At 61.4% G+C, this 115,343-nt stretch carries 96 protein-coding genes (1 of these 96 running past the window's edge); 36 read left to right on the top strand and 60 right to left on the bottom strand.

The window, feature by feature from the left end:
* The 6 genes from GGQ85_RS09290 to fliL form a co-directional block, all read right to left on the bottom strand.
* A protein-coding gene (locus GGQ85_RS09290; RefSeq protein ID WP_309774250.1) for a hypothetical protein crosses the window boundary here: on the bottom strand, positions 1 to 31 show its beginning. 224 nt of this gene lie to the left of the window's left edge; only the first 31 of its 255 coding nucleotides appear in the window; the start codon lies at positions 29 to 31; its stop codon lies beyond the left edge, outside the window.
* Positions 32 to 79: 48 nt separating this feature from the next.
* Positions 80 to 3,805, bottom strand: a complete 3,726-nt coding sequence (locus GGQ85_RS09285) for a tetratricopeptide repeat protein (protein ID WP_309774249.1) — start codon at positions 3,803 to 3,805, stop codon at positions 80 to 82.
* A gap of 263 nt (positions 3,806 to 4,068) precedes the next feature.
* Positions 4,069 to 4,872: a MotE family protein gene (locus GGQ85_RS09280; protein WP_309774248.1), complete on the bottom strand. Its 804-nt coding sequence runs from the start codon at positions 4,870 to 4,872 to the stop codon at positions 4,069 to 4,071.
* Positions 4,869 to 5,303 (bottom strand): DUF6468 domain-containing protein, encoded by a 435-nt coding sequence (locus GGQ85_RS09275; protein ID WP_079446169.1) that lies wholly within the window; start codon positions 5,301 to 5,303, stop codon positions 4,869 to 4,871. Before GGQ85_RS09275 ends, GGQ85_RS09280 begins: the two co-directional genes overlap by 4 nt.
* Complete coding sequence (gene fliM, locus GGQ85_RS09270) at positions 5,300 to 6,505, bottom strand: flagellar motor switch protein FliM (protein ID WP_309774247.1); 1,206 nt, start codon at positions 6,503 to 6,505, stop codon at positions 5,300 to 5,302. Before fliM ends, GGQ85_RS09275 begins: the two co-directional genes overlap by 4 nt.
* 123 nt (positions 6,506 to 6,628) lie before the next feature.
* Positions 6,629 to 7,120 carry a flagellar basal body-associated protein FliL gene (fliL, locus tag GGQ85_RS09265; RefSeq protein ID WP_309774246.1) on the bottom strand — a complete coding sequence of 164 codons (492 nt, stop codon included), beginning with the start codon at positions 7,118 to 7,120 and terminating at the stop codon, positions 6,629 to 6,631.
* A gap of 518 nt (positions 7,121 to 7,638) precedes the next feature.
* Between fliL and flgF the strand changes: the two genes are divergently transcribed.
* The 6 genes from flgF (at position 7,639) to GGQ85_RS09235 (ending at position 13,916) form a co-directional block, all read left to right on the top strand.
* Positions 7,639 to 8,406: a flagellar basal-body rod protein FlgF gene (flgF, locus tag GGQ85_RS09260; RefSeq protein ID WP_309774245.1), complete on the top strand. Its 768-nt coding sequence runs from the start codon at positions 7,639 to 7,641 to the stop codon at positions 8,404 to 8,406.
* A 12-nt stretch (positions 8,407 to 8,418) separates the two neighbouring features.
* The gene (flgG, locus tag GGQ85_RS09255; RefSeq protein ID WP_079446165.1) at positions 8,419 to 9,207 is read left to right on the top strand and encodes a flagellar basal-body rod protein FlgG; all 789 of its coding nucleotides are present in this window, start codon (positions 8,419 to 8,421) and stop codon (positions 9,205 to 9,207) included.
* A gap of 42 nt (positions 9,208 to 9,249) precedes the next feature.
* The gene (gene flgA, locus GGQ85_RS09250; protein ID WP_309774243.1) at positions 9,250 to 10,383 is read left to right on the top strand and encodes a flagellar basal body P-ring formation chaperone FlgA; all 1,134 of its coding nucleotides are present in this window, start codon (positions 9,250 to 9,252) and stop codon (positions 10,381 to 10,383) included.
* Positions 10,384 to 10,388: 5 nt separating this feature from the next.
* Complete coding sequence (flgH, locus tag GGQ85_RS09245) at positions 10,389 to 11,147, top strand: flagellar basal body L-ring protein FlgH (protein WP_079446164.1); 759 nt, start codon at positions 10,389 to 10,391, stop codon at positions 11,145 to 11,147.
* 257 nt (positions 11,148 to 11,404) lie between these two features.
* Complete coding sequence (locus GGQ85_RS09240; RefSeq protein WP_079446163.1) at positions 11,405 to 11,692, top strand: hypothetical protein; 288 nt, start codon at positions 11,405 to 11,407, stop codon at positions 11,690 to 11,692.
* A 355-nt stretch (positions 11,693 to 12,047) separates the two neighbouring features.
* The gene (locus tag GGQ85_RS09235; protein ID WP_309774241.1) at positions 12,048 to 13,916 is read left to right on the top strand and encodes a patatin-like phospholipase family protein; all 1,869 of its coding nucleotides are present in this window, start codon (positions 12,048 to 12,050) and stop codon (positions 13,914 to 13,916) included.
* A gap of 152 nt (positions 13,917 to 14,068) precedes the next feature.
* On the opposite strand, the gene dksA is transcribed toward GGQ85_RS09235, so the two are convergent.
* Positions 14,069 to 14,434: an RNA polymerase-binding protein DksA gene (dksA, locus tag GGQ85_RS09230; RefSeq protein WP_244553437.1), complete on the bottom strand. Its 366-nt coding sequence runs from the start codon at positions 14,432 to 14,434 to the stop codon at positions 14,069 to 14,071.
* Positions 14,435 to 14,696: 262 nt separating this feature from the next.
* The gene (locus GGQ85_RS09225) at positions 14,697 to 15,110 is read right to left on the bottom strand and encodes a flagellar assembly protein FliX (RefSeq protein WP_079446161.1); all 414 of its coding nucleotides are present in this window, start codon (positions 15,108 to 15,110) and stop codon (positions 14,697 to 14,699) included.
* Positions 15,111 to 15,414: 304 nt separating this feature from the next.
* On the opposite strand from GGQ85_RS09225, the gene GGQ85_RS09220 reads away from it, so the two are divergent.
* From GGQ85_RS09220 to GGQ85_RS09200, 6 genes are all read left to right on the top strand, one after another.
* Complete coding sequence (locus GGQ85_RS09220; protein ID WP_309774239.1) at positions 15,415 to 16,539, top strand: flagellar basal body P-ring protein FlgI; 1,125 nt, start codon at positions 15,415 to 15,417, stop codon at positions 16,537 to 16,539.
* Positions 16,539 to 16,928, top strand: a complete 390-nt coding sequence (gene flgJ / locus GGQ85_RS09215) for a flagellar assembly peptidoglycan hydrolase FlgJ (protein ID WP_309774238.1) — start codon at positions 16,539 to 16,541, stop codon at positions 16,926 to 16,928. The genes GGQ85_RS09220 and flgJ overlap by 1 nt, the downstream gene beginning before the upstream one ends.
* A complete protein-coding gene (locus tag GGQ85_RS09210; RefSeq protein WP_079446158.1) occupies positions 16,925 to 17,416 on the top strand; it encodes a hypothetical protein in 492 nt (163 codons plus the stop codon). The genes flgJ and GGQ85_RS09210 overlap by 4 nt, the downstream gene beginning before the upstream one ends.
* Positions 17,417 to 17,524: 108 nt before the next feature.
* Positions 17,525 to 17,668, top strand: coding sequence for a hypothetical protein (locus GGQ85_RS20830; RefSeq protein WP_445376077.1), 144 nt, complete (start codon positions 17,525 to 17,527; stop codon positions 17,666 to 17,668).
* Positions 17,614 to 18,003 carry a TonB-dependent receptor plug domain-containing protein gene (locus GGQ85_RS09205; protein ID WP_309774237.1) on the top strand — a complete coding sequence of 130 codons (390 nt, stop codon included), beginning with the start codon at positions 17,614 to 17,616 and terminating at the stop codon, positions 18,001 to 18,003. The genes GGQ85_RS20830 and GGQ85_RS09205 overlap by 55 nt, the downstream gene beginning before the upstream one ends.
* Positions 18,004 to 18,317: 314 nt before the next feature.
* Entirely contained in the window at positions 18,318 to 18,683 is a 366-nt protein-coding gene (locus tag GGQ85_RS09200) for a hypothetical protein (RefSeq protein WP_309774236.1), read from the top strand.
* 62 nt (positions 18,684 to 18,745) lie between these two features.
* Here GGQ85_RS09200 and GGQ85_RS09195 read toward each other — a convergent pair whose 3' ends face one another.
* The 4 genes from GGQ85_RS09195 to GGQ85_RS09180 form a co-directional block, all read right to left on the bottom strand.
* On the bottom strand, positions 18,746 to 19,111 hold the full coding sequence (locus tag GGQ85_RS09195) for a hypothetical protein (protein WP_079446155.1): 366 nt from the start codon (positions 19,109 to 19,111) through the stop codon (positions 18,746 to 18,748).
* 26 nt (positions 19,112 to 19,137) lie between these two features.
* Positions 19,138 to 19,503, bottom strand: coding sequence for a flagellar biosynthesis regulator FlaF (flaF, locus tag GGQ85_RS09190; RefSeq protein WP_079446154.1), 366 nt, complete (start codon positions 19,501 to 19,503; stop codon positions 19,138 to 19,140).
* Positions 19,504 to 19,828: 325 nt separating this feature from the next.
* Entirely contained in the window at positions 19,829 to 21,445 is a 1,617-nt protein-coding gene (locus GGQ85_RS09185; RefSeq protein ID WP_309774234.1) for a flagellin N-terminal helical domain-containing protein, read from the bottom strand.
* Between the two features lie 492 nt (positions 21,446 to 21,937).
* Positions 21,938 to 23,548 carry a flagellin N-terminal helical domain-containing protein gene (locus GGQ85_RS09180; RefSeq protein WP_309774233.1) on the bottom strand — a complete coding sequence of 537 codons (1,611 nt, stop codon included), beginning with the start codon at positions 23,546 to 23,548 and terminating at the stop codon, positions 21,938 to 21,940.
* A gap of 355 nt (positions 23,549 to 23,903) precedes the next feature.
* Here GGQ85_RS09180 and flbT point away from each other — a divergent pair, with 355 nt between their 5' ends.
* A complete protein-coding gene (gene flbT, locus GGQ85_RS09175; RefSeq protein WP_079446151.1) occupies positions 23,904 to 24,332 on the top strand; it encodes a flagellar biosynthesis repressor FlbT in 429 nt (142 codons plus the stop codon).
* 156 nt (positions 24,333 to 24,488) lie between these two features.
* Here flbT and GGQ85_RS09170 read toward each other — a convergent pair whose 3' ends face one another.
* From GGQ85_RS09170 to GGQ85_RS09145, 6 genes are all read right to left on the bottom strand, one after another.
* A complete protein-coding gene (locus GGQ85_RS09170; RefSeq protein WP_309774232.1) occupies positions 24,489 to 25,946 on the bottom strand; it encodes a pyridoxal phosphate-dependent decarboxylase family protein in 1,458 nt (485 codons plus the stop codon).
* A gap of 329 nt (positions 25,947 to 26,275) precedes the next feature.
* On the bottom strand, positions 26,276 to 27,781 hold the full coding sequence (locus GGQ85_RS09165; RefSeq protein ID WP_309774231.1) for a flagellar biosynthesis protein FlgL: 1,506 nt from the start codon (positions 27,779 to 27,781) through the stop codon (positions 26,276 to 26,278).
* A 28-nt stretch (positions 27,782 to 27,809) separates the two neighbouring features.
* Positions 27,810 to 29,672: a flagellar hook-associated protein FlgK gene (flgK, locus tag GGQ85_RS09160; RefSeq protein WP_309774230.1), complete on the bottom strand. Its 1,863-nt coding sequence runs from the start codon at positions 29,670 to 29,672 to the stop codon at positions 27,810 to 27,812.
* A 140-nt stretch (positions 29,673 to 29,812) separates the two neighbouring features.
* Positions 29,813 to 31,654 (bottom strand): flagellar hook-basal body complex protein, encoded by a 1,842-nt coding sequence (locus tag GGQ85_RS09155; protein WP_079446146.1) that lies wholly within the window; start codon positions 31,652 to 31,654, stop codon positions 29,813 to 29,815.
* Positions 31,655 to 31,977: 323 nt separating this feature from the next.
* Complete coding sequence (gene msrB / locus GGQ85_RS09150) at positions 31,978 to 32,493, bottom strand: peptide-methionine (R)-S-oxide reductase MsrB (protein WP_309774228.1); 516 nt, start codon at positions 32,491 to 32,493, stop codon at positions 31,978 to 31,980.
* A gap of 135 nt (positions 32,494 to 32,628) precedes the next feature.
* Positions 32,629 to 34,062: an NAD(P)/FAD-dependent oxidoreductase gene (locus GGQ85_RS09145; RefSeq protein ID WP_087881118.1), complete on the bottom strand. Its 1,434-nt coding sequence runs from the start codon at positions 34,060 to 34,062 to the stop codon at positions 32,629 to 32,631.
* Positions 34,063 to 34,170: 108 nt separating this feature from the next.
* On the opposite strand from GGQ85_RS09145, the gene GGQ85_RS09140 reads away from it, so the two are divergent.
* Both GGQ85_RS09140 and GGQ85_RS09135 read left to right on the top strand, forming a co-directional pair.
* A complete protein-coding gene (locus GGQ85_RS09140) occupies positions 34,171 to 34,704 on the top strand; it encodes a SixA phosphatase family protein (RefSeq protein ID WP_309774227.1) in 534 nt (177 codons plus the stop codon).
* 137 nt (positions 34,705 to 34,841) lie between these two features.
* Positions 34,842 to 35,270, top strand: a complete 429-nt coding sequence (locus GGQ85_RS09135) for a universal stress protein (protein WP_079446144.1) — start codon at positions 34,842 to 34,844, stop codon at positions 35,268 to 35,270.
* A 27-nt stretch (positions 35,271 to 35,297) separates the two neighbouring features.
* Here the strand turns inward: GGQ85_RS09135 and GGQ85_RS09130 are convergent, their stop codons facing one another.
* On the bottom strand, positions 35,298 to 35,885 hold the full coding sequence (locus GGQ85_RS09130) for a hypothetical protein (RefSeq protein WP_309774226.1): 588 nt from the start codon (positions 35,883 to 35,885) through the stop codon (positions 35,298 to 35,300).
* 170 nt (positions 35,886 to 36,055) lie between these two features.
* Here GGQ85_RS09130 and GGQ85_RS09125 point away from each other — a divergent pair, with 170 nt between their 5' ends.
* The 3 genes from GGQ85_RS09125 to GGQ85_RS09115 all read left to right on the top strand — a co-directional run bounded on the left by GGQ85_RS09125 (position 36,056) and on the right by GGQ85_RS09115 (position 40,412).
* Positions 36,056 to 36,490, top strand: coding sequence for a hypothetical protein (locus GGQ85_RS09125; protein ID WP_079446143.1), 435 nt, complete (start codon positions 36,056 to 36,058; stop codon positions 36,488 to 36,490).
* Between the two features lie 688 nt (positions 36,491 to 37,178).
* On the top strand, positions 37,179 to 38,306 hold the full coding sequence (locus tag GGQ85_RS09120; protein WP_309774224.1) for a lysylphosphatidylglycerol synthase transmembrane domain-containing protein: 1,128 nt from the start codon (positions 37,179 to 37,181) through the stop codon (positions 38,304 to 38,306).
* Between the two features lie 57 nt (positions 38,307 to 38,363).
* Entirely contained in the window at positions 38,364 to 40,412 is a 2,049-nt protein-coding gene (locus GGQ85_RS09115; RefSeq protein WP_309774223.1) for an SGNH/GDSL hydrolase family protein, read from the top strand.
* Here GGQ85_RS09115 and GGQ85_RS09110 read toward each other — a convergent pair whose 3' ends face one another.
* The 5 genes from GGQ85_RS09110 to GGQ85_RS09090 all read right to left on the bottom strand — a co-directional run bounded on the left by GGQ85_RS09110 (position 40,413) and on the right by GGQ85_RS09090 (position 45,788).
* Positions 40,413 to 42,950, bottom strand: a complete 2,538-nt coding sequence (locus tag GGQ85_RS09110) for an HWE histidine kinase domain-containing protein (RefSeq protein ID WP_309774222.1) — start codon at positions 42,948 to 42,950, stop codon at positions 40,413 to 40,415. It abuts the gene before it with no gap.
* A complete protein-coding gene (locus tag GGQ85_RS09105) occupies positions 42,947 to 43,537 on the bottom strand; it encodes a biliverdin-producing heme oxygenase (protein WP_309774221.1) in 591 nt (196 codons plus the stop codon). Before GGQ85_RS09105 ends, GGQ85_RS09110 begins: the two co-directional genes overlap by 4 nt.
* 168 nt (positions 43,538 to 43,705) lie before the next feature.
* On the bottom strand, positions 43,706 to 44,734 hold the full coding sequence (locus GGQ85_RS09100) for an NAD(P)/FAD-dependent oxidoreductase (protein ID WP_309774220.1): 1,029 nt from the start codon (positions 44,732 to 44,734) through the stop codon (positions 43,706 to 43,708).
* 231 nt (positions 44,735 to 44,965) lie between these two features.
* A complete protein-coding gene (locus tag GGQ85_RS09095) occupies positions 44,966 to 45,286 on the bottom strand; it encodes a 2Fe-2S iron-sulfur cluster-binding protein (RefSeq protein ID WP_079446138.1) in 321 nt (106 codons plus the stop codon).
* A 124-nt stretch (positions 45,287 to 45,410) separates the two neighbouring features.
* On the bottom strand, positions 45,411 to 45,788 hold the full coding sequence (locus tag GGQ85_RS09090) for an Hpt domain-containing protein (protein WP_309774217.1): 378 nt from the start codon (positions 45,786 to 45,788) through the stop codon (positions 45,411 to 45,413).
* 379 nt (positions 45,789 to 46,167) lie between these two features.
* On the opposite strand from GGQ85_RS09090, the gene GGQ85_RS09085 reads away from it, so the two are divergent.
* The 3 genes from GGQ85_RS09085 (at position 46,168) to GGQ85_RS09075 (ending at position 54,228) form a co-directional block, all read left to right on the top strand.
* Positions 46,168 to 51,564 (top strand): apolipoprotein A-IV repeat region-like domain-containing protein, encoded by a 5,397-nt coding sequence (locus tag GGQ85_RS09085; RefSeq protein WP_309774216.1) that lies wholly within the window; start codon positions 46,168 to 46,170, stop codon positions 51,562 to 51,564.
* Positions 51,565 to 51,949: 385 nt separating this feature from the next.
* Positions 51,950 to 52,945 carry an N-acetyl-D-Glu racemase DgcA gene (gene dgcA / locus GGQ85_RS09080; RefSeq protein ID WP_079446189.1) on the top strand — a complete coding sequence of 332 codons (996 nt, stop codon included), beginning with the start codon at positions 51,950 to 51,952 and terminating at the stop codon, positions 52,943 to 52,945.
* A gap of 191 nt (positions 52,946 to 53,136) precedes the next feature.
* A complete protein-coding gene (locus GGQ85_RS09075; RefSeq protein WP_309774214.1) occupies positions 53,137 to 54,228 on the top strand; it encodes a hypothetical protein in 1,092 nt (363 codons plus the stop codon).
* 26 nt (positions 54,229 to 54,254) lie between these two features.
* Here the strand turns inward: GGQ85_RS09075 and GGQ85_RS09070 are convergent, their stop codons facing one another.
* From GGQ85_RS09070 to thiD, 3 genes are all read right to left on the bottom strand, one after another.
* Complete coding sequence (locus GGQ85_RS09070) at positions 54,255 to 55,304, bottom strand: glycosyltransferase family 4 protein (protein ID WP_309774213.1); 1,050 nt, start codon at positions 55,302 to 55,304, stop codon at positions 54,255 to 54,257.
* Positions 55,305 to 56,102, bottom strand: coding sequence for a UDP-2,3-diacylglucosamine diphosphatase (locus tag GGQ85_RS09065; protein WP_079446187.1), 798 nt, complete (start codon positions 56,100 to 56,102; stop codon positions 55,305 to 55,307).
* 78 nt (positions 56,103 to 56,180) lie between these two features.
* Positions 56,181 to 56,987, bottom strand: a complete 807-nt coding sequence (gene thiD, locus GGQ85_RS09060; RefSeq protein WP_079446134.1) for a bifunctional hydroxymethylpyrimidine kinase/phosphomethylpyrimidine kinase — start codon at positions 56,985 to 56,987, stop codon at positions 56,181 to 56,183.
* Positions 56,988 to 57,158: 171 nt separating this feature from the next.
* Between thiD and GGQ85_RS09055 the strand changes: the two genes are divergently transcribed.
* Entirely contained in the window at positions 57,159 to 57,404 is a 246-nt protein-coding gene (locus tag GGQ85_RS09055; RefSeq protein ID WP_079446133.1) for an Lrp/AsnC ligand binding domain-containing protein, read from the top strand.
* Positions 57,405 to 57,483: 79 nt separating this feature from the next.
* Positions 57,484 to 57,909, top strand: a complete 426-nt coding sequence (locus tag GGQ85_RS09050; RefSeq protein ID WP_309774211.1) for a CHRD domain-containing protein — start codon at positions 57,484 to 57,486, stop codon at positions 57,907 to 57,909.
* 19 nt (positions 57,910 to 57,928) lie between these two features.
* On the opposite strand, the gene GGQ85_RS09045 is transcribed toward GGQ85_RS09050, so the two are convergent.
* The 6 genes from GGQ85_RS09045 to GGQ85_RS09020 all read right to left on the bottom strand — a co-directional run bounded on the left by GGQ85_RS09045 (position 57,929) and on the right by GGQ85_RS09020 (position 66,995).
* Positions 57,929 to 60,220: a xanthine dehydrogenase family protein molybdopterin-binding subunit gene (locus GGQ85_RS09045; protein ID WP_309774210.1), complete on the bottom strand. Its 2,292-nt coding sequence runs from the start codon at positions 60,218 to 60,220 to the stop codon at positions 57,929 to 57,931.
* 88 nt (positions 60,221 to 60,308) lie between these two features.
* Positions 60,309 to 61,835 (bottom strand): murein biosynthesis integral membrane protein MurJ, encoded by a 1,527-nt coding sequence (gene murJ, locus GGQ85_RS09040; RefSeq protein ID WP_309774209.1) that lies wholly within the window; start codon positions 61,833 to 61,835, stop codon positions 60,309 to 60,311.
* A gap of 43 nt (positions 61,836 to 61,878) precedes the next feature.
* Entirely contained in the window at positions 61,879 to 63,027 is a 1,149-nt protein-coding gene (locus tag GGQ85_RS09035) for a DegT/DnrJ/EryC1/StrS family aminotransferase (RefSeq protein ID WP_309774207.1), read from the bottom strand.
* Positions 63,028 to 63,043: 16 nt separating this feature from the next.
* Positions 63,044 to 64,081 (bottom strand): Gfo/Idh/MocA family protein, encoded by a 1,038-nt coding sequence (locus GGQ85_RS09030; protein WP_244553435.1) that lies wholly within the window; start codon positions 64,079 to 64,081, stop codon positions 63,044 to 63,046.
* Positions 64,082 to 64,312: 231 nt separating this feature from the next.
* The gene (locus GGQ85_RS09025; protein ID WP_309774205.1) at positions 64,313 to 65,725 is read right to left on the bottom strand and encodes a mannose-1-phosphate guanylyltransferase/mannose-6-phosphate isomerase; all 1,413 of its coding nucleotides are present in this window, start codon (positions 65,723 to 65,725) and stop codon (positions 64,313 to 64,315) included.
* 250 nt (positions 65,726 to 65,975) lie between these two features.
* A complete protein-coding gene (locus GGQ85_RS09020) occupies positions 65,976 to 66,995 on the bottom strand; it encodes an NAD-dependent epimerase (protein WP_309774203.1) in 1,020 nt (339 codons plus the stop codon).
* A gap of 191 nt (positions 66,996 to 67,186) precedes the next feature.
* Between GGQ85_RS09020 and GGQ85_RS09015 the strand changes: the two genes are divergently transcribed.
* Positions 67,187 to 68,146 carry a lysylphosphatidylglycerol synthase transmembrane domain-containing protein gene (locus tag GGQ85_RS09015; protein ID WP_309774202.1) on the top strand — a complete coding sequence of 320 codons (960 nt, stop codon included), beginning with the start codon at positions 67,187 to 67,189 and terminating at the stop codon, positions 68,144 to 68,146.
* Between the two features lie 9 nt (positions 68,147 to 68,155).
* Here GGQ85_RS09015 and GGQ85_RS09010 read toward each other — a convergent pair whose 3' ends face one another.
* The 3 genes from GGQ85_RS09010 to rfaD all read right to left on the bottom strand — a co-directional run bounded on the left by GGQ85_RS09010 (position 68,156) and on the right by rfaD (position 72,736).
* Positions 68,156 to 70,099: an SDR family NAD(P)-dependent oxidoreductase gene (locus tag GGQ85_RS09010; protein ID WP_309774201.1), complete on the bottom strand. Its 1,944-nt coding sequence runs from the start codon at positions 70,097 to 70,099 to the stop codon at positions 68,156 to 68,158.
* 61 nt (positions 70,100 to 70,160) lie between these two features.
* Complete coding sequence (gene rfaE1 / locus GGQ85_RS09005) at positions 70,161 to 71,630, bottom strand: D-glycero-beta-D-manno-heptose-7-phosphate kinase (RefSeq protein WP_309774199.1); 1,470 nt, start codon at positions 71,628 to 71,630, stop codon at positions 70,161 to 70,163.
* A 125-nt stretch (positions 71,631 to 71,755) separates the two neighbouring features.
* On the bottom strand, positions 71,756 to 72,736 hold the full coding sequence (gene rfaD / locus GGQ85_RS09000; protein ID WP_309774198.1) for an ADP-glyceromanno-heptose 6-epimerase: 981 nt from the start codon (positions 72,734 to 72,736) through the stop codon (positions 71,756 to 71,758).
* Between the two features lie 348 nt (positions 72,737 to 73,084).
* Here rfaD and waaF point away from each other — a divergent pair, with 348 nt between their 5' ends.
* The 3 genes from waaF to GGQ85_RS08985 all read left to right on the top strand — a co-directional run bounded on the left by waaF (position 73,085) and on the right by GGQ85_RS08985 (position 75,473).
* A complete protein-coding gene (gene waaF / locus GGQ85_RS08995) occupies positions 73,085 to 74,155 on the top strand; it encodes a lipopolysaccharide heptosyltransferase II (protein ID WP_309774195.1) in 1,071 nt (356 codons plus the stop codon).
* Between the two features lie 173 nt (positions 74,156 to 74,328).
* Positions 74,329 to 74,922 carry a D-sedoheptulose 7-phosphate isomerase gene (locus tag GGQ85_RS08990; protein WP_079446124.1) on the top strand — a complete coding sequence of 198 codons (594 nt, stop codon included), beginning with the start codon at positions 74,329 to 74,331 and terminating at the stop codon, positions 74,920 to 74,922.
* The gene (locus GGQ85_RS08985; protein WP_309774194.1) at positions 74,919 to 75,473 is read left to right on the top strand and encodes a D-glycero-alpha-D-manno-heptose-1,7-bisphosphate 7-phosphatase; all 555 of its coding nucleotides are present in this window, start codon (positions 74,919 to 74,921) and stop codon (positions 75,471 to 75,473) included. Before GGQ85_RS08990 ends, GGQ85_RS08985 begins: the two co-directional genes overlap by 4 nt.
* On the opposite strand, the gene waaC is transcribed toward GGQ85_RS08985, so the two are convergent.
* Positions 75,470 to 76,414, bottom strand: a complete 945-nt coding sequence (gene waaC / locus GGQ85_RS08980) for a lipopolysaccharide heptosyltransferase I (RefSeq protein WP_309774193.1) — start codon at positions 76,412 to 76,414, stop codon at positions 75,470 to 75,472. The genes GGQ85_RS08985 and waaC overlap by 4 nt on opposite strands.
* Positions 76,415 to 76,600: 186 nt before the next feature.
* On the opposite strand from waaC, the gene galE reads away from it, so the two are divergent.
* The 3 genes from galE (at position 76,601) to GGQ85_RS08965 (ending at position 80,308) form a co-directional block, all read left to right on the top strand.
* On the top strand, positions 76,601 to 77,611 hold the full coding sequence (galE, locus tag GGQ85_RS08975; RefSeq protein ID WP_309774191.1) for a UDP-glucose 4-epimerase GalE: 1,011 nt from the start codon (positions 76,601 to 76,603) through the stop codon (positions 77,609 to 77,611).
* Positions 77,612 to 77,730: 119 nt separating this feature from the next.
* Positions 77,731 to 79,539: an ABC transporter ATP-binding protein gene (locus GGQ85_RS08970; protein WP_309774190.1), complete on the top strand. Its 1,809-nt coding sequence runs from the start codon at positions 77,731 to 77,733 to the stop codon at positions 79,537 to 79,539.
* Positions 79,540 to 79,603: 64 nt separating this feature from the next.
* Positions 79,604 to 80,308, top strand: coding sequence for a fumarylacetoacetate hydrolase family protein (locus tag GGQ85_RS08965; protein WP_309774189.1), 705 nt, complete (start codon positions 79,604 to 79,606; stop codon positions 80,306 to 80,308).
* A 38-nt stretch (positions 80,309 to 80,346) separates the two neighbouring features.
* On the opposite strand, the gene ligA is transcribed toward GGQ85_RS08965, so the two are convergent.
* The 19 genes from ligA to rsmH form a co-directional block, all read right to left on the bottom strand.
* Complete coding sequence (ligA, locus tag GGQ85_RS08960; RefSeq protein ID WP_309774188.1) at positions 80,347 to 82,497, bottom strand: NAD-dependent DNA ligase LigA; 2,151 nt, start codon at positions 82,495 to 82,497, stop codon at positions 80,347 to 80,349.
* Positions 82,498 to 82,503: 6 nt separating this feature from the next.
* Positions 82,504 to 84,189 (bottom strand): DNA repair protein RecN, encoded by a 1,686-nt coding sequence (gene recN, locus GGQ85_RS08955; RefSeq protein WP_309774187.1) that lies wholly within the window; start codon positions 84,187 to 84,189, stop codon positions 82,504 to 82,506.
* A 174-nt stretch (positions 84,190 to 84,363) separates the two neighbouring features.
* Entirely contained in the window at positions 84,364 to 85,260 is an 897-nt protein-coding gene (locus tag GGQ85_RS08950; protein ID WP_079446115.1) for an outer membrane protein assembly factor BamD, read from the bottom strand.
* A gap of 354 nt (positions 85,261 to 85,614) precedes the next feature.
* On the bottom strand, positions 85,615 to 86,571 hold the full coding sequence (gene lpxC / locus GGQ85_RS08945) for a UDP-3-O-acyl-N-acetylglucosamine deacetylase (RefSeq protein WP_079446114.1): 957 nt from the start codon (positions 86,569 to 86,571) through the stop codon (positions 85,615 to 85,617).
* Positions 86,572 to 86,907: 336 nt separating this feature from the next.
* Positions 86,908 to 88,692, bottom strand: a complete 1,785-nt coding sequence (gene ftsZ, locus GGQ85_RS08940) for a cell division protein FtsZ (RefSeq protein WP_309774186.1) — start codon at positions 88,690 to 88,692, stop codon at positions 86,908 to 86,910.
* 91 nt (positions 88,693 to 88,783) lie between these two features.
* Complete coding sequence (ftsA, locus tag GGQ85_RS08935; RefSeq protein WP_079446112.1) at positions 88,784 to 90,106, bottom strand: cell division protein FtsA; 1,323 nt, start codon at positions 90,104 to 90,106, stop codon at positions 88,784 to 88,786.
* The gene (locus GGQ85_RS08930) at positions 90,103 to 91,107 is read right to left on the bottom strand and encodes a cell division protein FtsQ/DivIB (protein ID WP_309774185.1); all 1,005 of its coding nucleotides are present in this window, start codon (positions 91,105 to 91,107) and stop codon (positions 90,103 to 90,105) included. The genes ftsA and GGQ85_RS08930 overlap by 4 nt, the downstream gene beginning before the upstream one ends.
* A 363-nt stretch (positions 91,108 to 91,470) precedes the next feature.
* On the bottom strand, positions 91,471 to 92,460 hold the full coding sequence (locus GGQ85_RS08920) for a D-alanine--D-alanine ligase family protein (RefSeq protein ID WP_309774184.1): 990 nt from the start codon (positions 92,458 to 92,460) through the stop codon (positions 91,471 to 91,473).
* A 103-nt stretch (positions 92,461 to 92,563) separates the two neighbouring features.
* Complete coding sequence (gene murB, locus GGQ85_RS08915) at positions 92,564 to 93,484, bottom strand: UDP-N-acetylmuramate dehydrogenase (RefSeq protein WP_309774183.1); 921 nt, start codon at positions 93,482 to 93,484, stop codon at positions 92,564 to 92,566.
* An 89-nt stretch (positions 93,485 to 93,573) separates the two neighbouring features.
* Positions 93,574 to 94,977 carry a UDP-N-acetylmuramate--L-alanine ligase gene (gene murC / locus GGQ85_RS08910; protein ID WP_079446108.1) on the bottom strand — a complete coding sequence of 468 codons (1,404 nt, stop codon included), beginning with the start codon at positions 94,975 to 94,977 and terminating at the stop codon, positions 93,574 to 93,576.
* 153 nt (positions 94,978 to 95,130) lie between these two features.
* Positions 95,131 to 96,243 (bottom strand): undecaprenyldiphospho-muramoylpentapeptide beta-N-acetylglucosaminyltransferase, encoded by a 1,113-nt coding sequence (murG, locus tag GGQ85_RS08905; protein WP_079446107.1) that lies wholly within the window; start codon positions 96,241 to 96,243, stop codon positions 95,131 to 95,133.
* Positions 96,244 to 96,312: 69 nt separating this feature from the next.
* Positions 96,313 to 97,461, bottom strand: coding sequence for a putative lipid II flippase FtsW (ftsW, locus tag GGQ85_RS08900; protein ID WP_309774181.1), 1,149 nt, complete (start codon positions 97,459 to 97,461; stop codon positions 96,313 to 96,315).
* Positions 97,462 to 97,668: 207 nt separating this feature from the next.
* Positions 97,669 to 99,069 carry a UDP-N-acetylmuramoyl-L-alanine--D-glutamate ligase gene (gene murD / locus GGQ85_RS08895; RefSeq protein WP_309774180.1) on the bottom strand — a complete coding sequence of 467 codons (1,401 nt, stop codon included), beginning with the start codon at positions 99,067 to 99,069 and terminating at the stop codon, positions 97,669 to 97,671.
* 206 nt (positions 99,070 to 99,275) lie between these two features.
* On the bottom strand, positions 99,276 to 100,382 hold the full coding sequence (gene mraY / locus GGQ85_RS08890) for a phospho-N-acetylmuramoyl-pentapeptide-transferase (protein WP_079446103.1): 1,107 nt from the start codon (positions 100,380 to 100,382) through the stop codon (positions 99,276 to 99,278).
* A gap of 11 nt (positions 100,383 to 100,393) precedes the next feature.
* On the bottom strand, positions 100,394 to 101,833 hold the full coding sequence (locus GGQ85_RS08885; protein WP_309774179.1) for a UDP-N-acetylmuramoylalanyl-D-glutamyl-2,6-diaminopimelate--D-alanyl-D-alanine ligase: 1,440 nt from the start codon (positions 101,831 to 101,833) through the stop codon (positions 100,394 to 100,396).
* Positions 101,830 to 103,287: a UDP-N-acetylmuramoyl-L-alanyl-D-glutamate--2,6-diaminopimelate ligase gene (locus GGQ85_RS08880; RefSeq protein ID WP_309774178.1), complete on the bottom strand. Its 1,458-nt coding sequence runs from the start codon at positions 103,285 to 103,287 to the stop codon at positions 101,830 to 101,832. The genes GGQ85_RS08885 and GGQ85_RS08880 overlap by 4 nt, the downstream gene beginning before the upstream one ends.
* A gap of 188 nt (positions 103,288 to 103,475) precedes the next feature.
* Complete coding sequence (locus GGQ85_RS08875; protein WP_079446101.1) at positions 103,476 to 105,215, bottom strand: peptidoglycan D,D-transpeptidase FtsI family protein; 1,740 nt, start codon at positions 105,213 to 105,215, stop codon at positions 103,476 to 103,478.
* On the bottom strand, positions 105,212 to 105,592 hold the full coding sequence (gene ftsL / locus GGQ85_RS08870) for a cell division protein FtsL (RefSeq protein WP_079446100.1): 381 nt from the start codon (positions 105,590 to 105,592) through the stop codon (positions 105,212 to 105,214). Before ftsL ends, GGQ85_RS08875 begins: the two co-directional genes overlap by 4 nt.
* Positions 105,593 to 105,595: 3 nt before the next feature.
* Entirely contained in the window at positions 105,596 to 106,594 is a 999-nt protein-coding gene (gene rsmH / locus GGQ85_RS08865; RefSeq protein WP_309774177.1) for a 16S rRNA (cytosine(1402)-N(4))-methyltransferase RsmH, read from the bottom strand.
* A gap of 518 nt (positions 106,595 to 107,112) precedes the next feature.
* On the opposite strand from rsmH, the gene GGQ85_RS08860 reads away from it, so the two are divergent.
* Positions 107,113 to 107,970: an N-acetylmuramoyl-L-alanine amidase gene (locus GGQ85_RS08860; protein WP_079446099.1), complete on the top strand. Its 858-nt coding sequence runs from the start codon at positions 107,113 to 107,115 to the stop codon at positions 107,968 to 107,970.
* 352 nt (positions 107,971 to 108,322) lie between these two features.
* Here GGQ85_RS08860 and GGQ85_RS08855 read toward each other — a convergent pair whose 3' ends face one another.
* Positions 108,323 to 109,024, bottom strand: a complete 702-nt coding sequence (locus GGQ85_RS08855; protein ID WP_309774176.1) for a hypothetical protein — start codon at positions 109,022 to 109,024, stop codon at positions 108,323 to 108,325.
* Positions 109,025 to 109,360: 336 nt separating this feature from the next.
* Between GGQ85_RS08855 and GGQ85_RS08850 the strand changes: the two genes are divergently transcribed.
* Positions 109,361 to 109,603 (top strand): CsbD family protein, encoded by a 243-nt coding sequence (locus tag GGQ85_RS08850; protein ID WP_079446179.1) that lies wholly within the window; start codon positions 109,361 to 109,363, stop codon positions 109,601 to 109,603.
* A 297-nt stretch (positions 109,604 to 109,900) separates the two neighbouring features.
* Here the strand turns inward: GGQ85_RS08850 and GGQ85_RS08845 are convergent, their stop codons facing one another.
* Positions 109,901 to 110,101, bottom strand: coding sequence for a hypothetical protein (locus GGQ85_RS08845; RefSeq protein WP_079446097.1), 201 nt, complete (start codon positions 110,099 to 110,101; stop codon positions 109,901 to 109,903).
* 340 nt (positions 110,102 to 110,441) lie between these two features.
* Between GGQ85_RS08845 and GGQ85_RS08840 the strand changes: the two genes are divergently transcribed.
* The 3 genes from GGQ85_RS08840 to GGQ85_RS08830 all read left to right on the top strand — a co-directional run bounded on the left by GGQ85_RS08840 (position 110,442) and on the right by GGQ85_RS08830 (position 113,819).
* Positions 110,442 to 110,831, top strand: coding sequence for a hypothetical protein (locus GGQ85_RS08840; protein WP_309774175.1), 390 nt, complete (start codon positions 110,442 to 110,444; stop codon positions 110,829 to 110,831).
* A 389-nt stretch (positions 110,832 to 111,220) separates the two neighbouring features.
* Entirely contained in the window at positions 111,221 to 111,442 is a 222-nt protein-coding gene (locus GGQ85_RS08835; protein ID WP_374708866.1) for a hypothetical protein, read from the top strand.
* Positions 111,443 to 111,896: 454 nt separating this feature from the next.
* Positions 111,897 to 113,819 (top strand): ABC transporter ATP-binding protein/permease, encoded by a 1,923-nt coding sequence (locus GGQ85_RS08830; protein ID WP_309774174.1) that lies wholly within the window; start codon positions 111,897 to 111,899, stop codon positions 113,817 to 113,819.
* A gap of 139 nt (positions 113,820 to 113,958) precedes the next feature.
* On the opposite strand, the gene GGQ85_RS08825 is transcribed toward GGQ85_RS08830, so the two are convergent.
* On the bottom strand, positions 113,959 to 114,084 hold the full coding sequence (locus GGQ85_RS08825) for a hypothetical protein (RefSeq protein ID WP_274533947.1): 126 nt from the start codon (positions 114,082 to 114,084) through the stop codon (positions 113,959 to 113,961).
* 185 nt (positions 114,085 to 114,269) lie between these two features.
* Here GGQ85_RS08825 and GGQ85_RS08820 point away from each other — a divergent pair, with 185 nt between their 5' ends.
* On the top strand, positions 114,270 to 114,422 hold the full coding sequence (locus GGQ85_RS08820; RefSeq protein WP_079446094.1) for an aa3-type cytochrome c oxidase subunit IV: 153 nt from the start codon (positions 114,270 to 114,272) through the stop codon (positions 114,420 to 114,422).
* Positions 114,423 to 114,754: 332 nt separating this feature from the next.
* Here GGQ85_RS08820 and GGQ85_RS08815 read toward each other — a convergent pair whose 3' ends face one another.
* Positions 114,755 to 114,958, bottom strand: coding sequence for a hypothetical protein (locus GGQ85_RS08815; protein ID WP_158081506.1), 204 nt, complete (start codon positions 114,956 to 114,958; stop codon positions 114,755 to 114,757).
* Positions 114,959 to 115,343 lie beyond the last annotated feature (385 nt).

Raw genomic sequence — 115,343 nt, 5'->3', positions numbered from 1 at the left:
GGTAGGCGACGAAGGCATCCCATTCGTCCAAGTCGGCCTACTCATGCGGCGATGACCCCGCGTCGGGTACACACATCCGTCAGCGTGATGCCTCGGCGCGCTCCGATCCGACGATCTGCGGTAGCGTGCCCGTGGGAGACGGATCTGCCGCTGCCTCTTCGGGCGGCGGCGCCGTTTTTGTCGTCATGTCGGGAAAACGCGATTTCATTTCGCGCAGGAAGCCACTCAGCGTATCCACCTTCGCCGCCATCTTGGCAATCTGCTCGAACTCGGCGCTGTTGCCCGCCGCCGGCTTGCTCGCGATATCAAAAGCGACCTTATCGGCGCTGCCGTTCATCAGCGGTGCATATTTTTCGCGGAAGCGCGCAAGCCCAAGCGCGTCCTCGGAGAGCGCGTAGCCGATGACAGCGCGAATGATGTCGCTCTTCTCGTTCGGCTTGAGCGGTTTGAAATCGCGCCAGCGCTCGCCGTAATAAAGCTCGACCTGTTCGGACGCCTCGCGCCAGCGCCGAGACGCCCAGTAAATATCGGACCGCAGACGAATCGCCTCACGCCCGGCGAGATTTGAGATGATGTCGAGCGCGAGATCGCGGCGGCCGACATCGCTCTGCGCGCGCGCTTCGAGCAGCAAGCGCTGCTGACGTAATTCACCGGCGAGATCCGCGATCCGCGTCGTGCGAAGTGCGGAGATTGCCCGGTCCGGCTTGCGGTTCATCAGATAGACCATTGCCAGCCGCGCGGCGACCTGCGCGCGTGCTGCACCCTCCAGCCGATGATCGATCTGGTATTGCAGGAGTTCGCCCGCCTGATCGAGCAGATCGAAGGCGACCAGACGATCCGCGAGCCGGCGGATCATCTCGTCGCCGCGACGGCCAATCGGAGTCAGGTCGCGAAAGTCGTAGAACATCGCCAACGCATCGACCGGCGGAAGATTGTCGCCTTTCGTGCTGAGGAAGAGCTGGGCGAACAGCGCCGCCGCGTCATCCTGAATCTGGCGTGACACCGCGGAGTCCGGTTCCAGCCGCGTGGCCGTCCTTGACGCCGCCAGCGCCTCCGCATAGCGGCCGGTATCGATATAGAGCGCCATCAGCATTTTCAGCGTCTGCACTTCCAGCCTATCGCCGCGCCACATCACCGACAGCGTTTCGAGATCGCGCAGCGCATCTTCCGGTTTGATCTCGTTGCGCTTCTGTCGCAACGCGATGTTGTGAAGCTGCGCCTCGGTCGCGGCTTCGCGGTCCGGCGAGGCCATCACCTCCTTGTACTGAGCAAGCGCATCCTTGTCGCGCCCGAGCGCTTCCGACAGCCGTCCGCGCATGACTGTAATCCGGGGCTTCAACTCGTCGGGAATGCCGAGCGCGTCGAGATCACTGCTGCACGAAGCGACCCCGGAAAAATCCCCGACCTCAAGCGAGGCTCGCATCGCAGCAGCGACGATCGCGCGCTGCAAATCGATTGGCAATACCGATATGGCGAAATGAGCGTTTTTGAACTTCTCCCGTGCTTCCGCCCACTTATGCTGCTGCGCGAGCGCAAGTGCCTTCCAGAGTTGAGAATCGTAATTGGCTCCGATCGCCGGATTAGCGAGATCCCGCATAGCCGACGCCGTATAGTTCGTCAGCGAACTTGCAACTGAGTGTACGATCAGCAGAACCGGATCTTCCTGTCCGGGATTCCGTTCGGACAATGCGAGGTCAAGAACCGCCCTGGCTTCGTGATAGAAGCCGCGCGCCATGTAGAACCGGGCGAGGTCGATCCGCGCCGTGGCCCGCGCATCATCGTCACCCGCCGTCGACGCGGCGTCGACCAGTTCATCGAGCCGCTTGAAGAGATCGGCCTTGCTGTCCTTCTGCCATTGCTCGACATCGAAGATCGGCTGAGCCGTTGCCGCGCGCTCGGGCGCGGCATTAGCCGCCGACAGGGTAAGACCGCCCCGTCGGGTCACCGTGACCTTGTCGGAGGCGACCTCGACGGCAATATCGTCGGACTTTGGCTCGACCACCACGCCATGGATCGATTCACCCAGCGAAAACTCCACGAATTGCTGACGCCTGACAAAGCCGCGCGCCGGCGGCAGCGCGGTCACGACCATCAGGGCAGTGCCCGAGTCGGGATCGACGATCCGGTGCAGCTTGCCGGGGCCTGCGAGCGGCACAGTGACGCTTGCGTGAGCCCGATCGATCACATCGCGCTGTGCATAAAGCGCGCGCGATGGCTGTTGTACGGCATCGGCAAACGTCACGATCCAGCTCTCGCCCGCCGCGGTGGATGCAGACCCCTTCGAGTCTCCGGCCAAGAGGGCGGCCAATTGCGGACGAGCCAGGCGGATACGAATTGCCTGCCCGTTGTTCAAGGGACGGCGATCGATGTCGGTGATGAGCGACCCGCCCTCCTTTTGAATCGCACCGGTATCGATCGGCTGCTCGGAGTCGAACACCAGCCACACCGTATCGGCCCGCCGGAACAGCGCGGCCGGCGCCGGCGCGCCGAATCCGAACGTCAGACGAAAACCCTCGGTGCGTCTCTCAGCGTCGAGGGTCACAGCGTCATGCGCGATTGCCTTTCTTGATGGCGCCGGAGCGATCGCAGGCTCCGACGCCGCCGCGGCCTTTACGGAGTCCTGCTTGATAGCAATATTTTCTGCTGGCTTCTCCTCTGCCGGCTTCGCTTCTGAAACCTCCGCCTTTGAAGGAGCGGTGGAGGGCTCTGCGGCGGCAACCGGTTTTTCGACCGGAGACTGAACAGATGCGAGGGGTGCAGCGATAGCCGGCGCGGCTTCGGAAGTTTTTGCCGCCGGCGCGGGTTTGACATCAGACGCCGGAGGCCGAACCGTCAGCCCGGCTTGCTCCGCAATCGTCTGAGAGGTCGGCGGCGGAATCTCGGCTGCCTTTTCGGCGGAAGCGCCCTGCGGCCGAGCTTCGGTTGACGCGAGCGGCACCGGCAGTATCGGTTTGCCGGTCTGCTGAAAGCCGATATCGACGATGTAGCTCTTCTCTTCACGAAACGAATGCACATCGACATCGCCGATCAGTTTTATTTCGATCCGCGAGCCCTCGCCGTCGACCTTCTGCGCGATTGAGCCGATATTGGCTGGCGCCACCAGTTTCGCATCCGCCAGATCGAACGTCAGCGCAGGCTTGAACAGCAACGCAAGCGTTTGCTCATTGAGGTTGGAAGAGACACCGCTGCCGTCCGGCAGCTCAAAAACATAGCGCACGAAGGTCGGCTGCAACGAAGCGCGCACGCGAACCGGTGACCGCTTCTTCGCCGCTTCGAGGCTGCGCTGTTCGCGCAAGGCGCGCTCGGCGGCGCGGGCACGTTCCGCCAGTTCTCGAACCACCTCCTGCGGCAATTCAGGCGGCGGCCCCTTCCAGCCGTCAGGCATCAAATCGATGAAGACGCGCTCGCCGGCGGTCATTGTATTGACGGTGACCTTGCGCGCCAGCGCCAGACGAATGGCCGAACCATCCGGATCGCGGCGCGCCGAGCCGACATAGTCCGGCACCGCGTCCGAGATCCTGTCGACGGGAATATCCACCGGCCGCTTGAATCGGATCAGAAGGACGGTACCCGCCACCGTCACCTCGGAATCGACATCATCCTCGAGCGTAAGCACGAGGCGCGCGAAACCGTTCGCCGCCACAAAGCTCGCCTCTCCCTGGACCACCTGCGCGCGACTTGCATCGGGAAACGCCGCGGCCAGCAGCAGCACGGCTGTCGCGAACGCCGGAATAAAGTCGCGCCGAAGCCGCCGCGCGCAAGCGCGCGCTTGCGACCAACATCGAGCGGCAATCGTCCGCGCCATTCCAGATAGTCTCTCGACTCGAATCCGTGACCGGACGCTCGCACGCCGGTCAGACCGAACACTAGGATTGTGGAATTAAGGACTTGTTAAACAACGATCCTCGTGGAGTAAATTTGACATTCGCTACCGACGTCGCAGCAAAGCCGGCAAGCGAATGTTAAATTCAAAACTCCATTGGAAACCCAATAGTTGCTAGCGGTCCTTTGATTCTAACCTTCGCAAGGAGGCTCGCTGAAGCGGAATGCGAATATTAGAACGGACCACTAGTTGCGAGTCGACTGCGTCGGCTGGCCCTCGATCTTCGGAAGATTGGAGGCCGCGGTTGCGTTGCCACCGCTCGCACGGCGCGCCAGTTCGACCGTCAACCGTTCCGCAGCCTCGGGAGACATCTGACCGAGAATCTCCGACATCTTGCGCGGCGCGATCTTCGAGGCGATCTCGAACAGTACCGGCATTTCCAGCCGGTCAAACACCTTGGCCGCCTCCTTCGGCTTCATGTTCTCGTACATCGTCACGAGACCCTTGAAGCGAGCAATCTCGGCCTCGTTCTTCTCCGCGGTCGCGGTCGCGATCCGCGCTTCGATGCCCTTCATCTGCTCGACGCGGCCCTGGATGCGATGTTCAGCGGCTTGCAAAAGGCTTTCGCGAATGTCAATTTCCCGAGCACGTGCTTCAATTTCCTGTCGCCGGCTCTGAAGGCGCTCGAGGATGGCCCGCTCGGAGGGCGACACAGACTGACCCGGCTTGGGGAGAGTGCCTACCTTCGCCACGCCCGGCGTGTCTGCTGCCTGGGCGGGTTCTTCTTGCTTCGCCTTATCTTCTCCCGCACTGTCCTTGCCGGCGGCGTCTTTGTTCTTCGCCTCGACCGATCCGGTGATGTCGCCCGCGTCCGGAGCTGCGCCTGGAAAGTTCAAATTCTCCTGCGCCCATGATGGACGGGCTGAATCCCGCCGGACATCGAGGACATAGCCGCCGTCGATCACGAGCCCCGCGACCTTGAGCACCGCGAGGCCGAAGATCGCAGCCGCTACGACGGGAATGACCCGGATGTCCCTGAAAGCACTCATGCAGCGAGGCCGTTCGTCCTTTTGCGTTCGGAAAATGCCCGCGCCGCGGCTGCGACAGAGCGGGCATCACTCGTCACGGCCTCCGGTTCCGGGGCCGCCGGCGGACGCGCCGCAAGCGCGATCCTTGTCAACCGCCGCATGACGGCATCGCCCTCAGCCAGTTGCTTCGCCAACTGTCGCGACAAATCGGTGGCCAACGAAATCTGGTTACCGAGATTGTCGTTGACGTCGCGCACCGTGTGCTTCAGCCCGCCGATGGCGCGCTCGGCGATCTCGGTCGCCGTGATCAGTTCGCTGATCGTCGCCTTGAGCGACTGTTCATCCGCCCTCAGCCGCTTCAGCCGCTTGTTCAGTAGCATGCAGTAACCGATTGTCAGAACGAGAAGAACCGCAACAAGGCTCTCGATCGCTAATCCGAAAGAGTGGTTCATTGGGCCTCCATCATCTTGGTCTGCTCGTCCGCTCTCTCGAACATGGCGAAGGTGGTGTTCGGTTTGCGCAAATGTCTCGACACGCGAATGGCGACGCGGTCGCCGACCCGCCCCATGCGGCCTTCGGTGAGCGTAACGCTGCCGCACCGAACCGCCACCGACGCATCGGGCCGCATCTCAAGCGCAAGGGTGTCGCCGACCTTCAGGGTCATAAGCTGCTTGAGCGGGATTTCGGCCTCATACAACACAGCGTCCACGGCGATCTGCGCCTGCGAGATCTCGGTGGCGAGGTGGCTTTCCCAGATCGGATCACGGCCGAACTTTTCACCCATGAACATCTGCAACAGAACGTTGCGGATCGGCTCAATGGTGGCGTAGGGAAGCAGCAGTTCGATGGTGCCGCCACGATCTTCCATGTCGATCCGCAGCCGGACCAGGATCGCCGCATTGGCCGGACGGGTGATCGCCGCGAACCGCGGATTGGTTTCGAGACGGTCGATCGAAAACGACACTGGCGAAAGCGGCCGGAACGCCTGCTCCGCGTCGGCCAGAACAACCTCCACCAGCCGCTTTACCAGATTGGTTTCAATCGTCGTGTAGGGCCGCCCTTCGATGCGGAGCGAGGTCTGGCCGCGACGGCCACCCAGCAACACGTCGATCATGGAGTAGATCAGACTGGAATCCACCATCGCCAGTCCGAAGTTCTCCCACTCCTCGGCCTTGAACACGCTGAGCACCGCCGGCAGGGGTATCGAGTTCAGGTAGTCGCCAAAGCGGACCGAGGTGATGCGATCAAGCGAGACCTCGACGTTGTCGGAAGTGAAATTGCGAAGCGACGTCGTCATCAGCCGCACCAGGCGATCGAACACGATCTCCAGCATCGGCAGGCGCTCATACGACACCATCGCCGAGTCGATGATCGCCCGAATGCCCGAATTGTCGTCGACGTTGATCTCGCCGACGCTAAAGCCGAGCAGGTTGTCGATTTCCTCCTGCGACAGAACCCGCTCGCCGCCGTTTTTGCCGCTGCCGAAATCGCGGCCGCCGTCGTCGACCATGGCGGCCCATTGTTCCGCCATCGCGTCCGTGAGTTCATTCGCGGCAGCGGACTTCGCCGCTTCGGCTGGATCCTCCGAGTCGAGCGAGGCTTCCCACTGGGCTGCGATTGCATCCTGATCAATCTGATCGCTATCGTCCGCCATGATCCCGTTTCCGCGCTAGCGCCCGTTTCCGAAGTTCGTTCCTTGGAGTGCCGCTTGCGATTTGAAGCTCCTGATACGAGCTTGCGGCATATGATGTAGCAACTTCAAAAACAGCGACACTCCTCACTGGATGACGACTTCCTTGAACAGCACCGCATTGACATGATCAGGCGAGATCACAGCATTCACCCGTTTGGTCAGTTCTTCCTTCAGGCGGAATAACCCGGCTGAACCGTTGAGATCACTTGGACGCAGTTCGCGCATATAAGTCTGAAACAAATCGGTGACCCGGGGCAGCGCCGGCTTGATCTTCTCGACCTGCGGCTCCTCCTTCACCTCAAGAACGACCTTCACTTTCAGATATTGCACCCGCTCTCCGGGCGCGCCGACCAGGTTGACCAGCATGTCCGGTATGTCGACGAAGGACGGCGGCTTCGGCGGCGGCGCTTCAGCAAGCTGCTCGCCGTCGTGATGGCGGAATAAAAAGAACCAGATGCTGCCGCCGGTGACGAGAATCAGCAGCACGGCGCCGACCGCGACAATCAGCTTGAACCTTTTCTTGGCCGGCGGCGCGTCTCGATCTGCCGCTTTCTCAGCCTGATCATTCTCAGCCATCGTCAGCTCGCCCTTTCACCCAGGGTCGGTCCGAGTGCTGCCGAGCAGGCTGGATACGCAGAACAGATGCCGCCGGCGCACACGCGCCCTATTGCCTTGACACTCGTGCCCGAACCCGAAGCTCGTCGCTCCCGCAACGGCCTGCGAACTTCGAATTCGACGTTCACCAGCATCCATTCTGGTGTGTTTTGGTCAGAAGTTCGCTTTCGAGGTAGTGGCGAAAATGCGGAGAACTTCTGGGCTGCCACACTAGGTACGCAATGGTTAACGGAACCTTTCTTTTAACCATAACTAGGAAGATTTTGCCGGGCCGATATGGTCAACAGGGCCTTAATTACCGGGTCTTCCACGGGGAAGATTTCAATAAACGACTGATAATCCATCGCTTCTGAAGCTGGCACGGCTTTCGCTATCCCTTTCTTGAACCGCAGGCTTGGGAGAGCCTCGAGGTTCGATCGATCCGGTGTCGCGGCCTGGGAGGGCTTTCTTCACACGGATCCTCAAGGGGAGAACCACCGATGGAGAATACGCTCCTCATCGGACTGTCGCGGCAGATGATGCTGGAACGGCGGATAGACGTCATTGCGAACAACGTCGCGAACGTCAACACCAACGGTTACAAGGCCGACCGCTCGCTGTTCGAGGAATACCTGATGCCGGGAGCGCACGAAGACAACTTCGTCGGCCGCGACCGCCGCTTAAGCTTTGTCCAGGACCGCGCCACCTTCCACGACTTCGCCGGCGGCCCGACCGAGCAGACCAAGAGCCCACTCGATGTCGCCATCGACGGCAAGGCGTTTCTGGTGGTGCAGACGCCGAACGGCGAGCGCTACACCCGCGACGGCGGATTACAGCTCAATTCACAGGGACAACTGGTAACGGCATCGGGCTTTCCGGTACTCGGCTCCAATGGCCCGATCAGGTTCCAGCAAACCGACCGTGACATTACGATTTCCGCCGACGGCACCGTGACCGTGATCGAGGGCATCAACAACGCGACCAACTCGATCCGCGGCACGCTGCGGCTAGTCTCCTTCCCGCAAGCCCAAAAGCTGATCAAGGAGGGATCCAACCTCTACGCCGCGGGCGCAGGCAATTCCGCTCAGCCAGATACGAACGCACAAGTCCATCAGGGCTTCATTGAGCGCTCCAACGTCAATGCGGTGACCGAGATGAGCCGCATGGTCGAGGTGTCCCGCGCCTACACGCAGATGGCGACGCTGTTGCAGCAGCAAACCGATCTGCAACGATCCGCCATTGAAAAACTCGCCGACGTTCCGGCATAAGGAAACCATATCATGCGTGCTCTCTATACCGCAGCAACCGGAATGGCGGCTCAAGAACTAAACGTTCAGGTCATCTCCAACAATATCGCGAACCTGCGCACCACCGGTTACAAAAAGCAACGGGCCGCGTTTCAAGACCTCATCTACGACCACGTCCGCCGCGTCGGCGCGCAGGCCTCAGCTCAGGGAACCATATTGCCCGTGGGCATCGATCTCGGCGGCGGCGTGAAAACAGTCGGAACGCCGCGACAGATGAGTCAAGGCACGCTGTCGCAGACCGGCAACGATCTCGACATCGCCATTCGCGGCGAAGGCTTCTTCAAGATCCAGATGCCGGACGGTACCTTTCAGTATACTCGCGACGGCACGTTCCAGATGGACAACCAGGGTCGCATCGTCAATGCGCAGGGCAATCCGGTGCAGCCGACGATCACGATTCCCCAAAACTCCGCTGGCATTACCATCAACGCGCAGGGCCAGGTCTCGGTGACGCTGCCGGGGCAGACCACTCCGACGGTGCTTGGCCAGATCGGCCTGACCCGCTTCATCAACAAGGCGGGCCTGCAGCCGGTCGGCGACAACAACTTCAAGGAGACGCCCGCCTCCGGTCCGTTCCAGGACGGCATCGCAAACATCGACGGCTTCGGCGACATGCAGCAGTCGAACCTTGAGCAGGCCAATGTCGAGGTGGTCTCTGAAATCTCCGATCTGATCGCCGCACAACGCGCCTACGAGATGAACGCCAAAGTCGTCAGCGCCGCCGACCAGATGCTGCAATCCGCAGCCGCGCTGTTCCGCTAAAGCATGATCCCGAAAAGTGGAAACCGGTTTTTGGATAAGATCATGCTCGGTCAAAAAGAAGAGAGGCTGATCATGGCCGTCCGCTCCTTTCTCATCGCTGGCGCGCTGCTGGCGGCGTCCATTCCGGCGCTGGCCGGCAATGACGTGGCTCCGCGCCGCATCGTCCTGGCGAGCACGATCCAGACCGCGGCCGCCCTTCCGGCTCCTGTGCTTCGCGGCCATGTCGACATTACGGACGAGGTGGTGAGAATCGGCGACCTTGTCGATAACGCCGGTGACGCAGCGCAGGTTGCGATCTACCGCTCTCCCAACCCCGGCACCACGGGCAGCCTGTTGGCTACCCAGGTGCTCGACGTTCTCCGCGCGCATCAGGTGATCGGCGTCGAGACTCACGGCATCCGCAACGTCGCGGTGACACGGCTCGCGCGCACCCTCGAACCGGACGACGTCGAATTGCGGATCGCGGTCGCGCTCGAACACCGCAATGGACTTGGCGACGCCAAGAACCTGCAGCTGACCTTCGATAAAGACTTTACGGCAATCCATCTCGATGCCGCTAACAACGGCGCCATCAATCCGATGGTAACCCGGTTCGACCCGCGCAATGGTCGCTTCGACGTCACGCTCGAGGTCGGCAACGACTCCGGCGCCGCACCGGCCCGCCTCCGCTTCACCGGAGTCGCCGTCGAGACTGTCGAGGCCGCGGTGCTGGCTCGCGACGTGGACCGTAACGCCCAGCTGAAATTTTCCGACATCGTCATGGAGCGTCGCCCCAAGGCCGAGGTCGGCCACGATGCCGCGAGCCGCGACCACGCCGTCGGGATGCAGATGCGGCGGCAGATGCGCGCCGGTCAGGCGCTGCACGGCGCCGACCTGACCAGACCAGACCTTGTGCAACGCGACGAGGCGGTGACCCTGATCTACCAGGCCGCGGGAATTTATCTCACCGTGCGCGGCCAGGCGACCGAAGCCGGCACCGAGGGGGACATCGTCACTGTTCTCAACCTGCAATCGAAGCGCACCGTGTCCGGCGTGGTGGTCGGGCGAGGTCAGGTGTCGGTGTCTCCCATCACGCCGGTTGCGCCCCGCAAGCTGGCGAGCGCCGAGCCGGCGGCAGCGGCAACAGCCCCCGTCTCCGCCCAGAGCGGCACGCCCACATCTTCAAAAGCCGAGTAACGTTCATGTTGAAGTTCGCGCGCATCAACCGCATCGTCCTAACCGGCTCATTGCTAGCGGCCGCCGGCCTCGCCAGCGGATGCTCGTCCATCGATCGCCTTTCGCAGATCGGCGAGTCACCCAAGCTGACCGCGATCGACAATCCGACGACGCAGCCGGGCTACAAACCCGTGCAGATGCCGATGCCAAAACCGGAGACGGTGTCCTACAACGCCAACTCGCTGTGGCGGAACGGCTCGCGCGCGTTCTTCAGGGATCAGCGCGCGGCGCGGGTCGGCGACCTTCTGACTGTGACCGTGAACTTCACCGACAAGGCCAACATCGCCAACCAGACCCAGCGCAGCCGCACCAGCAAGGAAGATTCCGGCATCACCGATTTCATTGGCAGCAAAACCATCGGCAATCCAGCAACCGCGGTCCTGCCTGGCCGTATCCTGACCACCGACTCCACCTCGCTGAGCGACGGCAAGGGCTCGGTCCAACGTCAGGAGAACTTGCAGACCAGCGTCGCCGCGGTCGTGACGCAACTGCTGCCGAACGGCAATCTCGTGGTCGAAGGCAAGCAGGAAATCCGCGTCAACAACGAAATCCGCGAATTGATCGTCGCCGGCATCGTGCGACCTGAGGATATCCAGAGCGACAACACTATCGATTCAAGCAAGATCGCGCAGGCCCGCATCGCCTACGGCGGCCGCGGCCAGATCAGCGATGTCCAGCAGCCGCGCTACGGTCAACAGGTGATGGACGTGCTGCTGCCGTTCTAGATTCTCGAGAGCTCCCCACCGGATCGCGATCCCAGGCGCGAGACGGCGACGACCCCGGCGATGCCATGCATCGTTCGGGGGATGCGGCCTCCGGCGGCTCCCCTGCCGGAGGCCGTGTCTATCTTCGAGAACAGAGAGCAGGCCTTGTTCGTTCGCTGATGAGCAGCGAATTTTTAATGACCCCTTGGTCTGTGCGTCGCACTTGCGATGGCTATATATCCGTGACATTCCGCAAGTCGAGACTGCCGGAGCGTCCAATGACCCTCGCCGTCCGAATCCTGCTTGTCGTTGCCGCCTGCCTGATCGGCTTGTCCGACACGGCACAGGCGCGCCACCGGCACCGCCCTGTCTACACGCTTATGCCTTCAGCGCCCATTATCGTGATGCCAGCGCCCTCACCGCGCCTCAGCATCGGCGGGGGCAATCTGCCGGGCGTGCCGAACACAACGTGGCCTGGAACTATCGGCACAGGCGCCGTGCCAAGCGGCCTGAGTGGCGACAGCCCAACCACGCCGGGATTTCCCGGCAGGGTCGGGCGCGACTAGAACAGAGCGAAGGTTCGGCCACCCCGCATGCGACCCGCTCGCTGCGCGTAGTAAAAAGGGGTTCGAAGGTTAAGTCCTCGGGGTCAAGCCGGGGAAAGGACGGGATTGGGTTCGCCGCAGCGCGTCACGCGCGCGACGTTAGAGCATGATCCCGAAAGTGGACACCGGTTTTCGGACAAGATCATGCTCAATGAAAGAATAAAACAGAGTTTGATTCAACGCGGTTGAATCGGACTGTAGAGAGCGGATTCCACATTCGCTTCACGTTGCCGCAAACCCTGTGGGCAAGTGTCAAAATCAGAGCTTTTGCCGCAACGGAATGCAATGCTTAAACGAACCAATAGGAGTTGCGGTATTGACGCCAAAACCCGATCCCGATCTTCAGCAACGCGACGCGCTGCTCCAGACCGTGCTTCGCGACTACTTTGCGTCCGACAACGCTGCGATCCTGAACACCATCCGGTCCGAGGCCGAATATGTCGATCTCGTCTCCGGCGAGATTCTGCTGCGTCAAGGCGACATCAGTGACGACGTGTACTTCGTCCTGTCGGGACGGCTGCACGCATTTTCCGAGACAGACTCCGGCGCGAGAAAAATTCTCGGCGAGATCGGGCGCGGTGAAACCATAGGCGAGCTCGCGCTGTTCACCGGCGAGCCACGCTCGGCAACCATCTTGGCGGTGCGCGATACGCTGCTGGTCAAAGTAACGCGCGCTATGATCGAGCGCGCGATCCTGCAACATCCGGAAATCGAAATGTCGATGATGCGGGTCGTGATCCGGCGATTTCGCGAGCGCGAGCGACAAGCGCCGCTGGTGCCAGTGAACATCTGCATCCTGCCGGTCACGTCCGGGGCGGATGCCGCCGATTTTGCGCGAAGCCTGCGTAACGCGCAAGCCGCAAAGGCCGGGTCGGTGACGGTCGTCACCGCCGATGACGTCGCCAGACACTTCGGGATCGCTCGGGACCCCTCGTCTGAACAGCGCAACGATGCGCTTGCCGGCTATATCGACGAAATCGAGGCTCAGAGCCGCGGCGTGTATCTTGCCGCCGACGGAAGCGACACCGCATGGACCCGGTTTTGCCTTCGTCATGCCGACGAGGTGCTGCTGCTCGCCGACGCCGGCCACGATCCCGGTCTCTCGGCTGTCGAGCAGGCTTTCCTGTCACCCGCCGCTCCCATTTCGATCGCGCGACAGACACTGGTTCTGCTGCACAAGGCCGATACGACAATTCCCACCGGCACGGCGCGTTGGCTGAACGCGCGGCCGGATGCGCGGCACTTTCACATTCGCCCGCTATTGCCCGCGGACATGCGTCGGCTCGCTCGCATCGTATCCGGACGCGGTGTCGGACTTGTGCTGTCCGGCGGAGGCGCGCGCGGTTTCGCTCATCTCGGCGTCATCAAGGCGCTGGAAGAGGCGGGCATTCCCGTCGACATGCTTGGCGGCAGCTCAATCGGCGCGGTCATGGGGATGGTACTGGCGCTCGGGCGCAGCGCGGATGAAGTCGCAGCCGCCGTCCGGAAGGCGTTCCTCGAACACCCGAGGGGCAACGTCACCGGCGACTACAATTTCATTCCGCTGGTATCGCTGATCAAGGGTGCGCGCACGCGAAGCGCGATGACGCAGGCCGTGCGCGATGCCACAGGCCGGGACGCAATCGACAGCGAGGATTGCTGGACCACCTTCTTCACTATCGCGTCAGACTTTTCGGCCGGTAGCGAAGCCGTCCTGCTGCGAGGCGACCTGACCCGCAACGTCGGCGCAAGCTACGCAATACCCGGTGCGCTGCCGCCGGTCTTCGTCGGCGGGCACATGATGTATGATGGCAGCACGTTCAACAATTTCCCGGTCGACGTGATGGCGCGGCTCGGCGCCGGTCGCATCATCGGCGTCGATCTCTCGGTCGATCGCGGGCAGGTGTTCGACATTGACTGCGTTCCTGGAACGCTCGCCTTGCTGCGCGACAAACTGAAACCGCGTGCGAAGCGGCGTTACCGTCTGCCGAGCGTGCCCGAGACGATGCTGCGGTCATCGTTCATCACTTCGATCTCCAAACAAAAGGAGATGGGAAAGTTCACCGACCTATTGTTTCAGCCGCGCGTCCCCGAGTGCCGCTTGCTGGACTGGAACCGCTTCGACGAGATGGTCGCCGCCGGCTACAGCCAGGCCCGGCAGATGCTGGCCGGCCTGACCGACGCGCAGCGGGAGATGTTCAGGTAAGCCGTTGCCGGCGAGCCGCCACGCCAACGATTATTCTGACGCGTTTTCTTGCGCCGAACCGGTACTGTCGTGTCGAACACCAGGACATGCTTCGCTCGCGAACTCACGCCTATACCGCGGCCCGCGCCGCCAAGGCATCGGCGCCGCCTGCCCTACTCGTCCCGATAAATCTTTTCCCGCTTTTCGTGGCGCTCCTGGGCTTCGACAGAAAGCGTCGCGATCGGTCGCGCTTCGAGCCGCTTCAGCGAGATCGGCTCGCCGGTTTCCTCACAATAGCCATAGGTATTGTCTTCAATTCGCTGCAAGGCGGCGTCAATCTTGGAGATCAGCTTTCGCTGCCGATCACGGGCTCGCAGCTCGATGGCGCGGTCGGTTTCCGAGGACGCGCGATCGGCGAGGTCGGGAAGGTTAACGTTCTCTTCCTGAAGAGTCTGCAGCGTAACCTTCGATTCGCGGAGGATATCGTCCTTCCATGCCAGCAACTTGGCGCGAAAATATTCGCGCTGGCGCTCGTTCATGAAAGGCTCTTTTTCGGAGGGCCTGTAGTTCTTCAACTTTTCCAAATGCATTCCTGCTCGGTGCAAGGCACCGGACGGACGGTCCGGCTGCGGCGGAGCTTATATAGCGGCCGTTTGTGACAGACAATATCGTCGCACCAAAACCCGTCCTTGACAGCTCGGGGCTTCCGCGTTCCTGCTTCCTCTGCCCGATGTGGAACCCCGGTCTGCGCAGCGTATCGAGGCCATCTTTTCAACGGGTTCCATCGCGTCCCGGCTGCTTTCAGAATTGCCCCGCCTTGGCCAGTTCCACCTCGACGCGCAATTCAATTTCAGCCAGGACCGCGTCGAGACCGGCATCGCCGGAGGACGATTTCAGCTCGGCAGCGGCAGTGCGCAGCCGGATCACGGTTGACGCGTCGAAGTTGCCGGAAAGCAGCCCGATCTTAAGATCGTCGAGCACGTCCAGCGCGCCCCTGCCCCGCTGTACCGAGCGCTTGCGCCGCTCCGCCGGATCGTCTTCGACGCCCTGCAACGCCAGCAAAGCATCGATGGTGGCAGGCGCTTTCGGCGCGGCCGCGGCCCTGCTTTCCATTGTAGCGGCCGGGTCCGGCAGAGAAAATTCGCTTCCGCCCGTTCGCCGCGCGGACGGGGCCTGCGTTCCCGGCGTTGTGCCGTTCGGTCCGTAAATTCGCATCGATCATCTCGCCCGAATATTGATGGCGCGCCATGCCGGTCAAGGAGTGCGCACCGGATGACTCCAGCAAGAGAACCGTGGGCCGTTATGGTTAACGAAGCGTGAATGCCCGGCAAATTCTGCCGACGCGGGCAACTTCGCCACCGCCTCCCGCCTGCGCAGCTTTATCCACCACATCGATCTTCCAACGATATCAATACTATATGCCATGCGCCGCGATGGCACGAACCTCGCATAGTTAACGGCGGATGACCGTCATGGGAGTGGCGGCCAGCCGGACCGAACCCTCAGCGGGGAGCAGAGGATGCTTGGCGTTGGTATTTTAAGGATTGTCCGGATCGCCGTCGCGGCGCTTGTCGCGCTGCCGCCGCTGGGCATGCCTGCGCACGCGACCTCACGGATCAAGGACCTCGCGAATATCGAAGGCGTGCGACAAAACCAGTTGATCGGTTACGGCCTCGTGGTCGGCCTCAACGGCAGCGGCGACACCCTCAACAATATTCCTTTCACCAAGCAGTCGCTGCAGGCGATGCTGGAACGCATGGGCGTCAACATTCGCGGCGCCACCATCCGAACCGGCAACGTCGCGGCCGTCATGGTGACCGGCAACCTGCCCGCCTTCGCCACCCAAGGCACCCGCATGGACGTCACGGTCTCGGCCATGGGCGATGCCAAAAGCCTGCAAGGCGGCACCTTGCTCGTCACGCCGTTGCTCGGCGCCGACGGCAATGTTTATGCGGTGGCGCAGGGCTCGCTTGCGATCGGCGGCTTTGCCGCTGAAGGCGCCGCCGCGAGCGTCACCAAGGGCGTGCCAACCAATGGGCGCATCGCCAACGGCGCCATCGTCGAGCGCGAGATCGAATTCGCACTGAACCGGATGCCGAATGTCCGGCTGGCGCTGCGTAACGGCGACTTCACCACCGCCAAGCGCATCGCCGCCGCAGTCAACGATTTCCTCGGCACGAAGACTGCCGAGCCAATCGATCCGTCCACTGTGCAACTCTCCATCCCAGGGGAATACAAAGGCAACGTCGTCGCACTCCTGACCGAGATCGAGCAGCTGCAGGTCGAGCCGGACATCGCAGCAAAGATCATTATCGACGAACGTTCCGGGATCATCGTGATGGGACGCGACGTCCGCGTCGCCACCGTCGCGGTAGCGCAAGGCAACCTCACTGTGTCCATTTCCGAAAGTCCGCAGGTCAGCCAGCCTAATCCGCTGGCACGCGGGCGAACGGTGGTGACACCGCGCACAGACGTCGGCGTGAGCGAGGACGGCAAGAAACTCGCGCTGGTCAAGAACGGCGTCTCGCTTCAGGAGCTTGTCGACGGACTCAACGGCCTCGGCATCGGGCCACGCGACCTGATCGGCATTCTACAGGCGATCAAGGCGGCCGGCGCAATCGAAGCCGATATCGAGGTGATGTGATGGAAGCTCACACTGTCAATGACCTGATAACCACCGCTTATCGCAGCACCCCTCGCATGAAGCCGATGCTGAACGGCCGTCCCGATCCGCAGCTCGCGCGAGCGCTGGAACACGTCCCTCCGCGGTCAATAGAGAAAGCCAAAACAACCTCGGAGGATTTCGAGGCGATGTTCCTCAATTCCATGTTTTCGCAAATGACGTCCGGGCTGAAGGGCGAAGGCCCGTTCGGCGATACGCCAGGCACCGGAGTGTGGCGCTCGATGCTCACAGAGCAGTATTCCAGATCGTTCGCCAAGGCCGGCGGCGTCGGCATCTCCGACACGGTGTTCCGCGCCCTGATCATGCAACAGGCGAGCCAGACCAAGCCAAGTTCAAAGGAGAGCGCATGACACCGAAGTCCCGGGATCCGCAGGCGTCCCTTCTCCCGCCTCCCGTATCGACGCCAGCGGACGCACGCAAGCTCGCCGACGACATGCTCGACATCATGAACGCGCTGCTTGCCGTCATCGAGCGCGAGACCGAGCTGGTGCGCGCCGGCAAGATTCGCGAAGGCATGGCGCTCGAGAGCCGGAAGACAGAACTATCGCGCCGCTACGTCGATGCCATCAGGCAATTCAAGACCAGCCAAGTCTACATGACTCAGTCGACGCCTGACCTGCTCACGGCGCTGCAACGCCACCACGACACATTCCGCGCCATGCTCCAGGTGAATCTCACGGTGCTCGCTACCGCGCACGCGGTTTCGGAAGGAATCGTTCGCGGCGTCAGTGCCGAAGCGCAGCGCCGCGCCACGCCGCAGACTTATACGGCAAGCGGACAGCGCAGCGCACCCTCGCGTCAGCACATGAGCCCCCTCGCAGTCAGCCGTTCGCTTTAACGCGCGAACCGGCAGCGACCATGATCCGGCGAGCTTAGAACCAATCCAGTCAGACGATATTGCAAGGAAATTACCCAGACGCGGAAACCGAACAGCGTCAATGATGCCTTGAGTTACTCGCCAGGCGTATTTGCGGAAGCCAACGGTTACCAGTCTGTTGCAAGGTATTTTATGCGCGGCTTTCAGAGCAACGAGGTTTGCAGACTACGGGGCTTCAGACCGAGACATACGGCGTTGAGCGTATCGAGGTGATGCGTGGCCCCTCGTCGGTGCTCTATGGGCAAGGGCAGCCGGCCGGTATCGTGAACCTGGTGACGAAGCGTCCGACCGAGCAGACCATTCGCGAAGTGCAGCTTCAAGGCGGATCGTTCGATTACAAACAGGGGGCATTTGATTTCAGTGGCCCAGCCAATGAAGATAAAACGCTTTTATATCGTCTGACTGGCCTCGTTCGTGACAGCTGGCGCTTCTCCGTCAACGCCAGCAACCTGTTCGACAAATACTACGTCGCAGCCTGCTTCTCGATGGCACAGTGCAATCTTGGTCGGGCACGTACTATTCTTGGAACCGCGACCTATCGCTGGTAGCTCGCCCGCCAACGCCTCCCGACATCGGCGGCGGCCCGATCGCGTTCGCCGTTCCATTCAGGTTTACGCAGGACGAACTCGGGCCCGAACGGCATCGGCTCCGGCACTGTAACCGAAACCAACTCCCGCTCGAAGAGCGAGAATCCTCGCTGAGGAGACCTGCCCTCGCATATTCCATCCAGTTTGATTTAAATTTCTGCACTCACGGCATCACCTCATTGAACACGTTTTCTAACGCGGCGTTGAGAGACAGGCGCTAGGCTTGCGTTCTAAAGGGGGGTGGGATTTGACTCGACGGGAGCCTGGAGGCGACCATGGGTACGGATTTCAGTATCAAGCCGGTTGGCGCGCCGGTGGCGGCACCAGTCGTTCAGCCGGCAAGCCCGGCCGCGGACGATGCGGTGGCGACTCAACTTCCGCCGAGCAAAAGCGTCACGGCGACGGACGTCAGCGCGCGCACCCGCAACGATCTGCGGACCTCCGGTGATACGCTGTCACGGCAGGTGGTGGTCGATCGTGACGCCGCCTCGGTCGTCTACCAGGTCGTCGATCGCCGGACGAGCGTCGTCGTGAAGCAGTTTCCCGAAGAGGCGATGCTGCGGCGACGCGCATATTTCCGCACGCTGGATTTGATGAACACTGAGCGCGAACCCTCGGCCGCCACCGACCGCCGCGCCTAGAGCATGATCCCGAAAAGTGGAAGCCGGTTTTCGGATAAGATCATGCTCAATCAAAATAATGCTCAGTTCTGATGGACGTAGGCGTTCTCGAGCGTGCTTGCACCCGTCGCCGGATTGCTCATGACGGTGCTGACCTTCGCGGTGCCAGCCTTTGTCAGCACGAACTTTGAATCGCCGACCCGGAACGAATTGTTCTTTATCAGAACTTCCTGATACTTGATCGTGCTTCCGTACTGGTACTTGGCCTTGGCGCGGAAACCATTGACGCCGGAAATCGTCACGGAGAACGGCTTCTGGTTGGCGTACTTGCCGCTCCATGTGCCTTCGAAAACCTTGGGATCGACGTTAACATACCTTCCGGTGTTCAGATTGACGTTCTGACCGACCGTTGTGTAGTTCGATGCCAGGATGTTCAGGACGTCGGCCAATGATCCGGCTCCGTCTGTGACGGGGATTACGCTCGCCCGGACAAGCCGGCTGCGAGATTGCAGTTGATGTCGATCAGCGCTGTCAGCTTCGCAGGGTCTGGATTTATCTGCATGTCGACTGTCTGCTTCATCACGAAAACGCCGATGTTGGCGATGTTCTGACGAACCTCCAGCGGCTGCGGGTTACTCTCGCTGTCCGCCGCACTCATGAAGATCGACCACAAACGGCGGTTGAACAGCAGCGCCTTTTGCATGTCACTATCGGGCCCTTTCCAGTTGTCCTGGATCTCCCGAAGCTGCCGCGCCGCTTTCAGTAAAGCCTGCGCCTCGATTTCACGCGGAGACGACGAGGTTTGAGCCGTCCGGGCATAGGCTTGAGCAGCATTCGACATCTAAACCTCGGGGGAAAAAGAAAGGGCGCACGCAACTTCGCGTTGCCGAATGTCTATCAGCACCACCTTTAAAATGGGTTACCCGGTGTTTTCACATGCGTCGAAAAAGTGGCAAATGCAGCGGGTTCTGCAATGGTGCCGCTTTGCTCCTGACTGGAATTAGAAACAAAGTTTCTAGATTGTTATTCTGACGCGTTTTCGTCACGCGAACCGGTATCCACTTCGCTCGAAAACGCTTGGCCTCGTTGCGGTGTTTTTTCGATTTTCACATTCGCCGCAGCCTTCACGGCAAGCGAACCTCGTGACATTCGCCGAGCTTACGTCATCAGCGTAGCAATTGCAGGACGCTCTGTTGTGACTGGTTGGCCAGCGCCAGTGCGGACACCGCGATCGACTGACGGGTGGCCAGCGCTTGGCTGTTTGCCGCTTCCTCGTTGGTGTCGGCGAGGGTCAGGTTCGACGAGCCGGTCTGTAACACGTTGATAAGGTTCTTCGAGAAGTCCTGACGGATTTGCACGATCGACAGGTTCGAACCAAGCGTCGAAGCCTGCGTGCGCAGGGTGGTCGACGCTCTGTCGAGGCTGGCGATCACGCTGTTGGCCGAGCCGTTGTCCAGGAAGTCGATGCCCACCGTCAGGGCCGACAGTCCAAGGCCAGCTGCATTCATGTTGGTGCCGGTGATCGTGAGCGTGGACTTTGCGGTCTCGTTGAAGATGAGCTTCAGCGTGTCGCCGCTCAGCAGATTAATGCCGTTGAAAGACGAGTCCGACGCCGTCGTGTTTATCTGCTGAATGATGTTGTTGTATTGATTGACGAGGCCGGCGCGAGCCGCCTGAACCGCTGAATCTTGAACGGGCGCGCCGGCGACAAGGCCATTGAAGGCATATCCCGCGCCGGCCGCGGTTCCGCCGATCGCGCCAATGGTCTCTGCGGCAGCCTCGTTGGCGGTCGAGATCGTGATGACGCCTGCCGAATTGATCGTGGCCTGGAGATTGTTTGAAGCAAGCTGCGCGTTCAGGTCGTTAAGGGTTCTGACGGTACCGTTGGTGCCGTCACCGAACGTGACGTTGGTCGCGACGCCGCCGCCGGTTGCCCCGATCGTTAGCGTCTTGCCGTCGAGGTTTCCCGCGCCCCCGCCGCGCGCCGTCGTTCCCGCGCTCAAGCCTAGCTTTGCGAGAATTCCGGCCGGCGTGGAGTCCGTCAGCGCCAGGTCATGAGCGATACCGGTATTGAGCGCGATCTGCCCGCTGCCGTTGACTGTCGATGCCGTGGCGGGCGTGGTGTTGCCGTTCAGCGCATCGATCACGCCGGTCAACGCGCTGAGTGTCTGGTCGATGCCGATCGTGACGTTTCCGGAAGGGTCGGTCGTCGCCGCGCCCGACGCCGCGAACGTGATGGTCTTGCCGTTGACGGAAAAGCTCTCGCCGGCCGCGGGGCCGGTCGGCGTCGCAACCGCGCCGTCGGTCAGCGCGCTGATAAGGGTGGCGCCGGTCGCGGCGGCGTTGGCGGTGCCGGTCTTCAGGGCGGTGCCGGGCGTTGCGGCGACATTTGTGAACGGTGTCGTGCCTCTGAGATCGAGCGCGGTCGCGCCCGTTACGGGAAGACTTTCCACCGACGATTTCTGTGAATAGCCGACCTGGGATTGCAGAACCTGATTGGCAACCGACTTCGCCGTGTCCACCAGCTTCTGCAGCGAGGTCAGGCCGGTATTGGCCGCCTGCAGCACCTGTATGCCGTTGCCGATGCCGTCAAGCAGATTGCTGATATCGTTGGCGCGGTTGTCGAGCGCTGCTGCAGTGAAATAATTGGTCGGATTGTCGAGGGCCGTGTTGACCTTCTTGCCGGTGGCAAGACGGTTCTGCGTTTGCGCCAGCAAATCGGCAGTAGACTGCAGCGAGAGCAAATTCTGGCGAACGGATGCCGAGAGAACGATGTCGGACATGACTGGCCTTCCCTAACCTGCGCGGACGCCAACTCGCCCCAAGAGCCGGTCGCTGGTCGGAAAGGTGAACAAGACGTTTTAATTTATGGTTAACCCCGGATTAATCCCCGCTCGATCGTCGCGGCCACCAGAAGTAGTCGTGACGTTCGTGGCGTGTCACGTGCTTTCTGAACTCAAGCGGCAGAATGCAAGGCGGATTAGGGTTTTGCCCCACTATATTAACTACGAAATTCAATAGCTCGGAAGCATCGCCCCACGAGCAATTTTCGCCGTTCTTTCAAGACCTCATGAACAAGCACTGACAATCCGCCTTCAGAAGAATTGGACCGCCGGCTAAAGCTATTCCGCTTTGATGAAATCAAACCCGACCCTTAGCTTTTTTGTTTGGCGCGTTTTCTTCACGCGAACCTCGTGTCCACTTCGCTCGAAACGCTACAACAAAAAACGGCGGGGTTTTCCCCGCCGTTTCCGTCGTCTGAGATGCGTTTGCGATTAGCGGAGCAGCTGCAGCACGCTCTGCTGCGACTGGTTGGCCAGCGCGAGCGCCGACACCGCGATCGACTGGCGGGTGGCCAGCGCCTGGCTGTTCGCCGCTTCCTCGTTGGTGTCAGCCAGCGTCAAGTTGGACGAGCCGGTCTGCAACACGTTGATCAGGTTCTTCGAGAAGTCCTGACGGATCTGCACGATCGACAGGTTCGAACCGAAGGTCGAAGCCTGCGAGCGCAGCGTGCCGGACGCGTTGTTGAGCGAGTCCAGAACCTTGTTGGTCGAGGCGTTGTCGAGGAAGTCGGTGCCCTTGACCAGCGACGCGAGGCCGAGGCCAGCCGGATCAAAGGTCACGCCCTGAATGGTCAGGGTGGACTTGCCGGTTTCGTTGAACACCAGCTTGAGCTGATCGCCATTCAACAGGTTGACGCCGTTGAAGGACGAATCCTGCGCGGTGGTCTTGATCTGGTCGATCACCGCGTTGTACTGGCTGATCAGCGTGGCGCGGTTGTTCTGCGCGTTGGCGTCTTCCACCGGCGCACTCACCGTCACGGAAGCTCCGAACAGGCCTGCACCAGCAGCAACCGCCGTACCACCGAACGCACCGATCGTGGCATGGGCATGATCGTTGGTGGTGGTGAAGGTCAGCGCGCCGGCCGTGCTGATCGAGGCCGACAGGTTGTTCGCGGCCAGCGCCGTGTTCAACTGATCGAGGGTCGTCACGCCGCCCGTACCGAACGTGATGCTGGTCGCGGTGCCACCGTCGGTCGCGGCGATCGTCAACGTCTTGCCATCGAGCGCAGCCGGAGTTCCGGCCGTGCGGGCGTAGGTGTTGGCGGTAAGACCAAGCTTGGTGAGAGCAGATCCGCTGATCACCAGATCCTGGGCCGTACCGGTGTGGATCGAAATCGCACCGGCCGCAATCGTGGACGTGCCAGCAGTATTGCCCGTGATCGCATCAATGGCATCGAGGACATCGCCCACGTCACCGGTGGTCACGTCAATCGAGAGCGTGCCAGCCGTCGCCGAACCGCTAGTGCCGGAACCGCTGTTGAACGAAATCGTCTTGCCGTTCACAACGATGGTGTCGGATGCGCTGATATTGGACGCAAGGTTGTCCGAACCCGCACCCGCCGTACCAGCCAGCTTGGTCGCAGTCGTGATCGCCGCTGCGCCACCGGTGTCGTCGTTGTTAACCGCCGAGCCGGTCACGGTCCGGTCAGTCGGAGCGCCGCCCGGTCCGAGCAGGTTGTCCGCCGTCGCGCCAGTGATGGCGGCGGTGGTCGCCTGCGACTTGGTCGAATATCCCGTGGTCGCCTGGAGCGCCTGGTTGGCGATCGACTTGGCGGTATCGACCAGCTTCTGCAGCGAGGTGATGCCGGTGTTGGCAGCCTGCAGCACTTGCACGCCGTTGCCGATCGAGTCGAGCAGGTTGTTGATGTCGCTGGCGCGGTTGTTGAGGCCCTGCGCGGTGAAGAAGTTGGTAGGGTTGTCGAGCGCCGAGTTGACCTTGTTGCCGGTGGCAAGACGGTTCTGCGTGGTGGAGAGCAGATCAGCGGTTGACTGGAGGGAAAGCAGATTCTGGCGAACCGATGCGGAGAGAACGATATCGGACATCTTTCATACCTTTCTGGTGTGAATACACATACGCCCATACGCCGAAGATCCTCGGCGAGGCGCCACACTGGTGTGAAGACTCTAAGAAAGCATGAAGCCAATCGCAGACTCGCGCGGCTGTTCGGCCGGCGGCCGAAGCGAGCACATGGCTTGATTTGCGCCGGTATGGACGGGATTCAAGGACATTTCATTTCCGGTGGCCGCCACCGCCGTTTACCCGGCGTTAACCATAATCGGGAAGGATCACGGCCAGACTGTCCGCGATGCTCGCGCCGACGCGGCCGTCCGCCGCATTTCGCAGCGAATGGCAGTGCCGTGCGTTCCGGCACGCTTCATTCAATGACAGGAAACCGTCATGGCGCTGAAAGTCGAATTGAAGCCGCATGAACGCATCATCATCGGCGCCTGCGTTGTCACCAACACCGACCAGCGCGCGCGGCTTTTGATCGAAGGCGATAAGATTCCGATCCTTCGCGAGAAGGACATTTTGACGCCTGAAACAGCGGACACACCCGCCAAGCTGATCTACCTCGCGGTGCAACTGATGTACCTGTCGCCGGAGCCACAGATCAATCACGGCACGTATTTCAGCCTGCTGCGCGACATCATCACCACCATGCCGGGCGCGTGGCCGATCATCGAGGGCATCAACAACGACATCCTCAACGGCGACCTCTACAAGGCGCTGAAGGAAGTCAAGAAATTGATCGCCTACGAAAAGAAGCTGGCGGGTATGAGCGACAGCACCGCCGATCGCGCCGACAGCAGACGACGCTCCGCCTGACATCACGCCGCGCGAGCATTTCCGGTCAAGTGGAATCCGGTTAGCAGAAAGAAAATGCCTTCGATCAATCTGCGCGTATTTCGATCGCGAACTGGTATCCACTTCGCTCGAAAACGCCATAATACGCGCCGACGCGGGCGCGCGGCCATCCCGGCTTCAGGTTTCGCGCGCGCCGAATTCCAGCACCGCTGATACCAGCGCTTCGATGTCGCGCATTCCGGTGCGATGATTGACGATCGCCGCGCGGATCGCGAGCCGACCGTCCAGCATGGTCGTGGACGGCGCTGCGATTCCCGACTCGTGCAGCAATGCGACGATTTCCGCATTGACCCTGTCGGCATCGTCGGCCCGATAGCGGAAGCACACGATGTTGAGTTGCACCGGCGCGAGCAGTTCGAGTTTTGGTTCGGCCGCGATCTGCGCTTCCAAGCAGCGCGCCAGCGCGCAGGTCCGGCCGATCATCGCGCCGAGCCTTTCGGTGCCGTAGGCTTTCAACGTGAACCACGTCTTCAACGCGCGAAAGCCGCGGGACATATCCGGGCCGTAGTCGCATGGCCACGGCGAGCCCGCCGCAAGCCCGCGCGTTTCCCGGCGCAGATAGGCGACCGGCGCCGCAAATGTGCGGCGGTGCTGTTCGCCGTCGCGAACGAGAAGGAAGCCCGCGTCGTAGGGCACCTGTCCCCATTTGTGGAAATCGAAAGCAATGGAGTCGGCGCTTTCAATTCCTGCGAGGCGAGGTGCAATCTCCGGCGACAAGACCCCGAGAGCGCCGAATGCGCCGTCGATATGCAGCCATAGTTTCTCGTCGCGGCACACGCCATGCAGCGCCGCAAGATCGTCAATCGCTCCGATGTCGACTGTTCCCGCCGACCCGATCACGAGAAATGGTTCAAGTCCCGCGGCGCGATCGACGGCGACCTGCGCACGCAACGCATCGGCATCGATGCGATGACAGCGGTCAACCGGAATCCGCCGCAGGGCGTCGGTGCCGAAGCCTGCGAGGTCCATGGCCTGGGCAATGCAGCCATGCGTCGCAACCGATGTATAGGCGATGAGACCGGCGCCGCGATCCATCAAGCCCCGCTGGCGCACGGACGGGCCGATTCGCGCTGAACGCGCCACCAGAATTCCCATCAGGTTCGCCATCGACGTTCCCGTGACGAAGATGCCGCTCGCGGTATCGGGAAAGCCGAACATCTGCCGGACCCACAGAACGATCTGCCGCTCGACTTCGAGCGGCATCTGATCGCGGCCCGCGACATTGGTATTCAACCCCGCCGCCAGCATTTCGGCCAGCATCCCGACAGCCGTGCCGCCGCCGTTGACCCATCCCATGAATCCGGGGTGGACATTCCCGGCGGTGTACGGAGCGATGTACTCGGCAAACTCCCGATAAATGTCGGCCACATCGGCGCCCTCCCGCGGCAGCTCTTCGCGGAAACGGGCGCGCGTTTCCGCCGGTATCGGCCGCCATACCGGGCGCTCGCGAACCTTGGCTATATGATTGAACATATCATCGAGCATCCGGTGCCCCTCCGCTCGAAGCTTGTTCCAGTCGTCTGGATCGAGCGTTTCATCGGCTTCCGGCAGCGTGTCGCGCGATGCAGGCTTCATGATGCGCGCTCCCCGCCGCACGCGATCATCGTGCACGGCGCATCAAAATGACGAAGGACGAATTCAATCTCAAAGCTGCGCATGAAACGTGCTTCCTTGCCGCGCGCAAAAGGGCTTCTGACCGGCATTTCCCGATGGGCTGATAAACCGTCGCGCCTGCCCGCTCCAGTTCCACTTAGAGCATTTTCGTTCGAAAACGCCATAGGAGGCGGGCCAGTCCCGGCAGCGCGGAATTCCCAATGAGTAACGTACCATGACGGGTTTTGGAACGGGTTTGTCGTTCCTTCGTCAGGGCTGAAGCTATCTTGCTTCGGACGTAACTAATAACGTCAGATGAATTTTACCAGGCTGAGCTGCGAGAGCATCGCCGTGGTCTGGTATGACGCCTGCAGGTCGGTTTGCAGCGCCAACAACTGACTCGCGACCTCGTCGGTGGAGACATTCTCCGCCTGGTCGATGATATTCTGCATGGTCGCTTGCGTCAGTTTCTGCCGCGCGGTCGCATCCTTCATCACGGTTTGCGCGTTGGCGAGGTCGACCTGGATGTCACGGATATTCTGGCTGCCGGGCGCGATCGTCAGATTTTGCGCAACGCGCGAGTTGAGCGCCGAAATCTGGTCGGTCGCGTTCGGATCGGTCGGCGATGTCGTCACCGCCGCGAGAACCGCAACGGATTCCATCAGCGAGCGGATGGCGTCCTCGTTCGCGCGCATGCCATACTGCACCGTCACCGAAGGATCGACCCGCACGGTCGAGGTTGCGCGCGCCGACCCGGCTCCGGCGTCGCCGGTGTACCACTGTACGGTATCGGCGGCGGTGCCGTTCACCGCGGCCGTGGCGGTCGCAAGCGTCGCGGGCGGCGTAATGTCGACGCGCTGCGGTGGCTGATCAAAGAAATCATGCGTCGCGCGGATAGCGGAGGCCGCGACCAGCGATGTCTTTGCCAGCGTTCCGACCGAGCTCGTCAGTGCGGCGTTGAGATTGGCAGCGGTTGCGGCAGGCGTCGCGCCGATCGCAAAGCTGCCGGCAGGCGTCGGGACTGCGCTGGAGGCCGTCAGTTGCACTGTCTCGCTGGTGCCGTCCGGAAGATTGAAGGTGAAGCTCACCGCGTCGCCGTCGGCCGGGTTGGTGGCACCGAGATCGATTGAAATGGCGGGCGGCGCTCCGGCCGGACCTGTGACGGTGGCCCCTGTCAGTGACGACGACACCGATTGCAGTTTCATGCCGTAAACTGAAGGCGATGCATCCTCCGCAACTGACACCGACGTCGCGGTCGGCGAGGAAATGTTGAGACGGCCAAGGCCGCCGGTACCGAGGTCGGCCTGGTTGCGCTCGGAGATGACCTGCTTCAACCCCGCCTGCCCGGCCCCATTGCCGTTCAGGATGAGATCCGACGCGGCCACCGGCTGAGTATAGATTGTGCTGCCGGAAAAGATGTAGCGGTCGCCGGCTTGCGTATTCAGGATGCCGACCACTGACGAAAATTGCGCGACCGCGGTCTGCTGGCCTGCGGTCTGTCCGGCGCTGTTCAGCACCTGCGATCCGCTGTTCGCGGCATTTTGCAACTGCGTACCGATGTTGGAGAGTGCCTGCAGCGCCGTATTGGCAACTCCGATGTTGGTGTTGATCTTCATCATGGTGTCGGTATACGCGGAGATGTTCGACAGTTGCGCGCGCGCCGCGATCGCAAAGCCTTCGTTGGCGCCCATGCCCGAGTAGGTGGTCGCACGCTTGCCGCTTGTGAGTTGGTTTTGCAGATCGGCCATCTGCGTCTTCAGGTTCTGGATCGAGCCGCCAAGGATGGTGTTGCCGAAGCTGATTCCGTTGATCGCCATGCGAACCGCCTTTACGCCGTCGTTACAATTATGCCTGCAGCAGCGTCTGCATCATGCTCTGCACCACGGTCATCACATGTGCATTCGCCGCATAGGAATTCTGCAACGCGATCAGATTGGACATTTCGGTATCCATGTTCACTCCGGACTTGGCGTCGAACTTCTCCTGCAAAGTATTGACGACGATGTCCTGACCTTGCGCGACCTGCTTCGCTGTTGTCGCCGTGCCGCTCTGCAAGCTGACGAACTGCTGCAGGAACGATGGCAATGTACCCTGAAACGGCGCGGCGGCCGCGCCAAGGCCGGTGCTTGGAGAGTATGTGAAAGTGGCTGACGTCAACCGGTCGAAAATGAAATCGGAGCGCGTGGTGTCGCCGGCGGGAGTCAGCGGCGAGGTGTTGTAGACCGTGAGCTTCGAGGGATCGGCAAGCAGCGCTGCGTTGACCTGAATGCGCCCCGCCAGCCCGGTGATCTGCGACGCGGTGCCTGTGATCGCGCCGGTATAGAGCGAGGCACGGTCGGTGAAGAAAGGCAGTTGCGGACTGCCCGAGGTCAGCGACTGCACCGTCGTCGTAGTCGATGCCGCGGTCACGGTCGATGCACCCGAACCGTCGTCAACCACCCGCAACTGCGACCCGGAAGCGGAAAACGTCAGATGCGACGTAGCTCCTAGTTGCGCATTCAGTTGCGACACGATCGAGGCGAGCCCGCCCGAGAAATCGACGCCGATCACCCTGTCGTTTGGATTCGAGGCCGTGTTCGGAATCGGCAGCGCGGTTGGGTCGTCCACCCGCACCACGGTGACGGTGTGCGAGACGTTGCTGGAGTCGGTGTAGGTAACGTTGAATGCGTTGCCCGGCAGCACGCTGGAGAGACTGGTGTCGAATCCCGATGGCGGTCCGGCCACCGGCGCGCCGCTCGTGGTGACGTCCGACAATGCGCTGGCGAGCGTCGCCGCCATCTGGTCCACCTGGTTCTGCGCCTGCACCAGAATCTTGTCACGCAACTGCACATCGGCGGCGATCTGGCCGGAGTTGATGCCTTGCAAGGCGATCATGTCCATCTTCGCGCCGTTCGGGAGCTGGCAGATGATGGTGCCGACGCTCGACTGCGCGGGATCCGCGCTCCATCGCGAGTTCGCGGTAAGCGAGGACTGCGCGTTGAACGTCAGCGTTGAAGCGTACACACCGCCGACGAGCTGGATGCCAGACGTGGTGAATACCGAGGTCTGATTGACGCCGTCCGTCGACACACGGATGTCCATCAACCTTGAAAGCTGATCGATTGCAGCGTCGCGCTGATCCATCAGCGTCGCGGCCGCCGGGTCCTGAGCACTCAAGCTTTGCAGCTTCTGATTGAGCTGCGCGATTTGTTGCATCGCCGCGTTGGCCTGAGAGACCGACACAGACAGGTCCTGTTCGGCATTGGATCGCAGCGTCTGAATGCCGCTGGTGGTCGCGTTGAGCTGTTGCGCCAGCGCCTGCGCGGCGTTCAGCACCGACGACTGCGCCGCAGGATTGCCTGAACTCGCCGACAGCGCCTGTAATGCCGAGGTGAACCTGTTATAGGCCGCCTCCAGCGTTCCATCGTTGCCGGGGGTGCCATAGACGTTCTGCAACTGGCCGAGCACTCCGGCGATCTGATTTGCATAAGCGCTGCCGGCATTTTCCGTGCGCAACTGCGACTGGACATAGGCGTCAAGCGTGCGGTTGACGCCGATAATGCGGACGCCGGAACCGGTGCTGCCGGTAACGATCTGGTCCTGCACCAGCGTCTGCGCGACGTAGCCTGGCGTGTTCGCGTTGGCGACGTTGCCGGACACGATCGACAGAGCGGCCTGGTTGGCGCGCAAGCCGGACATCGCGATGGAGAGGGCCGAACTCAAACTCATCTTTTTGCCCGCCTCGAAACCGGATCAATCCGCGTCGTGACCAGAGTCCGATTCAACTGCGTTGAATCAAACTCTGTTCTATTCATTCGACTGAGCATGATCTTGTCCGAAAACCGGTTCCCACTTTTTGGGATCATGCTCTATCGCAGCACGTTCAGAAGATCCTGAACCATGCTGTTCGCGGTGGTGATGACTTTCGTATTCGCCGAATAAGCTTGCTGGGTCACGATAAGCTTGGTGAACTCGTCGGCGATATCGGTGTTGGAGCCTTCGAGCGACGAGCCGCTGATGTGCCCTGCCGCACCCGCGATTGCAGGCCCCGACTCGTCTGTCACCGCATAGGCCCCGCCGTCGAGCGCCTTGAGGTAGTTGGTGCCGTTGAAGTGCGACAGCGACACCTGCGCGAGAGACAGGTTCTGCCCATTCGAGAAGGTGCCGACCACAACGCCGTCATTGTTGACGGCAACCGACTGTAGCTGTCCGGCGGCGTAGCCGTTCTGGTTGATCGCATTGATGGTGGCGTTGCCGCCGCTGCTGGCGTACTGGGTCAGACCGCCGGAGCCGATATTCAGCGTGAGATTGCCGAGCGACTGGGACCCGACACTGACGCTGGGAATGGTGACGGACGACCCGACCGGGCTTGAAAGCTGGCCGTTGGTGCCGAAGGTGAAATTGGTGCCGACGTTGATCCACGCCGCTTGCGTGCCGGTGGCGTTCGGATTGGCCTGATAGAACAGGTTCCAGGTATCGGAATGCCCGGCGCCGAGCGAAGCGCTGTCGGTCTTGGCCCAGCGCAATTGCAGGTTCACCGCCGTCCCGGTCGCATCATAGGCCGTAACCGCGCCGCCGCTGATCGATTGCTGCTGGAAGATTGTCTGGTCGTTGGCGATCACCACGCCAGCCCCGGGCGTGCCGCCGCCCCCGCGCGCTACGTTGGTTGTCGCGCCGAAGCCCATTGCCGTCCAGCCCGCGGCTGCGCTCGTCACCGAGAGGTCCTGCGCGGTGCCAGTATGCAGGGTGATTGCGCCGGTGCCGGCATTGATCGTCGGAGCCTGGCCGGTGATCGCGCCGATCTTGCTCAGCAGATCACCGACGGTGTCGTCGATGCGGACATGGGTCGCATCCTGCGCGCCCGGCGGCAACGCGGTGCTGGCGTCGGTGAAGGTGATCGTGGTGCCGTTCACGGTGATGGTGTCACCGACCGCGAATCCGCCCGGCAACGAGTCGCTCGGCGCCGTGCCCGACAAAAGCGTCGCGCTGGAGATCGCGACCGCAGGCGTCTGCTGATTGGTCGCCGGCGACCCAGTTATGGTGTTGTCGGTATAGGGCGGGGCCGGTGTGCCGACCACAAGGGGATTGAAATTGGTCGTGAAGTCGGACGGGTTCAATCCGCCGGCCGCCGTAATGCTCCCGACCGGCGCGGTCGCGCTCGACAGCGTTCTCGGCACCGCCGGAAGATTGGCGGCGTATTGCACCGTCGTCGTGGCTTGCGCAGGAACGAAGCTATTCTGGAATTTCAGCACCTGCGGCACATTGCCGAGCGGGTTGCCGGTCCTGGGATCGACCGTCACGCCCATCAGATAGTAGCCAGCGCTATTGACCAGATGGCCGTAAGCATCGACCTGAAAATCGCCGCGCCGCGTGTAGTAAGTCACGCCGGAAAACTGCGGCTGGTTGTCGACCCGTCCCGTCGGCGCCTGGACGTTGAAGAAGCCATCGCCGTTTATCGCCATGTAAGTGCCAACCGTCGAGGCGGACACCGTTCCCTGACTGCTGATGGTTGGCGTCGCATAGGCGGTTACGCCGCCGGCAACCTGGCGATTGGGGGTGGTCGAATCCGGGATCAGGTCAACGAAGGCGGTGGTGATACCCTTATAGCCTGTGGTCTGGGAGTTCGCGATGTTGCCGGAGATATTCTGAAGTGCAAAGGACTGTGCCTGCAAACCGCCGACCGAAGTATTCAGTGCGTCGAAAATACCCATACGTCGTCTCCAACTCGATCCAGGCGGCGGCCCAAAACGCGGGTCAAAATTCGCCGCGGCCGGCAAACGACATCGCAAGCTCCATGCCAACGGAAGAGACAAATTATTTCAGCAAGTTAGCATAGAGCTCCGGCTTCAAAGCCCGGGGCATTCTTGCCTTGCTCGGCAACTCTTGCCGGGAAGCGCCTCGCGGTGGCGAGCGATCGGGGCTACTTTTTGCGAGGGGTCCGGTTCGCTGTCTTCGGAAGATATGAAAGATATGAAGGAGTGCCGGGCCGAGCCCGGCCATCACGATCTCCATCCGGGGATGAAGCAAACGAACTTTACGTCGCCGATGGCGAAGCAGGATGGAAGACGAGCGCCAACCCGTCCATGCAGTATCGCAGGCCCGTGGGTTTCGGCCCGTCGTCGAAGACATGGCCGAGATGGCCGCCGCAGCGACGGCAATGCACTTCGGTCCTCGCCATGCCAAGCGTTGTGTCGGTAGATTTTCCGACCGCGTTGTCGAGCGGCTTCCAGAAGCTCGGCCAGCCGGTACCGCTTTCGAATTTCGTCTCGGACGAATAAAGCGGCAGGCCACAACCGGCACAGGCGAATGTGCCCTTGCGATGCTCCTTGAGCAAGGGACTGGAGAAAGGTGGCTCGGTGCCGTGCTCACGCAGGATGTGATACTGCTGCGGCGTAAGTTGCGCCCGCCATTCGGCATCGGTCTTTTCGATCTCGAACTTTCGCGAGACCTTCGTCCCCGTCGCCCAAGCGGATTCTCTCCCCGACCAGCGGAGGCCGAACAGGCCCGCGAGACCGGCGGCGGATGCGAGCAGGATGCGGCGATCAATCATGGTTGTCTCCGTGCAAGCGAGAACCGATTCACCTTGCATCTCATACGGGACGACCTGGGCAAAGTTACACGGACGTGTCGGGAATGTTCTCACGTTCTTGCGAGGTGGTTTCCGGAAGCGTTTGGCTTCCTCCCATTAGCGGGGCGAGGTTGAAGAGCCGCCCGCTCCTGTTTCCCCGGAATCATTTGGCGCCAGCGCATGATGAGCCGCGGATCGCCGCGGACGCGATCCCGTCTGGCGATTGGCCGCATTCAGCCGCGCCTGCCGCGCCCGCTCGCGATAGCGCGCCAGCGTGCCGGCGGCGGCGGATCGCGCTTGCATGGCCATGCTGATCGCATAGCCTGCCGCGCGTCCGGTCATTCCGCCCGCCCATACGAGTTCGAACGGCGCAAACAACCGCCAGCGGTCGTCTCCTTCCAGCATGCCGCGGGCGATCAGTTGCCCAGCCATCGCCGAGGTATTCAGCCCCTGCCGGCCGAAGCCGCTCGCAACCCACAGTCCAGGCCGTAATTGGCCGACCTGCGGCATACCGTGCACGGTCTGACCGACCGCACCACAGAAAGCCTTCGCGATCTCGACAGTACCGAGTTGCGGGAAGGTGGTACGGATGCGCTTGCAGATCCCCCCGGCATGGCGCTCCGGCCGCGCCTCCCAGGTCGTTTCCGGGCTCGCCCACATCAGCCTGTCGCCATCAACGATCCGAAAATGATCGATCCCGTCAGTGTCGATGACAGAGCCCTGAAACCTCATCACCTCGGCGAGCCGCTCGCCCAACGGCGAAGTGACGGCGGCATACCGCCAGACCGGCACCAGCGTATCGGACAATCGCCGCAACGCTTCGCCAAGATGGACATTGCCCGCAAGCACGACGTTGGAAGCCCGCAGCCGCGCCCGCGGCGTCGTAATGCGTTTCCGAATCCCGGACGAATCGATGCTAACCACCGGCGTCCCTTCGAAGATGCGAGCACCGGCCTTACGCGCGAGCTCCGCGAGGCCGTGAACATATTTGCGACCGTCGATCTGGAACGCTCGCGGATAATGCACCGCGTGAAAATACCGGTCGGTGCGTAAGGTGTCGCGGACGCGGTCGATCTGCCATCCCTCTGCCTCGGTCGCAAAATCCTCGCTTAGCATTTGCAGTTGGCTGATGAGCCGCTCGCCGGCATCGACATTGGAAACCTCGAGCGCGCCTTCCGTGAGTCCTAGTCCCGGAATGACATCTTCAGCGGCATGGGCGCGAACATAATCAGCGCCCTGCTGAGACAGCGACCAGAGTTCGTAGGCATCATCGAAACCGACGCGCGCGATCAGATCGGAAAGCGGAAGTCCGTAGCCAGGCATCGCCGTGCCGAGATGATGGCCGGACGCACTCCAGCCGACATGGCGGCCCTCGAGCACGACGACGCTTGCGCCTGTCCGTGCCGCCTCCAGCGCCACAGTGAGGCCGGCCAGGCCGCCGCCGACGACGCAGATTTCAACGTCGAGATCGAAAGTCAGTTGCTCGCGCCGCTGCGCCGCAGACTCCGCGTCACCGGGACCATCGGCCGCAACTATGTTATCCGAAATCATGACGTTTCCTACCACTACCCCTGTGACCTTGTCCCGTGCAAGGTTGTAGACTAAGCCGGCCCTACCCCGCGTTCCGGGTCATGCTTAACCTCGAATCGAGCCAGCGTCATGCGCCGCCTTTTGCTGCTTCGACACGCGAAAACCGAACGCGACTCGCCCAGTGGAAGCGATCGGGACCGCCCGCTTGCCGCGCGCGGCCGCAACGACGCCGCCGAAATCGGCGCGTGGCTTTTCACCGAGCGATCACTGCTGCCGGATCTCGCGTTGATCTCGACCGCTGTGCGGGCACGCGAGACCTGGGACATCGTTCGGCAAAAGTTTTCGGATCAAATGGCTCCGGGACTTGTCGAGCACCTGCCGGAGCTATACGGCGCCGAGCCGGCGCAACTCCTGACAATTATTCGTTCCGCCGGCCCGGATCCTGAGCGCCTCATGATCGTCGGGCACAATCCCGGCATGCACGACCTCGCGCTTCGTCTGATCGGCGGCGGTGACGCAGCCGGACGTGCGGCGCTGGCCGACAACCTGCCGACGTCGGGTCTTGCCGTCATCGACTTCGCCGTCGATCGCTGGGACAGCATCACATTCGGTGGCGGACAACTCGTCCGGTACGTCAGCCCGAAACTGCTGAAGGAAGCCTGACAGTTCGGCCTTTCATCCGACTCCGCATCGCTTTCATGATATGCTTGTATGGCACGCAGCATGGCAAGCTGCCCTTGAGTCAGCCCCTGAGGAAGACAGGATTCGACGCGGGGACTGGGCATGATGGAGGACACCCGATGTTCAAATCCATTCTCGTGCCGATCGATCTTACCAACACCGATCTCGCCAAGCCCGCGGTTGCAACCGCGGTGTTGTTGTCGCAAACCTCGAACGGAACCATCAGGCTACTGAACGTGCTGCACATGACGCCGGTGATGCTCACCGAATACGTGCCGGCGGATTTCGACATGCTGCAGCGTCAGTCGTCCCAGGAGGCGCTGGCAATCGTCGCACGCGAGGTGGGCATCGAACCGTCGCGCATTTCCAGCGTGGTGCGGCAGGGCAACAGCGTCTATCATGAGATTCTTGAGGAATCCCAGGCCGTCGACGCCGACCTGATCGTGATGGCTTCGCATCGGCCGGCGATGAAGACCTACTTTCTTGGCTCCAATGCCGGCTATGTGGTGCGTTATGCCAGTTGCTCGGTGTTGGTCGTGCGACATTGAGCATCAAAAGCGAGGAACAGCGTCAGTTTACGGCAGCAACTCCCGCGGCAACGCATTGAATGTGTAGGCACGCGGTCTGTTGCGGTGCATGAAACGGCCGATCTGCCAACCAAAAAGCGCAGACAGACCGACGATGAACAGGGCGCCGGCCCATTCGCCTGTCACCATCGCCCGCACCAGCAGGGCTGCCATCGCTACGGACAGCAGCGTCAACACGCCCGCGCCCGCAAAATAAAGCACCGGGTTCAGGCCGCCAACGAGCATGGTGCGCGCGCCATGCGCTGCAAGCCGTCGGTGCAGTTCGACGATGAACGTGCTGTAGTCCTTGTCCTGCGCATCCATCAGCGCCAAAGTCCGCCAGGTGGTGGACATCACGATGATGCATCCGCCGTCCCGATGGCTGATCTCGGTCCGGAATCGGTGCGACTGCATCGACATCGGCCGGTAGGACATGCGCAAGGCAGCGACGTCCGCATAGCGCCATCTTCCCGTCCGGCGGCCAACGCGCCACGATATCCCGTCATCCTCCAACGCGAACCGATGCGCTGAGCCGATCAGCGAGGCTCTATAAGCGTATCCAACGCCAGGCGGCGGTATCTCTGGTGGCGGCGACACAATCGGTACCCTTCGCACAGCGGTGCGTTCTCTTGCTCGACGTGCAGTTTTTATCCTAGAGTCTTTCACCGCTTCACGAAAACAGCGAAAGACTTAAGCTTTTTGATTTGAGGCGTTTTCTTCACGCGAACCGGATTTCACTTCGCTCGAAAACGCTATAGAAAACCCTCATGGCTGAAACCGCTTATTTTCCGCGCCACTTGATCGTCGGCGGGGCAATGGTGTCCGGCATATTGCTCGCTCTCGCCGTGCACATGCTGGGCGCTCAGATTGGTCTCGACCTCGGTGGGCTCTGGCGTTCCGATGCCAAGGAGTTCATGCCTGCGGGTGCCGCGATCGCATGGTGGCTGGTCGCAACGGCCAGCTTCTCCGGCAGCTATTTTGTCGCGACGCTGATGCATAGCGCAGCGTCCAACCGCATTCAGCAGCGGCTCCGGCAGTTCCTGATCGTAGTCGCCGTACTGTTTCTGGCGGGCGCGGGACAGGCCGCCTCGGCGCCCAGCACCGCGCCGACCGTCTCGAGTTTCATAACTGGCCTTGCCGTGCTCGGCCTTGGCGCGGCAATGGCCTTCTGCGGCGCTTACTTCACGCTGCGCAAGACCTGACTCTCAAAACGTCCATTGCATGACACTTCCGAGTCGCTAAGTCCCCGGCACAAGCTCATCGTGTGCTGGCATTCCGTCCTGGCTGTCCTGAGCAGGAAGGGGTGATCGATCCGGATTCGATTCGCACCGGCTCGCCAGTGCACTGCGAAGCGGCCATGCACAAGTTCAGCACCAGCTTCACAAATTGTTTCCCTCGCGTAATAAGCGATGTCATACATCCGACGCATAAGGAGCTGTCGGGGCTTTGATGATGTCGTCTGCAAGAACTTCCTAACCGGCGATGGAACACGGGGCGTCTTATGCCTATATGCATCGTCAACTCACTTTCGCCGCTGCGGACGCGCGCAGCGGGGATGTGTCCTGACTTTTTTCAACCGATGAAGGCGCCGCCGCGTTCAGGCCTGATAGCGACCGTCAAACGCCCCGTTTTGTCTTATGAGTTTTTCGCGTATGAGAGACGGAACAGCCGCTTGCCTTCCTCTCCGCAATCGGCTCGAAACGTATCGTGACCTGGTGTGGTGGTCAGAATTTGGCGTCATTGTCCCGACGAGGCCGTCGAGCGGCGTCTTCTGAAATCAAACCACACCGGAATAGTGAGATTACTAGTGTCCCTTGATTTCGAAATTCGCATTGGATGTTTCCACAAGGCCATAGGACCTTCGGAATCGGGGCGCTAGCGGGAGGACGAATGCAACGGCTGCTGACCGCGCTGCAGCGCGGCTTCAAGGAATGGATCGGCTGGAAACGGCTTGGTGTCGTTGCGAGCTTCGTCATCATCGCTTTCGCGATCACGACTCTTATCCACACCCTTAAGGGCGTCGACTCCGGTGTTATCCTGGTCGCGCTGACGGAAAAGTCGCCCTCCGAGATCGCCTTGGCCGCGCTTTGCGTCGTCGGGGCATTCTGCACCCTGACCTTTTATGATTTCTTCGCGGTGCGGACGATCGGCAAGGATCACATCCCCTATCGCGTCGCGGCGCTCGCAGCCTTCACGAGCTACACCATCGGCCACAACGTCGGCGCGACGGTGTTTACCGGCGGCGCGATCCGGTTTCGGATCTATTCGGACTATGGGTTGAACGCCATCGACGTCGCAAAGATCTGTTTTATCTCCGGGCTGACGTTCTGGCTCGGCAACCTGTTCGTGCTCGGCATCGGCATGGCCTGGCATCCCTGGGCGGCGAGCGCGATGGACCTGCTGCCGCCGTCAGTCAACCGCCTGATCGCATTCGGCTGCCTCGGCGGCATCGCAATCTATCTCGCCTGGATCATCACCGGTCGTAACCGCCGCGAACTCGGGCAGAACGGCTGGAAGGTCGTGCTGCCGTCCGCGCCGCTGACCTTCGTGCAGATCCTGATAGGAGTCGTCGATCTCGGATTCTGTGCATTGGCAATGTATCTGTTGATGCCCACGCATCCGGACATTGATTTCGTGTCGGTGGCGGTCGTTTTCATTCTGGCCACCCTGCTCGGCTTCGCCAGTCATGCGCCGGGAAGCCTCGGCGTGTTCGACGCGGCAATGTTGGTGGCGCTGCCGCAGTTCGGCAAGGAGCAGTTGCTGGCGACGCTGCTGGTATTCCGGATTCTCTATTTCATGATTCCGTTCGCCATTGCCATCACCATCATGGGCACCCGCGAACTCTGGCTCAACGTGGTGCAGCCTTGGCAGCACCGCCGCAGGATCAACGGCAACGGCAACAGCGACGTTATCGGTGACAACGGCGCTAACGACGACCACGGTAACGGCAACAGTGATGGCCCGCCGGATGAGGCGGCATCGCCACGGGCGGCCAAGTCGCCGGTCGTGCAGGACTGAGCCGGCGACTTCCTCTCCGCTCTTATTTCCGCCAAAACTGTCACGTCAAAACCATTCATGCTCCGCGCCCACGCCTCGTTCCTGGTCGGTATTGCCCTCACATTTCTTGGTAGCCTTGCCGCGCAGCAAATCGCCGCGCAGCCGCTTTCCACGGGCAACGCCCCGGCCGACCCCACCGCTCCAATCCAGGATCAGGCTGCCGGCGGAATGCAGATTTCCTGGGAGGTCCGTAGTCGCTTCCGACTGTTCCGGGAGGAGCGGGATTTCCAGATCCATGTCGCCGCTGCCGGCAACCAGAGCATTCTCGCTGCTGAGCAGGCGCTGGAACTGCAAAGCGACGGCCGCGGCTGGGCTCGCAACGCCGTGAACCGTCTTTGCATCGATCTCGGGGGACACATCAGCGAGCCCTGCACGCGCGACAAGATCAAGGAAAGCTATCTGACGCCGACGGAGCATCCGGTCACCGTGCGCCTGACCGGCGCGGTCCCGGTCGGCGCCGTCTGCGCCTGGTCGTTCGATGATGGCGATGGCCCCCGCGCCACGACGCAGGACTGCGCCGAGCCGATCGACTTCCGCGCCCGCTATGGCCGCGCCACCAATGCCACCGTCGATGTCACGAGCGGCAGCGACGCACCGCAGCGCCTGATGACGCAGATCAAGGTGCGCGACATCCTGGTCGCCGGCCTCGGCGACTCCATCGCTTCCGGTGAAGGCAACCCGGATCGCCCTGTTGCGCTGTCGGACGAAGGCTTTTGCTTCCGCTCCTATCTCGGCGGCGCGGCGGACGAATTTTACCGGCCGAGCCGCGCCGGCTACAAGGGCGGCCGAGCCTGCGGCACCTCCGGCTCGCTACAGACCTGGCAACAATACGGCGCGCTGTGGATGAACGCGGCCTGCCATCGCTCGCTTTACAGCTACCAGGCCCGCACCGCACTCGCACTCGCGGTACGCTATACGCACATCGCGGTAACCTATCTGCCGCTGGCCTGCACCGGCGCCAGCATTCCCGACGGGATGCTGGGTTCGCAGCGTGCGCGCGAATGCCTGACCTCGAAGTCGTCGGCCAAGTGCCAGGGCACCGTCAACGGCCAGATCGCCCAGCTGCGCGAAGCGCTCGCGGCTGCGAGGCACCGCCAGCCCGACCGCAGGCTCGATCTCGTGCTGATGACCATCGGCGCCAACGACATCAATTTCTCCGGCCTCGTGTCCGACGTCATCGTGGATGCGGCAACCGAACGCGCGCTGTTCAGGCGCGGCGGCCTGATCGGATCGGTCGACGATTCACAATCGAGCCTCGTGCGCGACCTGCCGCAATCCTTTGCCCGGCTGCGCGCAGCATTGAAGCCACTGTTAGATAACGACCTGTCGCGGGCGGTGTTCGTCTCCTATGCCAACCCAGCGCTGGCGAACGGCGGCGCGCCCTGCACCGGCGGCAAAGCGGGCTTCGACGTGCATCCGTCATTCAATGCCGATCCCGGGCGGCTCGCCGCGGTCACCGGCTACGTTCAAAATGAATTCCTGCCGCGGCTGAAAGCCCTCGCCTTGTGCCAGTCCGGCGTGATCTGCCGCGATCCCGCCGGCGACCGCATGACCTTCGTCGAGGCGCATCAGGCGGCTTTCGCCGATCACGGGTTTTGCGCGCGCGCCGGCAGCGATCCCGAATTCGACCGCGAATGTTTCTCGCCCCAAGGCAACAGCTTCGTCAGCAACATCGTCGAGGCGCCGCAGCAGCCTCTCGCCTGCGGCCGTGAGGCAAGCGCGTTCCGCGCCTATCTGCCCCGCGCGCGCTGGATCCGCGACGCCAACGACAGCTACTTCACCGCGATGACCTACCCGCAGGCGCAGTCCTCATCGATGCAGCCGTCCGACATCCATGACGCGACATGGGGACTGCTCTCCGCAGTGTATGGCGGCGCGATCCATCCGACCGCCGAGGGTCATGCCGCGATGGCGGACGCCGCGCTGCCGGCGGCCGAGGCGCAACTGCATCTCAACGCCGTCGACGGGAGCAACGTGACAGGCGAACCGCTGCCGCCATTGGCGTTGCCGACGTCGCCGGCACTCACCCCACCAGCGGCAACCCCACCCGCACCGATGCAGCAATAGTCAGCCTGCGCACGCCATGTTTGCAAGCGCGGCTTCGACCACCTCTCGGGTGTAGGGCTTCTGGATCACCGGCACGCTGCCGAGTTCAGCCGGTATTGGCGCGCGCTCGCCGTAACCGGTGGCGAAGATGAATGGCACATTCAATTCCTGCAGCTTCATGCCAACCGGAATACTATTCTCGTTGCCGAGATTGAGATCAAGCAACGCGAAGCTCGGTTTGGTGCGTTCAATTGAGTTCAACGCCTGAGCGACTGAGGCCGCCGTATTCACGTGGCGAGCGCCGAGTTCAAGAAGGATCACCTCGCCGCTCATTGCGATGATGAGATTGTCCTCCACGATCAAAGCCGTGTCGGAGATGCGGGGCGCCTCCTGCTTTTTTGCTTCAATCCGCTCCGACGCGTTCGCCAGAGACGGCACCCACTCGATAAAGTTGGGCGGGATGACAAAGCGAGCCTGAACGCCGAACAAGTCAAAATGGATCTCTGCGTCGCCTTTGAGGTCGAAGGGAATCGAGCGCTCGATGATGGTGGTACCGAAGCCGCGGCGCGATGGAGGCTGGACCGGCGGGCCGCCGCTTTCCTTCCAATTGATCACAAGACCCGACTGATCATCAATATTCCAGATGATTTCGACCCGGCCGACCGAGTCAGCCAGCGCGCCATACTTGGCCGAGTTGGTCATCATCTCGTGGACGACCAGCGCCAGCGCCGCAAACGCCTTGGGATCCAGAGCGACCTCAGGCCCCTTCATCTCGATCCGGTCGGCGCGCGCTCCGAGATAAGCGCCCGCTTCCGACTCCACCAGCGACCGCAATGCGACCGGCGCCCAGTTGAGATTGGTGATCTGGTCGTGAGCGCGCGCCAGTGCCTGGATGCGGCCGCCGAGCACGCCGGCAAATTCCTCGATGCTGACGGCCGTGGTCTTGCTCTGGGCAACCAGCCCGCGCACCAGGCTCAGAATGTTGCGGACGCGATGATTGAGTTCTGCAATCATCAATTCCTGCCGCTCCTGCGCGTTACGGCGCTCCCGCGCTGCGAGATCGGCAAGTTGCAGGATCACCTCGAGCAGCGTGACCCGAAGGCTTTCCGCGATATGAAGATCGGCTGACGTCCAGGGTTTGGACTGACCGCGCACGACTTCTTGCCAGAGCTCGAAACTTTTGCGCGGTGTTAGCCGGGGCCCGTGCGGTCCCTCCTGATAAGATTTGTTGGGATCGCCCGCCCAATTCACCGACTGCTGGATTTCCCGGCGGAAGAAGAGCAGGCAGTCGCGCGGGGTCCGCGACAGCGGAATGGCGAGAAAGCCCGCGGCCCGGTCGCGAAACGACTCGCCGGCGGCGTAAACTTTGCCTATCTCGGCGGTGGCGAATATCCGTCCCGGCGAGGTGCGATTGATAAATGCTACGAGATCCTTGACCTCGTTCTCCCGCGGTGTCTCACCATCGAGCGTGATCTCTCCCTCCGACCACACGGCGATCCCGTCGCATGCGATCATCTTGCGATACTCGGGCATGAAATCCAGCACCGCGCGCTTGCTATGGGCGTGCGTCGCCGCCGCCTCCATCAACCGCTCCTGGATTTGCTGCGCCTTGCTCTCGTAGGCGACGTCCTCTTCGCGGATTTGTCCCTCAAGTATCCACGAAAACATCTGACCGAATAATTCGGAAGCGGTCCGCCGCTCGAAGGAAATGTGCCTCGGCGAATAGTGGTGGCATGCGAAGAGCCCCCACAGCTTGCCCTCGCGTAGGATCGAGACCGACATCGAGGCGCCGACGCCCATGTTGCGCAAATATTCGATGTGGATCGGAGAGACCGAACGCAGGACGCTCATCGACAGGTCGAGCGGATTGGTATGCATCGGCAGCGATTGCAGCGGCGCGGGCTTTTCATTGATGTCGGCGATGATCCGCAGCCAGTTGCGCTGATAGAGCAGCCGCGCCTGCTTCGGAATGTCCGAAGCCGGGTAGTGCAGGCCGAGGAAGGACTCCAGGCCGGAGGTCGCGGCTTCGGCGATTACCTCGCCGGAGCCGTCGAAATGGAAGCGGTACACCATGACGCGATCGAAGCCGGTCAGAACCCGAAGCTGCCGCGCCGCCTCCTGTGCAAGCTCTGTGGTGGTGCGCCTCTTGCGGATACGCGCCAGCATCAGGCGAACGAGCTCGCCGGAATTTACGCCCGGTTCAACGATGCTCGGCTCTGCCTCGATCACGAAGTAGACGCCAGAGAAATGAACCGCCAGATCGAATGGCGGCCCATCCGGCATGAGTGGAATACCGAACATACGCTCGACAGCGTCCGGGCCTGAGAGAAAATCAATCCGCTCGCGGATCGACTTCACCGCCGACTCCAGCAGGATGTCGTCGACGGGACACTGCAACAATTCGCCAGCGGCGATTCCGAGGTGCTGCTTCACACTTTCGGAAGCTATGCTGATGGTGAAATCGGGCAACAACGCGAGCAAAAAGCCGAATGGCTGGACGCTGCCAGGAATATGGATCGGCTCGCGATCGCAATTTGTAAGATCGACCTCGATGTTCATGGGCGCGCGAACGCCCTGCCGAACAGATTGAAAGCCATGATCGAGCCGGCGACCGCGCCCGCCTCATCGGCTATGCGGCTCTTCCGATTGAGTACCGCAAGGAAAGTCTGCCACAACGACACTGAGCCATGGCCGAGATAGGCTGTTGCATTTGCCACCATCGGATCGGACGATGCGCTCACGGTGCGCAACAGATATCTGGCGCCAAGCCGCGAGCCCTCCAGAACGTAAAGCACACCGAGTGTCTCGGCGTGGCTCAAGCGCTTAACCGACGGAAGCGGCAGGACTTGTCCCCCGATCCGCGCGAGATCACTGCGGATCGCTTGAGTACGCGCACGCTCCTGCCAATCCTTGACAACCGCGTTCACATTGGAGTCTTCGAGCGCTGCTTCGAGCGGGATCAAGGCCGCTGCGGTCGCTTCAAGAAAATGCCGATAGCATGCGAGGCTAGTCAAGTTGGAGGCGGCTATCCGCGCGTCCAACGATTGATGCGCTGTAGCCGTCGCTTCACGCAGCCGGACCCGAAGTCCCTGCGAGCGTGAGCCACGAGCTCTACCTCGAGCGATTAATTCCGCGAAAGTATGCATTACCCCAACCCGCTGGAAGCTCGGTACCAACGTAAAACGCTAGATACCGCGCCTGGTTCCACACGGGCCCAGAGGCTATCGCGCCACCGGACAGGCAGCAGGATTCTTGATCGAAATTTGAGGTCGCCGCGATGAAACGCCGGATCAAGTCGGCGAGAACATCCGGTCTCAATTCACCCCGAGCTTCTTCTGCAGGCTCGACGACGAGGTGGTGTACTGGAACACCAGCCGCTTGTCCGGATAGACGTAGCGATGCGCCTTCTGCGCCATCAGCGCGCCCTCGTGGAAGCCCGAGAGGATGAGCTTCAGCTTGCCGGGATAGGTGTTGATGTCACCGATCGCGAAGATGCCGGGCACGTTGGTCTCGAACGACGCGGTTTCCACCGGGACCAGATTGTTCTCAAGATGAAGGCCCCAGTTGGCGACCGGGCCGAGCTTCATGGTCAGACCGAAGAACGGCAGCATGGTATCGCAACTGACCGTCGACATCGCATTGTCGCTCCCCTTCACCTGCGCGCCGGAGAGTTTTCCGTCCGCGCCTTCCAGAGCCGTGACCTGACCGATCTTCAAATCCATTTTGCCGTCGGCGACCAGCTTGCGCATTTGCTCGACGCTATGAGGCGCCGCGCGAAAATCGTCGCGACGATGCAGTAGCGTCATGCGCTTCGCCAGCGGGTGCAGGTTGAGCGTCCAGTCGAGCGCGGAGTCGCCGCCTCCGACGATCAGAATCTCCTTGTCGCGGAATTGCTCCATCTTGCGCACCGCATAGAACACGGAAGTGTTTTCATAAGCCTCGATGCCGGGCACCGGCGGCCGTTTCGGCTGGAACGAGCCGCCGCCCGCGGACACTACGACGACCTTGCACTCGAACACCTGGCCAGCGTCGGTGGTGACGCGGAATCCGGGATCGCCGATTTTCTCGATGCTCTCCACCATCTCGTTGAGATGGAACGTCGGGTTGAACGGCTTGATCTGCTCCAGCAGGGCTTCGGTGAGCCCTTGACCGGTCACCAACGGAATACCGGGAATGTCGTAGATCGGCTTCTCCGGATAAAGCTCGGCGCACTGCCCACCGATCTTGTCGAGGATGTCGACAAGATGCACCTTCATGTCGAGCAGCCCCAGTTCGAACACGGCAAACAGTCCGCAGGGGCCCGCACCGATAATCAGCACATCCGTCTTGATCGCTTCGCTCATGTCAGCTTCTTTTTCCGTTGAAACCTTTGCGCGGGCCAGCAGGACGGCCGCGCCGCTGCCTGGATATTCCTGACGCGTTTCTTCCCGCGAACGCTTATCAAATTCGCTTCGCTATAACCAACCGGCCGGTTTGAGGAAAGCCATAAACTGTCGCGGCGCCTGCACCGCGTCCGGCCAGCGTCACGCCAGATGCGGCTTTGTGGGCGGGCGTCAGTCGGCTATGCGACGCACTTAAGCCTGCCGTTCCGGTACCGTAACCACGAGGCCTTCGAGTTCGTCGCTTACCTTGATCTGGCAGGACAATCGCGAATTCGGCCGCACATCGTAGCCGAAGTCGAGCATATCCTCTTCCATCGGCGTCGGTTTGCCGACCTTCTCGGCCCACGCGTCGTCGATATAGACGTGACAGGTGGCGCAGGCGCAGGCGCCGCCGCATTCGGCCTCAATGCCGGGAACGGCGTTACGGATTGCAGCTTCCATGACGGTCGCGCCGTTATCGACGTCAACAGTGCGGGTTTCGCCGGAATGGTCGACAAAGTTGATCTTGGTCATAGGGTGCCGTGTTGCCGAACAGATTACTGGTAATGAGGAAGTTCGGCTGTCCTATAACGAAACGATCGGGCCAACGCCAGCGGTCGGCGCAAAAAGGCGCACTCGCAGGAATTCGCCCGTGGCCTCAGGAGCGCCGCAGGATCGCATCAATTGCCTGGCAAACCTGATTGACGGTGTCATTCAGCGTAACCCGCGGCTCGGCCGGATCGGCACCCTTGCGAAGCGCGGTTTCCAGGTCGGCGGCGGCAGCGGCGACGTGAATGGCGCCTATCGCCCGCGCGGAGCCCTTCAGTTTGTGCGCCAGGATCGCGGCATTCGGCGGAAGTTGCGCCAGCGAGGCGACGAGCTCGGCGGCTTGACCGGCGAACATTGCCAAAACCTCCCGTTCAAGACCGTCATCGCCGAGTGTCATGCGATGGAGATGGTCGAAATCGATCGGCCCATCCTGTGGAACCAACGATGGCGAGGGCATCCAGTCGACCTGTCCAAGAGAAAACGACATTGCTGCTATCCGGGCATCCGCTGCGACGGCGAGGTTCCCCCCGCAGAATCCGACCCAGCCAATCACGGAACTGGTTAATGGAACGTTTCAGGTACGAAACTGACCTTCCGTATGTTTAGAGACCAATTTCGACCTACTGCCCCATGACTTTCGAGCCGCGCGAGCGGTGGGCGTCGCCAGCCGTTAACGATGATTAAGATTGTGTTAATCACGACCATTTCATTCGAGACGCCAAGCCAATAGGATGTTGGGGGGAAGTGACCGACAACGGGCGGTGGCGATTGCCGCGCCTGGGACCGGCTTGGGGCTCGGGTCGGCGACCGGACTTGCAGCGGCGACGCGAACTTGCGGTTTGCGTAACACGAGGGCGTGGACTGAGATGGCGAACAATCCCAAGAAGATCAAAGATCCGACAGAGGTCGCTCTCTCCGCCATACAGGAGGCGCTGAGCATAGGTGAGGCATCCGCAGCAGACCTTGATCAGGCTGTGACCCGTCACGATGTCGTCCCGCCGGTCCCACCCGCTGGCCATGGCGAGGAGTGGCCCGGCATCCGTGCAGATCGACCGATTCCTGAAGCCGCAGAAGGACCGCACTTCACGCGACGCCCTGCCAACGACGACCGTGAAACGATCGGACAGATCCTTCAGTCGCTCCAAAAGAGCGGTCCTTCCCGCAACATCTATACGCTGGCGACGCTGTTCGCCGGTATCTGGATTCTCGGCGCCGGTCTTCTGACGATCAGCTTTTTGCCGTCGCTTCAGGCGGCCCTTGGTCAGGGTAGCGGCGGCACGCTCGCCCTCACCGGTCTGATTGCCGTGTTTTTCGCCCCTGTGCTGCTGTTCTACTTTTTGGCCAATATGGCGTGGCGCGGACAGGAATTGCGCATGATCGCTCAGTCGATGGCCCAGGTGGCGATCCGATTCTCCGAGCCGGAAGGCTTGGCCAGCGATTCAGTGGTAACCGTGGGGCAGGCGATCCGGCGCGAAGTCGCCGCGATGGGCGACGGCGTCGAGCGTGCCATCGCCCGAGCCGGCGAACTGGAAGCTTTGGTCGCCAACGAGGTCGCCGCGCTGGAACGTGCCTATTCTGATAACGAGGTGCGGATTCGCGCTTTGCTTCAGGATATCGCGCATCAGCGGGACAACCTCGTCGGCCAGGCCGAGCAGGTCCGCAGTGCGATCTCGGGTGTCCAGATAGACCTGCGGCATGACATCGCGCTGATCAGTGATGCCATCGCCTCGCGCGTCGACGAAGTCGCAAAGGGCATCACCGGTACGTTGGAAGAGCGCGGCGAGCACATCACAACGGCTCTTAGTAATGCCGGAGACAACATGATTTTTGCGCTCGGCGAACGGGGCGGCGACTTGCTCGACCGCCTTGAGGAAGCCAGCGCCCAGACCGCACGCGCCGTTCTCGACGCCAGCGAGCGCTTGACCAGCAGCCTTAATTTCAAGACCGGTCACGTCCACGATGAATTCGTCGATCTGGCCGACCGCGTCCACGACATGCTGAACGATCGGATCGACCGGATTACGGGCGACTTCGAGCAAAAATCGGCATCCATCGTCGAGGGCATTTCGGACCGTACCGAACAAGTCCACGACGCTCTGAAAAATTCCAGCGATTCCCTGCTGGTGGAGCTCGAGCTTCGCGGCGGCGACCTTGCCAGCAAGATCGACGAGGCCGGCAACCGGCTGGCAAGCCGGATTCTATCGTGCGGTGACAAGGCGAGCGAAGCACTCGACGTCACAGTCAATACACTGGTGGCCAACGTTGTCACTCAAACCGAAACCGCGCACGATACGCTTAGCCTTCAGATGAACGCGTTCGATCAACTGGTGAAAGACCAAGGCTCCGAACTCGCAGAGAAATTCGCGCGCGACAGCGGCACGCTCGGCGCCCTGATCACTCGCCACATCTCGGAGTTTGATCGCACGGTGAAGACGTTCGGCGCTGAGATCGTCGATCGCCTTGGCCAGCGCACCGAAGATATCGCACAGAGTATGAAGAACTATGTCGATACCTTCGATACACGACTGACTTCCAATGGAGGCGAGATCAGCGCCGCGCTGGATCAGCATCTGGCAAGATTCGAAACCTCGCTCCAGTCGCGCGTCACCAATCTCGATGCTTCGTTTGACGCTAAAATCAAGTCGTTCGACGAATCGGTCAACGGCCGCCTGAAAACACTGGAGCAAATCTTCGATACGCGTGCAAAATCAGTCACGGAGACAATCGACAGCCGGCTCGGCACCCTCACCTCGTCGCTATCCGATGGCACCGCTCATGCGATCGGCTCGATCGAGAGTCGTCTCTCCCTCCTTACAACATCGCTGGCTGAAGGCGCGACGCAGGCCGTTGTGGCCCTTGAAGGACGCATCTCAGGGGTGACCGAAGCCATCGACGACCGTAGCGCTTACCTCGCGGATACGATCACAGCTCGGTTCCAGGAAATCCATCAAGGTCTCGACGAACGTGTGGGCTTTGTCGCAACCGCGATCGACACACGGGTCGCGCAGTTCGAGGATCTGCTCGGATCGCGAATTGAAGCTGTGGCAGGCCGCTTCGAATTGAGCGGGCGCGAGGCCAGCGACACACTGTTGGCACGCGCCGAAGAGCTGTCGCTCGGTATCAAGTCCCATGTCGAGGATGCGGAACGCTCGCTGACCAATCTGGTCGTCAACACAAGCGAAACCATTCAGACGGGTGCTCGCTCTGCTAAACAGTCCCTGCTTTCGATTTCAACCGATGTGGGTGCCCAGCTTCAGCTGACGTCGACGGAGGTCGAGCGCGCCTTGACCACAGCCGGAACGGCGGCTGCCAGCTCCATCCTCAACAGCGCCCGCGAGGCGCAGACGACGCTGATCAACTCATCCGCAGAGACTGCAAGTCAGGCGAAATCCCTGTCAGCCGATATCGAGCGGACGCTGACTGCCGCTGGCGCCAACACGGCAGATTCGGTTCTCGCCGGCGCGCGCGCGGCGCAGACCACGCTGGTCGCCGCGTCATCGGACGCCGCAAATCAAGTGAAATCGCTCGCGAGCGATATCGAACGCACGCTCACGACTGTCGGGTCCGACGTTGAGCGCATGCTGTCCGCCACCGGCACGTCGACCGCGAACACTGTCCTGTCGAGTGCGAGGGAGGCCCAGACCACACTCGTCAACGCTTCGGCCGACGCCGCAAATCAGGTCAAATCGCTCGGAAGCGACATTGAGCGAACATTGACAGCAGCGAGCGTTGATACCGCCGCCGCCATACTCAACAGCGCACGCGAAGCCCAGAGCACTCTCACCACCACCTCGGCAGAGGCCGTAAGTCAGGTCAAGTTGCTTGCAAGCGACATCGAGCAGACATTGACGACAGTGAGCGCCGGCACCGCCGCCGCCATACTCAACAGCGCGCGCGAAGCCCAGAGCACTCTCACCACCACGTCGGCCGATACCGCAAGCCAGGTCAAATCGCTCGCAAGCGACATCGAGCGGACATTGACGACAGTAAGCGCCGATACCGCCGCCGCCATTCTCAACAGCGCACGCGAAGCCCATAACACCCTCACCACCACTTCGGCCGATACCGTAAGCCAGGTCAAATCGCTGACGAACGAGATCGAACAGACGTTGACGACGGTAGGCGCTGAGACCGCCGCCGCGCTTCTCGGCAGCGCACGTCAGGCCCAGAGCACGCTGACCACCGCTTCCGCCGACTCTGCCAATCAGATCAAAGTGATCTCATCGGATATCGAACGCACCCTCCACGCAGCCGCGGCAAATACCACCGAGATAATTCAGGCGAGTGCGCAAAATGCGCAAACCGCCCTTGTCTCGGCGTCGAACGAAGTCAGCATGAAGGTCAAGTCGGCCTCGACCGACGCCGAGCGCTTGATCTTCTCGGCCAGCGGCGGCTTCGGCGCGATGATCACCGGTAAAACGGACGAGATCGTCAATTACGTTCAGCAGCAGACGGATCGTCTCTCACAGGTTCTCGACACCAAACGGGGATCTTTGATCGAAGCTCTCGGGAGCAAGGCCGATCAACTCAACTCCGATATCGGCCGCGTTACCGGCGACGCCCTCAAGTCGATCGAAGCCAGAGGCCAGGCATTCTCGCAATCGATCGCGGCGAATGGCTCTGACGTGGTCCGCACAATCACCAACGCGGGTGAGCTAGCAACGGCCGCGGTCAGCAAATCATTGAAGGATCTCGAGGAGGCATCCCACTCCGCCATCGATCAGTCCCGGCAAGCATCCATCGCGGCCGTCACCGAGATGCAGGAGACCAGCAAGATATTGCGCACGGATACAGTTGCGCTGTTTGAGCGGCTGCGCGAGGGCAATATTCTTCTTCAGGAGGTCCTCACCGGAGCGCACGAAAATCTCAATTCGCTGGAGCGCACGCTCGTCACACGCGTCGCCGATTTCGTCACTACGATGAGGGATGTCACCTCGCAGAGCGGCCTCGCGACTCAGACACTTGAAGATCAATTGACGTTGTTCAACACCAAAACCTCGAAGGCTCTCGATGATCTTGGCGGCTTGTCCGCCGAGTTTGAGAATCATGGAAAAATTTTGGTCGAAGCTACAGCGCGAGTCGAACAGAGCAACCGAAGCGCCACCTCCTCCGTCGAGGAGCGTAAGTCGGCGCTGGAATCACTCGTGACAACAATCGACTTGCGGACGACCGACTTCGACCAACGGCTGACGCGTTTTACGAGCTTGCTCGATGAATCGCTCGCCGCCGCCGAAGAGCGCGCCCGCGATATCGCGCGGGTGGTGGCCGAAACCGCCGGCGCGGGATCTGCCGCGATCAACCGTCAGTTTGAGGCCGTTCGGGCTACGGCCGAGGAAGAACGCCGGCTGACGTCAGAATCGATGAGCGAGATTTGCAAGAAGGCGAGCCAGGAAGCTGAATCGATGCTCAGGCAGTCCGCCGACCGGTTCGCCGCGTTGGTGCAGAGCATGAAGCAGATGTCGGCCGAGATGCATTCCGAACTGGAGGCGACGCGCGGCGAGCTTCGTCGCGGCGTGCTCGAGATGCCACAGGAGGCGGCGGAGAGCACCGCTCAGATGCGCAAAGTGATTGTGGATCAGATCGAAGCGCTTGCCGAACTCAACCGGATCGTCGCACGCCATGGCCATGGGTTCGACGTCGTCAGCAGCGGCAGTTCGCAGCGCGAGGAAGAGCCGGTGATGGCGGCCGCTGCCGGTCGGAGCGCGGCAACGGCACGCCCTGCGGCACGTATGCGTGACAACGGCAGTGCATCGAACCTGCCGACGCCGGACCTTGGCATTCAGTCAACTCGCCGCACCGATCAGCCAGCCAAACCGCCAGGCGCTGACGATGAGGGTGACGGTTGGCTTTCGGATTTGCTGAACCGCGCCGATACCGGAAGCGGCGACATTCCACGCGGACGACCAGCGCCGCCGGCTGCGCCTGTAAATCCTCTGGATTCACTGTCGCTCGATATCGGCCGCCTGATGGACCGCAAGCTTGTCGGCGAGATGTGGGACCGCTATCAGCGTGGCGAACGCAAGGCCTTCACTAAGCGGCTCTACACGCCAGGAGGTCAAAAGGCCTTTGACGAGGTGGCCCGCAAATACCGTACGGACCGCACTTTCAAACAGACGGCGGATCGCTACATTGCCGAATTTGAACGGCTGCTGGATGAGGTCGCACGCGACGAGCGAGAACCCTCGGTGATAAGCGACCATCTGACATCCGAGACCGGGTTGGTCTATACCTTGCTCGCGCATGCGGCGGGACGGCTCGCATAGCGCTTCACCGGCTGAAAAACGGAGGCTTAAACCTCCGTTTCTTGGCTTTTGATACCGACGAAGACCAGATCGCCCCCGGAATATCGCAGCCCTTTCAATTCAAGGGACCGCAGCGGGCACAAGATCGCGCTACACAGCATGCTCCTTCCGTCCCTTTAGAAGGCCAGCCGACAGCGCGGGGGCCGTGCGTTGCCGCCAACGTTTAGCCAGCGCCAGACCGGTCGCCTTGCGCAACCGTGTTCAGTGTGGGATCGTCGACCAACATTGGTTCCGCGCAGTGGTCTCTGCCGACATGAAGCGGAACGTCAACATGGGGTCGCTGGCTCGCGGATTTATCCCTCCCAACGTGACCGGCTTGCGGTGCATTCGGACCTGCCAATTGGAAATATTGTCGAACGACGCAATCACGCTTCGGTGCCGCATCGAACGCTGGCCGATCGCCGGGAGTTTCACGATCAGCCGCGGCGCCAAGACCGAAGCCGTCGTGGTCGTCGCCGAAATCAGCCGGAGTGGCCACACCGGACGCGGGGAATGCGTTCCATACGCTCGTTATGGGGAGACACCGGAAGGGGTTCTCGCTGCCATCCTTGGGATGCAGAAGCCTCTCGCAGCAGGCCTGGATCGCCAATCACTCGCGTCCGCCATGCCAGCTGGCGCGGCGCGGAACGCACTGGACTGCGCGCTCTGGGATCTCGAGGCTAAATGCAGCGGCCGGCGGATATGGACGTTACTGGATCGTTCGGCGCCCTCTCCTCGCTCCACGGCCTACACAATCTCACTCGGCTCGCCTGAGGCGATGGCGGCAGCGACCGCCAAAGCCGCGCATCGGCCCCTCCTCAAGATCAAACTTGGTGGCGACGGCGATCCCCAGCGCATAGCCGCTGTGCGCAAACAAGCGCGCGAATCGGAACTGATCGTCGACGCCAACGAAGCATGGACGCTTCATAATCTCGAGCGGAACCTGGCGGCTTGCGAGGCCGCCGGCGTCACGCTCGTCGAGCAACCCCTCCCCGCAGGGAGCGACGACGCGCTGGCACGCATTCGCAGACCCATTGCTGTCTGCGCCGATGAAAGCGTTCATGACCGGGCATCGCTCGACGGCCTTCGGGAACGCTACGACGCCATCAATATCAAGCTCGATAAGACCGGCGGTCTGACCGAAGCGCTGACCATGGCAGATGCGGCCCGCGCGTTGCGTTTCGAAATCATGATCGGGTGCATGGTCGCAACTTCGCTGTCGATGGCGCCCGCCATGCTGATCGCGCAGCAAGCCCGCTTCGTCGACCTCGATGGTCCGCTGTTGCTGGCTGACGACCGTGACAACGGTCTTCGCTACGACGGCAGCACGGTCTATCCGCCAAACGCGGAGCTCTGGGGCTGATCCCGCCGGCTCTCACGGAACGTTCTTAGGGATGGTGCGCGGCAAGCTCACGGGCAAACGCAAACCACCTGCCCTCCAGAACGCGGCGAATGGGGGATTTCTGATTCGGATCGCGTCAATTCAATTGCGATTCGGGCTGAATCGTGTTGATCGTTACAGCAACGCGCAATGATTTACGCGACGAGTTTGCCATGGCCGATGAAGCTTTTGCCCTGTCGCCGATTTCCGCCAGCGCTGCGCCTCTCAGCGAGACCGACTTCGACGCCATTCGCGAAGCCTTTATGGAGACGTCGAGAGGCCGGTGGTTTCTTGCCGAGTACGCCAAGCGCAACCGCAGCGCCGACACTGCGATGGTGCTCGATGCCGTTGCGCGCATCGAGCAAACTATCGCGACTCAACAACAGGCAGCGCCCGCCGACACATTGCCCAACGCGCTCGCCGCGATCAGGAGAAGTCTCGTTGAAGCCAGAACCGCCACAATGGCGGCATTCGACAAGCGGATCATAAACGATGCACTCGTCCCGATTCAGAATGGCGTACGCATCATTCGTGAAATCTCGTGGCGTTGGCGCGAGATCGGCGGGGACAGCCGTATTTGCGATATCCTCGAGTCGCAGGCCGGCGCGATCGAGAAAGCTCATTCACAGCTTGCCGCCAGAGACGACGTGGCAGTGCTGCATTCAGCGTTCAGCCTGATCGAGGCAACACTCGACGGGTTGTGGGACTCGCCGACCTCGAAGGCTTCTCCGTCCCCACTCAAAACCGCATCCCCGACGACGAGCGACGAAGCCGTCACCCTACCCGAAGAAGCAGCATCTCACGAGCAGGCAATGGCGGAAGCTGCTGTCGTTGAGCCAGAAGCCGCCACCACTACTGCGGGCGACACGCCGGTCGCAGCCGCCGATGGAGCGACGACGGCAAACCATATCGAACGCGAACCCACCGCCGAAGTGAGTGAACAGGACATAGCGCACGACGACGCCGTGCTCGACATGATCGCGCTCGAAATGGCAGCGCCTGATTTCGAAGAACCCGCGACGGACCATGCTAATATTGACAGGCCGGAAACCATCGAGCTAGCGCCAGTTGCCGAGCCGATCGCAAACCGCTCTGACGCGCGTATTGATCCCGAGCCCGAGTCAACACCCGATATTGCCGCGCCACCTTCACTCGGCGTCTCGCTGCTGGAGAGCGGAATCGTCCCGCGAATCACGCCGCGTTCCGATCCGATGGCTCCGTTCAGGCGCATGACTCAAGCAGAAAAGATCGCGTTCTTTTCCTGACCATCCGTCTCCCATTGCAGCTTTTGTCAGGCGACGAAACGCGGGTTGGCGATGTGAGAACTTGCCGTTCTCGTCTCAGCTGCGCAAGCCTCAACTATATTGGTGACGAAAGCGCGGGCTGACTTCTCCCATGTCCGGCTGGCGGCAAACTCAAGGCAGGCCTCGGGCGCGATTTTCAGCGCCGCCAGGGACGCCGATCGTAAATCCTCGTCGAGGACGCCGACGGGAGTATCACCGATGACATCGCGCGGGCCGGCCGCAGGGAAGGCCGCGACCGGAACGCCGCTCGCTAGCGCTTCGAGAAGAACGAGGCCGAACGTATCGGTGCGGCTCGGGAACACGAAGACGTCGGCGGCGGCATATGTTGCTGCCAGTTGTTCGCCTGCTTGCGCGCCGAGAAAGACCGCGTCCGGATAGGTCCGCTCGAGCGTTGCGCGAGCCGGTCCATCGCCGACGACAACCTTGGTGCCGGGTAGATCGAGGCTGAGAAACGCATCGAGATTTTTCTCGACCGCAATGCGTCCGACCGACAGAAAAATCGGGCGCGGCAGGCGGAGATCGGTCTCCCGCGGATGAAACAAGCCGACGTCGACACCCCGCGGCCACAGCACCACATTGCGGAAGCCACGGTGGCGCAACTCGTCCGCAAGCGCTGGGGTTGCTGCCATGACCGCTCGGCTGGCACTATGAAACCAGCGTAGCGCGGCCCATATCCAGGCTTCGGGGATCGGCGCCCGCGCCGAAATGTAATCCGGAAAACGGGTATGGAAGCTCGTCGTGAACGGCCTTGCATGCTTGCGACAATAGCGACGCACCAAAAGGCCGATCGGCCCCTCGGTCGCGATGTGAATGCTGTCGGGATTGGCCTCTGCGATCAGCGCGGCGATCCTGGTCGGCTCGGGCAGTGCGACGCGAATTCCAGGATAACCCGGCAGCGCAACAGTCCGGAACGACTCCGGGGTCAGGAAGCGGATATCGACGCCAAACGGCCTGGCGGCGGCGGCAGTCATCGTCAGTGTCCGCACGACGCCATTGATTTGCGGATGCCAGGCGTCGGTAGCGATCAGTATACGCATCTACGCCGCACGCGCGCTTATAGGTACCACAGACGGCGAATGGCGCAACGGATCGGCCCATGTGATGATCTCAAATCGACCGTCCTCATGTTCGGCAAGCGCGGTGCAACTCTCCACCCAGTCGCCGCAGTTCATGTAGCAAATGCCCTGCTCGTTGCGGATCGTGGCGTGGTGAATATGGCCGCAGATCACGCCGTCGGCGCCGTGACGACGCGCCTCGCCGGCCAGCGTCTGCTCGAACGCGCCGATGTAGTTCACTGCGTTCTTGACCTTGAATTTCGCCCATTTCGATAGCGACCAGTACGGGAATCCGAACGAACGGCGGAACGCGTTGACGATACGATTGGCCCGGATGGCGAAGTCGTAGGCTTTGTCGCCGAGGTGGGCGAGCCACCGTGCGTTCTGAACCACCAGGTCGAAGATATCGCCATGGATAACGAGATAGCTCCGCCCGTCAGCGCCATTATGGATCGCGTTCTCGACGACCTCGATGCCACCGAAATGCGTTCCGTAATAGGACCGAAGGAATTCGTCGTGGTTGCCGGGCACGTAAATAACTGTCGCGCCTTTGCGCGCCTTGCGCAGCATTTTCTGGACGAGGTCGTTATGCGATTGCGGCCAGTACCAGCTCGACTTCAGCGCCCAGCCATCGATGATATCGCCGACGAGATAAATCGTCTCGGCATCGTGATACTTGAGGAAATCCAGCAACTGGCCGGCCTGAGAGCCGCCCGCACCCAGATGGACGTCGGAGATGAACAGAGCCCGGAAACGGCGATCTGGATTGCCTTCATTCATCGCGTCGCTGCCCATGGTAGCGCAGCTACCATGCCGTCATGACAGAGCAATGACAGACACAATCCGACGGCGACACCATCAGCCGCGATCGAACCCGTGAAAATGATGAACAGGTCCATGGCCGCGACCGACGTTTAGCCGGTCGGCGGCTGCGATCGCCGCCGTGATGTAATCTTTCGCTTTGCGCACGGCGGTTTCCATGCCGTCGCCTTTGGCCAGACCTGCAGCGATAGCCGACGACAGCGAACAGCCAGTTCCGTGGGTATTTTTCGTGGTGGCACGCGGAGCGGCAAACTGAAGCGTTCCTTGGCGGGTGACAAGATAGTCGACGCTTTCGGGACCATGCATGTGCCCGCCTTTGATCAAGACCGCAGCACAGCCTAGCTCCAGCAACCGCTGGCCCTGCCGCACGATATCGCTTTCACTCTCAGCAACGGGTTCGTCGAGCAGCATTGCGGCCTCCGGGAGGTTTGGCGTCATCAGTTGCGCTCGCGGAGCAAGTGTTCTCCGTAATGCCTCAACCGCATCAAACTCCAGCAGGCGGGCCCCCGAAGTCGCGACCATCACTGGATCGAGCACCACATGCGCGGGCGCCCAGCGCAACAGGCCAGCGACGATGGCATCGATCGTGGCGGCGTGAGCGACCATCCCGATCTTAAGGGCTGCGACATCGAGATCGCTGAACACGGCGTCGATCTGCGCGGTCACGAAATGGGCCGGAACGTGGTGGATTCCCATGACGCCTTGCGTGTTCTGCGCAGTCAGCGCCGTAATGACGGACGCTCCATAGACGCCAAGCGCGGCGAATGTCTTGAGGTCGGCCTGGATTCCCGCGCCGCCGCTGGAGTCGGAGCCAGCGATGGTCAAGGCGATAGGGACTGTCATCGTCTTCTCACGTAAGCCATCAAATCACGCCAGCATAATCAGCGCGGACCGGCAGGGATAGGCAACAGGGTTAGCCAGCAGGCGCAGGCGCGGCGTGCTTTCTCAAGCGCGACCGGTGTGCTCCCGACCTGAAATTGTTATATTGGAGCTTCGTCCTTCCGGAGATACGCGATGGTCCCCTTCTTCGTCCAATTCAAGTGCAAGCTCGGCCAATCCTATGCCGTCGCCAACACGCTCGCCGAAGCCGAGATCGCCTCCGAGATTTATTCCACCGCCGGCGACTACGACCTGCTGGCGAAGTTCTATGTCGATAACGACACCGATATCGGTCACTTCGTCAACGAAAAGGTGCAGGTCATTCCCGGCATTCAGGACACCCACACCATTATTACTTTCAAGGCGTTCGGATCGAAATAGCTGCTGCCGGTATCGGGAACAAACTGCGGAAAGCCTCGTTTGAATTTGCGCCAACTCTGAACACGATGAGGAGAAAACGATGAAAACCGCCGGGATTTCTCTCGCTGCCCTCACCCTCGCCGCTGCTATCACGTTCGCGGGTCAAGCCTCCGCTGAAAAACTGAAAGCAACCCTGAACGGCGCATCCGAAGTGCCCGCCAATACCAGCAAGGGCACCGGAACGGTCGATGCGAACTACGATCCCGCGTCCAAAAAACTGACGTGGAAACTGACCTATTCGGGTCTCACCGGTCCGGTGACGGCCGCCCATTTCCATGGCCCGGCAGCCGCTGGCGAGAATGCGGGCATTGCAGTTACGATCCCCGATGCGACGTCCAGCCCGGCCGACGGCAGCGCTACGCTGACCGACACGCAAGCCGCCGATCTCCTTGCCGGCAAGTATTATGTCAACGTCCACACCGCAGCCCATCCTGGCGGCGAAATCCGGGGTCAGGTCACCAAGTAGGCTTCCGACTCGACCGTCTTCACCGGCTCCGCTGAGCGTTTTGGATCGCCGTCCAGACTCGCTCGGGCGTCGTTGGCATGTCGATGTGGTCGATCCCGTACTCCCGCCACAGGCCATCGATGATGGCATTGACCACGGCTGGGCAGGAGCCGATGGCGCCTGCTTCACCCGCTCCCTTGATCCCGAGAGGATTGGTGGCGCAGGGAACATTGTGGGTCTCGAAGGTGATTGAGACGCCGTCGGCGGCGCGCGGCAGCGCGTAATCCATCAACGTACCGGTGACGAGCTGTCCGTCCTCACTATAGACCGCGTGCTCCATCAGCGCCTGGCCGATGCCCTGCATGGTGCCGCCATGGACCTGCCCCGCAAGCAGCAGCGGATTCAACGTCACGCCGAAATCGTCGACGACCACGTAATTCACAAGTTCGATCTTTCCGGTCGCCGGATCGATCTCGACTTCGACGAGATGGGTACCGTTCGGGTAAGTGCCGTCGGCGCTGCTGAAACTCTCGTCGGCCGTCAGCTTCGATGGATCGGCGCGCTTTGCAAGATCGGTTAAGGAGACGGAGCGGTCCGTACCGGCGATACGGATCGAGCCGTCGCTGATCTCGAGGTCGGCCGCGCTGGTTTCGAGCGCCTCGGAGGCGATCTCGCGGAGCTGCGCGCCGAGCTTGCGTGTCGCCCGCTCGACGCTGACGCCGCCGGACGGAATCGAACTCGACCCTCCGGTGCCGAGACCGGTAGCGACCACATCGGTGTCGCCCTGCATCAGGTGAACCCGTTCGGGAGGTATCCCAAACTGATCAGCGATGATCTGCGCATAGGCGGTGGCGTGGCCCTGCCCGGTTGATTGCGTACCGATCAACACGGTGACGTCACCATTGGCATCAAGCCGTACGTCCGCCCGCTCGCGTCCCATGGTGCCGCAGACCTCGACATAGGTGGCCAAACCGATACCACGAACAAAACCCCGCTTTTTCGCCGCTTCAGCCCGCTTGGGAAATTCCTGCCATTTCGCGATCTCGATCGCGCGCTTCATGTGCGTCGCGAAATCGCCGGAGTCATAGATCTTGCCCGTCGCGGTCCTGTACGGCATCGCTTCCGGTGAAATGAAGTTCTTGCGCCGGATCGCGTCCGGCGTCATTCCGATCTTGCGCGCAGCGGCATCGACCAACCGCTCCACGACATAGGCTGCCTCGGGCCGGCCCGCGCCTCGATAGGCATCGACCGGCACGGTGTTGGTGAACACGGCGCGGACGCGGCAATGAAACGCCTGGATATCATAGAGGCCCGGTAGCATCCCGGCTCCGCTATATGGAATGTCCGGACCGAAGGTCGAGAGATAAGCTCCCATATCTCCCATCAGATCGACGTCCATGCCGAGGAACCTGCCGTCGTGGGCCAGCGCCATGCGCGCGGTCGTGACGTTGTCGCGCCCCTGCGAGTCGCCAACGAAATGGTCCGACCTCTCTGCCGTCCATTTGATTGTTCTGTGAAGTTTTTTCGAGGCGACCGCGATCAACGCGTATTCGCGATAAGGAAACAGCTTGGTGCCGAATCCGCCGCCGACATCGGGACAGATCACGCGCATCTTTTCCATCGGTATCTTCAGCACGGACCGGCAAAGGATCTCGCGCAGGCGATGGCTGCCCTGACTGCCGACCGTCAGCGTCAGGTGATCGCGTCCCGCGTCATATTCGCAGACTGCGGCGCGCGTCTCCATAAAGTTGGTGACGACGCGCGGATTGACGATCGAAATCTCGGCAACGGCATGCGCCCCGGCGAAGGCTGCATCCGCCGCCTTCTTGTCGCCGAGCGAAACGTCGAACAGAACGTTACCGACGTGATCGGACCAGACCTGAGGTGCGCCATCCTTCACGGAATTGGCGACGCCAACAACCGAGGCAAGCGGCGTCCATCCGACCTCGATCGCCTCAAGCGCGTCCCGTGCGTGCTCGACCGTATCGGCGACAACGAAAGCGATGGCATCACCGACATGCCGCACCTCGTCCTTCGGCAGAATGGGATACGGCGGCGCGGTGAAGGGTTGGTCAGGCAAACTGAACTGGCAGGGCAAGCCCCCGAGATCGCCGACATCGGCTGCAGTGAGAATCAGGGCAACCCCCGCCAAGCCCCGAGCGCGCGAGGCGTCGATGCTGTATGTTGCATGAGCATGCGGTGAGCGCAGCATCAGCGCGTGCAGCGCATCGGAGGGCGTGTGATCGTCGGTATAGCGCCCCTTGCCGCGAATAAGGGCATCATCTTCCTGGCGCCGAACGCTTTGGCCTATGCCGAACTTTACGGGAGCCATGGGATCTCCAGCTATGTTCCCGGATTACCGAGATACTGCAGCGGAACAATACCGAGCGCAATGCTCGAGCAACTGTCGGAATCGGAGACTAGACCCGCACCAACGACCTCAACCAGCGCGGACCGAACAGCAGCAAAATCGCGCCGGCATAAACGAGGGCTCCGACGATCATCAGCAATCCGAGCACCGCTTCGTCGCGCATCGCGCTCCAATCCGCAAACTGTCCAGAGGCGAAGCGCGCGGTGAACCACAGCGCCGCTGCGAGCACCGCGCCCGCGATCAGAAATTTGACGAGCGAGACTCGCAACGCCCGATCGACCTCGAAGTATCCTGCCCGCATCGCAAATCCGATCACGAGCAGAAGATTGATCCAGGCCCCGACCGCGGTGGCGAGCGCCAGACCGACCTGCGCCAGCGAGCCCATCAATGCCACCTTGAGCACGAGATTGACTCCGAGCCCGGTGAGCGAGGCTTTCACCGGAGTCGCGGTATTCTTGCGCGCGTAGAACGTGGCGACCGCGCTGCGGATCAGAACAAAGGGGATGAGACCCACCGCGTAGGCTGCAAGCGTCGCGCCGGCCGCCGCCGCATCCGCCGCGGAAAAAGCGCCGCGCGCGAACATCGCCCGCATGACCACATCGGGGACGGCCAGAAAGGCGGCCACGAACGGCACCGAAAACAGCAACGTGAAATCGAACGCCCGGCGCTGCGATGCCATTGCACCTGCAAGATCACCGCCCGTGATCCGCCGCGACATTTCCGGCAGCAGCACGGTGCCGATGGCGATACCGATCACCCCGATCGGCAATTGATTAAGCCGGTCGGCATAATACAGCGCCGACAGCGCGCCGACCGGGAGAAAGGTGGCAATGATAGTATCGGCAAACATCGCCAGTTGCGTTCCCATGGAGCCCACGGTTGCAGGTCCGAGCGCGCGAAAGAAACCACGCACGTCGGCGTCGAGCGTTGGGCGTGTCAGCCGCGGCATCAGGCCGTGACACGCCGCGTCGGCCGCCAATAAAAAATATTGCAGGAAACCCGAGAGCAGCACGCCCCAGGCCGCCGCGTGTCCGGCGCTCGGAAAAAAGGTCGCGAGCGCCAGCGCCATCATCATCGACAGATTAAGGAAAATCGGCGCCGCGGCCGCGCTGGCAAAGCGGTGCACGACGTTCAGCATTCCGCCGTACAGTGTCACCAGCGTGATCAGAAGAAGGTAAGGAAAGGTGATCCGGGTCAGCGAAATGGCGAGCTCGCCGCGTATCGGGTCATCAGCGAAGCCGGGTGCCAGCAATGCGATGACCTGCGGCATGAACAGCCATGCGATCACCAGCAAAATCACCTGCGACAGCAACAGCAGGGTGAAGATGCGGCTGGCGAACAATTTTGCAGCAGCAGGGCCGCTGGCAGAGACATGCGCGTAAGCAGGCACGAACGCAGCGTTGAAAGCGCCTTCGGCAAAAATCGCCCGGAAATGATTCGGCAATCGCAGCGCCACGAAGAACGCATCCGCGACCGGCCCGGCGCCAAGGATTGCCGCGAGCATGATGTCGCGCGCAAACCCCGTCAGCCGCGAGAGCAGCGTATATCCGCCGACGGTGAAAATACGTCCAAGCATCCGGCGCTTCTACAGGATCGCCTTGCGGCGCAAAATGCCGAAATCAGTTCGGAAGCGCGGCGCGCACAGCCTCGATGATTCGGTCCTGGGTCGATTCATCCAGATAGGGATGCATCGGCAGGCTGATGACCTCGGTCGACAGCTTTTCGCTGACGGCAAGGCCACCGGCGGCGACCGGGAAACTCCGGTAGGCGGTCTGCTGATGCAGCGACTTCGGATAGTAGACCACGGTCGGAATGCCCTGCGCCTTTAGCGTCGATGCCAGCGCCTCACGGCCCCCATTCGGCAGCCGGATGGTGTACTGCGCCCATACCGAGGTGCAATCCGATGCGACGCGCGGCACGATCGCAACCTGCCCGAGCCCTTCATTGTAGCGCTTGGCAACTGCATTCCGCGCCGCAATCTCGTCAGGGAATATCTTGAGCTTTTCGATCAAGACCGCCGCCTGCACAGTATCGATGCGGCCCGTGAGACCCAGCCGCACGTTGTCGTACTTGTCAGATCCCTGACCATGGACGCGAACGCTGCGCAATGTATCGGCCAGTTCGGCATCATCGGTGAAGATCGCTCCGCCGTCGCCATAGCAGCCAAGCGGCTTGGCGGGGAAGAAACTGGTCGCGGTCGCAAGGCCGAACGTACCCAACCGCCGGCCCTTGTAGGTCGCGCCAAAACTTTGTGCGGCGTCGTCCAAAACGAACAGATTCTCGGCCGCAGCAACCGCCGCAATCGCATCATGATCGGCGGGCTGACCAAACAGGTCGACGGGGATGATAGCCCGGGGCTTGAGACCCTGCCGTTTCGCGACGGCGATGCCGTTCTTGAGCGAAGCGATGTCGATATTGAAGGTTGTCTCGTCAACATCGACAAACACGGGCGTCGCGCCGAGCAGCGCCACGACCTCTCCGGTCGCGCAGAATGTAAATGTCGGGCAGATCACCGCGTCGCCAGGGCCGACTTTCTTCGCCAGCAGCACCATCAACAGCGCATCCGTGCCACTCGCGCAGGCCACCACATGCTTCGCGCCGCTGAAAGCCGCAAGATCGGCCTCCAGGCGTGCGACCTCCGGACCGTTGATGAACTGGCAGTGCGTCAGGACACGAGCTATCGCGTCATCGATACGTTTACCCAGGCGACGGCGCTGTTCGGCGACGTCGATGAATGAAATCGCCTGAGAAGGCATATGCTGCTGCATTCTGTGCTCTGGGCTATCAGCCGGCAGCGCGGCGCACTGTCTGCACCGGCGGAGCGACGGGAGACTGGTCTTGCAGGCACTTGATCGCGATCGCGAGGCTGGCGACGCCTTCGGCGCCACCCACGGCCGGAGCTTTGCCCGAACGCACCGCATCGACAAACGCGATCAGTTCGGCCCGCAGGGGTTCGTCATGACCTACCGGAAGATGCCGCATGGAGTAGCTGCCGTCCGGCTGGAAACCGAAACATTCCGTGACCTGGCGAGTCAGCAGATCACCCATCACGTACTTGCCGCGGGTTGCGACCGTAACGTTGCGGGCCTTGAACGGCGTCAGCCAGTTCGTATTGATGTGCGCGAGCACGCCGGACGCGGTCCGGAACTGAAGCAGCGCGATATCCTCCCGCTCGGCGACCGCACAGGAGAGCTGGGGCTGGACGTCGACGATTTCGGATTCTGTAAACCAGCGGATCAGGTCGATGTCATGCACGGCGAGGTCGATCACAACACCAACATTCGACATGCGCGGCGGAAATGGCCCGACACGCGTGATCGCGATCGAGAGAATATCCTCACCGCCAATCGCCTGCTTGATGGCGGCGACCGCCGGGTTGAAGCGCTCGACATGGCCGACCATCAGAGTCAAACCAGCACGGTGCGCCGCTGCGACGATCTTAAATCCCTCCTCGACCGTCGAGGCTATCGGCTTCTCGACCAGAACATGAACGCCGCGCGCGATACAAGCCAGCGCGAGTTCACAATGAAGATGTGTCGGCGCAGCGATGGTCACCGCGTCGACGCCGGCGGCGAGTAACTCATCGAATGTCCCGAAGGTTCGGCACCCGGTCATCTCGGCCGCACGGGCACGATGCCCGGGCAAGGGGTCAACAATGCCGACGAGCCTGACGCCCGGAAGACCGGCCAGCACGCGGCCGTGATTGCTGCCCATGACGCCCGCGCCGATCACGCCGACGCGCAGCAAGCGCTCGGACGCTGCAGTTTTCAATGCAGGCGGCTTTAATGCAGACGGCTTCAGTGCAGATGGCTTGGAACTCATCAGGTACCCCAAAAAAAACGACAGCCTAGGCACCCCCGAACCCGACCGCGCGTTCTCCCTAGCACGCCATAACGAAAGAGGCGATTAGAGGAATAACAATCCCAACACGTTTTGATTCAAAGAATTACATAACATTGTGGCCGGCCGAACGAAGAACAACACCTTTGGATAGGGCAACAGTGTATCCACAGTGTGTCCACAGATTAGCCGATTCGGCGCCCGAGCCGTAGCTCAGTTTCGCCGATAATCATCCTCGATCCGGACGATATCGTCGTCGCCAAGATAGCTGCCGGTCTGCACTTCGATCAGCTCCAGGGGAATCTTGCCCGGGTTCTCCAGCCGGTGGACGGCTCCAATCGGGATATAGATCGATTCGTTCTCGTGCACGATCTTGACAACGTCATCGACCGTCACCCTCGCCGTACCGCGCACCACGATCCAGTGCTCCGAGCGATGATGATGTTTTTGCAGCGACAGCCGGTCGCCGGCCTTCACGGTAATGCGCTTGACCTGATGCCGCTCGCCCCTGTCGATCGACTGGTAAGCGCCCCAGGGCCTATGGACCCGCAGATGTTCTTCCGTGACCTGCGGCGCAAGGCCCTTCAACTTCGCCACCAGACGTTTCAGCCCGCTGGCGTCCTTCTGACGCGACACCAGCACGGCGTCCTGCGTCGCTACCACAACGAGATCGTCGACACCTTCCAGCGCGACCAGTGCTTTATCGGTCGCGACATTGCAGTTGCGGGAATCTTCGAACACGGCGATCCCCTGCGCCGCATTGCCCTGACCGTCCTTGTCCGACAACTCCCAAACCGCATGCCACGATCCGACGTCTGACCAGCCGCAATCAACCGGCACCACGGCCGCATGAGCGGTCTTTTCCATTACGGCGTAATCGATCGAAATTGCTTGCGCCCTCGAAAAGGCCTCCGGATCGAGCATGACAAAACCAAGATCCCGGCCAGCATGGGATACCGCATCGGTCACCGCGGCGACGCTGTCTGGATCGACGTTGCGATATTCATTCAGAAGAACCGCTGCGCGGAACATGAAGTTGCCGCTATTCCAGAGATACCCCGCCTCAAGGTAGCCGGCGGCGGTTTGCGGATCGGGCTTTTCGACAAACGTCGTTACCACTCGCACCGCGCCCGCAATCGCCGCGCCAGGGTTGATATAGCCGTACTCGGTCGCCGGCCGCTGCGGCCGAACGCCGAAGGTTACGATGCGGCCACCATTGGCGGCAGCTAATCCCTGGCGGCAGGCGGAGACAAACGCTTCGGTGTCGCGGACAACATGATCTGCGGCGAGCGCGAGCACGACGGCTCCGCTGTGACGCATCTGCGCGAAGATCGTCCCCGCGGCGATCGCCGGTCCCGAATCGCGCCGTGCCGGCTCCAGCAGAATGTCCGCTTCAAGCCCCATCTCAGCGAGTTGTTCAAGCACCATGAAACGGTAGGCGGCGTTGGTGACCACGATCGGCCGCTCGAACAGCAAGGGATCGGACACCCGTCGCAGCGTATCCTGAAACGTCGAACGCGGCCCGAACAACGGCAGAAACTGCTTCGGACGCCCCTCCCGCGAGGCCGGCCACAGCCGGGTTCCCGCACCGCCGCACATGATGAGCGGGACGATACGCTCACTCACAGGACCATCTCCGTATGCTGATTTGTCCATCCCGATTCCGACGTTCGCAGACCCTTAGAGCATGATCCCGAAAAATGGAAACCGGTTTTCGGATAAGATCATGTCAATCAAAAAGTTAAGGCCAGAGTCTGATTCAACGCAGTTGGGTCAGACTCTGCCGGCCATCTTGATGCGAACCCGGATCAAAGGGACGAGGGAAGCCGTACGATGAAAGGCACTCAATCGGATCACGCAAACCCCGACGGCCGCACTAATTGACCCGATGATAACGACAATACCAGGCTGCAAAACGATGAATACCATCTTCCAGTGAAGTCGAGGGACGGAAACCGACGTCACGGGCAAGATCATCGATATCAGCAAATGTTGCCTGTACGTCGCCGGGTTGCATCGGCAGCAGTTCCTTTTGCACGGATCGTCCGAGAGCTTTCTCCAGCAGGGTGACGACGCTCATCAACTCTGCCGGCTTGTTATTGCCGATATTATAGATTCGCCATGGAGCCGAACTGGTCCCCGCATCCGGAGCATCGCCCGACCAGCTCGCATTAGCCTGTGGCGCATGATCGATCAGGCGGACAACGGCTTCCACCACGTCATCGACGTAGGTGAAATCTCGCTGCATGTTGCCATGATTGAACAGCTTGATCGGCTGCCCTCCGACGATCGCGTCCGCGAACTTGTAGAGCGCCATGTCCGGTCGGTACCACGGGCCATAGACCGTGAAGAAACGCAAGCCCGTCGTCGGAATCCGATAGAGGTGGCTATAGGCGTGCGCCATGAGTTCGTTGGACTTCTTCGTCGCCGCATAGAGGCTGACGGGGTGATCGACATTATCATGAACGGAAAAAGGAAGCTTTGTGTTTGCGCCGTAAACAGAGGACGATGAAGCAAACAGCAAGTGAGGACAGCAGGCGTGCCGACATCCTTCTAGGACATTCGCAAAAGCCGTGAGGTTGGAATCGACGTACGCATGGGGATTCTGCAATGAGTAGCGAACGCCCGCCTGCGCTGCGAGATGGAGCACGACCGAAAGGCGGTGTTCAGCGAACAATGCGGCCGTCGCCTCACGATTGGCCAGGTCGGCTTTGACAAAACGAAAGTGTGAATCCTTGCGCAAGATTTCGAGCCGGCCATCCTTGAGTGCAGGATCATAATAATCGTTGAGACTGTCAATGCCGACAACCCGATGCCCCTGCTTCAGGAGTCGGCCGACGACGTGAAATCCGATGAAGCCCGCCGCGCCGGTAACCAATATCGGATAATCCGACAATTTCACTCCTCAGGAACTGTGAGCCGCGGCCCACGGGGTAGCCCTGCCTCGTTATCCATGGCATCGCAGGACTGCAATACCCCGCTGTGCACGACTATTGCCAGAGGCAATCCAAAACCATACCAAGACAAGACGTCCACTTTGTCCCGAAGGGCCCGATGGCCAACTTAACCTCGGCACAGACAAGCGCAATGCGCCAAATTCTGCTTTCAACGGCAAAAATACTGATTTCGGCTGCCCTGCTCTACCTAGCGCTCCGTAAGGTCGATATCTCTGACCTCCTCTCGCGCCTCGGTTTCACCAGCGCCGGCTGGATCGCGCTCGGCATTGCCGTAACGCTATTGCAGGTGTTCGCCAGCGCCATGCGGTGGCGTGAAATCAGCGCCGACTGCGGCGCCAGCCTCTCGGTCGCACAGGCGGTGCGCTATTGCATGATCGGCTCGTTTTTCAACCAGACCCTGCCTTCATCGATCGGCGGCGACGCCATGCGGCTCTGGCTGGTCGGACGTGGTCCGGCCGGTTGGCGGGCAGCGGCCTATTCGATCTTCGTCGACCGCGCGATTGGCCTGATTGCGCTTGCCCTGCTGATCGCCGCGAGTCTGCCGTGGAGTTACCGTCTGATCGGCGATCCCCAAGGCCGGCTCGCATTGCTGTTCGTCGATCTTGTCGCGCTCGCAGCCGCCGGTGGTTTCCTGCTTCTCGGTAGATTGCATTGGCACTGGCTCGGACGTATCCGGGCCGTGCACCATCTTCGCGCCTGCTCGATCATCACGAACCGTGCCATCTTCAATCGAGAGCGCTGGTCGAAGATTGCGTTTCTGTCGCTGCTCATCCATATCCTCGCCGTGGTGATTGCATGGTGCGTTGTGAAGGCAATCGCCGCGCCAATCCTTTTCAGCGAGATTTTCTTGCTTGTCCCACCGGTCATGCTGATTACGATGCTGCCGATCTCGATAGCCGGCTGGGGCGTGCGCGAGGCGTCCATGGCTCTGACTTTCGGATATGCCGGACTGGCGACTAGCGAAGGCGTCAATGTCTCGCTGCTGTACGGCGCGGTGTTTTTGGTCGTAGGCGCGCTCGGGGGACTCGTCTGGATTTTCAGCGGCGAAAGAAGTCAGAAAGGATCGACCTCAATCGAGAGTGCCGAATAACGCAGCGGTTCATCGCGACATATCGGGTGCGAGAGGCGAGGTTTGCGCGGGATGCGCGCCGAACTCCGGCACGGCATCTTTCAGGATCGATCGGATCGCCAGCTTGTTCTCGCTCGCGACGGCTTCCTTTAGAACCGCAACCCACTCGCGAACCGTGTCCATCGGCGGCTCGTTCGGTTTTGCCGCCAAGATCCCCGGTAAGCCGATCTCGATCGTCGGCTCCTGGCTTGCAAACAAGATTTCGTTCAATCTTTCGCCCGGCCGCGCCCCGGTAAAAACAATCTCAATGTCGCTGTGAGGCTGCAGGCCGGACAGGGTGATCATGCGTTCGGCCAGATCGACGATCTTCACCGGCTGACCCATATTCAGGACATACACCGAGACATCATGTCGTTCCGGCATCGCTGCATGGCTGGCCGCGGTAAGGACGAGATCGCAGGCTTCGCGGATCGTCATGAAGTAGCGAACCATGTCCGGATGCGTGACTGTCACCGGACCGCCGGCTTCGATTTGCGCCTTGAACTTTGGTACCACCGATCCGTTCGACGCCAGCACGTTGCCGAAACGGACTGAAATCAGCCGCATCGGAACTTTGCCGGCCGCACGTGCCGCCAGTTCACGATCCAGCGCCTGACAATACATCTCGGCAAAACGTTTGGTCAGCCCGAGCATCGACACCGGCTCTATCGCCTTGTCGGTGGAGATCATCACCATGGATTCGGCACCCGATGCCAGCGCGGCATCGGCGACATTGACTGAACCGAAAATGTTGGTCTTGACGCCCTCGCCCCAGTCCCGCTCGAGGATGGGAACATGCTTGAGCGCAGCCGCATGAAACACAATGTCGGGCTTGAATTCGTTCATCAAGCGCATCAGCCGCTCGCGATCACGAATGTCAGCAATGCGACCTTCTACCACAGCGGCTCGGCTCGTGGAGCTGAACTCCTCCACGATCGCATAAAGAGCAGGTTCAGAATTTTCGACGATCAACAGACGGCTCGCACCAAACGTCACGACACGTTTGCAGATTTCGGACCCGATCGATCCGCCGCCGCCGGTCACGACAACGGACTTGTTCTTGATCAGGCCTTCGAGCCGCTCGTAGTCGATGGTACGGCTTGGGCGAAGCAGAAGATCTTCAACGGCGACCGGCGTCAGGCGCGGAATCTCCCCTCCCTCCCCTAGCGAGGGCAGCCGGCTTACCTTAAGGCCTAGTTTGCGGCCGTAAGCGAGAACCGTTTCCGGCTGGGCGTCGGGCTCGAAGGCGGAGGGCGTCATGATGATGCGCTTGATCGACGTCTGCCTTTCCGCAAAATCCGTTATCACCTCTTCGAGTTGATCCACTCCACCAAGGACGGCAACGCCGCGTATCGTCTGACCAATGTCAGCGGCCGACGGCGACAATAGGCAAACCGGTCGCAATTGCTTGACCGCGCCACTCTCGACCGAACGCAGGAGAATTTCGGCATCCGCAGCGCGTCCGACGATGATGGCTGGCGTTGCGTCGTCGGCCCTTACGTGAACAAGGGTCCGCTTGTAACGAAAATACCGATAGGTAAAGCGCGTAGCTGCGAGCAGAAATATCTGCAACAGCCAGTAAAGTATGATCGTCTTCTTTCCAAGAAAGAACGTGCCATAAAGATTGGGGGCGATGATGACGTAGTCGAAGACCAGGATGACGAATGCCAAAAGCGAGGACGCCTTGACGATATTGAGGGCGTCCACAAGGGAAATGAACCGCCATTTTGTTGTCGTCAGGTTAAAGACATAAAAGATAACGCAGCTGATGGCCAGGAAATAGGGCAGCGCTTTCAAGAGCAGTGGCAAGCGCAGGGCAAAATCATGATCATCAAAACGGAAGTAACAACTCACGAGCACCGCTGCCACGACCGTTATCAGGTCATGCAGCGCGATCAGAACATTTCGGGAAGTAAACTTTCGGCGCGGATTCATGAGGCTTTGGTTCGGACAGTATAAGAAACGAAAACACGCCGGCCACTGCGGAGCAAGACTCTCATGCTCGGCCTCCTGCGCGCTTCACCAGCGACGTCGTACTGAATCCTTTCAGAGTATCGATCAGCACCACTTCCCCGCCTCGTGCAGTAACTAGCTCCTGACCGACGACTTGCTCAAGAGAATAATCTCCGCCCTTGACGAGAACATTCGGCTGGATTCGCTCGATCAGGTTCATCGGCGTGTCCTCTTCGAAAACCACAACGAGGTCGACAGCCTCGAGCGCAGCCAGAACTTCTGCGCGCGCCCGCTCATTCTGGATCGGACGGCCTTCGCCTTTCAGCCGCATCACGGACGCATCGCTGTTTAATCCCACGACCAGCCGGTCGCACGTAGCGCGTGCTCCGGTCAGCACCTTGACGTGACCGGGATGCAGGATATCGAAACAGCCATTGGTGAAGCCAATTCGCAGACCTTGCGCACGCCACGCCGTCAGGTGTTGGTCAAGGTTGACCGTCGATTGCGCGATTTTCTCTTCGGCGGCCAGAGAGGCCGGCGGCAGAATATTGCGGCGCAGTTCCGCGAGCGTGACAATCGCGGTCCCGCTCTTGCCGACGGCGACGGCGGCTGCGGCGCTCGCTGTCCGCAGCGCGGTTTCCCAATCTGCGCCCGCGGCAAGCGAAACCGCGAGCGTGGCGACGACAGTATCGCCGGCGCCCGTCACGTCGCGAACCTTGACGGTGTGCGCGGGAACATGGATGACCTCGCCCTCACGCGGCACCAGCGTCATGCCATGCTCGCTTTGCGTCACCAGCACGGCCTCGCCATCGACGAGCCGCATCATTTCGCGAGCCGCTGCCGCAATGCTCGGCTGATCGTCGGCGCGGGTGCGAGTCGCATCCGCAAACTCCTTGCGGTTCGGCGTGAGCAACGTGGCGCCGCGATAGATGTTGAAATTAGCGCTCTTCGGATCGACGATCACGCGCTTGCCAAGCCGGCGCGCGGCATCGATGACGTCGCGGATTACCCGCGCTGTCAACACTCCCTTGGCATAGTCGGACAACAATACGATGTCGGCGCGTGGCAGTTGCGGCAGAATGGCATCGATCAAGGTCTGCTCCACCGCCCCGGACGCCGGAACGGCCATTTCCCAATCGGCTCGCAGCATGTGGGTCGAAAAATGCTCCGAAACAAAGCGGACCTTGCGCGTCGTCGGTCGCGCCGGATCCGAAATCAACAATGGTTCGATCAGGCGTTCCCGCGAAAGCGTGGCCCGGAGCCTCTCGCCGGCGTCGTCCTCACCCGCCAATCCAACGAAGATGCAGCGCGCACCGAGCGCGGCGATATTGCGCGCCACATTGCCGGCCCCACCGACGTTGGTTTCGCTCCGCTGAACCGCGATGACCGGGGCGGGCGCCTCCGGCGAAATCCGCGAAATCTCGCCGTACACGAACTCGTCGAGCATGAGATCGCCGACACAGAGGACCGTCTGGCCGGAAAAGCCATTCGACAAGTCGTCAAAATCGATCATCAAAACCCTTCACCTGTTGCTGGAGTCTGATGCAATCGCATTAACCAGACCCAAGCCTATCCTTCGGTCGAGCATGATCTTATCCGAAAACCGGTTTCCACTTTTCGGGATCATGGTCCAGCGCGTCAGCGAAAGCGATCATCGCGATCCAGATAGCCTTTGACATAGGCATCGACGGCTTCCTCCAAAGGCGTGAAGCCTCCGTTGTAACCAGCGCTTTGCAAGCGCTCGATATCTGCTTGCGTAAAATACTGGTAGGCCCCGCGAATCTGTTCAGGCATATCGACGTATTCGATATTCGGCTTCGTGCCAAGCGAGGCATAGGCCGCCGTCATCAGATCGCGAAAGCTGCGCGCCTCGCCAGTTCCCACATTCAAAAGACCGTTGACCGAAGGCGTCGCAAACAACCACATCATCACACGAACGACGTCGTCGACGTAAATGAAGTCGCGGCGCTGATCGCCATCGGCGACGCCTTCACGGTGCGACTTGAACAACTGCACCGGGCGGCAGCCTTTCACATCGCTGAAGCGGCGCGCCAGCACGCTCATCATCGAGCCTTTGTGATATTCATTCGGTCCGAACACGTTGAAGAACTTCAGACCAGCCCATTGCGGCGGCAGAGCACCACCTTTGGCGGCGCGGTCCACAACGGCCATGTCGAACAGGTGTTTGCTCCAGCCGTAGAGATTCATCGGCCGGAGCGCTCGCAGCGCGGCCAACGATTGATCATCGCGAAAGCCCTGCGCGCCATCGCCGTAGGTTGACGCCGAAGAGGCATAGATGAAAGGCGTCATGGTCGACGTGCACCAGTCGAGCAATCGGAGCGACAGCCGGAAGTTGGTCTCGATGACAAGATCGCCATCGGTCGCCGTGGTTTCGGAGATCGCGCCGAGGTGAAAGACGACGTCCAGACGACGGCCGTCCAGCCAACGCATCAATTCCTCGGGTGGAACGATATCCGCAAGCTGCCGCTTGGCGAGGTTGCGCCATTTACCGTCATGTCCCAGCACATCGCACACCGCCACATCGCTGCGCCCGGCGTCGTTCAACGCGGCAACGAGATTGGATCCGATAAAACCGGCGCCCCCGGTCACCAGCAGCATGATGTCCCCGTCATGGATGTGCGACTCTTAGTGGTCCGTTCTAACATTTGCATCCCGGCGCGGCAGGCGTTCTTTGCAAATGTTAGAATCAAGAGCCCACTAGCAACCATAAGGTTTTCCAGTGGAGTTATGAATTTGACATTCCCTTGCCGGGTTTGCGGCAAAGTGGGTGGCGAATGTCAAATTCACCCCACTGGTTTGCCCCACTCCAGCCCGCGAGGCAACTTGGGTGGGCCTGCCGTGTGACGATCGGGCCGTGAAAAACAGCGCGCGAGATAACTTTACCTCACGGGTCGGAGCGGATACCGAGGACCGAACATCGATCCTGGATTGCGCATCGATCAAGATATGAAAACAGATTCACCATATGGGCCGGAAATGGCCGACCCGGACGATACCCGGCCCATTCTGATTGTTCCCTATATGTGGATCGGCGACTTCGTGCGCGGCCACACGGTGGTGCGGGTGCTCAAACAGCGCTGGCCGAATCGACCGGTGGATATGCTGGTGACAACGCTCTGCGCGCCGCTGGTCGATTATATGCCCGGAGTGCGCGCTGGCGTGGTCTGGGACCTGCCCCGCAGCCGGCTGGCACCGACGCAACAGTGGAGTCTCGCCCGGCAATTGCGCGCGCGCGGGTATGGAACGGCCTTCGTCATGCCACGCACCTGGAAATCGGCGATCGCGCCCGCGCTGGCCGGCATCCCGGAACGGGTGGGTTTTGTCGGCGAAGCGCGTTTCGGACTACTTAACCGCTGGCGATGGGGCGAAAGAGCCCTGCCCCGCATGATCGACAGGAAGGCGTCCCTGGCGCTTCCGGCCGGGGCAGCCCGGCCACCTGAATGGCCGGCGCCGCAGCTTCGGATATCCACCGAAGACGTCACCCGCTGGCGGCAGGCGCAGGGATTGGGCGCGGGACCGGCGGTGGCGCTGGCACCCGGGGCGGTCGGCTCCAGTAAGCGCTGGACCTCCTACGCGGAGGCCGCCCGAATGCTGGCTGAGCGCGGAATCGACCTTTGGGTGATCGGCGGCCCCAATGAAAAAGGGATGGCGACTGAAATCGCGGCAACCGGAGGCCCGCGGGTCCGGGATCTCACGGGTCACGACCTGCGAAACGGCATTCTGGCGATGGCGGGGGCCACCATTGCAATATCGAACGACTCCGGTCTGCTGCACGTCGCGGCTGCGATCGGAACGCCGACACTGGGAATTTTCGGGCCGACCAGCCCCTATCACTGGGCGCCCTTGAACGGGCTCGCCGCGACGATTCAGGTGAAAACGCCTCTCCCGTGCCAACCATGCCATCGTCCGGTCTGCACCAGGAATGATCATCGTTGCATGCGCGATATCCCCGCAGCAGAGGTAATCGCGATCGCGGAACGGGTGCTTGCGGAGGCCGGCGCGCACGATGCACGTTGACGCACGCCATGCTTGCCTGGGTATGACGCGCTCATTACCACTGCTATAGCGTTTTCGAGCGAAGTGGATACCGGTTCGCGGGAAGAAACGCGTTAAAATAACAATCTAGAGCTTCGCTTCTGATTCAATCAGAAGCGAAAATGCTCTGGCCATCACGGTGACAAAGGTGCGTCTTGAGCCAGAACCCGATCGCAACCCATTTTCAGCAATCGCTGACGGCCCTCCAGCGCGCAGCCAATGACACGGCGCTGCTCGCAGTCGTAAGCGACATTGCTGTCACGATCATCGACGCGCTCCGTTCCGGAAATAAAGTGCTTCTGATCGGAAACGGCGGAAGCGCCGCCGACGCCCAACACATCGCCTCGGAAATCGTCGGGCGTTACAGGAAAGAACGGCCCGGCTACGCCGCCATCGCCCTGACGACCGATACGTCCGCTCTCACCGCTATCTCCAACGATTACGGCTTCGAGCAGATTTTCGCCCGGCAGATCGAGAGTCTGGGCCGACCTGGCGACGTGCTGCTGGCGCTGTCCACCTCGGGACGGTCCCCAAACATCCTCGCTGCCCTATCCGCCGCGCGACGGCTCGGACTTGTCACCGTCGGTTTTACCGGCCTCAAAGGGCAAAGCCTGCACGAGATCTGCGACCGCCTTCTCGTTGCGCCGAGCGACGACACCCCGGTGATTCAGCAGATCCACATGACCGCGGCTCACGCGATCTGCGATAACGTGGAGCACGCCCTGGTGGACGGAGCGGGCCGCAAGTGAGCGGAGCGGAGATCGCTCAGGCCGGCAAACCCGCCGCCTTCCTGGACCGTGATGGCGTCATCAATCATGACGACAGCTATATGGGTACGCGTGATCGCATTCGTTGGATGCCCGGCGTCGCCAGGGCGATCCAGCGGCTGAACGAGGCCGGCTATTTCGTTTTCATCTTCACCAATCAATCCGGTGTCGCGCGCGGCTTTTTCAGCGAGGATGATGTTCGTAATCTGCACCTGTGGATGCAGTCCCATCTCGCGTCGCAGGGCGCGCGGATTGACGACTTCAGGTATTGCCCGCACTACCCCGACGGCAGCGTCGCCGGATATCTGGAAGATCATCCCTGGCGCAAACCGAAGCCCGGCATGATCCTCGACCTGATGCAGCATTGGCCGGTGCGGCAGCACGGCAGCTTTGCCATCGGCGACCGCGAGAGCGATATCGAAGCCGCTGCCGGTGCGGGCATTCCGGGCTTCCTGTTTAGCGGCGGTGACCTCGACGCATTCGTCGCGCGGGTGCTTGCAGAGATATCCAGTGCAATCACGCCACGTGCCTAAGCAAGCAATCGCTCCGCGGCATCGATCACCTGCCCCGCGGAAGGCGGACCGTTCTTGCCGCCTAGAACCGCCATGCGGCCACTGCCGACCGGCCCGGTCAGACCGGGGTCGGTGCTGACATAGATGCCGACGAGCGGAACGCGATACGCTGCCGCAAGATGCATCAGGCCGGTATCGACGCCGATCACCAACGCCGCATTGCCGATCATCCGTGCGGTCAGATCGAGAGTCTGGCGCGGCTGGACACGACTGCCCGCGATGTCTCCCGACAACCGTTCGGATAACAGGCGTTCGGCCTCGGTGCCCCACGGAAGCACGGTCTGCAATCCGTTCGCACTCAGCCAGCGGCCGGTTTCGATCCAGTCCTCCGCACGCCACGTTTTCGAGAGCCGGGAGGTACCGTGAAGCAAGACTGCATAGGGCTGACCACCTGTCCGCATGAACGGGCGCAGACCGTAGTCAACGTCGTGGGGCGACTGATATCCGAGCGACAGACCGGTCAGGATCCGGTTGCGCGTCACCGCGTGGAGATTGCTCCCTACCGCGTGCCTGACGTCGTAGAATCGCGCGGCTAAGGGTTCGCGGATGCTGCGACCGTCATAACCGTGGCGCTCGCCGCGCGCGACGCGCGCCATGATCGCCGAGCGGATCAGGCCCTGAGTATCGATCACCTTGTCGAACGATCGCTCGCGAAGCCTCGCCCGGAACTTGGCGATCTCGCGCCATGTGGCCCCGGCACCGAGTTGCGAACGCCAGCGCCGCGTCGCGACAGGAATGATGTCGGCGACTGAGGGGTGCAGCCGCACCAACGGCGCGAACGATTCCTCGACCAGCCACGTCACCCGCAACTGCGGACATGCATGCACGGCATCGACGATCGCCGGCATCTGATGCACGACGTCGCCGAGCGAGGATGTCTTGATGATGAGAATGTCGGTCATCGACGGCCGCAGCTGCTCAAAGAAAGACCGGTTCCCGTTACAGTTTGGCAACCATAATGTCGAATCCCGAGATCAGACGGACGAAATCTGGTCGTTCACGGTCATGCTATACGGCAATTCCATTCTTTTGTGGGACACTTCGGCGACCGCGGGACCCGCCGCACACTTTGGTACAAAGGAGCAGATATGACCGTGCTTGTCACCGGTGGAGCCGGCTACATCGGCAGTCATATGGTGCTCGCGCTGGCTGAGGCCGGCGAGAACGTCGTCGTGATCGACAACCTGTCCACCGGATTCTCGTCGGCGCTCCCCGAGGGCGTACCGCTGTTCATCGGCGACACCGGAGACGAAAATCTCGTCGAGAACGTCATCGCCCAGAACGGCATCGAAAGCATCATTCACTTTGCGGGTTCCGTGGTGGTGCCCGAGTCGATGCGCGATCCGCTCGCCTACTATCGTAACAACACGATGACGACTCGCAGCCTTCTGAACGCCGCCGTCAGATGCGGGGTCAACCGCTTCATCTTTTCGTCAACCGCCGCAGTCTACGGCAATCCCGACCGGATGCCGGTTCCTGAAGAAGCTCCGACCCGACCGCTCTCCCCTTACGGATCGTCGAAGCTGATGACGGAGATCATGCTGCGCGACGTCGCGACCGCACATGGCATGAACTACGTGGTGCTGCGCTACTTCAATGTCGCGGGCGCAGACCCACAGGCGCGTATCGGCCTCTCGACCGCGGGAGCCACGCACCTGCTGAAAATCGCAGTCGAAGCCGCGACCGGGCAGCGCGCCAAGATCGACGTGTTCGGCACCGACTATCCGACGCCGGACGGAAGCTGCATTCGCGACTTCATTCATGTCAGCGATCTGGCGCAAGCCCATCGCGCCGCGCTGACCTACCTGCAAAACGGCGGATGCTCGACCACGTTGAATTGCGGATATGGACGCGGCTATTCCGTTCTGGAAACGATCGAAGCGGTCCGCCGGGTCTGCGGCCGCAACTTCGCGGTTCACTATTCCGACCGCCGCCCCGGCGATATCATGACCATGATCGCCGACACGAGCCGGATTCGCACGGCACTCGACTGGACGCCGCAATACGACGACCTCGCGACCATCGCCGCGCACGCGCTGGCATGGGAAGAAAAGCTGGCGGGCCGACAAGTCTCGGAGGCGCTCGCGGCATCAGCCTGACAAACCGGGCGAAACCCGGTTTTCGCTTGAAAAAGGCTGCTATTGCGGGCATTGAGTCGGAGCTTTCGCAATACCCTGACGCGCGGGCAACCGCCGATTCACGGCGTCAACGGAACGCGATGACCGAACCGCCGAAGAAAATTACCGACGATCCCTATGGCGCGGCCGTCCTCATCCGCCGCCTGATCACGGAACAGGGCATGGCCTATTGGCGGCGCTACCTCGCCGCATTTGCGCTGATGGCCGTCTCCGCGGCGGCGACGGCGACCTCGGCCTACCTGCTCGGCGAAGTCATCAATCAGGCTTATGTGGACCGCAATGTCCACGGCATTTTCATGCTGTCGATTGTGGTGCTCGTCATCTTCGTGGTCAAGGGTGCGGCGACCTACGGTCATTCCGTGATCCTGTCCCGGATCAGCAACGCCATTCTCGCCAATAATCAGCGCCGCTTGTTTGCGAAGCTGATGAGCGAGAGCATCGGCTATTTCTCGCAGCGACATTCATCGGAGTTTCTCGCGCGGCTCACGGCCGGCGCGACATCGGTCACCCAGGTGCTCAACCTGCTGATCAACGCCGTGGGTCGCGATCTCCTGTCGTTGATCGCGCTCGTCGTCGTGATGGTGATGCAGGATCCGTATATGTCGCTGCTTGGCGCGCTGGTGGCGCCGCCCGCGATGATCGTGCTGCGCAAGCTGGTCAAGCGCATCAAGGGGCTAGCGCACATGCAGTTCCATGGCACCGCCGACATCATGGAGACGATGCAGGAGTCGCTGCAAGGTATTCGGACCGTCAAGGCGTTCACGCTCGAACAGACCATGCGCGAGCGGATCGACGCCAGCATCGCCGCGGTGGAGCAAACCAACAACAAGATGGCGCGGGTTTCGAACCGCGCCAGCCCGCTGATGGAAACGCTTGGCGGTTTCGCCATCGCGGGCGCGCTGATGTATGGCGGCTATCGCGTTGTCGCCATGGGCGCGACGCCGGGCCAGTTCTTTTCGTTCCTCGCAGCCTTTCTCTTGGCCTATGAGCCAGCCAAGCGGCTGGCCCGTCTCAACATCGAACTCAACAGCAGCCTGATCGGCGCGCGCAAGCTGATTGAAATCGTGGACAGCCCCGCCAGCGAGCCGGACGACAGTGACAAACCCGCTCTGCAATTGACCGACGCGCGCGTCGAGTTGCGGGATGTCACGTTCGCCTATCGCGCCGACGAGCCCGTGCTCAAGCGCATGAGCTTTGTCGCCGAGCCGGGCAAGATGACGGCGCTGGTCGGCCCATCGGGTGGCGGAAAATCCACCGTGCTGGCGCTATTGCTGCGCCTGTATGAAGTCACCGACGGCGACATCCTGATCGATGGGCAGGTTATCTCCGGCGTATCGCGCACATCGCTACGCCAGCAGACTGCCTATGTCGGCCAGGACGTTTACCTGTTCCGCGCCACCATCCGCGAGAACATCGCGTTCGGTCGCCCCGGCGCCAACGAGAACGAGATCGTCGCGGCGGCGAAAGCCGCCTGCGCTCACGACTTCATTATGAGCTTTCCGCTCGGCTACGATACCCCTGTGGGCGAGCACGGCACCCAGCTCTCCGGCGGGCAACGCCAACGCATCGCCGTGGCGCGCGCGCTCATCAAGGACGCGCCGATCATCCTGCTGGACGAGGCCACCGCCGCACTCGATTCGGAATCCGAAAAGCAGGTGCAGGAAGCGATCGAGCACCTGTGCCGCAATCGGACCACGATCGTGATCGCGCACCGCCTGCATACCATCATGCATGCCGACGCCATTCTTGTGGTCGAGAACGGCGAGATCGTCGAGCGCGGGCGCCACGACGACCTGCTGCGGAGCGGCGGACGCTATGCTTCGTTCTTCCGCCTGCAGCATCGTGAGACAGCGCCGCTGACGCTGGCCCCCTTGAGCGCGTCAGCGTAAGCTCATTGCGATTGTCCGCAATGACGATCTCGTCGCGCCAGCGCAGGCAGAGCGGAGAGTCCGCATGAGCGTATCGTCGTTCGTGATTCCACAGCCGCCCCAACCCGTCATCGCGGTCGCAGGCGACGACAGATTTTTTCCGGTCCGCCGCGTCTGGTGCGTCGGGCGCAACTATCTCGACCATATCCGCGAATTGGGCCACGACGAGCGCGCGCCGCCGTTCTTCTTCGCCAAACACGCCGATATGATCGACGCCAACGGCGCGGTTATCCCCTATCCGCCCCTCACCCAGAATCTGCATCACGAAGTCGAACTGATCGTCGCGATGAAGAGCGGCGGCTTGCGCATCCCCGCCGACACCGCGCTCGATCACGTCTACGGCTACGCCGTCGGCATCGACCTCACCCGGCGCGACCTGCAAAACGCTGTGCGCGAAAAGAAGCAGCCCTGGGAGATCGCAAAATCGTTCGATCACGCTGCGCCCTGCAGCGCTCTGCAACCCGCCGCCAAGATCGGGCATCCGTCGAAGGGCCACATCTGGCTCGCGGTCAATGGCAGGGAAACCCAATCCGGAGATCTCGCGCAGATGATCTGGAATGTGCCGGAGATCATCGCGCAGCTCTCGCAACAGGTCGCGCTTGACGCCGGCGACATCATCATGACCGGAACGCCAGCCGGCGTCTCGCCCCTTCAGCCGGGCGACCACGTCGAATGCGGCTGCGACGGCGTCGGCACGCTGACAGTGACGATCGGCCAGCCAGCAGCTTGAGCGCCATCACGTCCTCGACGCACCACTCGGGGAATCTCTTATCCCTCGATCAGTTGCAGCCACTCGTCTTCCGAAATCACCTTCACGCCGAACTTCTCGGCGTCCTTGAGCTTCGAGCCCGCGCCGGGGCCAGCGACAACAAGATCGGTCTTCTTCGACACCGAGCTGGACGTTTTCGCGCCCATCCGCTCAGCCGATGCCTTAGCCTCGTCGCGCGTGAATTTTTCCAGCGAACCCGTGAACACAACGGTCTTGCCGGCCACGGCCGAGTCGCTGCGGGCCTGCGCGACCGGCAGCACCTCGATCTCCGCGAGCAGGTCGTTCAGCGCCTTGACGTTGCGCGTCTCAGCGAAGAACTCGACCACCGCGTCGGCGACGATATCGCCGATGCCTCCGATGTTGTTGAGGTCGGCATAGGCTTCGGAATCATTGCCCGCCTCTGTCTGCGCCGCAGCGGCCTCCGCCATGGTGCTGCGAAAATTCTCGATACTACCGTAATGCCGCGCCAGCAGCTTGGCGTTGCCCTCACCGACATGGCGGATGCCGAGCGCGAAGATCAACCGGTTCAGTTCGATCTTGCGGCGAGCGTCGATCGCAGCGAACAGGTTGCGCACTGAGACCTCACCATAACCTTCGCGATCACGCAGCTTCTTTGTCGCGCGCGCGTCGCGCTTCTGCAACGTGAAGATGTCGACCGGATGCATGATGAGGCCGTCGTCATAGAACTCCTGGATTTGCTTTTCACCGAGACCGTCGATGTCGAAGGCAAGACGCGAGACGAAATGCTTGAGCCGCTCCACCGCCTGCGCCGGGCAGATCAGTGCTCCGGTGCAGCGGCGCACCGCCTCGCCCTCCTCGCGTACGGCGTGACTGCCGCAGATCGGACACTTGTGCGGAAACGCATACGGCTTGGCGCTCGTTGGCCGCTTGTCGATGACAACACTGACCACCTGCGGAATCACGTCACCAGCGCGCTGCACCACCACGGTGTCGCCGACGCGAAGATCAACACCGTCGCGGATCGGCTGGCCGTCATTTCCAATGCCTCTAATGTAGTCTTCGTTGTGCAGCGTCGCGTTTTGCACCACAACGCCGCCAACGGTGATGGGCTCAAGCCGCGCCACCGGCGTCAATGCACCGGTGCGGCCGACCTGAATGTCGATGCCCTTGAGGATTGTGATTGCCTGCTCGGCAGCGAACTTGTGCGCGATCGCCCAACGTGGGCTTCGCGATACGAAGCCGAGCCGCTCCTGCCAGTCGAGCCGGTCGACCTTATAGACCACGCCATCGATGTCGTAGTCGAGCGTGACGCGCTGCTCGCCGATGCGGCGATAAAACGCCAGCACCTCCTCGACGCTATGACACAACTCGATCAGCGGATTGACGACGAATCCGGCGCCCCTGAGCCACTCCAGCATGCCGTGTTGGGTGTCGGCGGGCCGATCCGTCATTTCCCCCCATGCATAGGCGAAGAATTTCAGCGGTCGCGACGCGGTGACCGCGACATCCTTCTGCCGCAACGAACCGGCGGCCGAATTGCGAGGATTGGCGAACACGGTATCGCCAGCTTCTTGCTGCTTTTTATTCAGCGCAAGAAAATCCTGCTTCAGCATGTAGACCTCGCCGCGCAACTCGCAGGCGGCGGGAATGTTGCGGCCTGTGAGCGTCTGCGGCACGTCCTTGATAGTGCGGACATTGGCGGTGACATCCTCGCCGGTGAAGCCGTCGCCGCGCGTCGCCGCGCGCACCAGTTCGCCGCGCTCGTAGCGCAACGATAGCGACAGGCCATCGATCTTCGGCTCGGCGACAATGGCGGGGAATTCGTCCGGGGCAAGTTTCAGAAAACGCCGGATGCGTTCGACGAATTCCGCGACCTCAGCGTCGCTGAAGGCATTGCCGAGCGACAGCATCGGCACCGCGTGCTGCACTTTCGCGAAGCCGCGCGCGGGGGCGGATCCGACGGTCTGCGTGGGCGAGCTTGCAGTGACGAGGTCCGGAAAGCGGGCCTCGATCGCTTCGAGCCGCTGCCGCAGTGCGTCGTAGGCGGAGTCTGAGATCGTCGGCGCGTCCTGCTGGTAGTAGCGTTCGTTATGCGTCTCGATCTCGAGCGCAAGCCGCTTGTGCTCAACCCGAGCCTGCGACCTGGTGAGGAGATCGACGGGCGGAGGCGTTTTGGGCTTCGCCGCCACAGCGACTTACCCCGCCGCTTTCAGCAGCCGGTCCGCGGCGGCGCGAGCCTCCGCGGTGATCTCCGCACCGGCGAGCATCCGCGCGATCTCCTCGCGGCGGTGATCCTCAGCCAGCGTCGCAACACGCGTGGCGACGCGCTTGCCGCGATCCAGCGCATCCTTTGAAATAAGCAGATGCTGATCGGCCCGCACCGCGACCTGCGGCGCGTGCGTCACCGCCATCACCTGCACCTTGCAGGCCAAGCGCGCCAGCCGCGCACCGATGGCGTCAGCAACTGCGCCGCCAACTCCGGTGTCGATCTCGTCAAACACCAGCGTTGGCGCCGAGCCCTTGTCGGAGAGCACCACCTTCAGCGCCAGCAGGAAGCGCGACAGCTCGCCTCCCGAGGCGACCTTCATCAGCGGCCCCGGTCGCGTGCCGGGATTGGTCTGCACCCAGAACTCGACGCGGTCGAAGCCTTGCGGTCCCGGTGCCGACGGGTCGGACTCGATCTGCGTGGAAAATCTGGCGCGTTCGAGTTTCAGTGGCGCAAGCTCGACGTTGACTGTCTTGTCGAGCTTGTCAGCAGCCTTCGTGCGCGCGGCCGAGAGTTTCGCCGCTGCCGCTGCATAACGTTTTTCGGCGTCGGCCGCCTCTTTTTCCAGAACGGTCAATCGATCCGCACCGGCATCAATCAGTGCGACTTCCGCAGCGTATTTCTTGGCAAGCGCAGCCAGGCCGTCCACCGGCGTCGCATATTTGCGCGACGCCGCGCGCAGCGCGAACAGCCGTTCCTCGATGCGCTCCAGCTCGGCCGGGTCGAAATCGGCGGCAACGAGCGCCGCCGCGAGATGCTGGTCCGCCTCCTCCAGCGCGTTGATGGCGGCATCGATGGCCCTGACCGCCGGCTCGACCAGTTGCGGCGAATTCGCAGCTCGCCGTTCCAGCCGCCGCACCGCAGCCGCCAGCACGCTCACCGGTGAGCCATGACCGCTGACGACGTCCTGCGCCTCGCGCAGGTCGGTCGCGATCTTTTCGCCCGCCATCATCGTGGCACGGCGTTCGGCAAGCGCGGTTTCCTCGCCGTCCTGCGGTGCGAGTTGCGTTAACTCGTCGGAGGCATGACGCAGAAACTCGGCCTCTCGCGCGGCGCGCTCCACGCCGGCGCGATGATCGTCAAGCGTCGCGCGGGCGCGGCGGCGAGCTTCCCACAACACCTCCAGCGCGGCGACCTCGGTGTCCAGCCCCGCAGAGGCATCGAGCAGCCGACGGTGGGTCGATGCATCGACCAGCGCCCGCTCGTCATGCTGGCCATGAATTTCCACCAGCGTCGCGCCTACCGCCTTCAAGGTCTGCACGCTGATCGCCTGATCATTGATGAAGGCTCGGGTGCGACCGTCGGCGAGTTGAACCCGTCGAAGAATCATCTCGCCCGAATCTTCAGAAATAGAGCCGTCGATGCCATTGGCGGTCAGGATGACGCAGGCCGGATGGTTCTTGGGAACATCGAAGGTGGCCGTGACCTGACCCTGCTCCGCGCCGTGACGGACCAGCCCGGCATCGCCGCGACCGCCGAGCGCCAGCGCAAAGGCATCAAGCAGAATGGATTTTCCCGCGCCGGTCTCGCCGGTCAGCACCGCAAGACCGGAGGCGAACTCGATGTCGAGCCGCTCGATCAGGACGATGTCGCGGATCGAAAGGCGCGCAAGCATAGGAGGCCGGTTCCTGCCAAAAGTCGTTGAGAGGTGCAGAGAAGCGTGGCACGGAGACTAGCGAAGTTCGGATCGCGAAACCAGAGCCGCGGATTGACCACAGCATTGGCAGCCCAAGGGGCATCCTTCGATTCCGCATTCGCAACAGCATTCGCTGAAACGGCTTGGGAATGTCTAGCCAAGCCCCACTTTCCTGAACGCCTTGCTGATCCACGAGCCCTTATTCTCGCTGGGCTGACTTCCCCCCGATGTCACGAGATTGTAGGCGTCCTTGTACCAGCGACTGTCCGGAAAGTTGTGGCCGAGCACAGCCGCGGCGGTCTGCGCCTCGGCAACGATTCCAATCGCCATGTAGGCTTCGGTCAGCCGCGCCAGCGCTTCCTCGACATGCCGCGTGGTCTGGTAGCGCGTCACCACGGCCTTATAGCGGTTGATGGCGCCCGTATAATCACGTCGCTCCATATAATAGCGGCCGATCGCCATTTCCTTGCCGGCGAGTTGATCGCGCGCGGCCTGAAGTTTCTTCTTAGCTTCGCCGGCATATTCGGACGTCGGATATTTACGGATCACCTCTTCCATGGAGTGCATGGCTTTTTCGGTGCGAGCCTGGTCGCGCGAGACATCGGGGATCTGGTCGTAGTTCGAGACGGCGATCAAATATTGCGCATAGGCGGCGTCCGGGGTGCCCGGATGGAGCGTCACGTAGCGCGACGCGGAGCCGATGCACGTATCGTAATCGCCCGCCTGATAAGATGCATAGGCCGACATCAACAACGACTTCCGCGCCCATTCCGAATAGGGGTGCTCGCGGTCGACCTCGTCGAATTTCTTCGTGGCTGCCTTGAGGTCACGCTCCTTGTTCATCAGGAACAAGCCCTCATTGTAGAGCTTGTCCGCAGGATCATCGCTGAAGGTCTGTTCGTCCTTTGCCGTGAGCTTGTCCAAGAGCGGTCCGGTCCCGCAGCCGGCCACGGTAACGGCAACAAGTGCAAGACTGGCGGCGAGCCGGAGTTTCCCGCCAAGCCGATCAAGAGCGGCGCGATCCATGAACTCGCTCAGTCCGAGCGCCATACGCTTAGCCAACATTGATGAAAATCCGACGTCCGTGATACGGCGATCCAAGCACGAGGCAAACAGGATGCGCTGCTTTTACCGCGACCCGTTTAGCCGAAAAGAATCCGTCCACCAACGGGGTAAGCAGGTATTTCGCCGGGATTAAGGCGGGAACACCGGGCGCGGTCCCGAGCGGAAATCACTTTTTGGATAAGATCATGTTCGATCGAAAGTAAGGCTTTGGTCCGATTCATTCGGATCTCGCCTGTCCATACTATCATTCAAGCATTTCGCCTGAGACTGCGGAGCCGTGCAGGATCAGGGCGCGCGTATGGAGCAGAATGGATGAAAGCGTGCGAGGCCGGGCAGAACTCAGGACACGTTGGGACCATAGGCCGCAACCATACCGCCCACCATTCCGCCGACCACTTCGCCCTGACTGCGCGGACGCGGGGCCGGCTGATCCTCAACCACCCGCCAGGCAGTCCGATCGGCCATAAGAGCCGTGAGCACCGCGTGGTTGAGCTTGTGCCCGCCACGCACCGAACGATAGCCGCCGATCAGCGGAAACCCTGCGAGAGCCAGATCGCCGATCGCATCGAGAGCCTTGTGTCGCACACACTCGTCGGCGTAGCGCAGACCGCCGGTATTCAACAGGCGCTCATCATCGAACACCATGGAGTTTTCAAATGACGCGCCCAACGCAAAACCCGCGCTCCGGAGTCTTTCGACATCGTTCATGCAACCGAAGGTTCGAGCCCGGCTAATTTCGCGACGAAAACTTTCGGGATTGAGATCGATGGAATAATCCTGATGGCCGATCACCGGATTGGCGAAATCGATCTCGATGTCGATGCGAAAACCGCGCCTGTGCGGTCGCAGTTCGCCGAACGCCTCGCCCTTCTTCACCCGGACCGTTTTCAGAACCTGGATGAAGCGGCGCGCTGCCGACTGCTCGACAATACCAGCCTGATCGATCGCGGCGACGAACGCCGCCGAACTGCCATCCATAATCGGTACTTCAGGCCCGTCGAGTTCAATGGTTGCATTGTCGACCCCAAGGCCTCGCAATGCAGCAAGAACGTGTTCGGCGGTGGAGACAAGCGAGCCTTGCTGGTCGCCCAGGACAGTGGCAAACTGGGTCGCGGTGACGGACTTTACCGCAGCTCGCACCCGACGTTCGGTTCCATCGGGACCGATACGGACAAAAATAAAACCCGCATCGATCGAGGCAGGCCCAAGGGTCAAATTGACTGGTAGTCCGGAATGAACGCCGACACCCGTCACGGTGGCTCGCGAACGAAGCGTCGTCTGGCGGTTGAATCTCATAAAGTCTTGCCCAAGTGACTAATCCCGAAAGCCGATGTCTCCGCCTGTAAAGGCGACGAATCGATTCGTGATCCCCAAAGTCACGCCTAGAACATACCGGTTGCCACAAAGCACGCCAACTCACGCTTCTTTACCGATTGTTACCCCATCTCCGCCGCAATCACGCCGCCCCTTAACCAAATTTTCTGTCGGAGCGTGACCTTCTACGAAAATCCGAAGACACTAATTTTCAATTAATTTCAGCACAATACGTAGAAAATCTAGATACCGTATCAAGAAGAAAGGGCTCCGACCCAAAAGGTCGGAGCCCTTTCCAATTTTCAATTGTTACAGACTTCAGTGGGCCTGGCGGCGAAGAAAAGCGGGGATATCCAGGTGATCATCGCCTTGCGGGGCGGGCGTAACGGGAACCGGACGGCCGTGAGAATCCAGTCCTTGAGGCGACGGACGGCGCGCGTACTCTGATACCGGCTCGTTACCCATCTGCTCGGCAACGCTGCGCTGCGGCCGGCGCTCCGGCAATGGCGGCATCTGAGCCATGGCTGGCCCGGCCTCGCGACCCGCGAGAGGAGGCTCGGCGTCCTGATCGCGCCGGCCGAGGCCAACATTGGCCAGACGTTGCAGAAGTGACAGCCGATTCTTCTGCGGATGCTCTCCGTCGACCTCGCCCCGGGCCTGTCGGATTTCATTCTGAGCCGGCATCGGGAGTTCTTCCATCCTCGGCATCCGAGGAACGCGGACCGGGGCACGTTCGGCCGGCTGCGGGATGAAGTTTTCCGGCGGCGGCGGCTCGTGCTGCTCGCGCGGCGCAGGATCGTGATCTGGGAACAGCGTCGGCTTCTGCGCAATCGGCCGAACAGTAACGTCGCCGTACGAGGCCGGCTGCACGGGAGCCGGAGCAGGCGGTGGCGGCGTTGGCTCGGCAACCGCCGCAGCAATCGCCTCCAACGCTGCACGCTCTACATTAGCGGCGGGTTGAGCGGTCGGGGCCTGAGCCGGCTGCACGGCAGGCCGGGGCTCGATGGGCTTCTGGGCGAGATTAGCGGAAGCACGCTTGTTGTCCTCACGGAGCTTTGCAGTCAATTCGGCCGCACGGGGGTCGGGCGCAGCGGATACCGTCTTCGCGGCCGGAGTGGCCGCAGCGCGCGCGATCGTGCCCTGGTCGATGCCGGTCGCGACCACGGATACCCTGATGATACCGTCGAGACTCTCATCGAAGGTGGCGCCGACGATGATGTTGGCGTCCTGGTCGACTTCCTCGCGAATCCGCGTGGCGGCTTCGTCGACCTCGAACAGGGTGAGGTCCTTTCCGCCGGTGATCGAAATCAGGAGCCCTTTGGCGCCCTTCATCGAACTGTCGTCGATCAGCGGATTGGCGATCGCCGCTTCGGCAGCAGTGAGCGCGCGCTTCTCGCCGGAAGCTTCCCCGGTGCCCATCATCGCCTTGCCCATCTCGCGCATCACGGCGCGGACGTCAGCGAAGTCGAGATTGATCAAACCTTCCTTCACCATCAGGTCCGTGATGCAGGCCACGCCCGAGTAAAGCACCTGATCGGCCATCGCGAAGGCGTCGGCGAAGGTGGTCTTCTCATTAGCCACGCGGAACAGGTTTTGATTGGGAATGATCAGCAGCGTATCGACCACCTTGTGCAGTTCGCCGATCCCAGAGTCGGCGGTGCGCATCCGGCGCTGGCCCTCGAAGTGGAACGGCTTGGTGACGACGCCGACGGTCAGGATCCCCATTTCGCGCGCGGCCTTGGCGATAACCGGCGCAGCACCGGTGCCAGTGCCGCCGCCCATTCCGGCGGTGACGAACACCATGTTCGCCCCTGAGAGGTGATCGCGAATTTCGTCGATGACTTCCTGCGCCGCGGCAGCGCCGACATCGGGCTGCGAACCGGCGCCGAGACCCTGGGTGACCTGCGTGCCCATCTGGATAATGCGCTGCGCCTTGGACATGGTCAGCGCCTGCGCATCAGTGTTGGCAACCACGAAATCGACCCCGACCAGTCCGGCCGTGATCATGTTGTTGACCGCGTTGCCGCCAGCGCCGCCGACGCCGAATACAGTGATCCGCGGCTTCAGCTCGTGAATGTCGGGAACGTTGAGATTGATGGTCATGGTTGCCTCTCGATTACACGCGCGGTGTCGCTATGCCGGCGGTCGTCGACCGCGGGAATTGATGGAAATCTGCAAATTGGCGGAAAATTCATCAGAAGCCCTCCCGGAGCCATCGTCCGACCTTTCCGAAATAGCCGTCTGTCCCTGTCCGGACCTGCCGCGTGCGCCGCGGTTCAACATGTTCCAGATGCGCGTATTGCGGATACACCAGCAGCCCGGTCGGAACGGCGAACGAAGCGCCTTTGGCCTCATTGGGCAGGCGGCCGAAGCCGAGCGGACGGCCGATGCGAACCGGGCGACCGAGGACGCGTCGGGCGAGTTCGGGAATGCCAGTAAGCTGAGACGCACCGCCGCTCAACACAACCCGCGCACGCGGCTCGGCGGCAAATGGGGAATCCGCGAGCCGGTCCCTGACCATCTCAAAAATCTCCTCAACACGCTGACGAACGATGTTGGCGATGGTCGCACGCGACACGACCTGCGGCGCATCACTGTCACTGTCTCCGGCTGCCGGAACCGTCATCAGTTCGCGGACATCCGAGCCGCCCGTTAGCACCGTGCCATATAACGTCTTGATTCGCTCGGCATCCGCAATGCACGCACCCAATCCGCGCGCGAGATCCATCGTGACGTGATGTCCGCCGATGGCAAAACCGCTGGCATGAATAAAGCGCCCAGCCGAATAGATCGCGATAGTGGTGGTTCCCGCGCCCATCTCCACGACCGCGGCGCCGAGATCGACCTCGTCGTCGGTCAATACCGACAAGCCGGCAACATAAGGGCTGGCAGCCATGGCTTCGACGGTAAGATGGCAGCGCTCCACCGCCAGCATCAGGTTTTTCGCGACGGTCGCCTCCGAGGTCACGACGTTCATATCGACGCCAAATCGGCGTGCCACCATGCCGCGAGGATCGCGGATACCCTTTACGCCGTCGAGCGAATAGCCGACCGGCAGCGCATGAAGCACGGTGCGTCCCGGGGCCGTGGCGTGATGCATTCCGGTCGAAGTCACCCGGCTGACATCGGACGGCGTAACCGCGCCACCCTGAATGTGGGAGGCCGCTTCAATCAACTGTCCTTGCAGCCGTCCGGCCGAGACCGACAGCAACACGGATTCGACCCGGACCTTTGCCATTTGCTCGGCCAGTGAAACGGCTTGGCGAACCGCCTGCTCGCATTGGGCGAGATCGGTCACCGCGCCGGCCTTCATGCCGCGCGACTGAATCTGGCTGTAGCCGATCAGCTCCACTGCGTGGGTTCGTCCGCGCAACGCATCGTTCGGTGCGCTCGGCCGCAGCCTTGCGATCATGCAGGCGATCTTGCTGGTGCCGATGTCCAGCGACGCCACCAGCGCGCTGCGATTACGCTGCATCGGCCGGGTTTTCGGGGCCTGGTCGCGATCGAGGACCGTCATGCGCTGCCGGCCTTTTTGCTGGACTTCTTGGTCTGTTCTTCGCGCGCCTTCGCGGCCTCTTCCGAAAGCCGCACGGTCAGGCGATCGGGCAGCCGCAGGTCGATTGCGGTGATGTCGCGCGACAGCAACTTGTTTTCTCTGTCATATTTTACGAGCGAAGCGAGCGCGAGACCGACGTCATTCTCCGGAAGCCGGATGTCGAGTCCGTCCTTGAGACGCAGATTCCAGCGCCGCTCGCCGACGAAGATCGCGGCCTTGAGTTGGCTATTCACAACCGGATAGTTCGCAACCAGCGCAAGAAAATCCTTGGCGCGGGTTTCCGCCCCCTTGCCGACCACGAGCGGCAACGACGCGAAGCGCTGCGCGACGTATGGCGTGAGCACCATTCCGTCGGCGGCGATCACCGCGAGCTTGCCGTTCTCCTGCCAAAGCGCAAAGGGAAGACGCTCGGTGATGTCGATCTGAAGCGCGCCCGGATAAAGCTTTAATACGGTCGCATCCGCGATCCACGGATTGGCCTTTAGGCTGTCACGCACGCTGGCGGCATCGAGGAACAGGAGGGATGAACGGCCGTTGACGCCGCCTGCGGCCAACACCTCATCCTGCGTCAATTGCGTGCGGCCATTGACGGTAACGGATGTGATCCCGAAGCCCGCGGCGTTGGCGAGTGCATTGCGCGTGTCGTCCAAGGCCGCGATCGCTTCATCGACATGGCCGCCCGCGACCACGCCGAATGCAGCGCTGCCACCGACGACGACAACGGTCATGACCGCGCCAAGCCGGCGCGGAACGTGGCGCTCGATAAAGGCAATCGCGCGGTTGGGATTCCTGGCACGCGCATCCAGACGTTCCGCCCGTGTGCGCTTCAGCTTGTCGATCTGTTCGCGCAGCAAGATGGCGGCACCGCTGGCGGCCAACCCGAGCAGGCCGACCTCCTTCAACAGGCCAGACTTGAACCTCGGCAATCTCAACGACCGATCGAGGTGTCCTCCACCATTCATTGCGCGAGCTCGTCACCGTTTCGCCCCGCCCCGCCTGAACCGCGGTGCTGAACGCAGAAACATGAATTTTGGAGCGCGCCCAACGTTTTAGCGATACCGGGCGGGGCGCCGACCTCCGGCAGGTCCGCTATTCCCTCGATGCGGTCGGAAGCGGAAAATTCCGCGACAGCTCGCGCCCCGGCAGCCAAACGCCACATGCGCCACCAGTGTTAACCTTGGGACGTCCTGGTAAACAAAAGGTAAATGCGGTGCGGACAGGCCGCATTTTGGCGCGATAAAAGAATGCCTTGCGGCTTTTCGGGATCAGCCCGTCGGATTGCCGTGCACCCTTCGCGGTTCCCTCAGCGCGCTGCGCCAGGCTCCTCAAATCGGACGTACTGTCTTTTCGGCAAGCACGATTTGATCACGGAGGAAATCCGCAAACCCGACCCCGTGTGCATGAAGCGCCTTCGGATAAAGCGACGCCGCGGTCATGCCCGGCAGGGTATTGGTCTCAAGATAGACCGGCCCCTTGCCTGTCACGATGAAGTCGGTGCGGGAATAGCCGCGACAGGACAACGCCAGATGCGCCCGCAGCGAATGATCCATAATCTGCGTGGCTATCTCCGGCGAAAAACGCCCCGGACAGATCTCTTGCGTCGTCTTCGCCAGATATTTCGCGGCATAGTCGAACGCGCCCTCGGCCGGCACGATCTCGACCGGTGGAAGCGCGACGACCGAACCGTCGGAATGCTCCAGCACGCCGCAAGTCGCCTCAATGCCGGACACGAACGGTTCGATCACATAGTCTTCTGTCTTCGCTGCGTCGCGAACGGTGACGAGGTCCTGCGGCGCATTGATGAAGATCAGGCCATAGCTCGATCCGTCACATGCGGGTTTAGCAACCAGCCGGCCGTGTTCGACGAACGCACGGTCGATGTTCTCAAGCAAGACATGCGCCGGCGTATTAACACCGGCCAGGGCCACGAACCGCTTGGCCGCAACCTTGTCGAACGCAAGATGAGAGGCGGCCGAGCCTGACCCCGTAAACGGAATGCGGCGGAGTTCGCACATCGCCTGCAGTTCGCCATTTTCGGCGCGACCTCCGTGAAGGCCGAGCACCAGAAGGCGGCCCTCGGCCTTCGCCCTATCCAGCGCCCGTTCAAGCGGCGTGCCGGCGCCGGCAGGGACGAACTCGTCCTCGAACGGCCGCGCATGATTTCTCAGCGCGTCGGGTCGCACGTCGATGACTTCGTCGCGATGGTTCCAGAACCAAAGATCGGCCTCCGGCAAAGCGTGATGCAGCGCCTGCGCGCTCGCGACCGAAACGAGACGCTCTTTGTTGCTGCCGCCGAACAAAATGGTGATGCGCATCGACCTTCTCGAGAGTCTGATCAACTGCGTTGAATCAGCCGCTCGCCTTATCTTTATGATCGAGCATGATCTTATCCGAAAGCCAGGCTTCCTTTGTCGGGGGTCATGCTCCAACCCCGATCCGCTTGATTTCCCACTGCAGTTCGATACCGGAATGCTGTTTTACCCGTTCGCGGACGGATTCGCCCAAGGTTTCGATGTCGCGCGCCGTGGCCTCTCCAGTGTTGATAAGAAAATTGCAGTGCATGTCCGATACCTGCGCGCCGCCGACGCGATGGCCACGCATCCCGGCGGCATCGATCAATTTCCAGGCACTCTGGCCCGGCGGATTCTTGAACGTCGAACCACCGGTCTTTTCGCGGATCGGCTGCACCGTCTCGCGGTGAGCCTGCACGTCGTTCATGCGCGCGCGGATCGTTTCCGGCTCGGCGATACGGCCACGAAATATCGCGCCGGTGAAGATAACGGAGGGATCGACTCCGCTGTTGCGATATTCGAATGCCATGCCGGAATTGTCGAAGGTCACCTTTTCGCCACGACGGCTGACCGCGCGGGCCTCGACGAGAACATCTTTGGTCTCGCTGCCGTTGGCGCCCGCGTTCATCCGCAGCGCGCCGCCGATGGTGCCGGGAATGCCGAAATAGAATTCAAGCCCGCTAATGTTCGCCGCAGCCGCAGCTTCCGCGACGCGCTTGTCGAGCGCGGCCGCGCCGGCGCGCACGATGTCGCCATCGGTCGTAACGTCGCCGAATCCGCGCGGAGAGAGGCGGATCACCACGCCCGGCAGGCCGCGGTCGCGCACCACAATATTGGAGCCGACGCCGATGCAGTAGACCGGGATCTCTTGCGGCAGATGGAGCAGGAAATAGGCAAGATCGTTTTCGTCCGCAGGCGTAAACAGCACCTGCGCCGGACCGCCGACGCGAAACCATGTCAGCGGCGCCAGCGACTCATTCGCCAGCAGCCGCCCGCGCAACTCCGGCATTTGCGATTTCAGCTTTGTCGTGATGTCGGGGAAGGTCATTGAAACCACCGCCCGACGCTATGACTCAAAAGACGTGGATGGCCGGGACAAGCCCGGCCATGACGAACATAAACTTCGCGCCTGTTGCATCATCCCAGCGCCTTGAGTTCACCGGGTAGCGCATAAGCCCATTGCGTGATGTTGCCGGCGCCGAGGCACACGACATAGTCATCCTGCTTCGCGAGGCCTGCAATAACACCCGCGAGCGCCGCGGACTCCTGCAGCGGTACCACCTCGCGGTGGCCGTGGGCACGCAGGCCGAGCACGAAGTGATCGCGGTCGATGCCCGCGATCGGTGCCTCGCCCGCCGGATAGACGTCCGCGACGACAACCGTGTCGGCGTCGTTAAAGCAGGTGCAGAATTCCTCAAACAGCGCTTGTAACCGCGTATAGCGATGCGGCTGCACCACGGCGATGACCCTGCCGCCGGTAGACTCGCGCGCCGCCTTCAGCACCGCTGCGATCTCGACCGGATGATGACCGTAGTCGTCGATGATGGTGACGCCGTTCCACTCGCCGGTCTTGGTAAAGCGACGCTTGACGCCGCCGAACCCTGCGATGGCGCTGCGGATTGTCGCGTCGGGAATGCCGAGTTCGTGCGCCACCGCGATTGCCGCTGTGGCGTTGAGCGCGTTGTGACGGCCCGGCATCGGCAGCACCAGATCGGAAATCTCGTGGGCGGCATCGGTCTTGCGATTGCGGAACACCACCTTGAAATGCGAGCCGCCGCCGTTCGGTGCGAGATCGATCAGCCGCGCGTCTGCCTGCGGATTTTCGCCGTAGGTAATGATGCGGCGGTCCTCGATTTTGCCGACCATGCTCTGCACGACCGGATGATCGATGCACATCACCGCAAAGCCGTAGAACGGCACGTTCTCCACGAACGAGCGGAATGCATCCTGGACGGCATCGAAGGTCTTGAAGTGATCAAGATGCTCGGGATCGACGTTGGTGACGACAGCAACGTCGGTCGGCAGTTTCAAAAAGGTACCGTCGCTCTCGTCGGCCTCCACCACCATCCACTCGCCGGCCCCCAGCCGCGCGTTGGTGCCGTAGGCGTTGATGATGCCGCCGTTGATGACTGTGGGATCGAAATCGCCTGCGTCGAGCAGCGCCGCAACCATTGATGTCGTCGTCGTCTTGCCGTGAGTGCCGGCGATGGCGACGCAGCTTTTCAGCCGCATGAGTTCCGCGAGCATCTCGGCGCGGCGCACGACTGGAATGCGCTGCGCGCGCGCCGCCATCAGCTCGGGATTGTCGCGCTTGATCGCGGTCGAAACGACCAGCACGTCAGCGCCGTTTACGTTCTCGGCCTTATGGCCGACCGTGACCTTGACGCCTTTCTCACGGAGACGCACCACATTAGCGCCTTCGGAAGCGTCCGAACCCTGCACCGTGTAGCCAAGGTTGCACAGTACCTCGGCGATGCCACTCATGCCGATGCCGCCGATGCCGATGAAGTGGATAGGGCCGATTTCGCGCGGCAATCTCATGGGTCGTCTTCTCGCAAAAGTCCTGATGCCCGCTTACCCGGCGCTCGCCGGCACATGGCTTTATCACGGGTATCCACGTCTTGCTTTCGAACCGATTCATGCAAAACGCGGGTGGACGGAACAAGTCCGGGCATGATGGTAAATGTCAAGCCGTCACGCCGGCGAATCAAGTCGCGCCACCTTCATCACCAGATCCGCCAGCCGTTCGGCTGCGTCGAGGCGGCCTACCTTGCGCGCCGCCGCCGCCATGGCCGCGAGTCGCGACGGTTCCTCCGCGAGCGCGGACAATTCCGCCGCGAGCCGGTCTGGAGTGAAGTCGGACTGCACGATGCGAATCGCGCCCCCGGCATCAGCGAGCACACCGGCATTGGCGAACTGGTCCTGATCGATCGCGCCGGGCAGCGGTACAAGAATGGAGGGGCGCCCAATCGCACCGAGTTCAGCCACCGTACCCGCCCCCGAGCGTGATACGACGATATGACTCGACGCCAGCCGCGCCGGGAGGTCGGCAAAGAACGGCGCAAGCTCCGCTTCGATCTTCAGCCGGTCATAGACCAGGCGCACCCGCGCCACATCTTCGTCGCGCACCTGCTGGGTCAATATCAATCGCTGCCGTAGCGCCGGTTCGAGTCTCTCAATTGTATCCGGCACGATGTCGCTCATGACGCGCGCACCCTGGCTACCGCCAACCACAAGAACGCGCAAAGGATCGTTCGAGCCTGGTGCGGCGAACGGCACCATGGCGGCAGCGAGAATCGCAGGCCGCATCGGCGTTCCGGTCGTCGTGGTCTTGCCGATCAGCGACGGCTCCTTGTCGAGCACGCCCGGCAACGAGGTGGCGATGGCGCTGACGCGCTTGGACAGAAAGCTGTTAGCGCGGCCCATGACCGCGTTGGAATCATGGATCAGCGTCGGAATGCCCTTGAGTTGCGCCGCGATCAGCGGCGGCAAGGTCGGATAGCCGCCAAATCCGATAACGGCGGCCGGTTTCAGGCGACGCATCAGGTTGAGCGCGACGACAGTCCCGATCGCGAGCATCAGGCCGGTGCGCGCCAGCGCCAGCGGCGAGCGGCCGCGCACCGTCTCGCTCGGGACCACGTCGGTCATGTCTTTCGAGAACAGCCCACTATAACGCAGCGCACGCGCATCCGTCACCAGCCGCACGCGCAAGCCGCGCTTCATCAGCTCGACGCCTAGCGCCTCGGCGGGAAACAGGTGTCCCCCGGTTCCGCCAGCGGCGAGCAGGATGAGAGGCGTGGTGGTCATGAGATTTGCGTTCCGAACGTCATTGCGAGCGTAGCGAAGCAATGACGAAGTTGCTTCAGCAGGACCAGGTCACGCATAACTCGCGGCGGCAGTGGCGTTTATTGATTCCATTTCCGTGCGCGGCCGTTCGCGTGTCAGCGCCAGCATCAAGCCGACGCCGTAGGCGAGCGAGATCATCGACGAGCCGCCATAGGAAATGAACGGCAGCGTCATGCCTTTGGCCGGAATCAGATGCAGGTTGACCGCCATATTGATGGCGGCCTGCACGCCGAACATGATCGCGAGCCCGGACGCGGCAAAACGCGAGAACAGATCCTCCGATGCATAAGCGCGCGACAGTGTGCGCATGACGATGAAGGTGAACAGCGCCAGCAGTCCGAGGCACATGATGATGCCGAATTCCTCGGCGCCGACCGCGAACACGAAATCGGTGTGACTGTCCGGAAGACTCCGCTTGGCGATACCCTCGCCGGGGCCGAGCCCGAACCATCCACCGTGGGCGAAAGCGTCCATCGCTGTGTCGACCTGGAAGGTATCGCCGGAGGCCGGATCCATGAAGCGCCGGATGCGGAGCGCGACGTGCGGCACCATCATGTAGGCGGCGAACAAGCCGGCGATCGCCGCGCCTGCGAGACCGAATACCCAGACGATGCGCATGCCTGCGATGAAGAACAGCGCGCCCCATACCATCAGGATCAGCATGGTCTGGCCGAAGTCCGGCTCCATCACCAGCAGTGTGACGAGTCCCAGCAGCAGTGTCAGCGCCATCGAAGTCGCCGGCATCTCGGGCTTGCGCGCGGATTCCGAAAACAGCCAGGCCGCCAGCACGACGAAAGCGGGCTTCGCGGATTCCGAAGCCTGGATGTTGACACCGAGGATCGTGATCCAGCGTTTCGCGCCCTTGACCTCCGGACCGAATCCGAGCGTGGCGACGATCAACACCACGCTAAGCGCGAACACGATCAGCGCCGAGCGGCGGATCTGACGCGGAGACAGAAACGACACGCCGACCATCACGACGATCGACGGCAGCAGAAACAGCACATGACGATGAAAGAAGTGAAATGGATCAAGGCCGATCCGGGTCGCCACCGACGGGCTCGCCGCCAGCGACAGCACCACACCGGTGAGCATCAGAAGCACCATACCCGCCAGCAGCAACCGATCCACGGTCCACCACCATTCCGAGAGCGGTGTGCGTTGTTCGCGTGAAATCATGGCGGGTCCTGCGGGCGGAGATAACCCATTGGTCCCTCATCGTGGTTACCGGAGAGTTAAGGCTGTTGCTATATCTTCGTCATCGCTCGCCAAAAGCGCAAAGCACGTCTTCGCGCAAAGGGGCAACCCATCCTCTTTGCAAATTCACGAAGTTCGATGGATGTCCGGATCAGGTCCCGGCAAGAGGCCATATTTGCGGTGGACGAGCTACACGACGGGTGTGACGCCCGGTAACGCCCGAACCAGCTCGCGGAAACGATCACCACGAATTTCGAAATTGCGGAACTGATCGAATGAAGCACAGGCCGGCGACAACAGCACCACGGCGTCCGCAAGGCCGGAGGCTTCGGCATCACGCGCCGCAGCAGGTACTGCGGCCTCCAGCGTCGTGCTGATCTCGTAAGCCGCCTTGCCTTCCAGCGTCGCGGCGAACTCCTGTGCCGCTTCTCCGATCAGATAGGCTTTCCGGATGCGCGGAAAGAACGCGTCGAGCGAGGCGATGCCGCCGCTCTTCGGTTTGCCCCCGGCGATCCAGAAGATATTGGTGAAGGACGACAACGCCTTCTCGGTGGCGTCGGCGTTGGTGCCCTTGGAGTCGTTGACGAACAGCACGTGAGCCTTGTACCCCACCTGCTCCATGCGATGCGCGAGACCGGGGAAACTGCGTAAATCCTGCTGCAGAATCTCCCGGCTAACCCCGAGCGCCAGCGCCGCCGCCGAAGCGCACGCTGCATTCTGCGCGTTGTGTCTCCCGCGCAGCGACCCGATTCCACCAATGTCAGCAATTTCGCTGCGCGCACCACCAGACGCGAGAACGATCCTATCTTGTTCGACGCTGATACCGTACGCCAGCGGCCGCTTCACCGACACCCGCACGACGTTGCGGCCGGCCTGCTCCTGACGGTCGGCGACTGCTCCACACCAGCGATCGTCAACACCGACGACCGCTGTGCCCTGCGGCTGCACACCGGCGATGAGTCGCTCCTTCACCTCCGCATAGTGTTCGATGCTGCCGTGACGATCGAGATGATCGGGACTGACATTGAGCAGAATGCCGACGGTCGGATCGAGCGAGGGGGCGAGGTCGATCTGGTACGACGACATCTCGATCACATGAACGCGTCCTCTGCGCGGAGGCTCCAGCGACAGGATTGCGGTGCCGATGTTGCCGCCCATCTGCACATCGTGCCCGGCCTCGCGCATCAGATGCGCGACCAGCGCTGTGGTGGTGGATTTGCCGTTGGTGCCGGTGATGGCGACGAAGGGCGCGTCGGGGGCATGACGCTTCCGCTCGCGGCAGAACAGTTCGATGTCGCCGATCACCTCGACACCCGCCTGTCGCGCCGCAAGCACGCTCCAGTGCGGCGCCGGATGGGTCAACGGCACGCCGGGCGCAAGTACCAGCGCGGCGAAATTCGTCCACAATACGTTTCGCAGATCCGCGGTGATGAAACCAGCCTGCGCCGCCTTCGCAAGATTGTCGACGTTGTCGTCGCTCGCAATCACTTCAGCGCCGCCGGCCTTTAGCGCGTGGCAGCTTGCAAGACCCGAGCCGCCGAGGCCAAACACCGCGACCGTCTTGCCGGCAAAGGAAGTGACGGGGATCATGTGGATAAACCGGCGAGGTTGTGGCCGTCATGGCCGGGCTTGTCCCGGCCATCCACGTCTTTGATGATTGGACCAAGCAGCACGGACCGAAGCATCAAGCACCGGCCTCGCGCCTGGAAGATTCGAAAAATCATAATAAACAATCCGAACTGGAACGATTCGCTTAAGACGTGGATGGCCGGGACAAGCCCGGCCATGACGACGAGTCACCGCAGCTTCAGCGTCGAAAGGCCGGCAAGCGCCAGCATCACCGAGATGATCCAGAACCGGATCACGATCTGCGGCTCAGTCCAGCCGAGCTGTTCGAAGTGGTGGTGGATCGGCGCCATTTTGAAAATGCGCTTGCCGGTGAGCTTGAACGACGTGACCTGCACGATCACCGACACCGCTTCCAGCACGAACAGTCCGCCAATCACGGCCAGTACGATTTCATGCTTCACCGCCACTGCGATCGAGCCGAGCATGCCGCCCAGCGCCAGCGAACCGGTATCACCCATGAAGATTGAAGCCGGCGGGGCGTTGAACCAAAGGAAGCCGAGGCCGGCCCCGAGCACCGCCCCGCACAGCACTGCCAGTTCGCCCGCCCCCGCGATGTAGTTGATCTGAAGATAGTCGGCGAAGACCGCATTGCCGGCGAGATAGGCGATCATGGCGAAACTCGCCGCCGCGATCATGACCGGCACGATGGCGAGACCGTCGAGGCCGTCGGTGAGATTCACCGCGTTGCCGGCTCCGACGATGATGAAGGCACCAAAGGCGAGAAAGAACCAGCCGAGGTCCAGCGCCACGTCCTTGAAGAACGGGATCACCAGCGCCGTCGAGAACGGCTCGCGGCCGAGCCGCGTCAGCGCATAGCACGCGGCCAGCGCGATCAACAGTTCGAGCAGCAGGCGGGTGCGCCCGGAGAATCCGGCGTGGGTCTGCTTCGTCACCTTCAGGTAGTCGTCATAGAAGCCGATGAAGCCGAAACCGAGCGTCACCGCGAGCACGATCCAGACATACGGATTGAGGGGATTGGCCCACAGCACGGTCGACACGACAAGTCCCGACAGGATCATCAGGCCGCCCATGGTCGGCGTGCCCTTCTTGCTGACGAGGTGCGACTGCGGCCCGTCGGTGCGGATCGGTTGTCCCTTACCCTGACGCAGGCGAAGATTGTCGATGATCCAGGGGCCGAACAGAAACACGAACAACGCGCCTGTCACCATCGCGCCGCCGGTGCGGAAGGTGATGTAGCGGAAGACGTTCAGCAGCGGCTTGAAAATGCCGAGCCCCGGAACCGTGTTAGAAAGATCGATCAGCCAGTAAAACATTTTATGAAACCCTAAACCGCGACTCCGTCGTGCGCGGCGTTGTCGGGAAACCGCTTTTCAAGCGCCGTTATAATCAATTTCATTCGCGATCCGAGCGAGCCCTTGACCATGATGACGTCGCCGGCGCGGATCGCCGCCGCCACCTGCGATTCGAGCGCGGCCGAGTCCTCTGCATAACCGCCCCGCTTGCCGGAGGAAAGCGCGTCCCACAGGTTGCGCATCAGAGGGCCGCAGCAAAAAATCATGTCGACCGCATTGGCATTGATCGCCTCGGTCAGGCCACGATGCAGGTCCGCACTTTTGGGACCGAGCTCCAGCATATCGCCCAGCACGGCGATGCGGCGACCCTGCGTCCCGACCCTGGTCCCGCCAAGCACGCCCAGCGCCGCAGCCATCGAAGCAGGATTGGCGTTATAGCTTTCGTCAATCAGGGTCGCCTCCCCGCCCAGCACGGTCAGCGCATGGCGCACGCCGCGCCCCGCGGCCGGCTGCGCTTGCGACAGCGCAAGCCCCGCAAGCGCAAGATCGGCGCCCGCCAGTGACGTCGCCGCCAGCACCGCCAGCGAATTCATCGCCATGTGACGGCCGGGCATGCCGAGCTTATAGGTCAGCTCATGGCCGAGAATTTTGGCGTGCACGGCGGAGCACGCCGGATGCAGCGCCACGTCGAGCAGGCGCGCGTCGGCCTTCTCGTCCGAGCCGAACGAGACGATCTTCGCGATGCCGAGTTTCTTTGCACGTCTTTGCAGCCGCGCGAACTGAGCGTTGTCCCGATTGAGCACGACGGCTCCGCGCGGCTCGACGCCTTCGAAAATTTCCGCCTTGGCGTCGGCGATCCCCTCTATGCCGGAGAAGAACTCGAGATGCACCGGCTCGACCGTGGTGATGACCGCAACATGCGGCCGCACCATCTTCACCAGCGGCTCGATCTCGCCAGCGTGATTCATTCCGATCTCGAAGATGGCGAAACGCACATCCGCCGGGCAGCGCGCCAGCGTCAGCGGTACGCCCCAGTGATTGTTGAACGAAGCCACCGAGGCGTGTGTCTTGCCCTGCGCGCCAAGGACGCTCCGCAACGCCTCCTTGGTCGAAGTCTTGCCGACAGATCCCGTCACCGCGATCACCTGCGCTGAAAGTCGCGCGCGCGATGCCCGCGCCAGATTGCACAAGGCGGCAAGCACGTCCTCGACGATCAGCAGGGGCGCATCGGCGGCGAATTTATCGCGCTGCGCGTCCTCAACCACCGCCAGCGCCGCACCCGCCTTCAAGGCGGCATCGACAAAAGCGTGACCGTCGTGCACGTCGCCCTTGATCGCGAAATAGGCCTCGCCCGGCGCGATAGTTCGGCTGTCGATGGAGATTCCGGTAATCACCGCCGGCAAAGCCCCGCGTCTCTCGGCCCGCATCGCCGTAACCATCGCGTCCAAAGTCCACAATGCGCGCACGCTCATATCTGCCTCGATGTCAGTGCCGCGATAGCCGCCTCGTGGTCGCTGAACGGCAGCACGCGATCACCCACGATCTGCCCGGTCTCGTGCCCCTTGCCGGCAATCAGCAAGGCGTCGCCCGGCTGCAGCCCCGCAATCGCAGCACGGATCGCTTCGGCTCTATCGCCGATCTCGCGGGCACCCGTGGCGGTGGCGAGGATCGCGGCGCGGATCGCGGCGGGATTTTCGCTGCGCGGATTATCGTCGGTCACGATAACCACATCCGCGTTATCGGCGGCGATTGCGCCCATCAGCGGACGCTTGCCTGCATCGCGATCACCGCCCGCTCCGAACACCACCACGAGCTTGCGCTTGGCATAGGGCCGCAACGCCTGCAACGCCTTCGCCAGCGCATCCGGTTTGTGGGCGTAATCAACAAAGACCGGAGCGCCATTGCGCTCACCGACTAGTTCAAGCCGTCCCCTGGCGCCTTCGAGATGCTCGAGCGCCGCAAATACTCCATCCACGTCGCCACCGCTTCCGATGACGAGACCGGCCGACACCAGCGCATTCTCGATCTGGAACTCTCCGACCAAAGGCAGACGTATGATACGCTCGCGTCCGGCGTGTTCGAGAGTCACCCGTTGCGCAAAGCCCTCGATAGTGGCCGCGACCAGACGAATGCCGATGCGCGCGCCGTCGCCGCGGCGGCCGACACGCATCACCGGCACGTTTCGCGCGCTTGCCGCTTCAATCACGATAACCGAACAGTCATGATCCGCGGAAATCACCGCGACCCCGTCCGGCTCGACCAGCTCGCGGAACAGCCGCAGCTTTGTATCGAGATAGTGCGCGACGGTCGGATGATAATCCATGTGATCACGCGACAGGTTGGTGAAACCTGCAGCACGCACCCGCACGCCATCGAGTCGATATTGATCAAGACCATGCGAGGACGCTTCCAGCGCAAGATGCGTCACGCCTTCGCTCACGAGCTGATCCAGCTCCCGATGCAACTCGATCGGATCGGGCGTCGTCACAGAGCCGTAGACCGTGCGCGACGGTGCGACCACTCCGATGGTGCCGATGCTCGCCGACGAATAGCCGAGCCGCTGCCAGATCTGCCGCGTGAATGCCGCGACCGAGGTTTTGCCGCTGGTCCCGGTAACGGCGGCAATGGTCGTGGGCTGCTGCTTGTAAAATTTAGCGGCGGCCAGCGCCAGCGCGCGCCGCGGATTTGGCGTTGCGATGAACGGGACGCGCCCGGACGCGGGCGCGTGGTCGCCGACCACCGCAACGGCGCCCGACGCGATCGCGACATCGATGAACCGCGCGCCATCTGTCTTCGTACCGGCAAGCGCGAAGAAAAGGTCTCCGGGCTTCACCGCGCGGCTATCCACCGCGAGACCCGTGACGGCAAGCTCGCCAGTCGGCGCGTCCATGGTGGCGTCGTCACCGAAAAGCTCACGAAGTTTCATGGTCTCCCAACCCGGTGGTTCAACTCTAACATCCCATTTCAGCGAGTTTCCGGCAAACGTCAGAATCATCAAAGTACCACCGGCGAATATCAAGTTGCCGGTGTGCTTTTTAAGTCCGAAGTTTGCTGCGTGGCGCGCTGAATATGAGGCGAACCTCCAATTCGGGACGCCGGAAAGGCCCGGTCGTCCTATTGCGTCGCACGGGATGCCGCAAGAATGAGGCGCTCGGACGGCGGCAAATCGAACCGCGGTTGCACGCCCAGGATCGGAGCGATGCGCGCGATGACCTTGCCCCCGGTCGGAACTGCGTTCCATCCCGAGGTGATGAAGCCATGGGTTTCTTTGAGCGGCTGCGGCTCGTCCAGCATCACAAGAAGCTGGTATTGAGGATTGTCCGCGGGCAGGATCGCGGTGAAGGCATTGAGCACGCGCTTCTTGGCGTAGCGACCGTTGATCACCTTCTCGGCGGTGCCGGTCTTGCCGCCGACATAGTAGCCCTTGACGTCGGCCTTCCTTGCGGTTCCGATCTCGGCGTTCAGTCGCAGCAAGAAGCGCATCTTGTCGCTGGTTTCCTGCTTGATGACGCGCTTGGCGACCGCCCTTGCTTCCTCTTCGGTGCGCTTGAGGAATGTCGGCGGAATCAACCAGCCGCCATTGACCAGCGCATCGATCCCCATCACCGCCTGCAACGGAGCCACCGCCATGCCGTGCCCGAAAGCGATGGTGACGGTGTTCAACTCGCCCCACTTGCGCGGCAGAATCGGTGACGCGCTTTCCGGCAACTCGGTACGCAGGCGATCCATCTGGCCCATCTTGCGCAGGAACGCCTTGTGCGCCTCGACGCCTTGCGCCAGTGCGATCCGCGCCGCGCCGATGTTGGATGAGTAGGTGAACACTTCCTTCATATTGATGAAGCGGCCGAGCCGATGGTCATCATGAATCGCGAAGCGGCCGAAATGCAACGGCGCACGCGCGTCCCACATCGAATTCAGATCGTACTTGCCGGAATCGAGCGCCATCGCCAGCGTGAACGCCTTGAAGGTCGATCCCATTTCGTACACGCCCGTTGTCAGACGGTTGATACGATCGGGATCATGCGCCTCTTTCGGATTGTTGGGATCGAAGTCCGGCAAAGAGACCATCGCGACGATCTCACCGGTCCGCACGTTGGAGACGATCCCTGAGGCGGCCTTGGCTTGATAGTGCTCCTTGGCATTCATAAGCTCGTCGCGCAGCGCGTGCTCGACACGCAGGTCGATCGACAATTCCACCGGCTGCTGCAGGCGGTCGGTGGCGAAGCCGGCGCGGTGCAGGTCCGCGAGCCCGTTGCTGTCGAGCCACTTCTCCATCCCGGCAATGCCCTGGTTATCGATGTTGACGAGCCCGATCAGGTGCGCAACCTCCCGCCCGCTTGGATAGACGCGTTTGTTCTCGCGCAGGAAGCCTATCCCAGGAATTCCGAGACCATGAATGTCCTTTTGCTGGGCAGGGGTGATTTCGCGTTTCAACCAGACAAAACCCTTACGGGTGCCAAGACGCTGTCGAACCTCGGCGGTCTCCAGATCTGGCAGCGTCGCCGTCAGCAACTCGACCGCCTCGTCCCTGTCGATGATGCGTCGCGGTTCGCCAAACAAGCTCGGCGCCTTGATATCGGTGGCAAGAGCCTGGCCGTTACGATCGATGATATCGGGTCGCGCTGTGGCGATCGCGTCCTGCGAGGCGGCACGATGCCCTCCCCGGTCGTCCGGAAATGTTGCAAACATGACGAGACGCGTTGCGATTACCGCATAGATCAGCCCGAATAAGATGATGACGAAGCCGACGCGCACCCGCGCCTTGGCGGCGCGATCGACGTTCTGCCCATAGAGCAGGTTACGGATCACGCGCTGACTCCAAGACGCCGACGGAAGCCTGTTTTGACCACTCACTGCGGAGCCTCCTGCAACGGCAGAGAACCGGTGACGGCGTCGGGATCGATGATCTCGATCATGGCACCGATCGGATCGGACGTGCCGGGCGGCACCAGGCTCGGCGGTCGCTCCGGCAGGTTCTTCAGAGAATCGAACTGTCTGGTTTCAATCGGCTTCAATTTCAGATGTCGTTCGGCCAAAATTTGCAGACGCCGTGGCGCATCGAGCTTTGCCCATTCCGCGCGCAGGACCGCGATGGCCTCGCGCTGCTCGCGCACCTGAGCCTGAAGCCGCGACACACGCTCAGTACGGGCGGTCGAATCCATCTTGATGCGATAGACATACGATGCCGCATAGATAAGCGCGCAGACGACGAGGAAATGGATGATCCGCACCTATCAGCCTCCCCGCATCACGTTTGCAAGCGATGGCCAGGCCGGACGCTCGGCGCCGTCATCGATTGCCGCCGCATCGGTGCGTTCGGCAGCGCGCAGCCTGGCCGAGCGAGCGCGCGGATTGGCGTGCATTTCTTCTTCACCCGGCGTCAGCGGACGTTTCGTTAGAATGGCAAAGCTGAGTGACGCCCGTTCGATTTCCGGCCGATGGCGCGAACCGCCACCCGTCTTGCCGCGCCTGACCAGGAAGTTCTTGACGATACGGTCCTCAAGGGAATGAAAGGACACCACAGCAAGCCGGCCACCCGGCTTTAGTACGCGTTCCGCCGCGGCTAGCGCCGCGATCAGTTCGTCGAGCTCCTCGTTGACGAAAATCCGCAGAGCCTGGAACGTCCGCGTCGCGGGATGAATCTCATGAGGCTTTGCGCGAACCACCTTCGACACGATATCGGCCAGCGCCCGTGTGGTCGCGATTGGCGCGAGCCGCCGGGCCGTGACGATGGCGCGGGCGACGGCGCGCGAGCGACGTTCCTCGCCGAAGATGTAGATGATATTGGCGAGATCGGTCTCGGACGCGCGCGCCACCACGTCGGCGGCAGTTGGCCCTTGCCCACTCATGCGCATGTCGAGCGGACCGTCGAGACGAAAGGAGAAGCCCCGATTGGCCTCGTCGAGCTGCATCGAGGATACGCCGACGTCCATGACGATGCCGTCGACAGCGGCTGTGCCCTGCGCCGCGCAGACCGCGGCGAGATTGGAGAAGCGGTCCTCGACCAGCGTCAGCCTGCCGCCAGACTCCTCCACCAGACCGAAGCCGCCAGCAATGGCGGTACGATCGCGATCGATTCCGATCACGCGGGTATCCGCAGCTGCTAGAATGGCGCGTGAATAGCCTCCGGCGCCGAACGTTGCATCAATGTAGATGCCGCCGGCGCGCGGCGCCAGCATGGCAACAGCCTCGCGGCCGAGCACAGGCACATGACGGATGGGCGGCGCCGTCATGATCGGGCCTCCGTCCGCAAATGTCTCGTTCTCGCCGCGTGTGTGCCCATCCGACTCCGACCGTCCGGAATTCCGCCTTTTCCGGTCCTGGAGCCAGCTCACCACCGTAAAACCGCTCGGACCGGCCCCCAATCGCTTCTCCACAAGGAGATGAGCTGACAAACCCGGGCTTCCGCATGGAATTTGAAGGGTTGCCATGGGGATTTCGAACGCAAATGGGACCTCGGCCGTCCCGATGCCGGTTCGGCTCTTCACCACTTAGTAACGGCGTTTAGCGTTAAGAAAGCGTTGATAGCCTACACGGCAATCGAGCTATCCCTTCCCTGTGGCCCTGGGTGGTGCAGCACCCACACAGCTAACGGAAAAGCCAAAGCCGTTAACAGGAAAAAGCGAAAAGGAGTCACGCATTCGATTGCATGCCGCATGACGCCTCCGGATAATGATCCTAGTGATTCGCTGACAAGTCGGGCACGCGCTCCCGTTTTCCGCGATTTCTAATGCCTGTTTTGGATCGTTGCATGTTTGCGTCCGTCAGTCTTGACTTAAAACGCCGACGCCCTCTTCCGATCCCCAAGGCCATCGTTGGAATGCCGACCTTCGTCCCTGACTCATCCCTCGTCTCCGACACGGTGCCATCCTTAAACTTTGGCGACCGCGCCAAAGGGCGGCCGCCGGATATGATCGTGCTGCACTATACCGGGATGCCCGACGTTGAAGGCGCGCTGGCGCGGCTATGCACGTCTGGAACCGAGGTGTCCGCACACTACGTCGTGCTCGAGGACGGTCGCGTTGTGCAATGCGTTCAGGAAGCGAAGCGGGCCTGGCACGCCGGTGTCTCCTCATGGGCGGGCGAAGAGGACATCAACTCCTGCTCGATCGGTATCGAGATCGTCAACCGCGGCCACGACTGGGGCTATCCGGCTTTCCCGCTACGACAAATCGCCGCTGTCATTGCGCTATGTCGCGGCATCATTCATCGAAGGGATATCCTGGCTCATCGCATTGTCGGCCATTCGGACGTCGCACCTGCGCGCAAGAAGGATCCTGGCGAAAAATTTCCATGGCATTCGCTGGCCGATTCGGGCGTCGGACATTGGGTCCGGCCGGCGCCAATCGTGGCCGGCGACGTACTGAAGACCGGCAGCGAAGGTGAGAACGTCCGCGCGCTACAGCAATCGCTGGCGCGGTACGGTTACGGCATCAAGGCGAGCGGCAAATTCGATAACCCGACCATGGAAGTGGTCACAGCTTTTCAGCGCCACTTCCGGCCTGAAAAGGTCGACGGTGTCGCCGACCAATCAACGTTGACCACGCTGCGAGCGCTGCTTGAAAGCCTGCCCGTCCCAACCGTCGCGGCATCCCGGGACATCAGCTAAAAGCCGGAGCCACCGGTGGCGCGCAGATTTCAAACCGCGCGCTTGAGAGCGTATTCGAATCCCGCCCGACAAGGCTGTTGAACGTTGTCATCGATTCCAGCGTTGCGGGTTCCACCTATCAACGTTTCGTGGGGCGTGCATCATAGCGATGGAAAAGCCAGCGGAAGAGTCGTACCATTTCTCTCAATGGCACACGCCGGGTGACAACCGGCCGCGACGGGGATGATGGACGTAGCCTATTTTGCCGGTTTCAGGCTGCGGCACCAACGCATTGGCACGCGTTTTGTCTAACCCGTTCCCGGCGTGTGCAGCCTCCCTTTTGACCCTCCCGCTGGATCGCGGGGGCATTGCGTCAGGCGGGCAGATCCGCGACGAATTCGGGCACCTCAAGACCAGAGTCGGCAAAGAAGGACATAACCGCCCTCTTCGACCAATACTGCTCGATGAGCAATCTGGCGAAACGTTCCTTTTCTCGCGAGAACCTTGCCATGAGTGTATCGATGCTGTCCGGTTTCTTGCCAAACAGGTCGTCATTCCACGGCTCCTCGTTGAAAAAATCCTGCTCGAGGACCATTCGTTCCGATCCGTCCTGGCCTTCCGCCTCACCGCGCCGGGCGAGCACGGCTTCCGATACTTCTGTGATCAGGGAAAACAGTCGCGCCTGTTCCACGAGCATATCCTGAGTCGGAAAAACATTGTCCACCAGCAGGCCGGGAACGAAATCTCGCGCCAGGGAAGTCGCTAGTTGCATCCAGGCGTCCTCCGGCGCGCGCGCTGTAATTTTGTAGAAGTCGAACAGTTCCGTCCACCGGCCGCGCAATTCCTCGACCTGACAGGCGTACCAACGCGACCAGACGGAGAGCTGGCCGAGCCGCCCATGAGCTTTTTGAGCAGCGTCAATCCGCGCCAGCAATGCCAGGTCAACCCGCATAGGATCCCTCAACCGTTCCGGAAAATCAGGCGCACTGTATTCTTCAACGTCGTGCGTGAATTCGGTCGAGTCAGGATCCGGGAAAGACGTTCTGTATGTTCCGCTTCCAGCTTTCTGTCCCATGCGAACGCCTCCTAAATATGCAGCCTGATTGACCACAGACGACATCCTGGCGCTTTCAACGCGCAGAACGTGAAACCGCGAATTCAACCAGACAGCTACAGATTGCCGTTCGAGTCGGTCCCGGACAAGTCAACAGCAGCGGGGGTATCGGGAATTTGCGCCGGCGCATTGCCATCAAGGCATTGGCGGCACAGCCTATTCTACTCTGTTCTTGGATTCCTTGGATAAACCGGCATGCCGCGGTCCATGTGCGACCATTCGTCCTTCGCAGCGGCGGAACGAAGTTCGAGTTTTTTAGTTTTCCCCTTTCGCGGCAATCGCGCGAAGGAGGGAACTATGGACTGGGACCGGATTGAACAAAACTGGGATCAGGTCAAGTACAAGGTCAGAGATCAGTGGGGTAAATTCACTTTCGACGACCTCTGGGAAATCTCCGGCCATCGCGAGCAACTCGAAAAGAAACTGAAGGAGCGCTACGGGTACCAAGACGACTTCGCGAAAAAGCAAGTCGATAACTGGTATGCGAAGGCGCAGTCCTGGCCTGACACGAAAGAACCGCCGCGCTGGCAGGGATATTAGAATCCCTTTCCGGCGAAGTGGATAAGACTTTTCCCGGCTAACTAAGTGGAAATCCGGTTTAGCCGGGAGAATGCTCGAATTAGTAGCTAGCGCGTGTTCCGAGCGCAAACCGGACAATCCACTGTGTTCGGATACGTGCTGGTCGTTGTTTCGCGTCTTCGATTCCTTTGGAGTGCATTGCGCATTTTGTCCGATTTCCAACGTTCGGTCTGAAGCGGACTGCACGGCGTCAACCGCCTCTGAAGATATTTTGCATCTCGTCACGCATCACAGCTCCGGCGACGCGTCTGATGGCCTTTACTTCGGCCGCTGCATTTTTGGCGAGTTCGCCCATGCATCGATTCTTGCTGCCGTTTTGGCACTCTCGATTTTCTTGATTATCTTTTCTCGCTCTATGCCGTCTGGGGCTTCGTCGGCTCTTTGTCGCGATTCCGCAAGGAAATCAAAGAGACGGTCCTGAAAAGGCTTGGTCTGTTTGTAACGGCGCCGATGAGTCATGGCTCTCTCTCCTTTCGCTTTTCCAGGAGACTGGGCTATGTCTGCGTGCCATGAACGCTGGGGCCGCGTGCATTGGCGCCTGTCAATGTGCGGCGGGCCTTATGGTTCCAAACGCTCAAGGGACTACGGGACAAGCCGCGCTTGTGACGACGAACAATGACTCCGCTCACCGCTGTTTACTGGCCCCAGCCTTATGGTAGGCTGCCGCGCGGTAGAAATTGCGGGCCACTCCTCGAGTTGATCGTGCAAATCACGCACGCCGGATTTGAGGATCCCTGTTCGCAGGTCAGCCAGCGCGAAAACTTGTTATTCTCTACGAGACAAGAGCACTCAAGAAACAATGAACCTCATGCTGACCGGCGTATTTGGCCTTATCGGATTTGTTCTGAGCTATGGATTTTTTGTTCCAGAGCTCTCTGCATTTCGGCTCTTAGCACCTGTTGGAGTTATGGTGGGATATCAGGCTGGCCAACTTGTTGGCCGGCTCGTCAGGCCACGACCCAAAAGGTTTCTCATTCTAAGCGTCGGCGTATTGTTTTATTTTTACTTTGCGTTTGCCTACGTCCAGTTGGGAAGGGCCGACCAATCGGATATCGTGAACTTGAGCGTGCTATTCAGCTTGTCTTTCTTCTGGCTGGGATTTTTCTTGCCTTTCACACGCGCCCCGAACGAAGTGAAGATCCTGTTGTCTAAGGCGGTCGAAGCATTCGGAAGGCGCTCTCGAGATTAGAAGATCAGACAACGCCGACCGGACGGATCTTTAATTCAAAGACTTACTCGCAAGACACGTTCGTGCGATTGAATCACGACCCGCGCTTTAGCACGCGAGCGCCAGCCCATTAGGGACTGGCCACTCGCGCGACGCTCTTAATTACTTAAGGCAGGATCTGATTTGTGCGGATTTTGATGTTTTCGTCCCCGCCATTTTCAATGGTGGCGCATCTACGAGAAGACTATCTTTGGAGCTGGAATGGCGTTGCGGTATACGCGGATGCGGGGCCGCGTTCGGGTGTAGACGAAGCAGCGACCGACCAGTTCGGGTGGAACCTGCTCTTCGCTCGCGAGTTGTGGGATGGCGCCGGGCAAACGGCCGAGAAAGAGGACCCCACAATGCGAAGGATGCTTTTGATTGTCTCGCTCATGCTTACAAGCACATATTGTTTTGCTCAGGGCGCGCAACATATGGGCACGCCGCAGGAGCAAAAAGCATGCTCCCGAGACGCCTCACGCTTTTGCCGACAGTTGCTAGGCGATGACATGGCCGTTCAACAGTGCCTTCAGCAGCATCGGGCGAAACTTAGCCAGAAATGCCAGAAAGTCTTTCAAAGCCACGGCATGTAAACTTCGCATGCGTGTCGCCGACTGTTGGTCAGGCTAACCAATCGAAATCCGAGAGACCCAGACGAGATGGGAGCGATGAGATCGCCGTTCCGGTTGAGTCAATGCAGGTGGACGGAACGTGTTTCATCAAAAAAAGCCCACCGGGCAGGCGAGCTAAAGAGATGGTATCTGGAGAATGCTGATGGGGGGTTAGCGTTCCGGGTACCACCATATCCCGCTCTAGCGGTGTTTTCTATTTCTGACCAGACGCTAACCTCCCTCGATCAAGGGAGGTTAGTTAATGATCGAAAAACTAAATCCTGAACAAGAGATCATAGCCGCGCACATGGGCTGCGACGACCGCAGCTTTTCAGGTGCGCTTCCTCTTGCGAGCAGCCCCATCTGAGCGTCATCCCGACCGGCGCGGTACGCCACAGAACATTGATGATACCCGTATAACCGAGGTCGTGAGCGAATGCCGAAGCCGCCGATCCTTGAAGTTGTCGCGGAGACCGGACAAGCAGTTGAACCTCCGCCTCCGGAAATCTTGGAACCAAACGCGGATCTCTCGCCGGAGGAGATTGAGCAGGCACGCAGGGACTATCTGCTCACGCGATTCTGGATCAGCGCCAAAGGATTTTGGGGTGTCAACGGCGGCAAGCTGGCATGGGTGTTGTCTCTCGGCCTGATCGCCTTGATTATTACAAACGTCGCATTTCAATATGCCATCAACGTCTGGAATCGCGCGATCTTTGACGCCATCGAGAAGCGCGACTCCGCCACGGTTTATTATTTAACGGGGGTATTCTTCCCGCTCGCGATCGGCAGTGTGGCGCTCGGTGTTTTTCAGGTGTTCGCACGCATGGGCATCCAGCGCCGCTGGCGCGCGTGGCTGACCGATTCAGTGGTGTCGCGTTGGCTAACCAACGGCCGCTACTATCAACTCAATCTTGTCAGCGGCGATCACGAAAACCCGGAATATCGTATCGCCGAGGATCTGCGAGTCGCCACCGACGCGCCAGTGGATTTCGCCTCCGGCGTGATATCCGCCTTCCTCTCGGCTGCAACCTTTATTGTCGTGCTCTGGACCATCGGTGGCGCTCTGACCCTGACAGTCGGCGGGTCGACATTTACCGTGCCCGGCTTCCTGGTGGTGGCGGCGGTGATCTATGCCGGAGTAACCAGCAGTTCGATGGTTTACATCGGACGTCACTTCGTCGCGGTTTCGGAGAGTAAAAACCAGGCCGAAGCCGAATATCGCTACGCGTTGACGCGCGTTCGCGAGAACGGTGAAAGCATCGCCCTGTTGGGTGGCGAGGAGGAAGAGCGCAGCGGAATCGACAAAACGTTCGCCAGCGTCATCAAGCAATGGGCGCTCCTCTGCGGTCAGCACATGCGCACCACCATCGTCTCGCAGGGATCGAGCCTGATCGCTCCGGTCATCCCGCTGTTACTATGCGCGCCGAAATACCTCGATGGCAGCATGACGTTGGGACATGTGATGCAGGCCGCATCGGCCTTCACCATCGTGCAGAGCGCGTTCGGCTGGCTTGTCGACAATTATCCCCGTCTGGCTGACTGGAATGCCTGCGCGCGGCGGATTGCGTCGCTGATGATGTCGATCGACGGGCTGGACCGGGCCGAGCGTGGCGACGGCGTCGGCCGCATTCAGCGCGGCGAGACCGAGAACGACGCGATGCTCAGCCTTAACGACTTGTCCGTGACGCTAGACAACGGCACCGCCGTGGTGGGAGAAGCGGAAGTGATCATCGAGGCCGGCGAGCGCGTACTGGTGGCGGGCGAGTCCGGGACCGGCAAAAGCACGCTGGTGCGTGCTATCGCTGGTCTTTGGCCATGGGGTGGCGGCAGTGTCAGTTTCCATCCAGACCGACGGTTATTCATGCTCCCGCAAAAGCCGTACGTGCCGTTTGGCACGTTACGTCGCGCAGCCGCCTACCCCGCGGCTGCGGAAGACTGGACTCCCGAACAAATTGGCACTGCTCTGGACAAAGTAGGACTTGCTCACCTCAAGGAGCGACTTGAGGAAGAGGCGCCCTGGGACCAGACGCTGTCGGGGGGCGAAAAGCAACGGCTCGCCTTCGCCCGGCTGTTCTTGCATAATCCCGATATTGTCGTGCTGGACGAAGCAACATCCGCGCTCGATGCAAAGAGCCAGGACAAGATGATGGACCTCCTCAATAAGGAGCTCCCTAATGCCACCGTCGTCAGCGTGGCTCATCGCGTCGAACTCGAAGCCTTTCATACTCGAAAGATCGTTCTGGAGCGAGGTAAGGGTGGCGCGAAGCTAGTCAGCGATATTGACCTCATTCCGCGCAAGGGAAAACGTCGGCTGCTGGGTCGTTTCCTGCGCCAACGTCACCGCAAGGCATCCCGTTGAAGGATGCACTGCGAAGTTCTCCAGAGCCTGTCCAGGTTGACCATAGCGCCAAACAACGCGCCTGCGCACACCGCCATCGCAGCGAACTATTGTCTAGGCCGTCCCGGCTGAGGACAGCTGACTTCGACGAACACCTTCCTCACGCGACGAAAAGGCTGATCAAATGGATCATCAGCTTTGCCGCACAGACCGCGATGCCGAAATCCGTCACCATCAGCAAAAATTGTCTCTCTTGTTCATCCAATTCTGAGAAGATTCTGCGCATTGGAGATCCTCCTCCCCGCGCAAAACATTCTCTATCGCTGGTTTGTTCCAATCTCGCATACTGCGCCGTGCCACGCCGCCTTCCACCCCAACGCCTCACATGATCGTGACACACCGAAGGATCGACGACAGTGGAGATTGCGCTAATCTCTCAATGCAAGCTCAACGTGCCTTGGGAGACTTGAAATGTCAGACCATAGCGAGATTGTGTACTCAACGTCGGATGGAATGGACTATCCGGCTCATGAGCGGCAGTACAAGGCGTTCATTAAGGTAGGGGCGACCGCCACAGCGGCCGTAGCTACCATTGTCGTGTTGATGGCGATCTTCCTCACCTGATTGTGCGATCACCGTTCTAAAGGCCGGCATTTCTGCCGGCCTTCTTCTTGGCCGCCGCGGACCAGTCACGCACGAGAGAAGCGCCTCCCCCGCCTGATCCGTATTGGATTGTCAGGGACGCACAGCACGGCGGGCACTAGAATGGTTCGAATGATCGTCGAATTGCCTTGTGATGCCCGTTGATAGTTTTAGGGTGGGCTTCCGTGTTGGCGGTTTAATACCGATCCGGCGCGGCCCCGGCGCGCCGCTTCCCAGGACCGCGCGTCGGGGGACTTGATCTCAGGCGAGATTGTTGCGGATCAACTCGCCGGAGCTTCAACCGCCGAAGTGATTCATGGGACCGATGTTTTGTCCTCTCTCCTTCCATCAGGCTCAGGCATCGGAAACTTCGTGCGTGTACGGTTGATCAACACATCCATGCTCGACATGATCGACGGCGACGGTTTCACCCAGCGCAATTCATCGCGCAGCCTGTCCAGCGCGTCACGTGCCCCGGCGGCGTAAGCGCGGCCCTTTCTGGCGCGGTGTTTGCTCATTCCCCATCCTCAGGAGCACCCGCGAATTGCGGCGCGGCCTGCTGCCGTCAGTATGATTGAAGACAGAGTGCGCGGGAATTGGGTTGCGGCCCAACTACCTCGTTCTCGTCTTCGTCTGGCAGGGCTGCCCAATATGGCCAGATGAGATTGGCGGCACTTCAATCGATCGCGGCGACGCGAATCCGGCAGCTTGCTGCTGCGACCCCTTCACGGGGACAGATGGACCGACCTTTGCGGGATCCGCCGGAAACTTGCGACTGCACTGAGCTTTGATATGTCATGTCAATCACTCGTAAGCGGTGTTCTGTTTCCACCTTCCGGATGTTGTTGTGATCTGCGAGTCTGCGGTCTGGTTTGACCGTTAGGCTTAGAATGGGCACTGAAC

It is taken from the genome of Nitrobacter vulgaris (assembly GCF_031453995.1).
In the GTDB taxonomy this organism is placed as follows: domain Bacteria; phylum Pseudomonadota; class Alphaproteobacteria; order Rhizobiales; family Xanthobacteraceae; genus Nitrobacter; species Nitrobacter vulgaris.
Note: the sequence above shows the minus strand (reverse complement) of the source record. Positions and strands in the feature narration are given on the sequence as shown.

Coding starts and splice junctions, on each gene's coding strand:
- GGQ85_RS09285 (WP_309774249.1), bottom strand. CDS start 3,805: ATGGCGCGGACGATTGCCGCTCGATGTTGGTCGCAAGCGCGCGCTTGC.
- GGQ85_RS09280 (WP_309774248.1), bottom strand. CDS start 4,872: ATGAGTGCTTTCAGGGACATCCGGGTCATTCCCGTCGTAGCGGCTGCG.
- GGQ85_RS09275 (WP_079446169.1), bottom strand. CDS start 5,303: ATGAACCACTCTTTCGGATTAGCGATCGAGAGCCTTGTTGCGGTTCTT.
- fliM (WP_309774247.1), bottom strand. CDS start 6,505: ATGGCGGACGATAGCGATCAGATTGATCAGGATGCAATCGCAGCCCAG.
- fliL (WP_309774246.1), bottom strand. CDS start 7,120: ATGGCTGAGAATGATCAGGCTGAGAAAGCGGCAGATCGAGACGCGCCG.
- flgF (WP_309774245.1), top strand. CDS start 7,639: ATGGAGAATACGCTCCTCATCGGACTGTCGCGGCAGATGATGCTGGAA.
- flgG (WP_079446165.1), top strand. CDS start 8,419: ATGCGTGCTCTCTATACCGCAGCAACCGGAATGGCGGCTCAAGAACTA.
- flgA (WP_309774243.1), top strand. CDS start 9,250: ATGCTCGGTCAAAAAGAAGAGAGGCTGATCATGGCCGTCCGCTCCTTT.
- flgH (WP_079446164.1), top strand. CDS start 10,389: ATGTTGAAGTTCGCGCGCATCAACCGCATCGTCCTAACCGGCTCATTG.
- GGQ85_RS09240 (WP_079446163.1), top strand. CDS start 11,405: ATGACCCTCGCCGTCCGAATCCTGCTTGTCGTTGCCGCCTGCCTGATC.
- dksA (WP_244553437.1), bottom strand. CDS start 14,434: ATGAACGAGCGCCAGCGCGAATATTTTCGCGCCAAGTTGCTGGCATGG.
- GGQ85_RS09225 (WP_079446161.1), bottom strand. CDS start 15,110: ATGCGAATTTACGGACCGAACGGCACAACGCCGGGAACGCAGGCCCCG.
- GGQ85_RS09220 (WP_309774239.1), top strand. CDS start 15,415: ATGCTTGGCGTTGGTATTTTAAGGATTGTCCGGATCGCCGTCGCGGCG.
- flgJ (WP_309774238.1), top strand. CDS start 16,539: ATGGAAGCTCACACTGTCAATGACCTGATAACCACCGCTTATCGCAGC.
- GGQ85_RS09210 (WP_079446158.1), top strand. CDS start 16,925: ATGACACCGAAGTCCCGGGATCCGCAGGCGTCCCTTCTCCCGCCTCCC.
- GGQ85_RS09200 (WP_309774236.1), top strand. CDS start 18,318: ATGGGTACGGATTTCAGTATCAAGCCGGTTGGCGCGCCGGTGGCGGCA.
- flaF (WP_079446154.1), bottom strand. CDS start 19,503: ATGTCGAATGCTGCTCAAGCCTATGCCCGGACGGCTCAAACCTCGTCG.
- GGQ85_RS09185 (WP_309774234.1), bottom strand. CDS start 21,445: ATGTCCGACATCGTTCTCTCGGCATCCGTTCGCCAGAATTTGCTCTCG.
- GGQ85_RS09180 (WP_309774233.1), bottom strand. CDS start 23,548: ATGTCCGATATCGTTCTCTCCGCATCGGTTCGCCAGAATCTGCTTTCC.
- flbT (WP_079446151.1), top strand. CDS start 23,904: ATGGCGCTGAAAGTCGAATTGAAGCCGCATGAACGCATCATCATCGGC.
- GGQ85_RS09170 (WP_309774232.1), bottom strand. CDS start 25,946: ATGAAGCCTGCATCGCGCGACACGCTGCCGGAAGCCGATGAAACGCTC.
- GGQ85_RS09165 (WP_309774231.1), bottom strand. CDS start 27,781: ATGGCGATCAACGGAATCAGCTTCGGCAACACCATCCTTGGCGGCTCG.
- flgK (WP_309774230.1), bottom strand. CDS start 29,672: ATGAGTTTGAGTTCGGCCCTCTCCATCGCGATGTCCGGCTTGCGCGCC.
- GGQ85_RS09155 (WP_079446146.1), bottom strand. CDS start 31,654: ATGGGTATTTTCGACGCACTGAATACTTCGGTCGGCGGTTTGCAGGCA.
- msrB (WP_309774228.1), bottom strand. CDS start 32,493: ATGATTGATCGCCGCATCCTGCTCGCATCCGCCGCCGGTCTCGCGGGC.
- GGQ85_RS09145 (WP_087881118.1), bottom strand. CDS start 34,062: ATGATTTCGGATAACATAGTTGCGGCCGATGGTCCCGGTGACGCGGAG.
- GGQ85_RS09140 (WP_309774227.1), top strand. CDS start 34,171: ATGCGCCGCCTTTTGCTGCTTCGACACGCGAAAACCGAACGCGACTCG.
- GGQ85_RS09135 (WP_079446144.1), top strand. CDS start 34,842: ATGTTCAAATCCATTCTCGTGCCGATCGATCTTACCAACACCGATCTC.
- GGQ85_RS09125 (WP_079446143.1), top strand. CDS start 36,056: ATGGCTGAAACCGCTTATTTTCCGCGCCACTTGATCGTCGGCGGGGCA.
- GGQ85_RS09120 (WP_309774224.1), top strand. CDS start 37,179: ATGCAACGGCTGCTGACCGCGCTGCAGCGCGGCTTCAAGGAATGGATC.
- GGQ85_RS09115 (WP_309774223.1), top strand. CDS start 38,364: ATGCTCCGCGCCCACGCCTCGTTCCTGGTCGGTATTGCCCTCACATTT.
- GGQ85_RS09110 (WP_309774222.1), bottom strand. CDS start 42,950: ATGAACATCGAGGTCGATCTTACAAATTGCGATCGCGAGCCGATCCAT.
- GGQ85_RS09105 (WP_309774221.1), bottom strand. CDS start 43,537: ATGCATACTTTCGCGGAATTAATCGCTCGAGGTAGAGCTCGTGGCTCA.
- GGQ85_RS09100 (WP_309774220.1), bottom strand. CDS start 44,734: ATGAGCGAAGCGATCAAGACGGATGTGCTGATTATCGGTGCGGGCCCC.
- GGQ85_RS09095 (WP_079446138.1), bottom strand. CDS start 45,286: ATGACCAAGATCAACTTTGTCGACCATTCCGGCGAAACCCGCACTGTT.
- GGQ85_RS09090 (WP_309774217.1), bottom strand. CDS start 45,788: ATGTCGTTTTCTCTTGGACAGGTCGACTGGATGCCCTCGCCATCGTTG.
- GGQ85_RS09085 (WP_309774216.1), top strand. CDS start 46,168: ATGGCGAACAATCCCAAGAAGATCAAAGATCCGACAGAGGTCGCTCTC.
- GGQ85_RS09075 (WP_309774214.1), top strand. CDS start 53,137: ATGGCCGATGAAGCTTTTGCCCTGTCGCCGATTTCCGCCAGCGCTGCG.
- GGQ85_RS09070 (WP_309774213.1), bottom strand. CDS start 55,304: ATGCGTATACTGATCGCTACCGACGCCTGGCATCCGCAAATCAATGGC.
- GGQ85_RS09065 (WP_079446187.1), bottom strand. CDS start 56,102: ATGAATGAAGGCAATCCAGATCGCCGTTTCCGGGCTCTGTTCATCTCC.
- thiD (WP_079446134.1), bottom strand. CDS start 56,987: ATGACAGTCCCTATCGCCTTGACCATCGCTGGCTCCGACTCCAGCGGC.
- GGQ85_RS09055 (WP_079446133.1), top strand. CDS start 57,159: ATGGTCCCCTTCTTCGTCCAATTCAAGTGCAAGCTCGGCCAATCCTAT.
- GGQ85_RS09050 (WP_309774211.1), top strand. CDS start 57,484: ATGAAAACCGCCGGGATTTCTCTCGCTGCCCTCACCCTCGCCGCTGCT.
- GGQ85_RS09045 (WP_309774210.1), bottom strand. CDS start 60,220: ATGGCTCCCGTAAAGTTCGGCATAGGCCAAAGCGTTCGGCGCCAGGAA.
- murJ (WP_309774209.1), bottom strand. CDS start 61,835: ATGCTTGGACGTATTTTCACCGTCGGCGGATATACGCTGCTCTCGCGG.
- GGQ85_RS09035 (WP_309774207.1), bottom strand. CDS start 63,027: ATGCAGCAGCATATGCCTTCTCAGGCGATTTCATTCATCGACGTCGCC.
- GGQ85_RS09030 (WP_244553435.1), bottom strand. CDS start 64,081: ATGAGTTCCAAGCCATCTGCACTGAAGCCGTCTGCATTAAAGCCGCCT.
- GGQ85_RS09015 (WP_309774202.1), top strand. CDS start 67,187: ATGCGCCAAATTCTGCTTTCAACGGCAAAAATACTGATTTCGGCTGCC.
- GGQ85_RS09010 (WP_309774201.1), bottom strand. CDS start 70,099: ATGAATCCGCGCCGAAAGTTTACTTCCCGAAATGTTCTGATCGCGCTG.
- rfaE1 (WP_309774199.1), bottom strand. CDS start 71,630: ATGATCGATTTTGACGACTTGTCGAATGGCTTTTCCGGCCAGACGGTC.
- rfaD (WP_309774198.1), bottom strand. CDS start 72,736: ATGCTGCTGGTGACCGGGGGCGCCGGTTTTATCGGATCCAATCTCGTT.
- waaF (WP_309774195.1), top strand. CDS start 73,085: ATGAAAACAGATTCACCATATGGGCCGGAAATGGCCGACCCGGACGAT.
- waaC (WP_309774193.1), bottom strand. CDS start 76,414: ATGACCGACATTCTCATCATCAAGACATCCTCGCTCGGCGACGTCGTG.
- galE (WP_309774191.1), top strand. CDS start 76,601: ATGACCGTGCTTGTCACCGGTGGAGCCGGCTACATCGGCAGTCATATG.
- GGQ85_RS08970 (WP_309774190.1), top strand. CDS start 77,731: ATGACCGAACCGCCGAAGAAAATTACCGACGATCCCTATGGCGCGGCC.
- GGQ85_RS08965 (WP_309774189.1), top strand. CDS start 79,604: ATGAGCGTATCGTCGTTCGTGATTCCACAGCCGCCCCAACCCGTCATC.
- recN (WP_309774187.1), bottom strand. CDS start 84,189: ATGCTTGCGCGCCTTTCGATCCGCGACATCGTCCTGATCGAGCGGCTC.
- GGQ85_RS08950 (WP_079446115.1), bottom strand. CDS start 85,260: ATGGCGCTCGGACTGAGCGAGTTCATGGATCGCGCCGCTCTTGATCGG.
- lpxC (WP_079446114.1), bottom strand. CDS start 86,571: ATGAGATTCAACCGCCAGACGACGCTTCGTTCGCGAGCCACCGTGACG.
- ftsZ (WP_309774186.1), bottom strand. CDS start 88,692: ATGACCATCAATCTCAACGTTCCCGACATTCACGAGCTGAAGCCGCGG.
- ftsA (WP_079446112.1), bottom strand. CDS start 90,106: ATGACGGTCCTCGATCGCGACCAGGCCCCGAAAACCCGGCCGATGCAG.
- GGQ85_RS08930 (WP_309774185.1), bottom strand. CDS start 91,107: ATGAATGGTGGAGGACACCTCGATCGGTCGTTGAGATTGCCGAGGTTC.
- GGQ85_RS08920 (WP_309774184.1), bottom strand. CDS start 92,460: ATGCGCATCACCATTTTGTTCGGCGGCAGCAACAAAGAGCGTCTCGTT.
- murB (WP_309774183.1), bottom strand. CDS start 93,484: ATGACCTTCCCCGACATCACGACAAAGCTGAAATCGCAAATGCCGGAG.
- murC (WP_079446108.1), bottom strand. CDS start 94,977: ATGAGATTGCCGCGCGAAATCGGCCCTATCCACTTCATCGGCATCGGC.
- murG (WP_079446107.1), bottom strand. CDS start 96,243: ATGACCACCACGCCTCTCATCCTGCTCGCCGCTGGCGGAACCGGGGGA.
- ftsW (WP_309774181.1), bottom strand. CDS start 97,461: ATGATTTCACGCGAACAACGCACACCGCTCTCGGAATGGTGGTGGACC.
- murD (WP_309774180.1), bottom strand. CDS start 99,069: ATGATCCCCGTCACTTCCTTTGCCGGCAAGACGGTCGCGGTGTTTGGC.
- mraY (WP_079446103.1), bottom strand. CDS start 100,382: ATGTTTTACTGGCTGATCGATCTTTCTAACACGGTTCCGGGGCTCGGC.
- GGQ85_RS08885 (WP_309774179.1), bottom strand. CDS start 101,833: ATGAGCGTGCGCGCATTGTGGACTTTGGACGCGATGGTTACGGCGATG.
- GGQ85_RS08880 (WP_309774178.1), bottom strand. CDS start 103,287: ATGAAACTTCGTGAGCTTTTCGGTGACGACGCCACCATGGACGCGCCG.
- rsmH (WP_309774177.1), bottom strand. CDS start 106,594: ATGACGGCGCCGCCCATCCGTCATGTGCCTGTGCTCGGCCGCGAGGCT.
- GGQ85_RS08860 (WP_079446099.1), top strand. CDS start 107,113: ATGTTTGCGTCCGTCAGTCTTGACTTAAAACGCCGACGCCCTCTTCCG.
- GGQ85_RS08855 (WP_309774176.1), bottom strand. CDS start 109,024: ATGGGACAGAAAGCTGGAAGCGGAACATACAGAACGTCTTTCCCGGAT.
- GGQ85_RS08850 (WP_079446179.1), top strand. CDS start 109,361: ATGGACTGGGACCGGATTGAACAAAACTGGGATCAGGTCAAGTACAAG.
- GGQ85_RS08845 (WP_079446097.1), bottom strand. CDS start 110,101: ATGACTCATCGGCGCCGTTACAAACAGACCAAGCCTTTTCAGGACCGT.
- GGQ85_RS08840 (WP_309774175.1), top strand. CDS start 110,442: ATGAACCTCATGCTGACCGGCGTATTTGGCCTTATCGGATTTGTTCTG.
- GGQ85_RS08835 (WP_374708866.1), top strand. CDS start 111,221: ATGCTTTTGATTGTCTCGCTCATGCTTACAAGCACATATTGTTTTGCT.
- GGQ85_RS08830 (WP_309774174.1), top strand. CDS start 111,897: ATGCCGAAGCCGCCGATCCTTGAAGTTGTCGCGGAGACCGGACAAGCA.
- GGQ85_RS08825 (WP_274533947.1), bottom strand. CDS start 114,084: ATGCGCAGAATCTTCTCAGAATTGGATGAACAAGAGAGACAATTTTTG.
- GGQ85_RS08820 (WP_079446094.1), top strand. CDS start 114,270: ATGTCAGACCATAGCGAGATTGTGTACTCAACGTCGGATGGAATGGAC.
- GGQ85_RS08815 (WP_158081506.1), bottom strand. CDS start 114,958: ATGAGCAAACACCGCGCCAGAAAGGGCCGCGCTTACGCCGCCGGGGCA.